This is a genomic window from Bradyrhizobium canariense, from assembly GCF_019402665.1.
In the GTDB taxonomy this organism is placed as follows: Bacteria; Pseudomonadota; Alphaproteobacteria; order Rhizobiales; family Xanthobacteraceae; genus Bradyrhizobium; species Bradyrhizobium canariense.
Window position 1 is genome coordinate 57,672 of sequence record NZ_VSST01000009.1, and the last position, 105,681, is coordinate 163,352.

At 64.3% G+C, this 105,681-nt stretch carries 91 protein-coding genes and 1 tRNA gene; 46 read left to right on the forward strand and 46 right to left on the reverse strand.

The features are described from left to right. Window positions 1-67 precede the first annotated feature (67 nt). Entirely contained in the window at window positions 68-742 is a 675-nt protein-coding gene (gene mtgA / locus FXB41_RS03715) for a monofunctional biosynthetic peptidoglycan transglycosylase (protein WP_219679745.1), read from the reverse strand. Between the two features lie 160 nt (window positions 743-902). Here mtgA and FXB41_RS03720 point away from each other — a divergent pair, with 160 nt between their 5' ends. Continuing rightward, window positions 903-1,826 carry a polyprenyl synthetase family protein gene (locus FXB41_RS03720; protein ID WP_219679747.1) on the forward strand — a complete coding sequence of 308 codons (924 nt, stop codon included), beginning with the start codon at window positions 903-905 and terminating at the stop codon, window positions 1,824-1,826. A 7-nt stretch (window positions 1,827-1,833) separates the two neighbouring features. Then, the gene (locus FXB41_RS03725; RefSeq protein WP_007598111.1) at window positions 1,834-2,526 is read left to right on the forward strand and encodes a DUF1345 domain-containing protein; all 693 of its coding nucleotides are present in this window, start codon (window positions 1,834-1,836) and stop codon (window positions 2,524-2,526) included. Window positions 2,527-2,658: 132 nt separating this feature from the next. Here FXB41_RS03725 and FXB41_RS03730 read toward each other — a convergent pair whose 3' ends face one another. Continuing rightward, window positions 2,659-4,491: a caspase family protein gene (locus tag FXB41_RS03730; RefSeq protein ID WP_219679749.1), complete on the reverse strand. Its 1,833-nt coding sequence runs from the start codon at window positions 4,489-4,491 to the stop codon at window positions 2,659-2,661. 180 nt (window positions 4,492-4,671) lie between these two features. Continuing rightward, on the reverse strand, window positions 4,672-5,100 hold the full coding sequence (locus FXB41_RS03735; protein ID WP_007598114.1) for a GFA family protein: 429 nt from the start codon (window positions 5,098-5,100) through the stop codon (window positions 4,672-4,674). 94 nt (window positions 5,101-5,194) lie between these two features. Here FXB41_RS03735 and FXB41_RS03740 point away from each other — a divergent pair, with 94 nt between their 5' ends. The 3 genes from FXB41_RS03740 (at window position 5,195) to FXB41_RS03750 (ending at window position 8,286) form a co-directional block, all read left to right on the forward strand. Further along, window positions 5,195-5,569, forward strand: a complete 375-nt coding sequence (locus FXB41_RS03740; RefSeq protein ID WP_007598116.1) for a nuclear transport factor 2 family protein — start codon at window positions 5,195-5,197, stop codon at window positions 5,567-5,569. A gap of 191 nt (window positions 5,570-5,760) precedes the next feature. Next, the gene (gene bla / locus FXB41_RS03745) at window positions 5,761-6,630 is read left to right on the forward strand and encodes a class A beta-lactamase (RefSeq protein ID WP_219679750.1); all 870 of its coding nucleotides are present in this window, start codon (window positions 5,761-5,763) and stop codon (window positions 6,628-6,630) included. 48 nt (window positions 6,631-6,678) lie between these two features. After that, window positions 6,679-8,286 carry a Na+/H+ antiporter gene (locus tag FXB41_RS03750; protein ID WP_219679753.1) on the forward strand — a complete coding sequence of 536 codons (1,608 nt, stop codon included), beginning with the start codon at window positions 6,679-6,681 and terminating at the stop codon, window positions 8,284-8,286. A 26-nt stretch (window positions 8,287-8,312) separates the two neighbouring features. Here FXB41_RS03750 and FXB41_RS03755 read toward each other — a convergent pair whose 3' ends face one another. The 6 genes from FXB41_RS03755 to FXB41_RS03780 form a co-directional block, all read right to left on the reverse strand. After that, window positions 8,313-9,134, reverse strand: a complete 822-nt coding sequence (locus tag FXB41_RS03755; protein WP_219679757.1) for an N-acetylmuramoyl-L-alanine amidase — start codon at window positions 9,132-9,134, stop codon at window positions 8,313-8,315. 3 nt (window positions 9,135-9,137) lie between these two features. Then, window positions 9,138-10,475 (reverse strand): Rieske 2Fe-2S domain-containing protein, encoded by a 1,338-nt coding sequence (locus tag FXB41_RS03760; protein ID WP_219679761.1) that lies wholly within the window; start codon window positions 10,473-10,475, stop codon window positions 9,138-9,140. Window positions 10,476-10,561: 86 nt separating this feature from the next. Then, the gene (locus FXB41_RS03765) at window positions 10,562-11,458 is read right to left on the reverse strand and encodes a TauD/TfdA dioxygenase family protein (RefSeq protein WP_219679764.1); all 897 of its coding nucleotides are present in this window, start codon (window positions 11,456-11,458) and stop codon (window positions 10,562-10,564) included. A gap of 134 nt (window positions 11,459-11,592) precedes the next feature. Next, on the reverse strand, window positions 11,593-12,876 hold the full coding sequence (gene ispG / locus FXB41_RS03770) for a flavodoxin-dependent (E)-4-hydroxy-3-methylbut-2-enyl-diphosphate synthase (RefSeq protein WP_007598128.1): 1,284 nt from the start codon (window positions 12,874-12,876) through the stop codon (window positions 11,593-11,595). Between the two features lie 12 nt (window positions 12,877-12,888). Beyond that, entirely contained in the window at window positions 12,889-13,842 is a 954-nt protein-coding gene (locus FXB41_RS03775) for a DMT family transporter (RefSeq protein WP_219679767.1), read from the reverse strand. A gap of 36 nt (window positions 13,843-13,878) precedes the next feature. Next, window positions 13,879-14,373 (reverse strand): Fur family transcriptional regulator, encoded by a 495-nt coding sequence (locus FXB41_RS03780; RefSeq protein WP_007598132.1) that lies wholly within the window; start codon window positions 14,371-14,373, stop codon window positions 13,879-13,881. A gap of 156 nt (window positions 14,374-14,529) precedes the next feature. On the opposite strand from FXB41_RS03780, the gene FXB41_RS03785 reads away from it, so the two are divergent. The 3 genes from FXB41_RS03785 to FXB41_RS03795 are packed head-to-tail and all read left to right on the forward strand — an operon-like array spanning window position 14,530 to window position 17,753. Then, window positions 14,530-15,012 (forward strand): MarR family winged helix-turn-helix transcriptional regulator, encoded by a 483-nt coding sequence (locus FXB41_RS03785; protein WP_219679770.1) that lies wholly within the window; start codon window positions 14,530-14,532, stop codon window positions 15,010-15,012. Further along, complete coding sequence (locus FXB41_RS03790; protein ID WP_007598136.1) at window positions 15,005-16,180, forward strand: HlyD family secretion protein; 1,176 nt, start codon at window positions 15,005-15,007, stop codon at window positions 16,178-16,180. The genes FXB41_RS03785 and FXB41_RS03790 overlap by 8 nt, the downstream gene beginning before the upstream one ends. 16 nt (window positions 16,181-16,196) lie before the next feature. Continuing rightward, window positions 16,197-17,753, forward strand: coding sequence for an MDR family MFS transporter (locus FXB41_RS03795; RefSeq protein ID WP_007598138.1), 1,557 nt, complete (start codon window positions 16,197-16,199; stop codon window positions 17,751-17,753). Window positions 17,754-17,927: 174 nt separating this feature from the next. Here the strand turns inward: FXB41_RS03795 and FXB41_RS03800 are convergent, their stop codons facing one another. The 6 genes from FXB41_RS03800 to pcaF form a co-directional block, all read right to left on the reverse strand. Further along, a complete protein-coding gene (locus FXB41_RS03800; protein ID WP_311985786.1) occupies window positions 17,928-18,902 on the reverse strand; it encodes a phosphotransferase in 975 nt (324 codons plus the stop codon). Between the two features lie 165 nt (window positions 18,903-19,067). Next, entirely contained in the window at window positions 19,068-20,759 is a 1,692-nt protein-coding gene (locus FXB41_RS03805) for a methyl-accepting chemotaxis protein (RefSeq protein WP_219679777.1), read from the reverse strand. A gap of 207 nt (window positions 20,760-20,966) precedes the next feature. Then, complete coding sequence (gene pcaG / locus FXB41_RS03810) at window positions 20,967-21,557, reverse strand: protocatechuate 3,4-dioxygenase subunit alpha (protein WP_007598143.1); 591 nt, start codon at window positions 21,555-21,557, stop codon at window positions 20,967-20,969. Further along, window positions 21,558-22,259 carry a protocatechuate 3,4-dioxygenase subunit beta gene (pcaH, locus tag FXB41_RS03815; RefSeq protein ID WP_219679778.1) on the reverse strand — a complete coding sequence of 234 codons (702 nt, stop codon included), beginning with the start codon at window positions 22,257-22,259 and terminating at the stop codon, window positions 21,558-21,560. Window positions 22,260-22,350: 91 nt separating this feature from the next. Next, complete coding sequence (locus FXB41_RS03820) at window positions 22,351-23,244, reverse strand: dioxygenase family protein (RefSeq protein ID WP_007598146.1); 894 nt, start codon at window positions 23,242-23,244, stop codon at window positions 22,351-22,353. A 115-nt stretch (window positions 23,245-23,359) separates the two neighbouring features. Continuing rightward, window positions 23,360-24,568: a 3-oxoadipyl-CoA thiolase gene (gene pcaF, locus FXB41_RS03825; RefSeq protein WP_219679781.1), complete on the reverse strand. Its 1,209-nt coding sequence runs from the start codon at window positions 24,566-24,568 to the stop codon at window positions 23,360-23,362. 216 nt (window positions 24,569-24,784) lie between these two features. On the opposite strand from pcaF, the gene mutS reads away from it, so the two are divergent. Beyond that, a complete protein-coding gene (mutS, locus tag FXB41_RS03830) occupies window positions 24,785-27,523 on the forward strand; it encodes a DNA mismatch repair protein MutS (RefSeq protein WP_219679783.1) in 2,739 nt (912 codons plus the stop codon). A gap of 109 nt (window positions 27,524-27,632) precedes the next feature. Here mutS and FXB41_RS03835 read toward each other — a convergent pair whose 3' ends face one another. The 6 genes from FXB41_RS03835 to FXB41_RS03860 all read right to left on the reverse strand — a co-directional run bounded on the left by FXB41_RS03835 (window position 27,633) and on the right by FXB41_RS03860 (window position 33,948). Further along, window positions 27,633-29,309: a methyl-accepting chemotaxis protein gene (locus FXB41_RS03835; protein WP_007598150.1), complete on the reverse strand. Its 1,677-nt coding sequence runs from the start codon at window positions 29,307-29,309 to the stop codon at window positions 27,633-27,635. A gap of 359 nt (window positions 29,310-29,668) precedes the next feature. Continuing rightward, window positions 29,669-30,478 (reverse strand): hypothetical protein, encoded by an 810-nt coding sequence (locus FXB41_RS03840; protein ID WP_219679785.1) that lies wholly within the window; start codon window positions 30,476-30,478, stop codon window positions 29,669-29,671. A gap of 66 nt (window positions 30,479-30,544) precedes the next feature. Further along, complete coding sequence (locus FXB41_RS03845) at window positions 30,545-31,054, reverse strand: OsmC family protein (RefSeq protein ID WP_212303282.1); 510 nt, start codon at window positions 31,052-31,054, stop codon at window positions 30,545-30,547. Between the two features lie 70 nt (window positions 31,055-31,124). After that, entirely contained in the window at window positions 31,125-31,910 is a 786-nt protein-coding gene (locus FXB41_RS03850; RefSeq protein WP_219679787.1) for an ABC transporter ATP-binding protein, read from the reverse strand. Between the two features lie 4 nt (window positions 31,911-31,914). After that, window positions 31,915-32,760 (reverse strand): ABC transporter permease, encoded by an 846-nt coding sequence (locus FXB41_RS03855; RefSeq protein ID WP_219679789.1) that lies wholly within the window; start codon window positions 32,758-32,760, stop codon window positions 31,915-31,917. A gap of 216 nt (window positions 32,761-32,976) precedes the next feature. Next, the gene (locus FXB41_RS03860; protein WP_219679791.1) at window positions 32,977-33,948 is read right to left on the reverse strand and encodes an aliphatic sulfonate ABC transporter substrate-binding protein; all 972 of its coding nucleotides are present in this window, start codon (window positions 33,946-33,948) and stop codon (window positions 32,977-32,979) included. Between the two features lie 187 nt (window positions 33,949-34,135). Here FXB41_RS03860 and FXB41_RS03865 point away from each other — a divergent pair, with 187 nt between their 5' ends. After that, complete coding sequence (locus FXB41_RS03865) at window positions 34,136-36,925, forward strand: [protein-PII] uridylyltransferase (RefSeq protein WP_219679794.1); 2,790 nt, start codon at window positions 34,136-34,138, stop codon at window positions 36,923-36,925. Between the two features lie 142 nt (window positions 36,926-37,067). Here the strand turns inward: FXB41_RS03865 and FXB41_RS03870 are convergent, their stop codons facing one another. After that, entirely contained in the window at window positions 37,068-37,598 is a 531-nt protein-coding gene (locus FXB41_RS03870) for a methylated-DNA--[protein]-cysteine S-methyltransferase (RefSeq protein WP_219679797.1), read from the reverse strand. 9 nt (window positions 37,599-37,607) lie between these two features. Here FXB41_RS03870 and FXB41_RS03875 point away from each other — a divergent pair, with 9 nt between their 5' ends. From FXB41_RS03875 to FXB41_RS03885, 3 genes are all read left to right on the forward strand, one after another. Then, window positions 37,608-38,051, forward strand: coding sequence for a DUF1304 domain-containing protein (locus tag FXB41_RS03875; protein ID WP_007598162.1), 444 nt, complete (start codon window positions 37,608-37,610; stop codon window positions 38,049-38,051). A 135-nt stretch (window positions 38,052-38,186) separates the two neighbouring features. Further along, window positions 38,187-39,413 carry an ABC transporter substrate-binding protein gene (locus FXB41_RS03880; RefSeq protein WP_007598163.1) on the forward strand — a complete coding sequence of 409 codons (1,227 nt, stop codon included), beginning with the start codon at window positions 38,187-38,189 and terminating at the stop codon, window positions 39,411-39,413. A gap of 246 nt (window positions 39,414-39,659) precedes the next feature. Next, window positions 39,660-40,886, forward strand: a complete 1,227-nt coding sequence (locus FXB41_RS03885) for an ABC transporter substrate-binding protein (protein WP_007598165.1) — start codon at window positions 39,660-39,662, stop codon at window positions 40,884-40,886. A gap of 60 nt (window positions 40,887-40,946) precedes the next feature. Here FXB41_RS03885 and FXB41_RS03890 read toward each other — a convergent pair whose 3' ends face one another. Continuing rightward, window positions 40,947-41,372, reverse strand: coding sequence for a DUF1330 domain-containing protein (locus tag FXB41_RS03890; protein ID WP_219679800.1), 426 nt, complete (start codon window positions 41,370-41,372; stop codon window positions 40,947-40,949). A 167-nt stretch (window positions 41,373-41,539) separates the two neighbouring features. Here FXB41_RS03890 and FXB41_RS03895 point away from each other — a divergent pair, with 167 nt between their 5' ends. Next, on the forward strand, window positions 41,540-43,753 hold the full coding sequence (locus tag FXB41_RS03895; protein WP_219679803.1) for a transglycosylase domain-containing protein: 2,214 nt from the start codon (window positions 41,540-41,542) through the stop codon (window positions 43,751-43,753). Between the two features lie 253 nt (window positions 43,754-44,006). On the opposite strand, the gene FXB41_RS03900 is transcribed toward FXB41_RS03895, so the two are convergent. The 4 genes from FXB41_RS03900 to FXB41_RS03915 form a co-directional block, all read right to left on the reverse strand. Continuing rightward, window positions 44,007-44,846: a M48 family metallopeptidase gene (locus FXB41_RS03900; RefSeq protein WP_219679805.1), complete on the reverse strand. Its 840-nt coding sequence runs from the start codon at window positions 44,844-44,846 to the stop codon at window positions 44,007-44,009. A 217-nt stretch (window positions 44,847-45,063) separates the two neighbouring features. After that, the gene (locus FXB41_RS03905) at window positions 45,064-46,392 is read right to left on the reverse strand and encodes a polyhydroxyalkanoate depolymerase (protein WP_007598173.1); all 1,329 of its coding nucleotides are present in this window, start codon (window positions 46,390-46,392) and stop codon (window positions 45,064-45,066) included. 121 nt (window positions 46,393-46,513) lie between these two features. Further along, window positions 46,514-47,332 (reverse strand): ABC transporter permease, encoded by an 819-nt coding sequence (locus tag FXB41_RS03910; protein ID WP_219679809.1) that lies wholly within the window; start codon window positions 47,330-47,332, stop codon window positions 46,514-46,516. A 108-nt stretch (window positions 47,333-47,440) separates the two neighbouring features. Further along, window positions 47,441-48,244 carry an ABC transporter ATP-binding protein gene (locus tag FXB41_RS03915; RefSeq protein ID WP_219679813.1) on the reverse strand — a complete coding sequence of 268 codons (804 nt, stop codon included), beginning with the start codon at window positions 48,242-48,244 and terminating at the stop codon, window positions 47,441-47,443. Between the two features lie 105 nt (window positions 48,245-48,349). Between FXB41_RS03915 and FXB41_RS03920 the strand changes: the two genes are divergently transcribed. Then, on the forward strand, window positions 48,350-49,660 hold the full coding sequence (locus FXB41_RS03920) for an ActS/PrrB/RegB family redox-sensitive histidine kinase (RefSeq protein WP_219679909.1): 1,311 nt from the start codon (window positions 48,350-48,352) through the stop codon (window positions 49,658-49,660). Window positions 49,661-49,762: 102 nt separating this feature from the next. After that, window positions 49,763-50,317 carry an ActR/PrrA/RegA family redox response regulator transcription factor gene (locus tag FXB41_RS03925; RefSeq protein WP_007598178.1) on the forward strand — a complete coding sequence of 185 codons (555 nt, stop codon included), beginning with the start codon at window positions 49,763-49,765 and terminating at the stop codon, window positions 50,315-50,317. Between the two features lie 121 nt (window positions 50,318-50,438). Here the strand turns inward: FXB41_RS03925 and FXB41_RS03930 are convergent, their stop codons facing one another. After that, the gene (locus FXB41_RS03930) at window positions 50,439-50,927 is read right to left on the reverse strand and encodes an MmcB family DNA repair protein (RefSeq protein WP_219679814.1); all 489 of its coding nucleotides are present in this window, start codon (window positions 50,925-50,927) and stop codon (window positions 50,439-50,441) included. A gap of 239 nt (window positions 50,928-51,166) precedes the next feature. On the opposite strand from FXB41_RS03930, the gene FXB41_RS03935 reads away from it, so the two are divergent. Beyond that, window positions 51,167-52,864, forward strand: coding sequence for an alpha-amylase family protein (locus FXB41_RS03935; RefSeq protein ID WP_219679817.1), 1,698 nt, complete (start codon window positions 51,167-51,169; stop codon window positions 52,862-52,864). A gap of 155 nt (window positions 52,865-53,019) precedes the next feature. Here FXB41_RS03935 and FXB41_RS03940 read toward each other — a convergent pair whose 3' ends face one another. Next, complete coding sequence (locus tag FXB41_RS03940) at window positions 53,020-54,618, reverse strand: alpha-amylase family glycosyl hydrolase (protein ID WP_219679821.1); 1,599 nt, start codon at window positions 54,616-54,618, stop codon at window positions 53,020-53,022. Window positions 54,619-54,790: 172 nt separating this feature from the next. On the opposite strand from FXB41_RS03940, the gene FXB41_RS03945 reads away from it, so the two are divergent. Further along, the gene (locus FXB41_RS03945) at window positions 54,791-55,471 is read left to right on the forward strand and encodes an MBL fold metallo-hydrolase (protein WP_219679825.1); all 681 of its coding nucleotides are present in this window, start codon (window positions 54,791-54,793) and stop codon (window positions 55,469-55,471) included. A 171-nt stretch (window positions 55,472-55,642) separates the two neighbouring features. Here the strand turns inward: FXB41_RS03945 and FXB41_RS03950 are convergent, their stop codons facing one another. Together FXB41_RS03950 and FXB41_RS03955 are read right to left on the reverse strand one after the other, a co-directional pair. Continuing rightward, window positions 55,643-56,809 (reverse strand): extracellular catalytic domain type 1 short-chain-length polyhydroxyalkanoate depolymerase, encoded by a 1,167-nt coding sequence (locus FXB41_RS03950; protein ID WP_219679826.1) that lies wholly within the window; start codon window positions 56,807-56,809, stop codon window positions 55,643-55,645. A gap of 141 nt (window positions 56,810-56,950) precedes the next feature. After that, on the reverse strand, window positions 56,951-58,363 hold the full coding sequence (locus tag FXB41_RS03955; protein WP_219679828.1) for an MFS transporter: 1,413 nt from the start codon (window positions 58,361-58,363) through the stop codon (window positions 56,951-56,953). Between the two features lie 235 nt (window positions 58,364-58,598). Between FXB41_RS03955 and FXB41_RS03960 the strand changes: the two genes are divergently transcribed. Both FXB41_RS03960 and FXB41_RS03965 read left to right on the forward strand, forming a co-directional pair. Next, on the forward strand, window positions 58,599-59,834 hold the full coding sequence (locus FXB41_RS03960; RefSeq protein WP_007598192.1) for an LLM class flavin-dependent oxidoreductase: 1,236 nt from the start codon (window positions 58,599-58,601) through the stop codon (window positions 59,832-59,834). 64 nt (window positions 59,835-59,898) lie between these two features. Continuing rightward, window positions 59,899-61,275 carry a cytochrome P450 gene (locus tag FXB41_RS03965; protein WP_219679830.1) on the forward strand — a complete coding sequence of 459 codons (1,377 nt, stop codon included), beginning with the start codon at window positions 59,899-59,901 and terminating at the stop codon, window positions 61,273-61,275. A 99-nt stretch (window positions 61,276-61,374) separates the two neighbouring features. On the opposite strand, the gene FXB41_RS03970 is transcribed toward FXB41_RS03965, so the two are convergent. Continuing rightward, on the reverse strand, window positions 61,375-62,217 hold the full coding sequence (locus tag FXB41_RS03970; RefSeq protein WP_219679832.1) for an SDR family NAD(P)-dependent oxidoreductase: 843 nt from the start codon (window positions 62,215-62,217) through the stop codon (window positions 61,375-61,377). A gap of 195 nt (window positions 62,218-62,412) precedes the next feature. On the opposite strand from FXB41_RS03970, the gene FXB41_RS03975 reads away from it, so the two are divergent. The 10 genes from FXB41_RS03975 to FXB41_RS04020 all read left to right on the forward strand — a co-directional run bounded on the left by FXB41_RS03975 (window position 62,413) and on the right by FXB41_RS04020 (window position 74,933). Next, complete coding sequence (locus FXB41_RS03975) at window positions 62,413-63,378, forward strand: sensor histidine kinase (protein WP_007598200.1); 966 nt, start codon at window positions 62,413-62,415, stop codon at window positions 63,376-63,378. Window positions 63,379-63,586: 208 nt separating this feature from the next. Continuing rightward, on the forward strand, window positions 63,587-65,323 hold the full coding sequence (locus FXB41_RS03980) for a putative bifunctional diguanylate cyclase/phosphodiesterase (protein ID WP_219679912.1): 1,737 nt from the start codon (window positions 63,587-63,589) through the stop codon (window positions 65,321-65,323). A gap of 237 nt (window positions 65,324-65,560) precedes the next feature. Continuing rightward, window positions 65,561-66,727: a substrate-binding domain-containing protein gene (locus FXB41_RS03985; RefSeq protein WP_246648586.1), complete on the forward strand. Its 1,167-nt coding sequence runs from the start codon at window positions 65,561-65,563 to the stop codon at window positions 66,725-66,727. 166 nt (window positions 66,728-66,893) lie between these two features. Continuing rightward, window positions 66,894-67,670, forward strand: coding sequence for an ABC transporter ATP-binding protein (locus tag FXB41_RS03990; RefSeq protein ID WP_219679835.1), 777 nt, complete (start codon window positions 66,894-66,896; stop codon window positions 67,668-67,670). Next, the gene (locus tag FXB41_RS03995) at window positions 67,667-68,389 is read left to right on the forward strand and encodes an ABC transporter ATP-binding protein (RefSeq protein WP_219679838.1); all 723 of its coding nucleotides are present in this window, start codon (window positions 67,667-67,669) and stop codon (window positions 68,387-68,389) included. The genes FXB41_RS03990 and FXB41_RS03995 overlap by 4 nt, the downstream gene beginning before the upstream one ends. Beyond that, the gene (locus FXB41_RS04000; RefSeq protein ID WP_219679842.1) at window positions 68,386-69,396 is read left to right on the forward strand and encodes a branched-chain amino acid ABC transporter permease; all 1,011 of its coding nucleotides are present in this window, start codon (window positions 68,386-68,388) and stop codon (window positions 69,394-69,396) included. Before FXB41_RS03995 ends, FXB41_RS04000 begins: the two co-directional genes overlap by 4 nt. Next, a complete protein-coding gene (locus tag FXB41_RS04005; protein ID WP_219679843.1) occupies window positions 69,393-70,478 on the forward strand; it encodes a branched-chain amino acid ABC transporter permease in 1,086 nt (361 codons plus the stop codon). Before FXB41_RS04000 ends, FXB41_RS04005 begins: the two co-directional genes overlap by 4 nt. Before the next feature lie 136 nt (window positions 70,479-70,614). Continuing rightward, window positions 70,615-73,725 (forward strand): bifunctional diguanylate cyclase/phosphodiesterase, encoded by a 3,111-nt coding sequence (locus FXB41_RS04010; protein WP_219679848.1) that lies wholly within the window; start codon window positions 70,615-70,617, stop codon window positions 73,723-73,725. Between the two features lies 1 nt (window position 73,726). Then, entirely contained in the window at window positions 73,727-74,782 is a 1,056-nt protein-coding gene (locus FXB41_RS04015) for a sensor domain-containing diguanylate cyclase (RefSeq protein ID WP_219679852.1), read from the forward strand. A 74-nt stretch (window positions 74,783-74,856) separates the two neighbouring features. Continuing rightward, window positions 74,857-74,933 (forward strand) — tRNA-Arg (locus tag FXB41_RS04020). Between the two features lie 83 nt (window positions 74,934-75,016). Here FXB41_RS04020 and FXB41_RS04025 read toward each other — a convergent pair. After that, window positions 75,017-75,226, reverse strand: a complete 210-nt coding sequence (locus FXB41_RS04025; RefSeq protein ID WP_007598219.1) for a hypothetical protein — start codon at window positions 75,224-75,226, stop codon at window positions 75,017-75,019. A gap of 167 nt (window positions 75,227-75,393) precedes the next feature. On the opposite strand from FXB41_RS04025, the gene dinB reads away from it, so the two are divergent. Beyond that, entirely contained in the window at window positions 75,394-76,497 is a 1,104-nt protein-coding gene (dinB, locus tag FXB41_RS04030) for a DNA polymerase IV (protein WP_219679857.1), read from the forward strand. Window positions 76,498-76,612: 115 nt separating this feature from the next. On the opposite strand, the gene FXB41_RS04035 is transcribed toward dinB, so the two are convergent. Together FXB41_RS04035 and FXB41_RS04040 are read right to left on the reverse strand one after the other, a co-directional pair. Further along, window positions 76,613-76,906: a hypothetical protein gene (locus FXB41_RS04035; protein ID WP_007598221.1), complete on the reverse strand. Its 294-nt coding sequence runs from the start codon at window positions 76,904-76,906 to the stop codon at window positions 76,613-76,615. A 240-nt stretch (window positions 76,907-77,146) separates the two neighbouring features. After that, entirely contained in the window at window positions 77,147-77,833 is a 687-nt protein-coding gene (locus tag FXB41_RS04040; RefSeq protein WP_219679860.1) for a DNA-3-methyladenine glycosylase I, read from the reverse strand. Between the two features lie 219 nt (window positions 77,834-78,052). Between FXB41_RS04040 and FXB41_RS04045 the strand changes: the two genes are divergently transcribed. Beyond that, entirely contained in the window at window positions 78,053-78,880 is an 828-nt protein-coding gene (locus tag FXB41_RS04045) for a metallophosphoesterase family protein (RefSeq protein WP_219679862.1), read from the forward strand. On the opposite strand, the gene FXB41_RS04050 is transcribed toward FXB41_RS04045, so the two are convergent. The 5 genes from FXB41_RS04050 to FXB41_RS04070 form a co-directional block, all read right to left on the reverse strand. Further along, window positions 78,819-79,304 (reverse strand): Crp/Fnr family transcriptional regulator, encoded by a 486-nt coding sequence (locus tag FXB41_RS04050; RefSeq protein WP_219679864.1) that lies wholly within the window; start codon window positions 79,302-79,304, stop codon window positions 78,819-78,821. The two genes, FXB41_RS04045 and FXB41_RS04050, sit on opposite strands and share 62 nt — an antisense overlap. A gap of 57 nt (window positions 79,305-79,361) precedes the next feature. Next, window positions 79,362-79,910 (reverse strand): GNAT family N-acetyltransferase, encoded by a 549-nt coding sequence (locus FXB41_RS04055; protein WP_219679867.1) that lies wholly within the window; start codon window positions 79,908-79,910, stop codon window positions 79,362-79,364. A 121-nt stretch (window positions 79,911-80,031) separates the two neighbouring features. Beyond that, complete coding sequence (locus FXB41_RS04060) at window positions 80,032-80,772, reverse strand: di-trans,poly-cis-decaprenylcistransferase (protein WP_219679871.1); 741 nt, start codon at window positions 80,770-80,772, stop codon at window positions 80,032-80,034. Between the two features lie 31 nt (window positions 80,773-80,803). Further along, on the reverse strand, window positions 80,804-81,178 hold the full coding sequence (locus FXB41_RS04065; protein ID WP_007598229.1) for a winged helix-turn-helix domain-containing protein: 375 nt from the start codon (window positions 81,176-81,178) through the stop codon (window positions 80,804-80,806). After that, window positions 81,165-81,782, reverse strand: a complete 618-nt coding sequence (locus tag FXB41_RS04070) for a hypothetical protein (RefSeq protein WP_219679873.1) — start codon at window positions 81,780-81,782, stop codon at window positions 81,165-81,167. Before FXB41_RS04070 ends, FXB41_RS04065 begins: the two co-directional genes overlap by 14 nt. 202 nt (window positions 81,783-81,984) lie before the next feature. Here FXB41_RS04070 and FXB41_RS04075 point away from each other — a divergent pair, with 202 nt between their 5' ends. After that, window positions 81,985-83,232: a S1C family serine protease gene (locus FXB41_RS04075; RefSeq protein ID WP_007598231.1), complete on the forward strand. Its 1,248-nt coding sequence runs from the start codon at window positions 81,985-81,987 to the stop codon at window positions 83,230-83,232. Window positions 83,233-83,308: 76 nt separating this feature from the next. On the opposite strand, the gene FXB41_RS04080 is transcribed toward FXB41_RS04075, so the two are convergent. Both FXB41_RS04080 and FXB41_RS04085 read right to left on the reverse strand, forming a co-directional pair. After that, entirely contained in the window at window positions 83,309-83,587 is a 279-nt protein-coding gene (locus FXB41_RS04080; protein WP_007598233.1) for a DUF3551 domain-containing protein, read from the reverse strand. 167 nt (window positions 83,588-83,754) lie between these two features. After that, complete coding sequence (locus tag FXB41_RS04085; protein ID WP_007598234.1) at window positions 83,755-84,729, reverse strand: Bug family tripartite tricarboxylate transporter substrate binding protein; 975 nt, start codon at window positions 84,727-84,729, stop codon at window positions 83,755-83,757. A 125-nt stretch (window positions 84,730-84,854) separates the two neighbouring features. On the opposite strand from FXB41_RS04085, the gene FXB41_RS04090 reads away from it, so the two are divergent. Both FXB41_RS04090 and FXB41_RS04095 read left to right on the forward strand, forming a co-directional pair. Then, window positions 84,855-85,274 (forward strand): VOC family protein, encoded by a 420-nt coding sequence (locus FXB41_RS04090; RefSeq protein ID WP_007598236.1) that lies wholly within the window; start codon window positions 84,855-84,857, stop codon window positions 85,272-85,274. Between the two features lie 234 nt (window positions 85,275-85,508). Further along, the gene (locus FXB41_RS04095; RefSeq protein WP_219679876.1) at window positions 85,509-87,035 is read left to right on the forward strand and encodes an ATP-dependent acyl-CoA ligase; all 1,527 of its coding nucleotides are present in this window, start codon (window positions 85,509-85,511) and stop codon (window positions 87,033-87,035) included. 114 nt (window positions 87,036-87,149) lie between these two features. Here FXB41_RS04095 and FXB41_RS04100 read toward each other — a convergent pair whose 3' ends face one another. Next, complete coding sequence (locus tag FXB41_RS04100) at window positions 87,150-88,244, reverse strand: HD-GYP domain-containing protein (RefSeq protein WP_219679881.1); 1,095 nt, start codon at window positions 88,242-88,244, stop codon at window positions 87,150-87,152. A gap of 355 nt (window positions 88,245-88,599) precedes the next feature. Between FXB41_RS04100 and FXB41_RS04105 the strand changes: the two genes are divergently transcribed. From FXB41_RS04105 to FXB41_RS04120, 4 genes are all read left to right on the forward strand, one after another. Next, entirely contained in the window at window positions 88,600-89,364 is a 765-nt protein-coding gene (locus tag FXB41_RS04105) for an alpha/beta fold hydrolase (RefSeq protein WP_219679885.1), read from the forward strand. A 20-nt stretch (window positions 89,365-89,384) separates the two neighbouring features. Continuing rightward, window positions 89,385-89,720, forward strand: a complete 336-nt coding sequence (locus FXB41_RS04110) for a hypothetical protein (RefSeq protein ID WP_219679890.1) — start codon at window positions 89,385-89,387, stop codon at window positions 89,718-89,720. 182 nt (window positions 89,721-89,902) lie between these two features. Continuing rightward, window positions 89,903-90,574, forward strand: a complete 672-nt coding sequence (locus FXB41_RS04115) for a dienelactone hydrolase family protein (RefSeq protein WP_007598249.1) — start codon at window positions 89,903-89,905, stop codon at window positions 90,572-90,574. A gap of 136 nt (window positions 90,575-90,710) precedes the next feature. After that, window positions 90,711-91,190, forward strand: a complete 480-nt coding sequence (locus FXB41_RS04120) for a hypothetical protein (protein ID WP_007598251.1) — start codon at window positions 90,711-90,713, stop codon at window positions 91,188-91,190. Between the two features lie 100 nt (window positions 91,191-91,290). On the opposite strand, the gene FXB41_RS04125 is transcribed toward FXB41_RS04120, so the two are convergent. From FXB41_RS04125 to FXB41_RS04135, 3 genes are all read right to left on the reverse strand, one after another. Then, window positions 91,291-92,037, reverse strand: a complete 747-nt coding sequence (locus FXB41_RS04125) for a polysaccharide biosynthesis/export family protein (RefSeq protein WP_219679892.1) — start codon at window positions 92,035-92,037, stop codon at window positions 91,291-91,293. A 373-nt stretch (window positions 92,038-92,410) separates the two neighbouring features. Beyond that, window positions 92,411-93,067, reverse strand: a complete 657-nt coding sequence (gene msrA / locus FXB41_RS04130; protein ID WP_007598255.1) for a peptide-methionine (S)-S-oxide reductase MsrA — start codon at window positions 93,065-93,067, stop codon at window positions 92,411-92,413. Between the two features lie 195 nt (window positions 93,068-93,262). Then, entirely contained in the window at window positions 93,263-93,580 is a 318-nt protein-coding gene (locus FXB41_RS04135) for a hypothetical protein (RefSeq protein ID WP_007616084.1), read from the reverse strand. A 404-nt stretch (window positions 93,581-93,984) separates the two neighbouring features. On the opposite strand from FXB41_RS04135, the gene rpsT reads away from it, so the two are divergent. From rpsT to gyrB, 7 genes are all read left to right on the forward strand, one after another. Then, window positions 93,985-94,251 (forward strand): 30S ribosomal protein S20, encoded by a 267-nt coding sequence (gene rpsT, locus FXB41_RS04140; protein WP_007598259.1) that lies wholly within the window; start codon window positions 93,985-93,987, stop codon window positions 94,249-94,251. Between the two features lie 1,277 nt (window positions 94,252-95,528). Further along, window positions 95,529-96,941: a chromosomal replication initiator protein DnaA gene (gene dnaA / locus FXB41_RS04145; RefSeq protein ID WP_035995355.1), complete on the forward strand. Its 1,413-nt coding sequence runs from the start codon at window positions 95,529-95,531 to the stop codon at window positions 96,939-96,941. Window positions 96,942-97,221: 280 nt separating this feature from the next. After that, the gene (dnaN, locus tag FXB41_RS04150; protein WP_007598262.1) at window positions 97,222-98,340 is read left to right on the forward strand and encodes a DNA polymerase III subunit beta; all 1,119 of its coding nucleotides are present in this window, start codon (window positions 97,222-97,224) and stop codon (window positions 98,338-98,340) included. A 109-nt stretch (window positions 98,341-98,449) separates the two neighbouring features. Next, a complete protein-coding gene (gene recF / locus FXB41_RS04155) occupies window positions 98,450-99,586 on the forward strand; it encodes a DNA replication/repair protein RecF (RefSeq protein WP_219679895.1) in 1,137 nt (378 codons plus the stop codon). A 134-nt stretch (window positions 99,587-99,720) separates the two neighbouring features. Continuing rightward, the gene (locus FXB41_RS04160; RefSeq protein WP_219679898.1) at window positions 99,721-100,458 is read left to right on the forward strand and encodes a hypothetical protein; all 738 of its coding nucleotides are present in this window, start codon (window positions 99,721-99,723) and stop codon (window positions 100,456-100,458) included. A gap of 126 nt (window positions 100,459-100,584) precedes the next feature. Next, window positions 100,585-102,753: a hypothetical protein gene (locus FXB41_RS04165; protein WP_219679902.1), complete on the forward strand. Its 2,169-nt coding sequence runs from the start codon at window positions 100,585-100,587 to the stop codon at window positions 102,751-102,753. Window positions 102,754-103,035: 282 nt separating this feature from the next. Then, a complete protein-coding gene (gyrB, locus tag FXB41_RS04170) occupies window positions 103,036-105,471 on the forward strand; it encodes a DNA topoisomerase (ATP-hydrolyzing) subunit B (protein WP_219679906.1) in 2,436 nt (811 codons plus the stop codon). Window positions 105,472-105,681 lie beyond the last annotated feature (210 nt).

Genomic DNA, 105,681 nt, shown 5'->3' on the forward strand with positions numbered 1-105,681 from the left:
ATAGAGGAAGGCCTGCCTTAAATCTAGGGCTCTGGGGCCGGAAAATGCGCCCGAAAAGGACCCGAAATCAGCGATTCTCCCGCCAGCAGGTCGAAAGCGAGCTGGCCTGCGCCCTCGCCACATAGGTCCCGGCCAGCCGCCGGACACCCGGTCCCGGCGTCCTGGCACTGCGTTTGACCGGATTCGGCAGGATCGAGGCCAGAAGCGCCGCATCCCGGGGGGAGAGGTTCGCCGCCGACTTGCCGAAAGCATAGGCGCTGGCCGCCTCGGCCCCAAACTGGCCCTGTGGTCCCAGTTCGGCGATGTTGAGGTAAATCTCCAGGATCCGTGCCTTCGGCAGGACGAGATCGATCCACAGCGCCAACGGGAATTCCAGCGCCTTGCGGACGAAGTCCCGCCCCTGCCAGAGGAACAAGTTTTTCGCCACCTGCTGGGTGATGGTGGAAGCGCCCCGGAACGGGGTGCCGTCCTCCTTCGCATCGTCGATCGCCTCACGCAGCGCACCCCAGTCGATGCCGTGATGCTTGCAGAAATGGGCGTCCTCGGCTGCCACCACCGAGCGTGGCAGCGAGGGCGACATCGCCGCCAGATCGATCCATTCCCGCTGCATCGGCGCACCCCGAAGCGAGCGCCAGACCATCAGCGCCGAAACGGGATGGCCGGCACGGTAGAACGGCGCGATGACATAGGGCGCGAGAGCCGCGACCGCGAGCACCAGGAGAAGGGTTTTGACGACGCGCAAATCAACCTTTCCGGCGCAGAACGAAACGCGGCCACGGGCCCGGCATTAAGTCTGTGATAATTCGGGCCTTTTCCAGCACTTTTTAGGCCTTCCAAACGATTGACTGAGGCGGGCGCATAAAGGATTGTCCCGCCGAATTTTAGTTCTGGAGCCCTTCTTGATGACCGGCACGTCCCCGTCCGATTTCGCCAAACGTCTGGACAAGACCGCTGATGACACCGAGGCCCTGCTCGGGCGCCTGCTGTCGGACGACATCCTGCACGATGAGATCGCCCGTCCCAAGCGACTGATGGACGCAATGCGCTATTCGAGCCTCAATGGCGGCAAGCGCTTGCGGCCGTTCCTGGTGGTCGAAAGCGCGGCCGTGTTCGGCGTGTCGCGCGAAGCCGCACTGCTCGCCGGTGCGGCGCTCGAATGCATCCACTGCTATTCGCTGATCCACGACGATCTGCCGGCGATGGACAATTCGGACCTGCGCCGCGGCCGCCCGACCCTGCACAAGAAGACCGACGACGCGACCGCGATCCTCGCGGGCGACGGCCTGTTGACGCTCGCCTTCGACATCATCACCCGCGACGAGATCCATCGCGACGCCAATGTGCGGCTCCTGCTGACGCGCGCACTGGCGCGCTGCGCCGGCATCGGCGGCATGGTCGGCGGCCAGATTCTCGACCTCGCCGGCGAAGGCCGCTTTGGCGGCAACGAGCCGATCGACGTCGCCCGCATTCAGCAGATGAAGACCGGCGCGCTGCTGCGCTACGGCTGCATCGCCGGCGCGATCCTCGGCCAGGCCTCACAAAAGGAATATCAGGCGCTCGACGATTACGGCCGCGCGCTCGGCGAAGCCTTCCAGATCGCCGACGACCTGCTCGACGTCGAAGGCGATGCCGCCGCGCTCGGCAAGCCTGCCGGCGCTGATGCAGCGCTCGGCAAGACCACCTTCGTCACCCAGCTCGGCATCGAAGGCGCCAAGCAGCGCGTGCGCGACCTGCTCGCGCGCGCCGACAGCGCCGTGTCGATCTTCGGCGAACGGGCCGCCGTGCTGCAAGCGGCTGCGCGGTTCGTGGCCGAACGGAAGAGCTGATAGCGCGATGGCGGGCGGCAGCAAGGAAGACCCCGCCCTCGCCCGCTTTCGCAAGATGTCGCGGCCGATGCGGCTGATTTATGCGCGTCCGCGGACGTTCATGTCGCTTGCTGTTGGTATTCTCGTCTGCCTGCTCATCCCGGGTTCGCACCGGCTGGTCACGCGGCTTCTGTTCGGCTGGGATGCGTTGATCGCCGTTTATCTGGTGCTGGTCTACGCGATGATGCTATGCAACGACCACCAGCACATCCGCCGCGCCGCAGCGATGCAGGACGATGGCCGCTTCGTGATCCTGCTGGTGACGGCGATCGGCGCCTTCGCCAGCATCGCCGCGATCGTCTCCGAGCTTGGAACGCCGCATCGCGGCGTCCTGGAGCTGAGCATCGCAATCACCACCATCGTGTTGTCGTGGGCCGCCGTGCACACGATCTTCGCCCTGCATTACGCGCATGATTATTACCGGCACGCCACGCCGGGCGGCCTTCAGTTTCCCAGCGGCGACAAGGAAGACCACGCGGATTATTGGGACTTCGTCTATTTCTCGTTCGTGATCGGCATGACCGCGCAGGTCTCCGACGTCGGCATCTCCGACAAGACCATCCGCCGCACCGCGACCGCGCACGGCATCGTCTCATTCATCTACAATACGGCCTTGCTGGCGCTGACGGTCAACATCGCGGCGAGCGCGATCTCGACGTAGTCGTCGTCCTGGCGAAAGCCAGGACCCATTGCCACCGGCCGTGGTTTTGCGAAGACTGGTGGTTGGCTCCTCGGCGCCGCAACTTCTCCCTGGGGTAATGGGTCCTGGCTTTCGCCAGGACGACATTGTGAGTTAATTACACACCTCGGCATTGGCATCGTTGCCGGGGCCGCCGCCGCCGCGATATTCGAGATGGCAGCCGCGGTTGACCGGACGGCAGCCGGCGCTATTGCAGAATAGCTGTCCGCCGCTCGAGCGGCGGCTGGCGCCAGCGGCAGCAGCGATGCCCGCAGCGCCACCAAAGCCGCCGGCCGCTCCGGCAGCCTCACCGCCGGCTTGACGACGCTGCCGCGCGGGACGCTCGTCGCCATCGTCACGCTTTGCGGTCGCAGGCTTGGCGGTCGCAGGCTTGGCGGCACGCTGCTTCTCGCACTCGTTGTCGTCGTTGACCGCATAACCATCACGGCAGACGATCTTGGTGCATTTGTCGCCGTCGGTCTTGAAGCCGTGCTCGCAAACCAGCGGACAGACGCGCGACTGCTTCGACTTGACCGTGTCGAGCGCATCGGTGCTCGCCACCTTCACGTCGAGCTTGGTGCCGGCATAACGGTTGAACTGCGACAACGAGCGCTGCGCGGACGCGGTCCAGTTGCCGTCGGCGGCGCCGGAGAAGCAGCCGACGCGGCCGAGTTCGGTCTGCACCGAGCGGCTGAGATCGGCCGGCGCGGTGGCCGGCGTCAGCGACGCGACGTTTGTGCCGGCGGGGCTCGCCGTGGTGGCTGGCGCCGCACTCGGCGCCGCGGCGGCGAGATTGACGCGCTGCTGCTCGGCGGCGGCCGCCTGCTGCTGCGCCTGCTCCTTGGCCTTTTGCGCCGCAAGCTGTACCTGCTCGGCGGCCTTCGCATCGGCGACTGCCTTGGCCTGCGTATCCTTCTGCGCGCCAAGTGCGGCAAGACGATCGCGCTGGGCCTCGGCCTGCTTCGCCTTCTCGGTGGCCGCCGCATGAGCCTGCTCGGCGCCGATTTTTTCGAGCTGAAGCTTGGCAAGGCTCGCATAGAAGCCGTCGGAATGCTGGGCGAGGAACGCCTCCCATGCCGGCCTGTTGCCGACCTGGAGCGCGAGCTCGTAATCGCGGCGGATGTCGGCTTGCGGGTTCGGCGCGGACGCAGCGGCAGCCGCAGCGGTCACCTTGACCGGCACCAGCGGCACGTCCTCGCCGCCGAGCGAGCCATAGACGAACGGCTCCTGCTTGTTACCTGTGGACTTGAGCACGTCGTCGCGCACGAAGCCGAAGGCGCGGCGGACGTCGAGGCCCGGCGTCGTCAGATGCTTGGACAGCGCCACGGTGAAGGGGCTGTTCGCACCGTCGCCATCCTGCGCCGTGAAGCCGGCCTTGGCCGAATAGGCGATCAGCGTGTTGGGGCTGGTCGGCTCGACCTGGGCGAGGCCGCGGCCGATGCCGCGCGACGCGACCGTGCGCTTCATGGTCTTGCCGAACGGATTGTCACGGCAGGCATCCAGGATCACCAGGCGAAGCTGCTTGGCCGGTTCGACCGCAACCAGGACGCGGTCGAGGGAGAGCGCCTCGTCAAAGACGTCGGTGTCACGCTCCAGCTTGGCGTCGACAGGGATCAGATAGTTCGAGCCTTCAACCTCGATGCCGTGGCCGGCATAATAGACCACGGCGATATCGGCATCGCGGGTCCCGTCGGCAAATTCGCGCAGCACGCGTCGGGTTTCCTGCGCCGTCAGGTCGTGCCGGGAATCGACGATGTCGAACCCGGCCTCCTTCAGCGTCCGGGCCATCACCGAACCGTCATTGACGGGGTTCGTCAGCGACGGCGCATGCTGGTAGGCGGAGTTGGCGATCACCAGCGCGACGCGCTTTCCGGCGAAAGCGGGCCCGGTGCCGAATAGCAGCGCGACGGCGAGGAGAAGGGGGCAAAGTCTGAGCAATTTGCGCATGACACGACTTCCGAGTTCAGGGCCGTTCGAGCCCCTTTGGGACGGCTTTAGCAGGGTCCGTCGCGGACGCTTGTGACGGAGGTCACGAAGGTGGTGCCAGCGGCAGGCCGAAAGGCCCCTTTTGTTTGTCGCGCCAGTCCGGCCGCGGTTCGCCGAGAAACGAGTGCACAGTAGGTTCCCTCAGGCATCTCCCACGTGGCCCCGATATTGCGGCAGATTATCCGTAATCTCGTGCCAAGGCGCCTTCGAGCCCACGAAAATGTGGGCGCTCGGTCGGATCGAGGGGGCATCGACCAGGGTTCCCATGGCGACATGGACCCATTTTCCCTCGCGCACCCGGGAATAAAGCAGCGAGCCGCAGCGGGCGCAGTGGGCGTCATGGGTGGTGTCGTCGCCGTAGATGGTGCGCTGGTTCTCGCCGCTGACGATGCGGAGCTTGCCCTGCTCGATACCGGCGAACGGCTTGAAGGCGGCGCCGGTGGTGCGGCGGCAATCCGAGCAGTGGCAGTTCATCGCATAAGAGAACGCGTCCGCCACCTCGTAGCGCACGGCGCGGCAATAGCATTCACCGACCAGGATACGAGCGTTCGAATTCTCTGATCCGGTCATCACAGTGTCCTCGCGCAAATGGTACGCACTCCCATAGCGCATTTTGACGTGTACGACTAAGTTCGCCCCGAGCCATCATTCAAAGGGATGACCCATGAGCCAGAACCGTTCGAGTGTCGAAGCCGTCGTGCAATCCTATTTCGACGGACTTTACGAGGGCGATGCCGAAAAGCTCGGCGCTATCTTCCATCCCTCCGCCGATTTGCGCTGGGTCGAGAAGGGTGAGCTGCAGGTGCTGACCGTGCCGGACTGGCTCGACCGCGTGCGCAAGCGTCCCTCCGGCAAGGCCGAAGGCAAGCCGCGCGAGGATTTCATCGTCACGATCGACCGTTCCGACGACAAGACCGCCTTCATCAAGGTCCGATGCCAACTGCCGCCGCGTTTTTTCACGGACTATCTGGTGGCGATGAAGCTCGCCGACGGCTGGCAGATCGTATCGAAGTCTTATCGGTATGATCTGCGGGAGTGAGGGGGGCCTAATCTTCCGCTGCCCGAAATCGGGCGCACTCGTCCCACATCCTCCGTCGTTGCGAGCGCAGCGAAGCAATCCAGAGTCTTTCCGCGGAGGCAGACTGGATTGCTTCGCTGCGCTCGCAATGATGATGCGGATGGAGTGCATGCCGCATCTCCACCCCGCCCGCCTCGCTCAAAAGGTTCCCCATGCTTCTCGACCGCCGTTCGCTGCTTGCCTCGCTGTGCTGGATTGCCGCCTCTCCCGCGCTCGCCGCGGACGCGCTACTTGAACTCGAAGCCTATGAGCGCGAGAGCGGCGGCCGGATCGGGGTCTATGCCGAGAACCTCGCGACCGGCGCGAAGCTCGCATGGCGCGCCGACGAACGGTTCGTCATGTGCTCGACATTCAAGGCTTCGCTCGCGGCCTGCGTACTGGCGCGGGTCGATCGTGGCGAGGATCAGCTTGCGGCCATGATCCCGTACGGCAAGGCCGACCTGCTGGAGTACGCACCGGTCGCCAAGCAAAACATTGCCGCCGGCGCAATGTCGGTCACCGAGATGTGCAAGGCGATCGTCGAGCTCAGCGACAACACCTGCGCCAATTTGCTGCTGGCGCGGATCGGCGGTCCCGCCGCACTCACCGCGTTCTGGCGGTCGCTCGGCGACACCACCTCACGGCTCGACCACAACGAGCCCGAGCTCAACCGCTCACCGCCCGGCGATCCCCGCGACACCACGACGCCGGCGGCGATGGCAGGCAATCTGCGCCGGCTTGTGACGGGCGAGGCGCTGTCGGCGACCTCGCGTGCGCAGCTCACGGACTGGCTGGTGGGTTGCAAGACCGGCGCGAACCGGCTGCGTGGCGGGCTCCCCGCAAGCTGGAAGATCGGCGACAAGACAGGCAACAACGGCAAGGACGCCTCCGGCGATATCGCGGTGGCCTGGCCCAAGCCCGATACGAAACCCGATGCCCCGATCCTGATCGCGGCCTACACCCAGGGCGGTACGCCGAGTGCGGCGCAGATCGAAACCGTGTTCGCACGCATCGGCCGCATGGTGGCCGAGCGGCTGGCGTAAGCCGCACGCATTGACGTTGCGACCGCTTCCGGGTGAAGACAGATCATCATGGAAGCGAAATTTCAGACCTTTCTCATCCTGCTCGCCGTGCTGGCGGGCACCGCGCTTGTCGCCCGCCGCTTCAACATCGCGCCTGCCATTCTGCTGATGCTCTCCGGCGTCGGCCTCGCCTTCGTGCCCGGCATGCCACCGGTCGAACTGCCGCCGGAACTGGTGCTGCTGATGGTGCTGCCGCCGCTGATCTACTCGGCGAGCGTCGCGATGAGCTGGCGCGAGTTCAAAAAGAATCTTCGCCCCATTGTGATGCTCGCGGTCGGCGCGGTGATCTTCACCACAGCACTGGTCGCAACCGCCACCCACTATTTGATCGGCCTGCCCTGGACGATCGGCTTCCTGCTCGGCGCCATCGTCGCGCCGCCCGACGTGGTGGCGCCGCTCGCGATCGCGCGCCGGTTGCATTTGCCGCGCAGGCTCACGGTCATCCTCGAAGGCGAAGGGCTCGCGAATGACGCCACCGCGCTGATCCTCTATCGGTTCGCGCTCGCCGCAATCATGGTCGGGCATTTCTCGCTGCCTCTGGCAGGCGGCGAGTTCCTGCTCATCGTCGCCGGGGAGATCGCCTTCGGCATCGGTGTCGGCTGGCTCTCCCTGCGTTTCCGCAAATGGTCGGGGGATCCGCAGGTCGAGCTGACGCTGTCGCTGATCACGCCCTACGTGTCCTATTGGCTGCCCGAACATCTCGGAGGCTCCGGCGTGATCGCCACCGTTGCCTGTGGCCTCTATGTGAGCTGGAACGGCCCGCTGCTGATCTCGGCATCGACGCGCCTGCAGGGAATCTTCTTCTGGGACCTCGTGATCTATCTGATCGAGGGCTTGCTGTTCCTGCTCACGGGGTTCCAGATGCGCGCGCTCTACGAGAAGTCGAAGGCGTTCCCGCTCGACGACATCATGATCGCGACCGCCGTGGTGCTGGCGGTCGTCGTGATCGCGCGCTTCGCCTGGCTTTATCCCGCGACCTATCTGCCACGCATGCTCAGCAAGTCGCTGCGTGCGCGCGATCCGTCACCACCGTGGCAATGGCCGTTCGTGCTGGCGTTCACCGGCGTGCGCGGCGCGGTGTCGCTGGCGGCGGCACTGGCGCTGCCGTTCACGCTGCCGGGCGGCGAGGCCTTTCCGTTTCGCGACCTGATCCTGTTCGTTGCCTTCGGTGTCATCTTCATCACGCTAATCGGCGTCGGCCTCACGCTGCCCCCGGTGGTGCGCTGGCTCGGTGTCGCGGACGCCGGCCGCAGCGAGCATGCCGCCGAGCACGAGTCCGAGATCGCGGCACGGCGCCAGGCCCTCGATGCCGCCCTGACGTCGCTCGACGCGCTGACCGAGGAGAAGGACGTGTCGGACGAGGTGATGCGGCTCTTGCGCGCCCGCCACGAGATCCGGGTCAACCAGCTGCCCGATTCGCTCGATCCCACCCGCCACGACGTCTCCGCCGCAGGTACCGCGCTGACCCGCGACCTGATCGCCGCCGAGCGCAAATTCATCCATGACCTGCTGCGCGACGGCCAGATCACCGACGAGACGCGCCGGAGGATCGAGCGGGATCTGGACCTGGAGGAGGCGAGTTTGGCAAACCGGGAGTACCGGGGAGGGCCGCTGTAGATTCCCGTCATTGCTGGCGGCGCAAGCTACCGCCTCTCGCAAAATTCCCTCATCGCCACCGCCACGGCGCCGGCAATGATCTCCTGACGCTCCGGCGAGTTCATCGCCATTTCCTCGTCGCGGTTGATGATGGAGCCCGCTTCGAGCAGCACTGCGGCGCTACGGGTTTGCGAGAGCACGACGAGCCCGTCATAGCGGTAGACGCCGACATCCTTGTCGAGCAATTGGCGCCGGTAGCGGCCCATCACCGGCAGGGTGTATTGGCCGGCATAATGCAGGTCCTGAGCCTTCAGCTGCCGGCCGATCATGCGGGCCAGCATCAAGCTCGTGGCGTAATGCGGATTCCGCTGCGACACGAATAGCGAATGGCCCGAAAATCGATCACTGAAATAGCTGTTCGCGCCGTCGAACTCCCAGGTCTCGATCAGCTTGTCCGGCACCGAATCGTGATGGATCGACAGGAAGAGATCGGCCCGGGCACCATTCGCGGTGCTGACGCGTTTGAGCAGGCTCGGCCGGGCCTTGCCGTCCGTGACGAGCAGCCGGGTCGCGGCAAAGCCTTCGGCCTTGAGCTTCGCCGTGATCAGACTTGCAAGCCGGAAGTTGAAGCCGAACTCGGTGTCGTTGCGTGCGCTCAACGCGCCGTAGGAGTCCGGGGTGTGCCCGACATCCACGACGATCCGGAATTTCGACATCTCACACTTGACCGGCGCGTGCGGCGGCTTGGGTTTCGCGATTTTCCGCGCGATCGCAGCATGGCCCTCACCTGCAGGCGCCAGCGACCATAGCAAGATCGACGCGACGAGCGTGGAGACGAGACTTGCAAGGATGCTGCGCGGCTGCCCCAAGTGCTACTCCGCTGCCGCTGTTCGCGGCCGGCCGACAAAGCCTGTGACGTCGCCGAAACGCTCCAGCATCACCGCGGAAAGGTCCTTGGCCTTGCTGGTGACGCAGGCGCCCGAGCGCACGGCGTAGCGATCCTGATGCGCGACCTGCGGCGGCGGCTCGCCCTGCTGAAGCGCTCGCGCCAGTTCCATCACGACTTTCCGGAAATGCATGATACCGAGATCGGTCGGACCGAGATGCTCGCGGGTGCGATCGGCGATGGGACCCTGGCTATCCTGTACGGCCGCGTCCTGTTCGGATACACCCTTGATGCCGGTGTAGCTCCTGGTTTTCTGCAGCTTGCGATCAATCAGATAGTCATTGCCGTTGTGGCGCAGCGGCACGTAATCGTCGCCGACCTCCGCGATCACGCCATTGCCGCGGTCAAAGGCGTCACGCTCGGCTTGCGTCAGCGGCCGCTCCGGATTCCAGGCATAGGTGTAGATCCAGCAATTGGTGTCGGTGACGGGCACGAAGGTCTGGCCAAAGATGTTCTCGCCCGGCATCGCGCTCGGGGCATAGGCGTGGAACGGCATCAGGAACTGCGCGATGCGCCAGTAGATGTTGTCGCCGCCGGTGAGCCGCCCACCGGCGATGGTGAGGCCCGCCGGGTGCGCCTGGATCTTGATCACAGGCCGGGGGTCTTCGGCGATCCAGAGCATGTGATCGCTCGACATCCGCGCGATCGGATTCACGAAATGCTTCTTGATGTCCAGAATCTCGTTCTCCTCCTTATCGAAGGAGAGATGGGCGAAGGTGAAATGCGCGGTGTCGATCGAGCCTTCTAGCGCCTGCACCCAGTTGCAGTCCTGCCATTTCTTGCTGACGTAGCGGTGCGAGGCCGGCAGCAGCGCCATTTCGAGATCGGGCAGCTCGGGCATCGCGTCAGCCGGGCCCATATAGGCCCAGATCATCTCACCCCATTCGCGCACGGGATAGGATTTGATGCGGATGAGATCCTTGGCGTTGAGGTCGGGATAGGACGTCGGCATGTCCACGCACCTTCCGTCGGTGTCGAACTTCCAGCCGTGATAGACGCAGCGGATGCCGCATTCCTCATTGCGCCCAAGCCAGAGATTGGCGCCGCGATGCGGGCAGTATTGGTCGATTAATCCGACGACGCCGCGCGAGTCGCGGAAGGCGAGCAGCTCCTCGCCGAGAACGATGATCTTCTTCGGCTCGCCGTCGGGTTCGGGGAGTTCTTCGGACAGCAGGACAGGAATCCAGAACCGGCGCAACAATTCGCCCATGCCGGTTCCGGGGCCCGACTCGGTCAGGAATTTGTTGTCCTCGGCGCGGAGCATGGAAAATCCTCCCGACGGTCTTTGTTTTCGGCAAGATTGGCGCGGACGCGGGAAGACGTCAACGCGGAACGCGATGCGCAGGCGGGTTAAACCGGCCGCTCCCCCTTCACCGTCACGCGCGTGCCGGAGCGCGTATGCGGCCAGTAATCCCACATCGCGCGGTGCTGGGTGCAGCGGTTGTCCCAGAACGCGATGGCATTCTCGGTCCAGCGGAAACGGCACTGAAACAGCGGGTTCTCGGCGTGTTGATAGAGATAGGCCAGCATCGCGTCGCTCTCGTCGCGCGGGATGCCGTTGATGTGCCGGGTGAAGCCGCGGTTGACGTAGAGCGCCTTCTTGCCCGTGACCGGATGCGTGCGCACCACGGGATGCTCGGCACTCGGATAGGACGGTCGGTCGGCGACGCCGTAATTGGCGTAGAGCCCGCGATAGATCGGCTCGCCGTCGTGCAGCGCGGTCAGCCCGTCGAGATAGGCCTTCATGCGATCCGACAGCGCCTCGTAGGCGGCGTACATGTTGGCGAACAGCGTGTCACCGCCGCGCGGCGGGCACTGCTTGATGTAGAGGATCGAGCCCATCGGCGGCTCGAGATCACAGGACACGTCGGAATGCCAGCCCTCGCCGTTGGCGCGCGGCGAGTTCGCGTCCGCGTAGATCTTCATCAGCGCCGGGTCTTCGTCCTCGTGCGGAGCGGCGGGATGAAAATGCAGCTCGCCGAACTTGCGCCCGAAGGCGAGGTGCTGTTGTGGCGTGATGTGCTGGTCGCGGAAGAAGATGACGAGGTTTTCGGCGAGCGCGCGATGGATCTCATCCATCTGCCGGTTGGAGCGCGCATCGTCGGAAACGAGCTTGCCGATCTCGACGCCGGAGATTTCCGCGCCGATGACGGGCGTGAGCTTTTCGACCCGAAGCGTCTCGTAAGGCGCGCCGTCGTCCGTCGCGTGGCGATAGCGCGGGCCCTGCTTGCCGGCGAGTGAGCTCATGGCGTGCCTCCCGATCGCTCTTGATTGGGGACATCGTAGCCCGGATGGAGCGAAGCGCAATCCGGGTTGAGTTCGTCAGCTTGCGAGAACCCGGATTTCGCTGCGCTCCATCCGGGCTACACGCCGCAAAAGGCCTACTCCGCCGCGGTCACCGGCACCTTGGCGCCCTGGCCGTAGCGCTGCTCGATATAGTCGATCACGAGCGCCTTGAAGTCGGCGGAGATGGTCGGGCCGCGCAGGGTGCGGAATTTCTTGCCGTCGACGAACACCGGGGCAGCCGGCGCCTCGCCCGTGCCCGGCAGCGAGATGCCGATATTGGCGTGCTTGGATTCGCCGGGGCCGTTGACGATGCAGCCCATCACCGCGACGTTGAGCTCTTCCACGCCGGGATATTTCGTCTTCCAGGTCGGCATCTCGTCGCGGATGAAACCCTGGATCGAGCTGGCCAGCTCCTGGAACGTGGTCGAGGTGGTGCGGCCGCAGCCGGGGCATGCCGCAACCAGCGGCACGAAGGTGCGGAAGCCCATGGTCTGCAAGAGCTCCTGGCCGACCTGCACCTCACGGGTGCGGTCGCCGCCGGGCTCCGGCGTCAGCGAGATACGGATGGTGTCGCCGATGCCCTGCTGCAACAGGATGCCGAGCGCGGCCGAGGACGCCACGATGCCCTTGGTGCCCATGCCGGCCTCGGTCAGGCCGAGGTGGATCGCGTAGTCGGAACGGCTGGCGAGATCCTGGTAGACCGCGATCAGATCCTGCACGGCCGAGACTTTGGCCGAGAGGATGATGCGATTCTTCGGCATGCCGAGCTCTTCGGCGCGCGCGGCCGAGAGCAGCGCGGACTGCACCATGGCTTCGCGCGTCACCGCGCGCACATCGCGCGGATCGGCGGACGCGGCGTTCTCGTCCATCAGCTTGGTCAGCAGCTCCTGGTCGAGCGAGCCCCAATTGGCGCCGATGCGTACCGGCTTGTTGTTCTTGTTGGCGATCTCGATGATGTCGGCGAACTGGGTGTCGCGCTTGTCCTTGAAGCCGACATTGCCGGGATTGATGCGATATTTGGCGAGCGCCTCGGCGCAGGCCGGATAGGCCGCGAGCAGCTTGTGGCCGATATAGTGGAAGTCGCCGATCAGCGGCGTGGTGATGCCGCGCTTGAGCAGGCCGTCGCGGATGTGCGGGACGGCGGCGGCGGCCTCCTCACGGTCCACGGTGATGCGGACCATTTCGGAGCCGGCGCGGGCGAGCGCTGCGACCTGGGCGATGGTGCCGTCGATATCGGCGGTGTCGGTGTTGGTCATCGACTGCACGACGATCGGCGCGCCGCCGCCGACGGCGACGTCGCCGACCTTGACCTGGGTGGTCTTATGCCGGGGCGCAGGGCCCGCAACGTCGGAATCGATGGTGTTTTCGAGCTTGTTCATGGCGTCCAAATATCAGGTTTTGGTGACGTTCAGCAATGCATCGCGCGGCGCCGCAGCGGATTGACTGGGACGGTTAACCAGAAAAAGCCCAGCAATGACAAGGACGGCGGCCGCCCCGAATGTCAGGTTCAGCGTGTCGTGCATGATGAAATAACTACCCACCACGCCAAACAAAGGGGTGATGAAGGTAAAAGCCGACAATTTGCTGGCCGAATAGGTCTTCACCAGCGCGAACCAAAGCGTGAACGTGGTTCCCACGACCCAGATCGCCTGGAAGGCCATCAGGCCCAGCGACAGCGGCGACGGGGTGTGCGGGATGGTCTCCCCGAACAGCCAGGCGGCCAGCCCCAGGATCGGGATCGACGTCGCGACCTGGTAGCCCAGCGCCTTCTCGGGCGCCGCGAAGCGCAGCCGGGTGCCCTTGGCAACCAGCGTGGTCGCCGCCCACAGCGCGGCGCCGCCGACGATCATGAGGTCGCCGAGCAGGACATGCGAATCGACGTTGGGCTGCGGCACCCCGATCGCGAGTGCGACACCGGCAAAGCTGATGGCGAGCCCCAGCCATTGCGTCCCCCCAAGCCGCTCGTCGAGCACCTGGTAGGAGCCGAGCGCGACGAAGAACGGCGCGGTGTAGAGGAACACGACTGCCCGCGATGCCGGTGTGAAGCGCAGGCCCTGGAAGATCAGCACGAACTCGATGCCGAACATCAGTCCCGCGATCACGCCGGGCTTCCAGGTGCCGTCGCGTTCGAAGAATTTAACGCCGCGCAAGCTGCCGATGATGAACAGCACCGGCAGCGCGCCCATCGAACGGAACGTGGCCTGAAGCATCGGCGGGATGTCCGGCAGCACCAGTTTCACCGCGATCTGGTTGAATCCCCAGGTCAGGCACAGCATGAGCATCAGGGCGATGGCGCCGGCACTGAGGGGACGACCGGCGGACGGTATGGCTTGAGGTGAGGACATTTCTTCCTGAAAAACCGGCTTTGCGCCGTTGTTGCTCTAAGCAGCTTTCTGACAATGCGCGCAGACGCCCGTGATTTCCACCACGGACAATTTGGGAGCGAAGCCTGAGCTGCGCGCGGCGGCGTTGAGGTCCTTGGCGAAGGATGCCGACGGAATCTCGCCGACCAAGCCACAGCGCTCGCAGATCAGGAACGTCACCGCCGAGGTCGCGTCGTGGTCGTGAGCGGCGCAGGCGAGATAGGCGTTGCGGCTTTCGATGCGGTGCACGAGGCCGTTGGCCATCAGGAAATCGAGAGCACGATAGACCGTGATCGGCGCCGGCCGCGGCATCGATTTCGCCAGCTCGTCGATCACCTCATAGGCGCCGAGCGGCCGGTGACTCGAGAGCAGCGCCCCCAATACATGGCGGCGTATCGGCGTGAATTTCTGCGCGCGCTCTCCGCAAACGGCCTCGGCATGCGCCAGCGCATCCGCGGTACAGCGGCCGTGATCGTGATCGGGCGCGGGAAATGCCGGTTTTGCGAGGGTCATGCGACGGCCTTCTAGCATTTCGAAAGGGGAACCCATAGCAGGACCGGCGATGCGGCCATCAGCCATGCTCGCCCTGCGGGACAGTGTCCCGCAAACCCGCCATGAAATAATCATAAGCTTGCTTATTATATTCCAAGCTTATTGGAGACCAAGCTCATGAGCCCAGGGCCCGTGGACCAGAACTTCCTGTTTACGCTCGCCGAGCTCTATCGCCTGCTCCGGGTCTATGCCGACAAGGAAGCTTCGCGCTTCGGCATCACCCGCGCGCAATGGGCGGTGCTGGCCAAGGTCGAGCGTAGCGAAGGCATGAAGCAGTCGGAACTCGCCGAGCTTCTCGAGGTGCAGCCGATCACGCTGACACGCCTGATCGACAAGCTCTGTGACAGCGACTGGATCGAGCGACGCAACGATCCTTCGGACCGCCGCGTCAAGCGGCTGTACCTGAAGAAGGCCGGGCGGCAATTGCTCGGGCGGATGAGCGGGCTGAAATCCGAGCTCACGGCCAACGCGCTCGACGGCATCACTCCGGCGGACGCCCACCGCCTCCTCACCCAACTCGAAGCAATCAAGGAAAACGTGCGGTCCGCGATCCAGACCAGCGGAGCGGAACAAGCGCGTAAGGAGCAGCGCTATGGCTGATCAGGTTCTCAAATTCCAGCCCGAGCAGAAAATCGACGGCGGCAAGCCCACCAAGAAAGCCGGCACCAATCCGCGCCGCCGACTGGTGGCGGGCCTGCGCCGTTATCGCCGCGTCCTGCTTCTGGTCGTGCTGCCGATCGTCGTCGCAGTTGCCGGCTTCACTTTCTATCTCAACGGCGGCCGTTACGTCGGCACCGACGACGCCTATGTCGGCGCGCAGAAGGTGCTGGTGACGCCCGATATCTCCGGCAAAATCCAGAAGGTTGTCGTCAAGGAAGGCCAGATCGTCAAGCACGGCGACGAGCTGTTCGAGATCGACCCCGCGCCGTTCCGTCATGCGCTGGAAGAAGCCAAGGCGCAACTCGCCCAGGCCCGCATCACCTATGACAATCTCGTTGCCAACATCAAGATCTACGGCGACATGCTCAATCTCGCCCAGCAGGGCGTCGACCTGAAGCAGCGCGACGTCGAGCGCAAGCAGGCGCTGGTGAAGAACAATTACGGCTCGCAGCTCGATCTCGACAACGCGTCGAATGCACTGGTCACCGCCGGCGCACAGGCGCAATACATCAAGCAGCAACTCTCCAATGCCAAGACCCAATTGCTCGGCAATCCCGAGTTGCCGCTGGAGCAATTCCCCGCCTACGCGCAAGCCAAAGCCAAGCTGGACGATGCCCAGCGCAACCTCGACCACACCGTGCTGCGCGCGCCGATGGATGGCGTGGCAACCCAGGTCGAACAGATTCAGCTCGGCCGCTACGTCGCCGCCGGCACGCCGGTGTTCTCCATCATCGACGTCGCCCATCCCTGGGTCGACGCCAATCCGAAGGAGAGCGACCTCACCTATGTCACCGAAGGACAGCCGGTCACGCTCGAGGTCGACGCGTTCCCGAACCATCTCTTCAAGGGCAAGATCGGCTCGCTCTCGCCCGGCACCGGCGCGCAATTCGCGATCCTGCCGCCGCAGAACGCCAGCGGCAATTTCGTCAAGGTGGTGCAGCGCGTGCCGATCCGCATCTATTTCGATGAGAGCGACAAATACGTGCGCAAGCTGAAGGCCGGCATGAGCGTCTACGCCACCATCGACACCGGCCACCGGCGCTCGCTCGCCGGCCTGCTCGGCCTGTCGGCGACCGCGAGCCAAGACAAAGATTCGGACAAAGACTGAGACAAGGACTGATCCGATGTCCGGCCCCAATGCCCATTTGATGGTTCCCGGCCTGCGCCGGAACATGGTGACGATCTGCGCCATGACGGCAACCATCATGCAGGCGCTGGACACCACCATCGCCAACGTCGCCCTGCCCTATATGCAGGGTACGCTGTCGGCTTCGCAGGACCAGATCAACTGGGTGCTGACCTCCTACATCGTCGCCGCCGCGATCATGACGGCACCGGTGGGCTGGATCGCCAACCGCTTCGGCCGCAAGCGCATCTTCATCATCTGCTCGGCCGGCTTCACCATGGCATCGGTGCTGTGCGGGCTTGCGCAGGACATCAACCAGATGGTGCTGTTCCGCCTGCTGCAAGGCGTGTTCGGCGCGGCGCTAGTGCCATTGTCGCAATCGGTGATGCTCGACTATTACACGCTCCAGGAACGCGCCAAGGCGATGTCGATCTGGGGCATGGGCGTGATGATGGGGCCGATCATGGGCCCCTCGCTCGGCGCCTGGCTGACCGAGACTTATTCCTGGCACTGGGTGTTCTTCGTCAATCTGCCGTTCGGCGCGATCACCGTGATCGGGCTGATCATCTTCATGGACGAGACGCGGAAAGATCTCAGTCTCAAGTTCGACTGGTTCGGCTTCGCGGCGCTGGCGGTCGCGATCGGCTCGCTTCAGCTCGCGCTCGACCGCGGCGAGCAATTGGGCTGGCTCGAATCGGGTGAGATCCTTGCGGAGTTCATCGTCTCGGCCGTCGCCTTCTACTTCTTCATCGCCCACTCCTTCACCACCTCGACGCCGTTCATCCGCTTCGCGCTCTTCAGGGATCGCAACTTCGTCACCGGCTGCATGTTCATGGTCGTGATGGGGCTCGTGCTGTTCTCGACCATGGCGCTGGCCTCGCCCTATATGCAGAACGTGATCGGCTATCCCATCATCACCGCGGGCCTGCTGCTGGCGAGCCGCGGCTTCGGCACCTTCTTCGCCATGATGCTGGTCGGCCGCATGATGCGTTATGTCGAGGCCCGTACGCTGATCATCACGGGCCTGACGCTGACCGCCGGCTCGCTGTTCCAGATGACCGGCTGGACCGATTTGACCCAGGTGCCGGAGATCGTGACCGTCAGCGTCATCCAGGGCTTCGGCTTCGGCCTTGTCTTCGTGCCGTTATCGACGGTGGCGTTCCTGACCTTGTCGAATGAGCTACGCACCGACGGCACCGCGATGCTGACCCTGATGCGCAACGTCGCGAGCTCGGTGGGCATTTCCGTCGTCATCGCCCAGCTGACGCAGGGCACGCGGCGGACCTACGCGATCCTGTCCGAGCATATCAATCCATTCAACCACGCGCTCCAGATGCCCAGCGTCAGCGGCATGATCAATCTCTCCACCGACGCCGGCCGCGCCATGGCCGATCGCATGGTCAGCGTGCAGGCGCAGATCATCGCCTTTGCGCACGACTACCAGCTGGTGATGTTCTTCATCCTCTGCACCATCCCGCTCGCCCTGCTGATCGGCTCGACCAAGGCCACCCTGCGCAAGCAGGCGGCCGGGCCGGAACATGCGGTGATGGAGTAACGTGGGTCACAACTTCCGCCGTCGTCCTGGACAAGCGCAGCGCAGATCCAGGACCCATTACCCCAGGGAGGAGTTTGGTGGTAAGTCGTGGTTACCAGCCTCGCGCCACAACCTTTCCCTGGGGTAATGGGTCCTGGCTTTCGCCAGGATGACACCGGTTTATCGCGTGAGCAGTTACAACAATTCCTCGCAACCCAAATCCTCGACCGCCATCATCACGCGCTCCAGATTATTCCACCAGACGACCTCTGGGGTGTTGACGCTCCATTGCCAAACCGGCTTCGTGATGTGCCAGAGCACCGACCAGCGATAGTCTTGGTCCAGCGCGCCGCGTGTGTAGCCGGCGACACCGTACGCGATCAGCGTCTCATAGTAGCGGTTGAGCAGCGCCCGTTCGAGTGCCTGCCGGCGTTCCGGATACCATTGGGTCGCCATCATGTAGGCGAGATCGCTCGTAGGCACACCGATGCGCCACCGGTCGAAATCAAAAATGCGTACGCTATCGGCGACGCCGGCGCGCGGCACCAGGAAATTCCAGCAATGCGCGTCGCCGTGGACGACGGTCACGTTGCGGTGCGAATGGTAGCGCTGGAGCAGGTGGCCCGACTGGTCGATGAAGCGCCGGTAGAGGATTCGGCGCTCTTCGCTGAGGCGGTCGCCGAGCAGATCGGCGAAGCGGTCGTAATGGCCGGCGAAGGTCTCCATCTGCCTCACGCTTTCGTCGACGCTTGACCAGGAGCCGACAGCCTCACCAAGGCTGGCATGATCCCACCACGCACCGTGCCAGCGCGCGAGTGCGGTGACGATCGCCGTTGCCCGATCGCGCGAAGGCGGCAGCGGCCAAGCCGCCGCGATCTCATGGCTGCCGGTGAGATCTTCGAGCAGCAGATGCCAGTCCTGGCTCTCCTCGTCGAAATGGCCATCGTAGCAGCGCGGTACGATCTGCGACGGCATATTCGGCGCAAGATGAGTGTAGAAGGCCACTTCCTGCCGACCGGAATTGGCCAACGCCTTGGCGTAGGTCGGATGCGGCATCTTGAGGATCACGGAGGGCGGTGCCCCGGCGGATTCCCCGACATAACGCAGCCCAAGGCGGATGACCTGTGACACCATGGCCGGGTGCTGATGCAGCACCTTCACTTCGCGCACTGCGCCGGCGTCCAGTACGCCACTCCTACGCAGCGCAGCTGTCAGTTGGGCGGGCTCAACGACCGCCGGCAATTGTGGAGGTGTCATGAACCACGATGCCCCTGTCCCGCGTCATACTGCACGATCACGACCGCAGGCGCCAGCGAACGACGTCGCGCGCCCGGCTCAGGCCGCCGCTGTCGAGTCGCGCACGGTCCTGACGACAACCGAACGGAGCTGTTCGAGATTGGCCGCCATGCCGGCGATCGCCTGCCTGACCTCCGCGGCGCGCTCGTTCACGGAGGCGGCGTCGCGGCTGACATCACCGATCTTGGCCGAGACCTCCTTGGCCGCGGACGCCGATTCGGAGATCGACCGCGTGATCTCTCGCGTCGCCGCGTCCTGCTCTTCCATCGCGGCGGCAACCGAGGTGGCGACGCCGTCGATCTCGACGATGTGGCCTCCCATGGTTTCGACGGCGTCGACCGCAGCCTGCGTCGAGGCCTGGATCTCGGCAATCAGCCGCGCGATCTCCTCGGTGGATTTGGCGGTCTGGTCGGAGAGGGATTTCACTTCGGCGGCGACCACCGCGAAGCCACGGCCGGCCTCGCCGGCGCGCGCCGCCTCGATCGTGGCGTTGAGTGCCAGCAGATTGGTCTGGCCGGCGATGCCGCCGATCAGGTCGGAGACCTCGGCGATCTTCTTCACCGATCCGGCCAGCGTCTGGATAGTCGAGCGCGCCTGTTCCCGACCGGCGACCGCCGATTTTGTCACCGTGCTGGTCCGCGCGACCTGGGTTGCGATCTCGCGGATCGAAGCACTGAGTTCTTCCGCTGCGGCCGAGACGGTCTGCGAGCTGCCGAGGGCCTGGGTGGAGGCGGCTGCGACCGCCTGCGACTGTGTCGAGAGCGACCTTGCGATCTCGGACAGACTGGAGGCGGCACGCTCCACGCCTTGCGTCGCCGCGCTCGCGGTATCGACCGAGCGGCCGGTCTCGCGCTCGACGGTTTCGGCCATCTGGTGCAGGGCCCCGCGCTTTGCGAGCGCCGCCTCATGCTCCTTCTGCAACTGCTCCTCGCGCAGGCGGGAATTCTCGACCGCCGCCTGCTTGAACACCAGGAGCGCGCCCGCCATCGAGCCGACCTCGTCCTGCCGGTGCGCGAAAGGAATGTCGGCGGCGAGATCGCCGGTCGCGAGCTTTTGCATCGCGCTGGTCATGCGCACGATCGGGCGCATCACGCCGAGGGCGACGCCGAGCAGGCCCGCCGCAATGAAGGCGAGGACGGCGGCGGAGACGCCGAGAAGGATATAAAGCATGGAGCTGTCGCGGTCCGCGGCCAGCTTCTCGATGTCGGCATTCTGCTTGTTGGCGCTCTCGACGATGCTGTCGATGACGGCGCGATGCGCGGTGTAGGCGTCCTTGAGCTGCGCGTAGGCCCGCTCGGAGGCGGCCGTCTCCTTGGCCTTGAGGGCGGGGAGGAGCTGGTCGGACAACAGCTTCCAGAACTTCTGCACCTCGGCGTCGGATTTCGACACCAGGGCCGTCTTCAGGTCGGCCGAGAGGCTGGAGGTGACCCAGAATGCCTTGCGCTCGTCGTAGTCCTTGCGGAGCTGGACCAGGCGTTCGCCATGGGCCGCGAGCTGGTCGGGCTCGCGCATGGCGAGCGTGGCCTCGAGATAGGCCTCGATCACATATTCCGGCGGCGGCAGAATGTCGGCGATGAGGTCATTGCCCAGCTTGATGTCGGAATAGAGCGGACCGCCGACCTTGAGCTCTTTCAAGGCGTAAAGGCTGGTGGAGACCACGGCGGTGAAACCGATCGCCAGAACGACGCCGAAAGCAATGATTGCGGAAGAAAGCGAAAGGCGAATTTTCATGGAATAATCCAATGGGGCCGCGCCGAATCCCACGGACCCTAGAGGATTACGGTAAACACGGGATTGCTTCGCGCAGAAATTGCATCGCGCGAGCTCCGAAAAAATACGGGAAACGGCGTCAGGTGAACGGTTTCGGGCAGCGAAATCAGGCCCGTCCTCCGCTGTCGTCCCGGATCGGCGCTCCGCCTGACCGGGACGACGCTGGGGTCACACGTCGAAAAACACCGTTTCGTTGTCGCCCTGAAGCCGCAGGTCGAGCCGGTACACCGGCTTGCCGGCCTCGCGCACGGCCGTCAGCGTAGCGCGGCGGTCGGCCGGCACCACCGCCAGCACGGGATCGGCGGCATTGCCGGCCTCGTCGCTGAAATAGATGCGGGTATAGAGATGCCGCAGCATGCCGCGGCCGAACACCGCAAGCAGGATATGCGGTGCCTGCGGCTTGCCGTCGGGATCGGGCACCGCGCCCGGCTTGATGGTTTCAAAGGAATAATTGCCGTCCTTGTCGGTGCCGCAGCGGGCAAAGCCACGGAAGCTCGCATTCGGCAGGGCGCGCTTGTCCTGCGGATCGGCGAAGCGCCCCTGCGCATCGGCCTGCCAGATCTCCAGCATGGCATCGGGCACGGCGACCCCATCGCCGTCGAACACGCGGCCCTCGATCCGGACACGCTCGCCGGTGACGTCGGGCGTTAGCGTCGAGTTGGTAAACGCGTCGTTCCAGGCGTACTCGCCGGTCGGCGTCAGGCCGTATTTGAAGAACGGGCCGACGGTCTGCGACGGCGTAATCCCATTGTCCTGCACTTAATGGTTCTCCATAGGGGTGGCGTTCTTGCCGCGCAGCACGACGTCAAAGCGGTAGCACAGCGCCCATTCGGGCTGGGTGTTCTCGAGATCGAACGACGACACCATCCGCGCCCGCGCCTTCTCGTCCGGCACCGAATTGAAGATCGGATCGAACGGGAATAGCGGATCGGCCGGGAAGTACATCTGCGTCACGAGGCGCGTGACAAAGGAATGGCCGAACACCGAGAGATGGATGTGTGCGGGACGCCAGGCGTTATGATGGTTGCCCCACGGATAGGCGCCGGGCTTGATGGTGACGAAGCGATAGTAACCGGAGGCGTCGCTGACAGTGCGGCCGGCGCCCGTAAAGTTCGGATCGAGCGGAGCCGGATGCTGATCGCGGACGTGAACGTAGCGACCGCAGGAATTGGCCTGCCAGATCTCGACCAGCGAGTTCGGCACGCCGCGGCCGTCCTCGTCGCGCACATGGCCGTGCACGATGATGCGTTCGCCGAGCGGCTCGCCGGTGTGCTGAGTGGTGAGGTCGCTGTCGCCCTCGCGCACGGTCTCATGGCCGTAGACCGGGCCGGTCAGCTCCGACAGCGTATGGCGCATCGGGATCAAGGGCTTGTTCGGCGCGCGCTTGATCGAGCTCTTGTACTCGGGCGACAGCGGCAGCGGATGCGCCGTGTTGCTGTCGACGGGATAGATCAATGTCATTGGCGAACTCCTCCCCGGCCTTTTTCCGACCGGTCAACGCTTCCGCCAATCATTATAGGATATAACTAATTGGGGGAAGCGGCTTTGAGCCCTATTTGATCGGCGGACGCGGCAGGACGGCCTCGCCGGCTTCGAGCCGGTAGACATGGTCGAGCGAATACCATGGCGTCGCGACGTCGCGCTCGCTCGGATGTGGCGTGTCATGGCGCAGGAACTTGCCGATCAGCGCCTTGGTCACGCCGAACTGCACGTCGCTGTCGATATGCGGATCGGCGGGGTCGTAGACCTGCGAGATCAGCACCTTGAATCCGGGCTTGAAGATCAACGCATGCAGGTGCGCGGGACGATAGGGATGCCGGCCTTGCGCCTCCAGAAGGCGGCCGACCACGCCGTCGGTCGGAATGGGATAGCCGACCATCATCACGGAGCGGAAAGAGAAGGCTCCGTCGTGGTCGGTCGTAAACTTGCCGCGCAGGTTCATGTCGGCCTGCTCGGGGTCCTGGTTTTCATAGAGACCCACGGGCGATGCGTGCCAGACATCGACCTCGGCGCCGGCGACGGGACGGCCGTCCTTGTCCACGACGCGGCCGTTGACGAACAGCGGCGCGCCCGGCGTCTCGGAGCGGACGATCGATCCCCCATTTTCCACCCGCGGCGAGTTCAATCGCCAGAACGGTCCGAGCAGCGACTGGTCGGTTTCCGTGTTGCCCTGGTCGCCGTTGTTCAGCAGGCACACCAGCGGCGAGACGCCGAGCGAGCCTGCCATCAGCACGACCTCGTTATGCGTGTCGGTCGAGAGCTTGCCGAGCTCGGCGATGACAGCCGTGGCGTCGCGAAACTCTTTCTCCGTCAGGCGAACGTCGCGGACGAAGGCATGCAGGTGCTTGACCAGAGAGACCATGATCTGGCGCAGCCGCGGATCTGACGTCCGCTCCATCACCGCCAATGCCGCGGCCGTGACGTCCTGCTCGCTCGCGATGATCATGGCACGGTTTTCTCCCTGTCGTTCCGGGGCAGCCCGAGGGCTGAACCCGGAATCTCGAGATCCCGGGTTCGGTGCAAATGCCCCGCCCCGGGATGACGGCACGCTGCGCGTCTCGTCAATTCAGCTTCTCGATCGCGACAGCCACGCCCTGGCCGACGCCGACGCACATGGTGGCGAGCGCCAGCTTGCCGCCGCGCTTCTCCATGCCGTGCACGGCGGTGAGCGCGAGGCGCGCGCCGCTCATGCCGAGGGGATGACCGAGTGCGATCGCGCCGCCATGCGGATTGACGAAATCGGCATCGTCGGCAACGCCGAGCTGGCGCATGCAGGCGATACCCTGCGAGGCGAAGGCTTCGTTGAGCTCGATCAGGTCGAAATCGCTGATGTTCTTGCCGAGACGCTCCATCAGCTTGCGGGTGGCCGGCACCGGGCCGATGCCCATGATGCGCGGCGGCACGCCGGCGGAGGCCAGGCCGAGGATGCGCGCGCGGGGTGTCAGGCCGTGCTTCTTCACGGCAGCCTCGGACGCCAGGATCATCGCGGCAGCGCCGTCATTGACGCCGGAGGCGTTGCCGGCGGTCACCGTGCCGGGATTGCGCACGATCGGCCTGAGCTTGGTCAGGGCTTCCAGCGTGGTCTCGGGACGCGGATGCTCGTCCTTGTCGACTGTAACAGGGCCGGCCTTGCCGCCGGGAATGGTGATCGGGATGATCTCCTCGGCGAAATAGCCGGCCGCGATCGCGGCGCCCGCGCGCTGCTGCGAGCGGATCGCGAAGGCGTCCTGATCGGCGCGCGAGACCTGGAATTCCTCGGCGACGTTCTCGCCGGTCTCGGGCATCGCGTCGACGCCATACTGCGCCTTCAGCAGCGGATTGATGAAGCGCCAGCCGATCGTGGTGTCGAAGATCTCAGCCGAGCGCGAGAACGCTTCCTGCGCCTTGCCCATCACGAAGGGCGCGCGCGTCATGGATTCGACGCCGCCGGCAATCGCAAGCTCGATCTCGCCGGAGCGGATGGCGCGGCCGGCGGCACCGACCGCATCGAGACCGGAGGCACAGAGCCGGTTCAGGGTCTGGCCTGGAACCGAATCCGGCAGGCCCGCAAGCAGGAGCGCCATGCGTGCAACGTTGCGGTTGTCCTCGCCGGCCTGGTTGGCACAGCCGAAGAAGACCTCGTCAACCTGTGCCCAATCGAGATTGGGGTGCTTGGCCATCAGAGCCTTGATCGGGGCCGCCGCAAGGTCGTCGGCACGCACCTTGGCGAGCGAGCCGCCAAAACGGCCGATCGGGGTCCGCACGGCATCGCAGATAAAGACGTCACGCATCGTTGTTCTCCCTGAATGCCGCGATCCGGCCTAAATTCTTGAATGTCGGCGGAGTTTTAGGAGGGTGCCCGCGGGAGGTCAATTGACCGATACGCGCGTGTTCCTGGGGGTGCGCACGCGAGTTGCGCATGCCGCGGTGCGGACAACGTGGAAAACCTCCCCTTCCCGGCCAAAGCGATAGGAGCGCGGGGCGAAATTTTGTAGGTTGCGCCGCCCATGACAATGCAACAACCGATCCCTGTACCGCCCCCCGACGATACGCCCGCGCCGCAGGCGGAAGCTGCCGCGCGCGTGACGCCGATGATGGAACAGTACCTTGAAATCAAGGCGGCGCATCAGGGCCTCTTGCTGTTCTACCGGATGGGCGACTTTTACGAGCTGTTCTTCGAGGACGCAGAGATCGCCTCCAGGACACTCGGCATCGTCCTGACCAAGCGCGGCAAGCATCAAGGCGCCGATATCCCGATGTGCGGCGTGCCAGTCGAGCGCTCCGAGGATTATCTGCACCGGCTGATCGTCGCCGGGCACCGGGTCGCGGTGTGCGAGCAGACCGAGGATCCCGCCGCCGCCAAGGCGCGCGGCAACAAGAGCGTCGTGCGCCGCGGCGTGGTGCGCCTGGTCACGCCGGGCACGCTGACCGAGGACACGCTGCTCGACGCGCGCGCCAACAATTACCTGCTGGCGCTCGCGCGCGCGCGCTCGTCTGCGGGCGGTGACCGCTTTGGCCTCGCCTGGATCGACATCTCGACCGCCGAATTCACGGTGACGGAATGTTCGGGCGGCGAACTTGCCGCGACGCTGGCACGCATCAATCCGAACGAGGTGATCGTCACCGACGCGCTCTATAACGATCGCGAGCTCGGACAGACCCTGCGCGAGCTGCCGGCGGTGACGCCGCTGACCCGCGACGTCTTCGACGGCGCCACCGCCGAGAAGCGGCTATGCGACTATTTTGCCGTCGCGACCATGGACGGACTGTCCCAGCTCACGCGGCTGGAAGCCACTGCCGCCGCCGCCGCCGTCACCTATGTCGACCGCACCCAGGTCGGCAAACATCCGCCGCTGTCGCCGCCCGCGCGCGAAGCCTCGGGCGCGACCATGGCGATCGATCCCGCCACCCGTGCCAATCTCGAACTGACGCGGACCTTGGCCGGAGAACGCCGCGGCTCGCTGCTCGATGCGATCGACTGCACGGTGACCTCGGCCGGCTCGCGCCTGCTGGCGCAGCGGCTTGCCGCGCCGCTGACCGATGCGGCGACGATTGCGCGGCGGCTCGATGCCGTCGGCAGCTTCGTTGCCGACTCGGCCGCGCGCGAGGACATCCGCAGCATCCTGCGCGGCGCCCCCGACATGTCGCGGGCGCTGGCCCGTATATCCGTCGGCCGCGGCGGGCCGCGCGACCTCGCCGGCCTGCGCGACGGCATCATCGCCGCCGACCAGGTGCTGACGCGGCTTGACGAACTCGACCAGCCGCCGCAGGAGATCGCCGTGGTGATGGCGGCGCTGCAAAGGCCATCGCGCGAGCTCGCGGCGGAATTCGCCAGGGCGCTCGACGATCAACTGCCGCTGATCAAGCGCGACGGCGGGTTCGTTCGCCAAGGCTATGAGCCTGCGCTGGACGAAACGCGGAATCTCCGCGACGCCTCGCGCCTGGTGGTGGCCTCGATGCAGGCGCGCTACGCCGACAACACGGGTGTGAAGAGTCTCAAAATCCGGCACAACAACGTGCTCGGCTATTTCGTCGAGGTCACCGCGCAGCACGGCGACAAGCTGATGTCGGCGCCGCTGAACGCAACCTTCATCCACCGCCAGACGCTGGCCGGCCAGGTCCGCTTCACCACCTCGGAACTGGGAGAGATCGAAGCCAAGATCGCCAATGCCGGCGACCGCGCACTCGGACTCGAGCTCGAAATTTTCGAGCGGCTCTGCGCCAAGGCTCTGGCAATCAGCGAGGAGCTGCGCGCCGCCGCCCACGCCTTTGCGCTGCTCGACGTCGCGACGTCGCTGGCCAAGCTGGCGATCGACGAGAACTATGTGCGGCCCGAGGTGGACGCGTCTCTCGGCTTTGCCATCGAGGCGGGTCGCCATCCGGTGGTCGAGCAGGCCTTGAAGCGCAATGGCGAGCCGTTCATCGCCAATGCCTGCGATCTCTCGCCGGGCCCTGCGCAAAAATCCGGCCAGCTCTGGCTGCTGACCGGTCCGAACATGGCCGGTAAATCGACTTTCCTGCGCCAGAACGCGCTGATTGCTCTTCTTGCTCAAATCGGAAGTTTCGTGCCGGCGACGCGCGCGCGGATCGGCATCATCGACCGCCTGTTCTCGCGTGTCGGCGCCGCCGACGATCTCGCCCGCGGCCGTTCCACCTTCATGGTCGAGATGGTCGAGACCGCCGCGATCCTCAACCAGGCCGGCGAGCGTGCGCTCGTGATCCTTGATGAAATCGGCCGCGGCACTGCGACCTTCGACGGTCTCTCGATCGCCTGGGCCGCGATCGAGCACCTGCACGAGAGCAATCGTTGCCGCACGCTGTTCGCCACGCATTATCACGAGCTGACCGCGCTCTCCGCAAAACTGCCGCGGATGTTCAACGCCACCGTGCGGGTGAAGGAATGGCAGGGCAACGTCGTGTTCCTGCACGAGGTGTTGCCGGGTTCGGCCGATCGCTCTTACGGCATTCAGGTCGCCAAGCTCGCTGGCCTGCCACCGGCCGTGATCACGCGCGCGAAATCGGTGCTGGCGAAGCTGGAAGCCCAGGACCGCGGTCAGACGGCGCGCGCGCTGGCCGACGATCTGCCGCTGTTCGCGGTGCCCTCGCGCGCCGCCGCAGAGGCCGCCCCGCCGAGCGAAGCCGAACTGCTGATGGACGCGGTGAAGGCGCTGCATCCGGACGAGATGTCGCCGCGCGAAGCACTGGACGCGCTGTATGCTTTGAAGGCCAAGCTGCCGAAGGCATGAGGTGCCGTGGGGTGGGTTAGCCGAAGGCGTAACCCACCACTTCCGTCACCGCAGAAACTAAAGAGGTGGGTTACGCTCCGCTAACCCACCCTACCGTTCCGAGCGCTGGCTACGCCCTCGCCGAGATCGCCGCTGCTTCCGCTGCGGCGCGCTGCATGCTGGTCGACATCTCGTTGGTCACCGTGCTTTGCTCTTCGATTGCCGCCGCCGTCGACGTCACATATTCGCTGACGTTGCTGATGGCCGTCTTGATCGAAGCCAGGGCGGTGACGACGTCTCCGGAGATACCGTTGAGGCTACCGATCTCAGCGCCGATCTTGTCAGTGGCCTGCTTGGCTTGGTTAGCGAGGCTCTTGACCTCCGAGGCCACCACTGCAAAGCCCCGACCGGCTTCGCCGGCGCGGGCGGATTCGATGGTGGCGTTAAGTGCAAGGAGATTGATCTGCCCGGTGATGTTGTTGATGAGCTCGACGATCCCGCTCATCGCCAGCGCCGCTTCAGTGAGGCGCTGGGCCTGGGCATCAGCGGAAGCGACCTGCTCCACCGCGCTCATCGCGGTCTCGCGCGATTTGGTCATGGCCTCGGAAATCTCCCGCACTGAGGCGTTCAGTTCCTCCGAACCCGCGGCGACCGATTCCATCATGCTGCGGACGCGCTCGTTGCCCATGCGGACCAGCACCTGCTTCGTGACGTCGGTCGCATATTTCACGACCTTGAACGGCTTGCCGTTGAGATCCATGATCGGGTTGTAGGAGGCCTGGATATAGACCTCCTTGCCGCCCTTGCCGATGCGCTTGTATTCGGCCGCCTGGTACTGGCCGCGGTTGAGCGCGGCCCAGAACTCGCGATAGCCATTGCCATCGCGCTCCGAGGGCTCGACGAACATGCTGTGGTGCTTGCCTTTGATCTCCGCCAGCGAATAGCCGAGGGCACCGAGGAAATTGGCATTGGCGGTGATGATCGTGCCGTCCATGTTGAACTCGATCACCGCCTGCGCCTTCTCGATCGCCGCGATCTGGCCGGCGAGATCGGCGGTCTTCATCTTCTCGGCGGTGACGTCGGTGGCGAACTTGGCGACGCCGAAGGGCTTGCCGTTCTCATCGAGTAGCGGATTGTAGGAGGCTAGAATCCAAACCTCGCGGCCGCCCTTGCCGATGCGCTTGAACTCGCCAGCCTGGTATTCGCCGCGGTTTAGCTTGGCCCAGAACTCGCGATAGGCCGCGCCGTCGCGCTCGGCCTGAGGCACGAACAGGCTGTGATGCTTGCCCTGGATCTCGGCAAGCGAATAGCCGAGCGCCTTGCAGAAATTCTCGTTCGCGGTGACGATGGTGCCGTCGAGCTTGAACTCGATCACGGCCTGGGCGCGGCCCACAGCAGCGATCTTCGAAGCGTCCGTCATGCTCCGGATCTTCTTCTCGGTGATTTCGGTCGCAATCTTGGCGACCATCACCGTCTTGCCGTCGCCGTCGAGCACCGGATTGTAGGATGCTTCGATCCAGATCTCACGGCCGCCCTTCGCGATCCGCTTGAACTCGCTTGCCTGATACTCGCCGCGGTTCAATGCGGCCCAGAACGCCTTGTACTCGGCGCTATCGCGCTGATCGGCCGGCATGAACATGGCGTGCTTCTTCCCCTTGATTTCGTCGAGGGAATAGCCGAGGGCATTCAAGAAATTTTCGTTGGCGTGAAGGATCGTGCCGTCCATGGCAAACTCGATCATGGCCTGCGAGCGCCCGATGGCTGCGAGCTGAGCGTCCGCGTCGTTGCGGGACTTGCGACCAAACATCAGTGAATCTCCAAAATCATGAAATTGCGTGACGGGATCAGGGGACGTGACGGCGCGGCACACGCACCGAATTCCAATCGAAAATTCCGCCGGTAAACTCGCGTTGCGAAGACCGAGGCGGGTACGCAAGATGATTGAATACCTAGAAGACTCGAATAAAGTGCTAACGAATTCTGGGAAAGGCGATGGCCGACAAAGCAGCCTAAAGCTGTACGACGGCACGCCTTACACGCTGCTCGGTCCGCGCTGAATTGAAATGGCCTTGGTCCTTCAGGGGTTTGAAGGAAAGCGTCTCGTGATCGGTCATGGCGAGTTTGCTACGGAAGAATTCGGCGACGCCGTGCCGCATGTCCGTAGTGTCACGGTGCTTGCCGCGCCTTGTGCAACGTACTGCGCCCGATCCCCCATAGCGTAAGGTTCCAAACGATGCACGTGGCGAGTGCAAGCCCAAGACCGATGGCCGAACCGAACCATTCCACCGCCACGTGCATTGTGGCGATCGCCATGCCGAATCCGAGCAGGCCCCAGGCGGAGTTGGCGAGCACGGCAGCAGTCGGAGGGCCGCCGATGCGGGGATGCAGGATCACCATGATGCTGGAGAACACCACCGGGTACAGCGCGATGATGCCGCTGATCCGGGGACCGACCCAGCCCGAGGTCGAGACGACGATCGCGACCAGGGTCGCGACCAGCGCAGCCCGCATCGGCACGTCATACCAGCGCCGCGTCACCAGCGGCATCTTCGCGTGGCGATAGCCCGCGAGCAGCGGAATGCAGATGCCGAACGCGATCAGATTGGCGGCGAGCCCGGCGGTGAGCGACCAGTCGAACTGCTTGATGATCGATGCGAACACGATCCAGACTGCGACCGCGCTTCCGCAACTCACCAGAAGGCTGCGCCGCTGTGCCAGCACCACATAGGTAACGCACATGAAGATCGTCGCTGCATTGACCGGCAAGCTCGACAGTGCGCCCTGCGCGATGAAGGCGGCATCGTGGTCGAGCGCGAGGAAGACGTAGGATGGTCCGGCCGAGACCGGCAAGGTCGCGACCAGCGCTCCGATCACCGGCCCTGAGCGCTCGGTGATGATCGACGCCGTCACGACGAACGCCGCCGCGACCATCATGCGCAGAACGAGGATGAGGATGAAGTGGAGCTCGGGGGACATTTTTTTCTTTGTCGTCCCGGGCTTCGGCGAGACGACACTAATTGTGGGGCGAGCGGCCTTCGCTCGCTACATCCGCTGCATCGAGACCGAAACCTTCGGGCCGTTCTTGATGGTCTGGTAGACCACGCAATAGCGTTCGGTCAGCTTGAGCAGCAGGTCGAGCTTGTCTTGCGGCGCATCAGTGTCGACCTCGAAGCGCAGACGGATCTCGGCGAAGCCGACCGGGGTCTCCTTGTCGACGCCGAGCGTGCCGCGGAAATCGAGATCGCCCTCGGCGTAGACGTTGCCGGTCTTCAAGGGCACCTCGATCGCGGTCGCGACCGATTTCAGCGTGACGCCGGCGCAGGCGACCAGCGCCTCGAGCAGCATGTCGCCGGAGCAGAGCTCGAGGCCGGAGCCGCCGGTTGCGGGATGCAGGCCGGCCATTGCGATGGCGCGGCCGGTCTCGACCTTGCAGGCGATGCCTTCGCTGTCGGTCGAGCCCTTGGCCTTCAGCGTGATCATCGCGGTCTTGGGATCGGTCTTGTAGCGCTCCTTGATCGGGGCCTGCATCTGGCGCAGTTCTGCGGCGTCCATCTTGTTCTCTCCCGGAAAAATCGTCTCTACGAAGTACCGGCTTGCGATGTACCGGCTCAGAGAGAAATTGTCACCACCACATGGCCTGACCGGGACCCTGGGTTGCGTCACGGTCGGGCACGTTGCGGTCGAGCGAGCGGTCGAGTGACGTCAGCACACTTCGCTTGAAATTCTCGAACAGCGGCGCATTGCGGTCGCGTGGCCGGCCGAGATTGATCTCGATCTGATCAAACAGCCGGCCCGGCCGCGGCCGCATCACCAGCACGCGGTCGGCCAGCACCACGGCCTCGTCGACGTCATGCGTGACGAGGATGAGCGTCGGCCGCGTGTCGGCCCAGAGATCGAGCAGATGATCCTGGAGGTCCCTGCGGGTGAAGGCATCGAGCGCCGAGAACGGCTCGTCGAGCAAGAGCACCTCGGGCTGCGGCACCAGGGCGCGGGCGATCGCGACGCGCTGTGCCTGCCCGCCCGAGAGCTCGCGCGGCCAGGCCTGCGCCTTCTCGGCGAGCCCGACGCGCTCCAGCGCACGCGCCACCTTCTCGCGCCGCTCGGTCGCGGGCCCATCGGCAAGACCAAAGCCGATATTGTCGGCGACGCTGAGCCAGGGCAGCAGCCGCGGCTCCTGGAAGATGATGCCGATCTTGGCATGCGGCGCGGCGATCGCCTCGTTGTCCAGCGTCACCGTGCCCGAGCTTGCGCGGTCGAGGCCCGCAATGGCGCGCAGCAGCGTGGACTTGCCGCAGCCCGAGCCGCCAATGATGGCGACGATCTCGCCTTGCCTGATCTCGGCGGAAAAACGCGCCAGCGCCTGCACGCCGTTGGGATAGGTCTTGCTGACCCGATCGAGCGCCAGCATCGCCTTATGCTCCCGTCGTACGCCCGAAGGCGTCCTGCCAGCGCAGGAAGGGCGCAGCCGCGATCTCGATCAACCCATCCGTGAGCTTGCCGAGGATCGCGAAGATCACGATGGCGGCGAGGATCTGCGCGGGCTTGCCGAGCTGCTGGCCGTCGAGCAGGAGATAGCCGAGCCCTTCGGACGCGCCGATCAGCTCGGCCGCCACCACGAACATCCAGCCCAGACCAAGACCGACGCGCAACGACACGACATAGGCCGGCAGCACCGCGGGCAGCAGGATGCGACGGATCATGGCAGGTCCGGAGAGACGGAAGGTGCGACCGACCTCGACGATCTTGCGATCGACAATGAGGATCGCGCCCATCACGCCGAGATAGACCGGGAAGAACACGCCGACCGCGATCAGCGCAATCTTCGAGGTCTCAAAAATGCCGAGCCAGAGGATGAACAGCGGCACCCAGGCCAACGATGGAATTGCGCGCAGCGCCTGCACGGTCGGATCGAGCAGCCTCCGCGCCAGCGACCAATAGCCGGATATGGCGCCGAGCAAGGTGCCCGCGACCACGCCGAACGCAAAGCCGAGACCGACGCGCCACAGTGTCGCGGCGATGTGACGGACCAACTCGCCGGAGCGGGCAAGATCAACGATGGTGGCGAACACGCGCGAGGGCGGCGGCACCAGCCGGCCGTTGGACCAGCCGCGCCAGACCAGGAACTCCCAACCGAGCGCGAGGGTGAGCGGCAACAACACACCCAGCAATGGACGCCCATAACGCGACAACCACGAAGGCGCAGCGGCGCTTTCGGCCGGTTCCGTAGTCTGTTGCAGGACTCGCGCGTCGGAGATCATGGCCGGTAGGAAGCGCGTCTTGAGCGAGATTGCAACACTACTCTTGCCATGCCCTCCGCTGCTTTTTCCCTTCTCCCCTTGCTGCGGGAGAAGGTGGCGCGAAGCGCCGGATGAGGGGTTCTCTCGGCTCGCAATACTGATCGTGAGGAAAGAACCCCTCACCCGCCTCGCTTCGCGAGGCACCCTCCCCCACAAGGGGGGAGGGAAAGAGCCCCCTCAATTCGTTGGCAACGGCACCTGGTCGTCGATCAACGCATCCAGCGTCGCCTTCACATCGACCTTGGCGTCGACGACGCCGGCCTGTTGCAGTGCGAGGCCCGCGGCGAGGATCGATTCACGCTGGGGCGCGCCGATGCGGCTGTGAGTGAGCTCGGTGCGCTCCTTGAGCTGCTTGTCGACGACAGGCTCCGGCAGCTTGGTCACGGCGATGAAGGTCTTCTTGAGCTCGTCGTAATTCGCCAGCGAATATTTGCGCGCCTCTTCGTAAACGGCGAGCACGCGGCGGGCGGCGTCCGGATAGTCCTTCAAAAACTGCTCGCGCACATTGAGGATGCCCCAAGTGTTGGCCTCGGCCTTGCGGTAGAACAGTTTCGCGCCATCCTCGACCTCGGCCTGCGCCATCATCGGATCCAGCCCGGCCCACGCATCGACGTCGCCGCGGATCAGCGCGGTCTTGCCGTCGGCGTGCTGGAGCAGCACCGGCGTGATGTCCTTTTCGGTGAGACCTGCGCCAAGCAGCGCGCGCACCAGGAAAATATGCGGATCGGTGCCGCGCGTCACCGCGACGCGCTTGCCCTTGAGGCCGGCCACATCGGCGATCTTGGAATCCTTTGATGTCACCAACGCCGTCCATTCGGGACGCGAATAGACGTAGATCGACTTGATCGGGTTGCCGTTGATACGTGCGACCAGCGCCGCCGAGCCCGCGGTCGAGCCGAAATCGATCGAGCCCGCATTGAGGAATTCGAGCGCCTTGTTGGAGCCGGCCGACTGCACCCAGGTGACGGTGATGCCGTCCTTGGCGAACTCCTTTTCCAGGAGCCCCTTCTGCTTCAAGACCATCGACACCGGATTATAGGTCGCCCAGTCGATGCGGATTTCCTTGAGCGGATCCGCCGCCCGCGCCGCGGGGGACACGGCGAGAGCGACCGCTCCCGCCAGCAGTATGCGTCGTGTAATCCTGATCACGCCCGGCCTCCTCAAAACTTCATTGTTTTTCAATGAGTTATATCTAGAGGTCAACGAGAAAATCCATCCCTCGAAAGCGCGCCGGCCGAGAACAGCTTTACCCAAAGCCGCACCTTTCCAGCATGGAACGACCATTGCGAGAGAATGGCGGGTGACAGCGCCTGCCGCCTCTTATATCCGGTGAGACATGGACAGCGTCGCGACTGAGCACAAGGCCGAGGTGGACGATCGCTTCGACACCGCGCGGATCACCGCCGCGGTCGATGCGCTTGCCGAGAAGCACCAGGGACGCGAGGACGCATTCCGCACGGCCATGGCGCAACTGCTCAAGGCCGAGCTGATTGCGTCGCGCGCCGCGGCACAGACGATCCTGCTGAAGGACCGTCACGGCCGGCGCTGCGCCGAGCGGCTGTGCCACGTGCAGGACGAGATCATCCGCATCCTGTATTCGGCCGCGACCCGCCATCTCTACCGCTCGCCGATCCCGAGCGGTGCCGAGCGCATGGCGGTGGTGGCGACCGGCGGCTATGGCCGCGGCCTGATGGCTCCCGAGTCCGACATCGATCTGCTCTTCATCCTGCCCTACAAGCAGACCGCCTGGGGCGAGCAGGTCGCCGAGGCCATCCTCTATTGTCTTTGGGACATGGGGCTGAAGGTCGGTCACGCCACCCGCTCGGTCGACGAGTCGATCCGGCAGGCGCGAGGCGACATGACCATCCGCACCGCGATCCTGGAGACGCGCTTTCTTACCGGCGACCGGCCGCTCTATGACGAGCTGGTCGCCCGCTTCGACAAGGAGGTCGTGCAAGGCACTGCGTCGGAGTTCGTCACCGCCAAACTCGCCGAGCGTGAGGAGCGGCATCGCCGCGGCGGTCAATCGCGTTATCTGGTCGAACCCAACGTCAAGGACGGCAAAGGTGCGCTCCGCGACCTGCACACGCTGTTCTGGATCGCAAAATACGTCTACCGCGTGAGCGACACCGACGAACTGGTCGACCGCGGCGTGTTCGACGCGCAGGAATACCGTACCTTCCGCCGCTGCGCCGACTTCCTCTGGTCGGTACGCTGCAATCTTCACTTTTACTCCGGCCGCGCCGAAGAGCGCCTCTCCTTCGACCTTCAGCGCGAGATCGCGGTCCGGCTCGGCTACACCTCGCATCCCGGCATGCAGGACGTCGAGCGCTTCATGAAGCACTACTTCCTGGTCGCCAAGGAAGTCGGCAACCTCACTGCCATCCTCTGCGCCAAGCTCGAGGACCAGCAGGCCAAGCCCGCGCCGGTGCTGAGCCGGATGATGGCGCGGCTGCGCCCCACCGCGGCGAAGCGGCGGGTGCCCGACAGCGACGATTTCATCGTCGACAACAACCGCATCAACGTTGCGGCGCCCGACGTGTTCAAGCACGATCCGGTCAATTTGATCCGGATCTTCCGCCTGGCGCAGAAGAACAATCTCGCCTTCCATCCGGACGCGATGCGCGACGTGACGCGTTCGCTTGGCCTGATCAACGCGCAGATGCGCGAGAATCCCGAGGCCAACCGGCTGTTCATGGAGATCCTGACGTCCGACAACGCGGAGATCGTGCTGCGGCGGATGAACGAGACCGGCGTGCTCGGCCATTTCATCCGCGCCTTTGGCAAGATCGTCTCGATGATGCAGTTCAACATGTATCATCACTACACCGTCGACGAGCATTTGATCCGCTGCGTCGGCTTCCTTCAGGACATCGAACGCGGCGGCATCGAGGAATTCGCGGTGGCGAGCGACCTGATGCGCAAGATCCGGCCGGAGCATCGCTCCGTGATCTACATCGCGACGCTGCTGCACGACGTCGCCAAGGGCCGGCCCGAGGACCACTCGATCGCCGGCGCCAAGGTGGCGCGACGGCTCTGCCCGCGGCTCGGCTTCAGCCCGGCCGACACCGAGCTCGTGGCGTGGCTGATCGAGGAGCATCTGACGATGTCCACGGTCGCACAATCGCGCGATCTCTCCGACCGCAAGACCATCGAGAATTTCGCCGCCGTGGTGCAGTCGGTCGAGCAGATGAAGCTCTTGACGATCCTGACCACCGCGGACATCCGCGGCGTCGGCCCGGGCGTGTGGAACGGCTGGAAGGCGCAGCTCTTGCGCTCCCTCTACTACGAGACCGAACCGGTGCTGACGGGCGGCTTCTCGGAGGTTGACCGCGGCAAGCGCCTCACGGCCGCATACGCCGAATTCCGTAACGCCTTCGCGGAATGGCCGGCGGAAGAGCTCGACGCCTATATCGGCCGGCACTATCCGGCCTATTGGCTCAAGGTCGAGCTGCCGCGCAAGATCCGCCATGCGCGCTTCGTCCGTGCCAGCGAGCAGGCCGGCCACAAGCTCGCGATCAATGTCGGCTTCGACGAGGTGCGCGGCGTCACCGAGCTGACCATCTTCGCCGCCGACCATCCCTGGCTGCTGTCGATCATCGCGGGCGCCTGCGCCTCGGCCGGTGCCAACATCGTCGATGCCCAGATCTACACCACGACCGACGGACGCGCGCTCGACACCATCTCGATCTCCAGGGAATACGATCGAGACGAGGACGAGGGCAGGCGTGCGACGCGCATCGGCGAGATGATCGAGGACGTTCTGGAAGGCAAGCTGCGTCTGCCCGAGGTGGTGGCGCGGCGCACCGTGCGCGGCAAGGCGCGGCCGTTCGTGATCGAGCCGGAAGTGACGATCAACAACCAATGGTCCGACCGCTACACGGTGATCGAAATGTCCGGCCTCGACCGGCCCGGCCTGCTCTACGAGCTGACCACCGCGATCTCGAAGCTCAACCTCAATATCGCCTCGGCCCATGTCGCGACCTTCGGCGAGCGCGCCCGCGACGTGTTCTATGTCACCGATCTCCTGGGCGCGCAGATCAGCGCGCCAACACGCCAGGCCGCGATCAAGAGCGCGCTGACCCATGTGATGGCCGGCGACAAGCAGGTTCAGCCGGCGGCGTGAGGGCGGCTGCGCACCTCTCTCCTCGCGTCGTTCCGGGGCGTCGCGCAGCGGCGAACCCGGAATCCATCGTGCCACTGGTGACGCGGAGAAATGGATTCCGGGTTCGCGCTACGCACGCCCCGGAATGACCACAGGCGGATATCTAAACCGCCACGCCTTCATGCCGGAGCAACCAACGCTTGCGCGCGAGGCCGCCGCCATACTTCACCAGAGAACCATCGGCGCCGATCAGACGGTGGCACGGCAGCACCACGCTGATCGGGTTGGAGCCGTTGGCATGGCCGACGGCGCGAATGGCTTTGGGCATGTCGATCCTGGCAGCGAGCGCGCCGTAACTCATCGTGGTGCCGGCAGGGATTTGCGTCAACGCATTCCAGACCTTCTGCTGGAACGGCGTGCCGGCGATGCGCCAGGCGATGCCTGAGAGCTGGCCGAGGTCGCCGTCGAAATAGCCCGACAGCGCGGTCCGCATGGCCGCGGGCGCGGGTTGGTCACTCAGATCCACCACACCGTAATGCAGGCGCAAGAGCTCGCGCATGCGGTGCTCGTAATCCTCCCAGTCGAGCGCGCGCAAGGCGCCCGCGGCGTCGGTGACCAGCAGCGCAATCCCGATCGGCGTCGCCAGCCGATCGAGGCCGAAGGTTACAGGTGGGTTGGTCGGTCGCGCGGGCATTGCAGCACCATGGCATCGAAACACGCCATCGCACTTGCCACGCCCACCGTGCTAACGTCCACCCGAAAGCTGACGCTGGGGGAGCTCAACTTGATCTGGATCGCGAATATTTTGGTGGCGCTGGTCGCCGCACTGCACGCTTACTTCCTGATCCTGGAGATGTTTCTCTGGGACAAGCCGCAGGGCTTGAAGGTCTTCCGCAACACGCCGGAGAAGGCAGCGATCACAAAGGTGCTGGCCGCCAACCAGGGGCTCTATAACGGCTTCCTGGCCGCAGGCCTGGTATGGGGGCTGGTGCACGGCAATCCGGCCTTCGCGTTCCAGATCAAGGCGTTTTTCCTGCTTTGCGTGATCGTGGCCGGCGCTTATGGCGCAGCGACCGTTAGCACGCGCATCCTGATGGTGCAGGCGCTGCCGGCGGCGCTCGCACTGTCAGTCTTGTTCCTGACCTGAGACGCCATAGCGCGGCGCCGCGATCCTTGCGCGTCGCCTGCCGTTCCTCCACAATCTGCGACAGCGATGGCGACCGTTGGCAATCAACGGGACAAGACCGTCGGTCGGAAATTCCGTCAGGAGGAACAACCCCACATGAGCAATCGCAGAGCCTTCATCACTGCCACGGCGGCGCTCGCCTTCGCGTTCTCCGCCAACCAAGCTCTCGCCCAGAAGAAATACGACACCGGCGCGAGCGACACCGAGATCAAGATCGGCCAGACCGTGCCGTTCTCCGGGCCCTATTCCGTCTACGCCAACATCGGCAAGACCCAGGCCGCCTACTTCAAGATGATCAACGATCAGGGCGGCATCAACGGCCGCAAGATCAATCTGATCCAGTATGACGATGCCTATTCGCCGCCGAAGACGGTCGAGCAGGTGCGCAAGCTCGTCGAAGGCGACGAGGTGCTGTTCACCTTCCAGATCATCGGCACCGCCGCGAACGCCGCCGTGCAAAAATATCTCAACGGCAAGAAGATCCCGCAGCTGCTGGCCTCGACCGGCGCCGCGCGCTTCAACGATCCGCAGAACTATCCCTGGACCATCGCCTATAATCCCAACTACGTGTCCGAGGGACGCATCTACGCCAAGTACATCCTCAAGGAGCATCCGAACGCCAAGATCGGCGTGCTCTACCAGAACGACGATATGGGCCGCGACTATCTCGCCGGCCTCAAGAGCGGTCTCGGTGACAAGGCCGCCGGCATGATCGTCGGCGAAGTCTCCTACGAAGTCACCGATCCGACGGTGGACTCGCAGGTGGTCAAGCTGAAGTCGTTGGGCGCCGATCTTTTCTATGATGCCTCGACACCCAAGTTCGCGGCGCAGGCGATCAAGAAAGTCGCCGAGCTCGGCTGGACGCCGGTGCACATTCTCGACATCAATGCGAGCCCGATCTCGGCGACGCTGAAGCCGGCCGGCCTCGATATCTCCAAGGGCATCATCTCGACCCAATACGGCAAGGAGCCCGGCGATCCCCAGTGGAAGGACGATCCGGGCGTGAAAGCCTTCTTCGCCTTCATGGACAAGTATTTCCCCGAAGGCGACAAGCTCAATACCGTCAACACCTATGCTTATTCCGTCGCCGAATTGCTGACGCAAGTGCTGAAACAGTGCGGCGACGACCTGTCACGTGAGAACGTGATGAAGCAGGTCGCCAACATCAAGGACTTCACCCCGAGCTTCGCGCTGCCCGGCATCAAGATCAACACCGGGCCGAACGACTACCGCGTCAACAAGCAGATGCAGATGATGAAGTTCAACGGCGAACGCTGGGAGCTGTTCGGCCCGATCATGGAGGATGCGGGTCCAGCGGGTTAGTTACTGGGTAGGGTGGGTTAGCGCAGCGTAACCGACCTTTTTGATTTCCGCGGAAACAGAAGTGGTGGGTTACGCCCAGCGGACTGCGCTTTGCGCAGCCGCAAGGCTAACCCACCCTACGAACTGCGGGCGCACGCCCAACTTGCGTTGCAACAACGCCTCATCCACACTCGCCCTCAGCGGTGACATCAGGTGCGCATGAGCGCACCCGATTGATCACCGGCAATAAACAATGAGGAAATGCGAATGAGGAATGGAATTCTGCATCTGGCCACTGCAACGGCGCTGACCCTGGCGCTGTCGATGCCGGCGGCCAATGCCCAGAAGAAATATGATCCGGGTGCCAGCGATACCGAGATCAAGGTCGGCCAGACGATGCCGTTTTCTGGACCGGCGTCGGCCTATTCGTCGATCGGCAAGACCCAAGCCGCCTATTTCAAGATGATCAACGACCAGGGCGGCGTCAACGGCCGCAAGATCAATCTGATCCAGTATGACGACGCCTACTCGCCGCCGAAGGCCGTGGAGCAGATTCGCAAGCTGGTCGAGAGCGACGAGGTCCTGCTGACCTTCCAGATCATCGGCACGCCGGTGAACGCAGCCGTGCAGAAATATCTCAACTCGAAGAAGGTGCCGCAACTGTTCGCGGCGACCGGAGCCTCGAGGTTCACGGATCCGAAGAACTTTCCGTGGACGATGGGCTTCAACCCCAACTACTTCGTCGAAGGTCGCATCTACGGACAGTACATCCTGAAGGAGCATCCGAACGCCAAGATCGGCGTACTCTATCAGAACGACGACCTCGGCAAGGACTATCTGAACGGCATCAAGGCCGGGCTCGGCGACAAAGCTGCCAAGATGATCGTGACTGAAGCTTCCTACGAAGTCTCCGATCCGACTGTCGATTCGCAGATCCTCAAGATCAAGGACGCCGGCGCCGATCTGTTCTTCAGCGCCACCACGCCGAAGCAGGCGGCGCAGGCGATCAAGAAGATCGCCGAGATGGGCTGGCATCCGGTGCAGATCGTTGACATCAACGCCACCTCGGTCGGCGCGGTGCTGAAGCCGGCCGGCCTCGACGCCGCCAAGGGCCTGATCAGCGTCAATTACGGCAAGGAACCGCTCGATCCGACCTGGAAGGACGATGCCGGCCTTAAGAGGTATTTCGACTTCATGGCCAAGTATTATCCGGATGGCGACAAGGACTCGAACTTCAACACCTACGGCTACAGCACGGCGCAGCTGCTGGTCCATGTGCTGAAGCAGTGCGGCGACGACCTGACGCGCGAGAACGTGATGAAGCAGGCCGCCTCGCTGAAGGACGTGACCAGCGACACCGCGCTGCCCGGCATCAAGGCCAATACCTCACCGACCGACTACCGCGTCAACAAGCAGCTTCAGATGATGAAGTTCAACGGCGAACGTTGGGAGCTGTTCGGCCCGATCATTGAGGATGCGAGTCCGGCGGGTTAGTTCTCGGAAGCAACTGCCTCAACGCCGTCATGGCCGGGCCAGCCCGGCCATGACGGAAAATCAATCCGGCACCTCGCCAAAGTTCTTCCCCACCGGCAGCACCGCGTGCCGAATGAGCCGTGAGTCCTCCACCGCGGCCTGCCGGTGCTTCACCGCTTCGCGATAGACGGGGTCGCGGATCATCTCGACGAAGGCGGCGACGCTTGGGTATTCGGCGATGAAGCAATGGTCCCAGCGCTCGGTCTCGGGGCCGATCAGCATCAGTTCGAATTTGCCCTGCCAGACGATGCGGCCGCCGAGGCGTTCGAACACCGGCCCGCTCTCGCGGCCATAGGCCGCATAGGCTTCCGCGCCGCTCGCCTTGCGGCCATCCGGATAGGCCGCCTCCTTGCGCAAGCGCACCAGGTTGAGCATGTGGATCGGGCCGGGGCGGTCGTTGTCCCGGAACTGCGCAAAAATCTCCTTGGTCGGATCGATGTGGCCCATCTGAGCTCCCTTTTGTTTTATGCCGGCGATCCTAGCTCTGCCGTCCACCCAGCGGAACTGCGGCCAGCGAATGCCGCACCTCCTAATCGCGCGTTAAGCTCTGGGTAACCGGGCCTTAAACAGCGACCGCTAGCGTGCGGCGGGGCGGGCTGACCGGGCGTTTGCGTATGGGGTTGGGAAAGAAAAAGGGTGGGCGCAAGGAGCCGCTGTTCGGCTTGCCTGCAGCACTCGCCGATCTGCGCCTGACCGCAGCCGACCGCATTCCCGGCGGCGATGACAAGCCGAAGAAATCAACGAAATCATCCGCCAGGCGCAAGAGCGAGGATGCCGGCGACGAGCCGCCGCGCGAGCGGAAGGCGCCAGCCGGCCGCGGCAGCGCCAAGCGGCGATCCAAGTCACGCATCGGCGCGAGCCTTGGCCGCCTGGTCTATTGGGGCGCGGTGCTGGGCCTGTGGGGCGCGATCGCCGTGATCGGCGTCGTGATCTGGGTCGGCGCTCATCTGCCGCCGATCCAGTCGCTGGAGATCCCCAAGCGGCCGCCGACGATCCAGATCGTCGGCATCGACGGCAGCATGCTGGCGCAACGCGGCGAGATGGCCGGCGCCAACGTCTCGCTGAAAGATCTGCCGCAATATCTGCCCAAGGCGTTCATCGCCATCGAGGATCGCCGCTTCTATTCGCATTTCGGCATCGATCCCGTCGGCATCCTGCGCGCGCTCGTCACCAACGTGCTCCATCGCGGCGTGTCGCAGGGCGGCTCGACGCTGACGCAGCAATTGGCGAAGAACCTGTTCCTGACCCAGGAGCGCACCATGGCGCGCAAGCTGCAGGAAGCGGAGCTCGCGATCTGGCTGGAGCGCAAGCACTCCAAGAACGAGATCTTGGAGCTCTATCTCAACCGCGTCTATTTCGGCTCCGGAGCCTATGGCGTCGAGGCCGCCGCGCAGCGCTATTTCGGCAAGTCGGCCAAGAACGTAACCGTCGCGGAGGCCGCGATGCTGGCCGGCCTCGTCAAATCGCCCTCGCGGCTCGCGCCGAACCGCAACCCCGAGGGCGCGGAAGCGCGCGCGAAAATCGTGCTCAATGCGATGGCGGATGCCAAATTCATCACCGAGGCGCAGGCGCAGGCCTCGATCGGCCAACCCTCTTACAATGTGAAGCCGGTCGGCGCCGGCACGGTCAACTACGTCGCCGACTGGATCGGCGAGGTGCTGGACGATCTGGTCGGCCAGATCGACGAGAGCATCAAGGTCGAGACCACGATCGATCCGAAGCTTCAGAGCGTGGCGGAAGCCGCCATCATCGACGAGCTCGCGGCCAAGAGCGTGAAATTCAATGTCAGCCAGGGCGCGCTGGTGGCGATGACGCCGGACGGCGCGGTTCGCGCCATGGTCGGCGGGCGGAATTATTCCGAGAGCCAGTACAACCGCGCCGTCACCGCCAGGCGCCAGCCGGGCTCCTCGTTCAAGCCGTTCGTGTACCTGACCGCGCTCGAACAGGGGCTGACGCCCGACACGGTCCGCCAGGACGCGCCGATCGAGGTCAAGGGCTGGAAACCTGAGAACTACACGCACGAATATTTCGGCGCGGTGACGCTGACCCAGGCGCTCGCGATGTCGCTCAACACGGTCGCCATCCGCCTCGGCCTCGAGGTCGGGCCGAAGAACGTGGTGCGCACCGCGCACCGGCTCGGCATTTCCTCGAAACTCGAGCCCAACGCCTCGATCGCGCTCGGCACCTCCGAAGTCTCGATGGTCGAGCTGGTCGGCGCCTACGCACCTTTCGCCAATGGCGGCTTCGCGGCGACGCCGCATGTCGTCACGCGGATCAGGACGCTCAGTGGCAAGCTGCTCTACATGCGCCAGGCGGACGAGCACAACCAGGTGGTCGACCCGCGCTATGTCGGCATGATGAACGCGATGATGCGGGAAACGCTGATCAGCGGCACGGCCAAGAAGGCGGAGATCCCCGGCTGGCCGGCGGCCGGCAAGACCGGCACCAGCCAGGACTACCGCGACGCCTGGTTCATCGGCTACACCGCCAACCTCGTCACCGGCGTGTGGCTCGGCAATGACGACAACTCGCCGACCAAGAAGGCGACCGGCGGCGGCTTGCCGGTCGAAGTCTGGTCGCGCTTCATGAAGACGGCGCACGAGGGCGTGCCGGTGGCAGCCTTGCCGAGCTCTCCAGGTGGCTGGGGCCTGTCGAACCTGGCGCAGGCGACGTCGCAGGTGTCGCCGCCAACAGCGGCAGCGCCCGCACCGGCACCCGCCAGCAACGGCGGCTATCGCCCGCCCCCCACGCGCGCCAATGCGCGACCGGAAGCAGCCGCAGGACTCGATGGCTGGCTGATGGACCGGCTGTTCGGCGGAAATCGCTAGGTTCTGCTTGAGGTCCGCGTGACCTCAAAACAAAAACTGCGAAAACAACCCCATGCACAGTAGCCGAGGGTAATGAAATCAACGGCTTGCGCGGGCAGCACAGACGCTTGAATCGCGCGCGCCGCTGTCATTCCCCGCGGAGGCGGGCAATCCAGTACGCCGCGGCTTCTCGATTCAACAACTGTCTCTGGAATACTGGATCGCCCGCTTTCGCGGGCGATGACAGCATCGGATGGGGTTGGCAGCGCGAGCTCTAATCCTCGACCCCGTACCGGTGCAAATCGTTGCCGTACGTGTCGAGCCACTTCTTGGCGCGCTCCATCGACGGGCAGACCCTGCCGCAGACGCGCCAGAATCGCGCCGAGTGGTTCATCTCGACGAGATGGGCGACCTCGTGCGCGGCGAGATAGTCGAGCACGTAGGGCGGCGCGAGGATCAGGCGCCAGGAGAACGACAGCGACCCGGCCGAGGTGCAGGAGCCCCAGCGGCTCGATTGATCGCGGATCGAGAGCCGCTTGACCTTGACGCCGAGCTCGCCGGCATAGGATTCCGCCGCACGCTGAAGGTCGCGGCGAGCCTCGCGCTTGAGGAAGTCGCTGATGCGACGGTCCGCATGCTCGACGCCACCGGCGACGCAGAGAATGCGTTCACCGCTATCGCGCACTTCCGTCCACACCGTACCGCGCGTGCCGGCGCGATGAACGATGCGATGAGAAACGCCGCGAAGCGGTATGACTGTGCCAGGCTGGAACGGTGCGGCCTTCGGCAAACGGCCGAGACGTGCCGCGATCCATGCGCCGTGGCGCTGCGCGAAGTCTTTTGCTTCGGCGAGCGTGCCGCGCGGCGGCATGGTGAGGATGGCTTCGCGATCACTCGGATGAATTCTGAGCGTGTAACGGCGCGCGCGGCGATGCCGGCGCAGTCGAATCGCAAAATATTGCGATCCATGGGTGATCAGGAGGGTCTTCGGCTCGTGGGGCCGCCGATAGAGGAGTGCGCGAGTGGCCATGTCTGTCAGTCCGGGGGGCAGGAGAGCGCCCGGATTCTGCCATAACCGCCGCCAGGGAAAGCGCTCGGCGCAAAAACAAATCATTTGCCCAATATACAGGGGTCTGGCGTCCGGGAGACCCTACAGACTGGGGTTGGAACCGGCTTTTTTCGCCCCCGTTCGGCGCATGCGGCACCCCCAAGGGGTGAGGTTGGACTCACTCCTACAAAGCTACCTAAATACCGCGAATCTGGCGGGAACTCGGCCCTGTCGGAGCCTCCGACAGGGCGTCGATTTTCAGCGGGAAAGCCGAAATACGCGATTATTCGGCCGCGAGTGCCTGCAATGAGCTCGGATTCGCCGCCGAGACCATGAAGTCATGGATGCGCGGCACGATTTCCGATTTGAAGCGCGAGCCATTGAACACGCCGTAATGTCCGACGCCCTTCTGGACGTAATGAACGCGGCGGTGATCGGGAATCGAGCTGCACAATGTGTGCGTTGCTTCGGTCTGACCGATGCCGGAGATGTCGTCGTTCTCGCCTTCGACCGTCATCAACGCGACGCGCGTGACCTTGGAGGGATCGACGCGTGTTCCACGATGGGTCATCTCGCCCTTCGGCAGCGAATGCTTCACGAACACGGTGTCGACGGTCTGCAGGTAATACTCGGCGGAGAGATCCATCACCGCGAGATATTCGTCGTAGAAGTCGCGATGCTTGTCGACGAGGTCGCCGTCGCCCTTCACCAGATTGGCGAACAGCTGCTTGTGGGCATCCATATGCCGGTCGAGATTCATGCTGATGAAGCCGTTGAGCTGCAAGAAGCCCGGATAGACGTCGCGCATCATGCCCGGATGCGGGAACGGCACCTTGGTGATGACGTGGTTGCGGAACCAGTCGATACCGCGCTCCTGGGCGAGGTTGTTCACCGCGGTCGGATTGCGCCGGGTGTCGATCGGGCCGCCCATCAGCGTCATCGAGGTCGGCACGAAGGGATCACGCAGCGCTTCCATGATCGAAACAGCAGCGACAACGGGAACCGAGGGCTGGCACACCGCCAGCACATGCGTGTTGCCGCCGAGGACATGCAGCATCTCGATGACGTAGTCGATGTAGTCGTCGAGATCGAAACGGCCGTCGCTGAGCGGCACCATGCGGGCATCGGCCCAATCGGTGATGTAGACCTCATGCCCCGGCAGGAAAGCCTCGACCGTACCGCGGAGCAGCGTCGCGTAATGGCCGGACATCGGCGCTACGATCAGCACGCGCGGCTGCGGGCTGCGCAGCGGACGGGTGAACTTGCGATCGAAGTAGAGCAGGCGGCAGAACGGCTTTTCCCAGACCGAGCGGACCTCGACGGGAACGCGGATGCCGTTGACCTCGGTGTCGTTGAGGCCCCATTCCGGCTTGCCGTAACGGCGCGTGGTGCGTTCGAACAATTCGCAGGCCGCGGCAACCGACTTGCCGACCTCGGTGCGTGCCCATGGATTGAGGGGATTCTGAAACAGCAGCTTGGTCGCGTCCGTGATCGCACGCGCCGGATTGAGAGAGGCTTGCCCCATCTCGTACATCCAGTACATCGGCGTCGTCAGGACCGGACTGCCTTCGGCCACCAGGGGCGGCGCGCCGCCAAACTCGCCAATCGGCATCGCTATATTCCTCTTCGCATCGCAGCATACTGCCGAATGCGTAATATTGCGTCAATGCATGGTTCCGTACATTTACGTGGCCCAGTCGCCCAAACCGGGCTGAATCCACGAGAAAGTTACGTTATTCGCCGCCTGACAGCAGCGAGCCCTGCATCCTGGCGCTGCGCAAAAGGGCAAGGAATGCCCCAAAAGATGCAATCAACAGCACCGCATTGATGGCCAACGCGCTCAGCATCAGATCGGTCCTGAAGGTGTTTTCGATCAGCAGCGCGCGCATCCCTTCGAACACGTAGGTCGGCGGCAGCGTCCAGGCAATATACTGCAGCCAGACCGGCAGCACGCTGACGGGATAGTAGACGCAGGCGAGCGGCATGATGCCGAACATCAAGGTCCAGACGATGCTCTCGGCACCGAGACCGTTTCGCAGCACCAGGCCGGAGACGAAGATGCCGACCGACCAGCTCGTGAAGATCAGATTGCAGAAGAACGCGATCAGCGGCACGCCGAGCGCATAAACGTTGAAATGAAACAGGAACAGCGCAAGCAGCGTCATCGGGATGACGCCGATCGCAAGCCTGATCAGGCTCATGATCATCAGCGACAGCAGAAATTCGATCGGCTTCAACGGGCTCATCATGAGATTGCCGAGGTTGCGCGCCCACATCTCTTCCAGGAACGAGATCGAAAAGCCGAGCTGCCCGCGAAACAGGATGTCCCAGAGGATGACGGCGCCGATCAGGGTTCCGCCGGCACGCGCGAAGAAGTTTGCATTCTGCGCGATATACAGCTGAAGAAAGCCCCAGGTGATGACCTGCAGCGCCGGCCAGTAGAGCAGCTCGAGCAGCCGCGGCCAGGACGACAGCAGGAGGTACCAATAGCGCAGGATCATCGCGCCGATGCGATGGAGGGAGATGCCGCGGTGGAGGGAGGCCTCACTCATCGCGCACTCCCGTAGCCCGGATGAGCGAAGCGACATCCGGGACCTTGCTGGCGGCGTTCCCGGGTATCGCTTCGCTCACCCGGGCTACGTTCGCAACATACGGCCTTCTCATCGCGCCGCCTCCTGTGCGCCGTTCACCCTTCCGCGCGCGACGTCCAGAAACACCTCTTCCAGCGTGGTGCGGTTGTAGCGCGCCATGATGGCTTCGGGCGTATCGTCGTCCTCGATACGGCCGCGCTTCATGATGATGACGCGGTCGCAGAGCCGCTCGACTTCGAGCATGTTGTGCGAGGCCAGCAGGATGGTGGCGTTGTTCGCCTTGCGATAACGCTCCAGATGACCCCGGACCCAGTCGGCGGTGTCGGGATCGAGCGAGGCGGTCGGTTCGTCCAGCAACAGAAGCTCGGGCTGGTTGATCAGCGCCTTGGCAAGCGCAACGCGCGTCTTTTGTCCTGCGGAGAGCTTGCCGTTGGCGCGGTCGATGAACTCGGTGAGATCGAGGTCGCAGGCCAGCTCAGCGATGCGGTCGGAGAGGTTCTTCACGGCATAGAGCTTGCCGAACACGGTGAGATTCTGACGCACCGTGAGCCGCATGGGCATGTCGACATAGGGGCTCTCGAAATTCATCCGCCCCAGCACGGAGGCGCTGTCCTCCGGCATTCGATGCCCGAGCACCTGCACGCGGCCGGAGGTCGGCAGCACGAGGCCCATGATCGTCGCGATGGTCGTGGTCTTGCCGGCGCCGTTGCCGCCCAGCAGCCCGGTGATGCTGCCGCGCGGAAGCGAAAAGGAGATGTCGTCGATGGCGCGGGTCTGCTTGTAGACCTTGACGAGGTGATCGACCGCGATGGCCGCGGAGAGGCTGCGATCCGCGACAGTCGGCCAGCTTGAACCCTGGTCATTCTCGGTCATGCTGGGCGTTCTTCTGCTATTGCAGCGGAGAGCGCAAGGCTTGTAATCCGGTGGTTCCGTGAGCCGCGCGCTTGTGATCGAGAAGGCACCGCCCCCTTGGCCGAAATGACCGAACTTGCCGCTTCCGACTTTCGCCCCGCGCAGCGGCATATCCGCCTGGATACGATCCTGCGGCTGCGCTGGCTCGCGGTGCTGGGCCAGCTCGCCGCGATCTTCATCGTGGCGCAGGGGCTGGACTTCAATGTCGAGATCGTTCCCTGCGTCAGCATCATCGCTCTGTCGGCGGCGCTCAATCTGGCGCTCCAGACCGTGTCCAATCCGCTGCAGCGGCTGGAGCCGATGCAGGCGGCCGGACTGCTCGCGCTCAACATCGTGGAGCTGGCGGGTCTCCTGTTCTTCACCGGCGGACTCCAGAACCCGTTCTCGTTCCTGTTCCTCGCGCCCGTGCTGATCTCGGCGACCGCGCTGCCGGCCCGCTTCACCTTCGGCCTTGGCGTGCTGGCTGTCGCCTGCGCCTCGATCCTGTTCTTCTTCCATCTGCCGCTGCCCTGGGATTCCGACGATCCGCTGGTGCTGCCGCCGATCTATCTCGTCGGCGTCTGGCTCTCGATCGCGCTCGCGATCGGCGTCACCAGCCTCTACTCGTTCCAGGTCACCGAGGAGGCGCGCAAGCTCGCCGACGCGCTGGCCGCGACCGAGCTGGTGCTGACACGCGAGCAGCATCTGACCCAGCTCGACGGCCTGGCGGCGGCCGCGGCGCACGAGCTCGGCACGCCGCTCGCGACGATCTTCCTGATCTCGCGCGAGCTCGAGAAGACGGTGAAGGAACCGAACTTTGCCGCCGACCTGAAGACCCTGCGCGAGCAGACGCAGCGTTGCCGCGACATATTGAGCAAGATCACCCAGCTCTCCTCCACCGGCGCGCCGTTCGACCGCATGAAGCTGTCGGAGCTGATCGAAGAGGTGGTGGCGCCGCACCGCGATTTCGGCGTCGATATCAAGGTGCGCATCGCCGTCGCCATCGTGGCCGAGCCGGTCGGCTCGCGCAATCCGGCGATCCTCTACGGCGTCGGCAACATCGTCGAGAACGCGGTCGATTTTGCCCGCACCACTGTTGAAGTAAATGCGTGGTGGAACAAGGACACGATCGAGCTCGTGATCTCCGATGACGGTCCCGGCATTCCGCCTGACATCCTGAACCGGATCGGCGAGCCCTATTTGTCGCGGCGGCGCAACCAGGACGAAGGCGGCGGCCTCGGGCTCGGCGTGTTCATCGCGCGCACCTTGCTGGAGCGCACCGGCGCCAAGGTCTCGTTTACCAACCGGACCTTTCCTGACCACGGCGCAGTGGTCCAGATCACGTGGCCGAGAGAGCGTTTTGAGGCTATCGAGACCTTTGAAGAAACAATAGGATAGGCCGCGACCTTGCGTCGCACGACGGGGTCGATCGACCATTGGCGGCCTTGGCACCGCCCGATTGCAAGGCCATATGTAGATGCGTTGGAGAGAGGACAAACCTTGAACGCCATCGCCGAACTGAATGAACAGACCGACCGCTCGCTGCTGATCGTGGAGGACGACAAGCCGTTCCTGGAGCGGCTGTCGCGCGCCATGGAAACGCGCGGCTTTGCGGTGACGTCATGCGACACCGTCTCGGACGGCCTGGCGCAGATCGGCAAGGCCGCGCCGGCATTTGCCGTGGTCGATCTCCGGCTCGGTGACGGCAACGGTCTCGACGTGGTCTCGGCGCTGAAGAAGAAGCGCCCCGACGCCCGCGCAATCGTGCTGACCGGCTATGGCAACATCGCCACCGCCGTCACCGCGGTGAAGATGGGCGCGGTCGATTATCTCTCGAAGCCCGCGGACGCCGACGACGTCGTCGCGGCGCTGCTGTCGACCGGCTCGGACAAGTCCGAATTGCCGGCGAACCCGATGTCGGCCGACCGCGTGCGCTGGGAACACATCCAGCGCATTTACGAAATGTGCAATCGCAACGTCTCGGAGACGGCGCGGCGCCTCAACATGCACCGGCGCACGCTGCAGCGCATTTTGGCGAAGCGCGCGCCGCGATAACGGTGTCGTAGGGTGGGCAAAGGCGCAAAGCGCCGTGCCCACCGTGCCTGCTTCAATCTTTGACCTGGATGGTGGGCACGCTACGCTTTGCCCACCCTACGACATCCCGCGCGCGGCGCCGCTACTCCCAAAACTCCGCATGCCCCTGCGGATCGACCAGCCGGTTGATCCGCAACGCCGCAGCCATGCCAAATCGCAACGTCATCTGCTTGCGCGTGGCCGCAGCGAGCTTGTGCTCGGGCGCCTCGCAGTGCAGGTGCGCGCCATAGGCATCCGCGATGATCAGACCCGTGTCTTGCGGAAAGATCTCGCAAGGCAGGTCCTGCGTGAAGGCGAAGAACAGCCGGTCGCAATGCGCCCGGTATTCGTGCCATTTCTGATCGGCGCGCAAATCCTCCACCGACGATTTGATCTCGACGATCCAGATCTCGCCGCGCTCGTTCAGCGCGACGAGATCGGCGCGCCGCCCCGAGGGCAGCGGCAATTCGCTGATGCAGGTGAAGCCGAGCGAGCGCAGCAACCGCGCCGTGCCGCGCGCGATCGCCAGCGCCCTCTCGGATTGACGGCGGTCGGGTGGTGGCACGAGGGCAATGCGGGCGGGATTGTCCATGGGGAGAGGATAACCGATTCCTCCGTCGTCGTCCTGGCGAAAGCCAGGACCCATTACCCCAAGAGTTCGTTGGTGCACGAGCTAATAACCACCAGTCCTCGTCAAATTTTGGCCTGTGGCAATGGGTCCTGGATCTGCGCTTCGCTTGTCCAGGACGACAGTGGCGCGGAACCTCCCCTCCCCTACGCACTTATCACGCAGCCGCCGCACCTCGGCGGAACCACCGAGGCTGCGCGCGCATGATCGACGATCTCTGGTACAAGAACGCCATCATCTATTGCCTGTCCGTCGGCACCTATATGGACGCCAACGGCGATGGCATCGGCGATTTCAAGGGCCTGTTGCGCCGGCTCGATTATCTGCACGGCCTCGGCATCACCACGATCTGGCTGATGCCGTTCCAGACCTCGCCCGGCCGCGACGATGGCTACGATGTCGCCGACTACTACAGTGTCGATGCCCGCTACGGCACGCTCGGCGATTTCGTCGAGTTCACCCATGGCTGCAAACAGCGCGGCATTCGCGTCATCATCGATCTCGTCGTCAACCACACCTCCGACCAGCATCCCTGGTTCAAGGCGGCGCGGAGCGACAGGAATTCGCCCTATCGCGACTGGTATGTCTGGTCCGACAAGAAGCCGGCCAACGCCAATCAGGGCATGGTGTTTCCCGGCGTGCAGAAATCGACCTGGACGCGCGACAAGGAAGCCGGCGCCTGGTACTTCCACCGCTTCTACGATTTCCAGCCCGATCTCAACACCTCGAACCCACGTGTGCAGGCCGAGATCTTGAAGATCATGGGCTTCTGGATCCAGCTCGGGGTCTCGGGTTTTCGCATGGATGCCGTGCCTTTCGTCATCGCGACCAAAGGCGCCAAGGTGAAGAAACCGGCCGAGCAGTACGACATGCTGCGGACGTTTCGTGAATTCCTGCAATGGCGGCAGGGCGATGCCATCATCCTCGCCGAGGCTAACGTGCTGCCAAAGACGGACATGGAATATTTCGGCCGCGATGCCGACCGCATGCATATGATGTTCAATTTCCAGGTCAACCAGCATCTGTTCTATGCGCTGGCCTCGTCCGATTCCCGCCCGCTGGGGAAAGCGCTAAAGGCGACCAGGCCGCGGCCCGCCTCGGCGCAATGGGGCCTGTTCCTGCGCAATCATGACGAGCTCGATCTCGGGCGATTGACCAAGGCGCAGCGCGACACCGTGTTCAAAAGCTTCGGTTCTGACAAGGACATGCAGCTCTACGACCGCGGCATTCGCCGTCGCCTGGCACCGATGCTGGGTGGCGACCGCCGGCGGCTCGAGCTCGCCTACAGCCTGATGTGCACGCTGCCGGGGACGCCCGTGATCCGCTACGGCGACGAGATCGCGATGGGCGATGATCTGTCGCTGCCGGAACGCAATTGCGCGCGCACGCCGATGCAATGGTCGACCGAGCCGCATGGCGGCTTCACCACCAGCGACAAGCCGGCCTTGCCCGTCATCGACGAAGGACCGTACGGCTATCCGCACGTCAACGTCGCCAAGCAGCGGCGCGATCCCAACTCGATGCTGAACTGGACCGAGCGCATCGTCCGGATGCGCAAGGAGGTGCCGGAGATCGGCTGGGGCGATTTTTCGATCATCGCGACGCGCGATCCCGCCGTGTTCATCATGCGCTACGACTGGCGCAACAATTCCGTGCTGTTCGTGCATAATCTCGACGAGAAGCCGCGCGAGACTGCGTTCTCGGTGGGGCTGCCGGGCGAGGCCGGCGCGCACCTCATCAATCTGCTCGCGGAGGACCACAGCCACGCCGACAAGCGCGGCCAGCATCGCGTCGTGCTGGAGCCTTATGGGTATCGCTGGTATCGCGTCGGTGGATTGGATTATCTGTTGAAGAGGAGTGATATCGACAAGACGTTGCGGCGTAACAAGCATCCGGGATAGGAGGTGCGACCACACACTCCGTTGTCGTCCTGGCGAAAGCCAGGACCCATTACCCCAATAGGTGATTGTCGTACGAAGTGATAACCACGATCTTCGCCAAACTACTCCTGGGGTAATGGGTCCTGGATCTGCGCTTCGCTTGTCCAGGACGACGGTCAGGGCGGCGTGATGATCACGCCCTCATTGCCGCGCAAATCCAGCACGCCTTCGAGCCGCTCCCCCTCGCGATCCAGGAATGTCGACAGCAGAACCTCGCTGCCGAACTTGATCGCGCTGGTGGTGACCGCGATCGGCTCGGGGCCGAGATTGAGCACCACGATCACCGCCCTGCCCTCGGCCTCGCGGCGATAGACCAGGAGATCGCCTTGGGCCGAGACCGGATGATAGTCGCCCGCGACCAGCGGCGGACACCCCTTTCGCAACGCGATCAGGCGCTTGTAGAGCGTCAGGATCGAACGTGAATCGGCCTCGAGATCGACGACATTGTTGCGGATGTGATCCTCCGGCAGCGGCAGCCATGGCCTGACCTCCGAGAAACCGGCGAAGTTGGACGAATCCCACTGCATCGGCGTGCGGCAGCCGTCGCGGCCGACACCAATACCGGGCACGTTCTTCTCGAAGGGGTCACGCACGTCCTCAGGCGCGATCGCGAGCTGATGCATGCCGATCTCGTCGCCGTAATACAGCGTCGGCGTGCCGCGCAGCGTCAGCAGCAGCATGGCGGCGATGCGGGCCTGCTCCGGCCCGACGCGGCTTGCGACGCGCGGGCGATCGTGGTTGCCGAGCACCCAGTTCGGCCAGGCGCCTTTCGGCAGCGCCTTCTCGTAGTCCTCGACGATTTTCTCGATCGAGCGCGCGCTCCAGAAGGTCGAGAGCAGCGCGAAATTGAACGGCATCTGCGCGCCGGTGAGGTCGTTGCCGTAATAGGCCATCAGGCGATGCAGCGGCAGATAGATCTCGCCGATCAGGACGCGGGCATCATAGGCATCCGTGACGCGCCGCATCTCGGCGATGACGTCGTGCACCTCGGGCTGGTCGGTGGAATATTGCGTGAGGATCTTTTCGTTCGGCGGCCGGCTCTCGACATAATGCGGGTTCGGCGGATTGTCGCGGAACTCGGCGTCCTTGATCAGGTGCCAGATCACGTCGACGCGAAAGCCGTCGACGCCCTTTTCCAGCCAGAACCGCATCACGTCATAGATCGCCGCGCGGACATCGGGATTGCGCCAGTTGAGATCCGGCTGCTGGGCGAGGAAGGCGTGATAGTAGTATTGACCGGTGGTCTCGTCGAACTGCCACGCACTGCCGCCGAACTCGGACAGCCAATTGTTCGGCACGCCGCCACCCTCGCCCGGGTCGCGCCAGATGTACCAGTCGCGTTTGGGATTGTCGCGCGAGGAGCGGCTCTCGACGAACCAGGGATGCTGGTCCGAGGTGTGGTTCGGCACGAGGTCGAGGATCAGCTTGAGGCCGTTGTCGTGCGCGGCGGCAAGCAGCGCATCGAAATCCACCATCGTGCCGAACAGCGGCTCGATGCCGGTATAGTCGGAGATGTCGTAGCCGAAATCGGCCATCGGCGAGGGGAAGATCGGCGACAGCCAGATCGCATCGACACCGAGCGATTTCACATAGGGCAGCCGCTGCAAAATGCCGGCGAGATCGCCGACACCGTCACTGTTTGAATCCTGAAAGGAGCGCGGGTAGACCTGATAGAAGATGCCGTCGCGCCACCAATTGCTGCCGCCCTGAGTCATGCGGGAAATCCATCCAAAAACTGCTTCTCGCGCGGGAGAACGCGGAACGAGCGCCCCGGTTCAAAACAGCAGGCGAATTGAGACCGCCGTGTGACGATGTCCGCGGCTGTTCCCGAGCCGCGGGGACAAATCTTTTGCTTGGCGGCATGGCAAAAATCGGCATTGTGACACCATGACAGAGCAAAACGAGACACAAGCCGAGGCAGGCGCGAAAGCGGGCGCGATCATCGTCCCCGTGACGCTGTTCGAGCAGAATTGCACCATCATCTGGGACGAGCCTTCCAAGAAGGCCGTGGTGATCGATCCCGGCGGCGACGTGCCGAAGATCCTCGACGCCATCAAACAGACCGGCGTCACCGTGGAGAAGATCTGGCTGACCCACGGCCATATTGACCATGTCGGCGGCGCGGCCGATCTCCGCGACGCGCTGAAGGTGCCGATCGAGGGCCCGCATGTCGCGGACAAATTCCTGCTCGACAACGTGGTCGAGAGCGGCGCGCGCTTCGGCATGACGGGGGTGCGCAATTTCGAGCCGGACCGCTGGCTCGACGAAGGCGACAGCGTGGCGATCGGCGATCTCCAGTTCGAGATCTATCATTGCCCCGGCCACTCGCCCGGCAGCGTGGTGTTCTTCAACAAGGATCTGCGTTTCGCCCATGTCGGCGACGTCCTGTTCGCGGGCTCGGTCGGTCGCACCGATCTGCCCGGCGGCAGTCACGCGACCCTGATCGACTCGATCAAGACCAAGCTGCTGCCGCCTGGCGACGATGTCGGCTTCATCTGCGGCCACGGCGCCGGCTCGAGCATCGGCCAGGAGCGGATGACCAATCCGTTCATCACCGGCGAGATGTAGCTTTTGTTTGAGCATGATCTGTTCGGAAAACCGCTTCACACTTTTCCGGATCATGCTCTATTCCGCGGCGTCTGCGAACGCCGCGGGCTGGTTCAGGTTGCGGTCGCCCCATTCGCGGATCGCAGCGACGACGGGCACAAAACTCTTGCCTTATCGGCGCGACGGCCTGAGTTACTTCATCAATCCCGCGGCCGTGAGCGCGCGCGTGATGATCTGGCCGAGATCGAAGCCGCGGGCCTCCTCGCGCTTCGGCTCGGCCGTCTCTTCGGCGACCGCGGCGCGGATCGAGCGTGCCAGATGCGGCGCGGGCGAGCGGGCCGGCGTCGGCTTTGGTTCGGCCTTCTTCGCCGCGTCGGGAATCCAGCCGGTGAGGCCGAAGAATTTGGCGATGTGATAGGACGAGGAGATGCCGGCCTCGATCAGGAACGCGCCTTCCACGCCATAGCGCTGGTCGTTGTCGGCAAGGCCGAGCGGCGTGCCGTGGGCCATGTCGGTGATGGCGTAGGACTCGACGAGGGTCTCGCCGTCCTTGTTCCACCAGGCCTGGCGCGGATAGCCGTCGATGTTGGTTTCTGCCATCGGCGCGTCAGGCAGATCGTGCAGGTCGAGCCATTGCTTGACGATCTCGTTGGCATTGCCGGGATTGACGGTGCGATCGGCGCTGCCGTGCCACACCGAGATCCTGGGCCAGGGCCCGCGATGATTCGAGGCCCGCCGCACCAGATCGCCAAGTTCGCGCGCCGGCCGCTCCGGGGAATGAAACATGCCGTCGAGCGCCTCGCGCAGATTCGTCGCAATGCCGTAGGGAAGTCCCGCGATGACCGCCCCGGCCGCGAAGACTTCAGGGTAGGTCGCGAGCATCACCGATGTCATGCCGCCGCCGGCCGACAGGCCCGTGATGAAGATGCGCTTGGGATCGACGCGATGCGTTTCGATCATGTGCGCGATCATCTCGCGAATCGAGCACGCCTCGCCGCTGTCCCGTGCCGTGTCTTCCGGATTGAACCAGTTGAAGCAGGTGTTGCTGTTGTTGATGCGCTGCTGCTCGGGCATCAACAGCGCGAAGCCGTAGTGCTCGGCGAGCGTCGACCATCCGGCACCGAGGTCGTAGCTTGCCGCCGTCTGGCCGCAGCCGTGCAGCACGACGACGAGCGCGCGCGGCTTCTGCAGTTGCGGCGGCACGAACGCGAACAGGCGCAGATTGCCGGCATTGTCACCGAAGCCCGTAACCTCCTGCAACGGACTGGAGGCATCGGCGCTCCGGCCAAAGTCGGCGAAGCGCAATCCGTCCAGCTTTGGCAGACGTCTCAAGAGGTCGACATTTCTGGTTAACGACACGGCAGCTCCTGGCAGGCGACGTCCCAACGTCCACCCAAACCAAATAGTTGCTGCAGCGCAAAATAAAAAGACCGTGTGCTGTCAATGACGAGTAAATCGCGGGAAAACCTGCAGAAATCCGCACGTATTAACCGCAATGCCTCAACTTCGTGCAGATCCACGGCGCATCCACGCCAGGAATGCGGCGCAGATCATGATTAACGTCACAAACAGCGCGAGCGAGACGAGAAATCCTGCGCGCGCTGATTGCACGGCTTCGACGGCGAAGAACACCGCGCCGATTGCGGCCACTCCGGCCGCATTTCCAATCTGCGCCGTGGTGCCGTAAATGCCGGAGGCAGAACCTGCGGCCACGGGCTTCACCGTCGAGAGCACCGCGCCGGAGAGCGGCGCCATCACCAGCCCCTGACCGTAGCCGAACACGATCATGGTGAGCGCGAGCAGGAGCGCGGACGGCGCATCGACAGAGAACGCGACAAGCGCAAGCGCCGCGAGGCCCGCGATCTGAAGCGCGCAACCTTCGATCAAGACCCTGGTGCCGCGATGGCGCGCCCGTGGGCCGCTATGGCGCGAGGCCACGACGAAAGCGAGCGCGAGCGGAATGAAGGCTATGCCGGCCGCGAGCGGCGGGATTTTCAGCCCTCGCTGCATGAACAGCGTCATGACCAGATAGAACGAGAGATTGGCGAAGAAGAAAAAGAACGCGGCGCCGAGACCGCGCAGGAAAGCGGCGTCCGCCAGCAGGGAGAGATCAATCAGCGGCATGCCGCCGGCGCGTGCCACCGCATGCTCCAGTTTCGGGAACGCCAGGAGGATCACGGCGCCGATCGCCATCACCAGCCACAACCACGGTGCCCAGCCGACATCGTGACCGAGCAGCAGCGGACCGATCATGCACAGCAATCCGGCAAACAGGACGATGCTGCCCGTGATATCCAGCCGCGTGCCGGCGCGGTGCGGCACTGAGGGCATGATGCGCCAAGCCGCCACCGCGATGACGAGACCGCACGGCACATTGACGAAGAACACCGAGCGCCAGCCGGTGCCGGCGAGATCAATCGTGACCAGGAGACCGCCGAGCAGAAAGCCCGCGGCACCCGCGAGCCCCAGCACGATGCCGTAGATGGCGAAGGCGCGGCTGCGCTGTTCATCGGTGAACAGGAGATGCAGCGTTGCCAGTACCTGCGGCACCATCAGCGCGGCGGAGGCACCCTGCGTCAACCGCGCCACGATCAACTCCGCACCGGATCGCGCCAGTCCGCACCACAGCGACGTCAGGGTGAAGCCGAGCAGGCCAGCCAGGAACACGTTCCTGGTGCCGTGAATGTCGCCAAGCCGGCCGCCGGTGACGACCAGCGTGGCATAGGCGATCAGGTAGATCGCGATGACGGATTCGATCTGCGCCGGCGACGCCTTCAACTCGACCGCGATGGTCGGAATGGCGACGTTGACCACGAAGGCATCGACGCCGAACATGAACTGGGCGGCCACGACGATCGCCAGCACCCACCAGCGACGGGACGTATCGACCTGCTTTGTGACGGTTTGGTGCATCGGCGCGCGACCCTTCGGATGTCCTTGCCGATCATCGCAGGCCCAATGCGGCGCCGCGATTACCTCGAAGGTAGGATCCTCGCGCGCTCCGCCTCTCTCCGCGTGCCCGCGAGAGGGAGACGACACATGCATGGCTGCATTCCGCCGTGCGGGACATCGCGCGATTGCGTTCGCTGCCTCCAGCACGTAGCTTCGCGCCACAAACAAACAAAAAATGTAAGCTGGAGAGAACGCCATGGCGCGCCTGAAGTTCGGAGCCTTCCTTGCCCCGCATCATCCGATCGGGGAGCATCCGATGCTCCAGTTCCGGCGCGATCTCGATCTGGTCGAGCAGCTCGATGCACTCGGCTATGACGAGTTCTGGTGCGGCGAGCATCATTCCTCCGGCTGGGAAATGATCGCCTCGCCGGAGATGTTCCTGGCTGCGGCCGGCGAGCGCACCAAGCGGATCAAACTCGGCACCGGCGTGGTGTCGCTGCCCTATCACCATCCCTACAACGTCGCGCAGCGCATGGTGCAGCTCGACCACATGACCGGCGGCCGCGCCATCTTCGGCTCCGGCCCCGGCGCGCTCGCCTCCGACGCGCATACGCTCGGCATCGATCCGATGACGCAGCGCGACCGCCAGGACGAGGCGATCGGCGTGATCCGCCGCCTCTTCAATGGCGAGCGCGTCACGGCGAAGAGCGACTGGTTCACCATGAACGACGCCGCGCTGCAGCTCCTGCCGCTGCAGGAAGAGATGCCGTTTGTGGTGGCCTCGCAGATCTCGCCCTCTGGCATGACGCTCGCCGGCAAATATGGCATCGGCATCATCTCGCTTGGTTCGATGACGACGCAGGGGCTGATGTCGCTGCAGCAGCAATGGCAGTTCGCCGAGGACGCGGCGAAAAAGCACGGCACCAAAGTCGATCGTGCGAACTGGCGCGTGCTGCTGACCTGGCACATCGCCGAGACCCGCGAGCAGGCGCGTCGCGAGGCCGGCGCCGGGCTGATGCGCTGGCACAACGAATATAATGTCGGCACGCTGCAGCGGCCGGGTCTGACGGCGTTCGCCTCACCCGACGAGGCCGTGGACAAGACCGCGTTCGTCGATGGCGCGGCCTCCGTCATCGGCACGCCCGACGACCTCGTCAAGATGATCAAGAACGTGATGCAGGTCTCCGGCGGCGTCGGCGCCGTCATCGGCTTCGTGCACGACTGGGCCAATCCGGAGAACACGCGCCGGAGCTGGGACCTTGTCGCGCGCTATGTCGTGCCCGAGATCAACGGCTACATCGACGGCTTGCGCAAGTCGCAAAAATTCGTGATCGAGAACCGCGCGATCTTCGAGCGTGCGGGACAGGCCGTGATGGCCAAGATCATGGAAAACGAGAAGGCCGCCGAGGCTTTGAAGGTGACCGGCGCGGGCCGCGTTGCGATTCCGGCCGTCAATGCCCCGGATTTGCAGAAGGAAGCGGCGAAGCGGTAAGCGCGGAATCATCGTCACCGAATTGTGCTATGTTGGCCGGGTCCAGCCAACCGGAGCAATCGTCATGTCGATGCAGAATGTGGCCGCCCCTGCGCTCGGCTTCACTCCGCCCAGGCGCAACGAGCTGACACATATCCCCGGCGACGAAGGCTGGCCGATCATCGGCAAGACCTTTCAGGTCCTCGCCGACCCCAAGGGGCACATCGAGGCGAACGGCGCCAAATACGGCCTGATCTATCGCACGCATTTCTTCGGCGAGACCAATGTCGTGCTGCTCGGCCCCGAGGCCAACGAGCTCGTGCTGTTCGACCAGCAAAAGCTGTTCTCCTCGACCCATGGCTGGAACAAGGTGCTCGGCCTGTTGTTCCCGCGCGGATTGATGCTGCTGGATTTCGAGGAGCACCGGCTGCATCGCAAGGCGCTGTCGGTCGCGTTCAAGTCCGGCCCGATGAAGTCGTATCTGAGCGATCTCGACCGCGGCATCGCCGCCCGCGTCACGCAGTGGAAGGCGAAACCCGGCGAGATGCAGCTTTATCCGGCGATGAAGCAGCTCACGCTCGATCTCGCCGCCGCATCCTTTCTCGGCGCCGATATCGGGCCGGAGGTCGACGAGATCAACCGCGCCTTCGTCGATATGGTCGCCGCGGCCGTCGCCCCGATCCGCCGACCGCTGCCCGGCACGCAGATGGCGGCCGGCGTCAGGGGGCGCAAGCGCATCGTCGCTTATTTCCGCGAGCAGATTCCGCTGCGACGCGGCAATCACGGCGGCGATGACCTGTTCTCGCAGCTCTGCCGCGCAACCCACGAGGACGGCGCCCTGCTCTCGGAACAGGACATCATCGACCACATGAGCTTTCTGATGATGGCGGCGCACGACACGCTGACCTCGTCGCTGACGTCGTTCATCGGCGAGCTCGCGGCAAATCCCGGCTGGCAGGACAAGCTTCGCGCGGAAGTCATGGCACTGGGGCTCGCCCCTGACGCGCCGAGCAGTTTCGACGATCTCGAAAAGATGCCGCTGTCAGAGATGGCGTTCAAGGAAGCGCTGCGGATCAAGCCGCCGGTGCCCTCGATGCCGCGCCGCGCCATGCGCGATTTCACCTTCAAGGGTTTTTCGATTCCCGCCGGCACCGCGATCGGCGTCAATCCGCTCTACACGCACCACATGAAGGACATCTGGCCGGAGCCGGACCGCTTCGATCCGCTGCGTTTCACCGAGGAGGCCCAGCGCAACCGCCACCGCTTCGCCTGGGTGCCGTTCGGCGGCGGCGCGCATATGTGCCTCGGCCTGCACTTCGCCTACATGCAGGCCAAATGCTTCGCGCGGCACTTCTTGCAGAACATCGAGGTATCGCTGGAGCCCGGCTACAAGCCGGACTGGCAGATGTGGCCGATCCCGAAGCCGCGCGACGGATTGCGGGTGCGGGTGAAGGCGGTGTGAGCATTGCAGCCGTCATTGCGAGCGAAGCGAAGCAATCCAGACTGCGTCCGCGGAAGCAGCCTGGATTGCTTCGTCGCTTCGCTCCTCGCAATGACGAAACTATCCGGCCCCCTGATCGAACGCCTTGCGCAGGGCCACGTAGCCCTGCTGCTGCTGGCTCCAGTTGCGGCCGCCGGTCATCGCGCCGTCGATGACGAGGTCATGGCCGTTGATGAAGCTGGATTCGTCGCTGGCCAGGAACACCGCTGCATGGGCGATGTCATCGGGAAGCCCGGCGCGCGGGATTGGCTGCGCGGTCTTGTAGATCTCGCGCATCACCGCCTGCGTCTTCTCCGCCGCCTCGGTCGAAAGCCCGAGCGCCTTGCCGAAAATGCCGGTCGCGATGGCGCCGGGCGAGATCGAGTTGACGCGGACATTGGATTCGCCGAGCTCCATCGCCACGCATTTGGTGAGATGGATCACCGCCGCCTTGGCCGCACCATAGACCATCGAGGACGAGAAGCCGGCGAGACGGCCGGCGATGCTGCCATTGTTGATGATGCTGCCAAATCCCTGCTTCTTCATGTGGGGTGCGGCGTGTTTCATGCCGAGCATGACGCTGCGCAGCAGGGTCGCCATCGCCGCATCGAAGCGCTCGACCTCGAGGCCTTCGATGCCGCCGGTCTGCGCCGGGCCGCCGGCATTGTTGAACAGGCAGTCGATGCGGCCGAATTTTTCGATCGCGAGCGCGATCAGCGCCTGCATCTGCGCTTCCGCCGTCACATCCGTCTGGCGGAAGACGCAATTCGACCCGAGCTGCTTCGCCAGCGCCTCGCCTTCCGGTACACGCCGCCCCGCGATCACAATTTTGGCACCTTCGGCAACGAAGACTTCTGCAGTCCGCAACCCGATCCCGCTCGTCGCGCCCGTGATCACCGCGACCTTGCCATCCAGCCTGCCCATGGAATGTCCCTGTTTTCGAACCCCTTGACGCCAAATGGCGGACACCGATCGACGACGGCGCCGCGACGGTCGGCGCCGCAGCAGGCACTATTCCTGCCGGCTTCCGACAAGGCAAGCTTTGCTTGGGGCCGGCGACATGCGTAACATTCCTGGCGACCGCTCGATTGTCGAACGCATATCGCGACCGGACTGCGCATGGCGAAGCTGATCGACGAATTCCGCAAGGGCTGGCAGGGCGTGGCACCGCCATCGCTCGGCCTCAGCCTTGCGTTTGCGGTCGCCTGCCTGCTGGTTGCGACGCTGGCGCGCTGGGCTCTCGCCCATGTGCGGCCCGACGTCTATTTCACGCCGTATTTCCCGGCCGTGTTCTTTGCGGCCGCGTTCGGCGGCTTCCGCATCGGCATCATCACGGCGCTGGTCGGCGGTGTGCTCGGCGTCGTCGTGAACTTTGGCGATGCGCTTGCCGATAACGCGCGATTCGCCCTGCTGGCACTCTATTGGGCGGTCTGCGCGCTCACCATCTGGGGCGTCGAGCACTATCGCTCGCTACTCGTCGAGCAGCGCCGGATTTCCAGGCGCCTGATCGAGGAAGAAGACTACCGCAAGCTGCTGGTCGACGAACTCCAGCACCGGCTGAAGAACAAGCTGTCGACAGTGCATGCCGTGCTGCATCAGGTGCTGCACGATCAGCCGCAAATCTGGGCCCGGATCGATCCGCGGCTGCGGTCGCTTGCAGCGACCGACGATTTGATTTCGCGGATCGACAAGGCCGGCTGCGACATCCGCGACCTGCTGATCTCCGAGCTCGGCCCTTACGGCCATGTCCGCTTCACGCTCAACGGCGACCGGCTGTTCCTGCCGCCGAAGCTTGCGGTCACGCTGTCCCTGATGTTTCACGAGCTCGCCACCAACGCGGGGAAATATGGCGCGTTCTCCGCGCCGCGCGGGTTGTTGCAGGTGTCATGGACCGTCAGCGACGACCGTCTGACCGTGACCTGGGATGAAACCGAGGGCCCGAGTGTCGACAAGATCTCCGAGCCGGGTTTCGGCACCAAGCTGTTGAAGTCGGCGCTGTCGGCCTTCGACGGCAAGACGGAGGTCTCCTATCTCAGGACCGGACTTCATTGCACCATGCAATGCCGTATCCCCAAAGACGGTTAGACACGGCGCAAACGAAATCCGTTCGCGTGCGTCGTTCGCGGTTTCGCCGGACGCGTTGACGCCCCGTTAATGACGATGGGCTGCGCGCGTCGCATCGACGCAAAACACCACCGTAATTCTCCGGGCCCCTTAACCAAACTTAAGAGGGAACCGCGCAAGATCGCGCCCATTGCAAAGGCGCGCTGAAACAACAAGATTCATGACTTCTATGAACGACAACAAATATTCCGGCGCGAGCGAAGCCGAACTCGGATTCCTCAAGGAAATCGTTAGAATGCTGCCTGCCGGCCTGACCGTGCAGGACGCGCAAGGCGAACTTCTCCTGGTCAACGATGTCGCGGCCGCCCAGCTCGGCATGGACGGCAGCCGCCCCTCGCGCGATCTCGCGCCGCGCCAGAAAGCCTGCCGGCAGGCCCTGAGCTCCGGTCAGGCGGTGGTCGCCGAGGAAGCGCTCCACGACGGAGCCGCACGCCAGGTGCTGCTGACCACCCATCGTCCGATCCGCCTTGACGGACGTGAGCTGCTGATCTCGGCCTCCTCCGACATCACCGAGCAGAAGAATTTCGAGGACCAGCTGTTCCGCTCGGCCTATTTCGACGAGCTGACCGGCCTGCCCTCGCGGCGGGTGATCGAACATCGCGCCACCAGCCTGCTCGCGCAGGGTCGCGCCGGCGAGCGCTTTGCGCTCGCCTTTCTCGACGTCGACAATTTCAAGCACATCAACGACTATTACGGTCACACCGTGGGCGATGCCCTGCTGGTCGAACTGTCGAAGCGGCTTGGACGCGGCCTGCGCGATTCGGACATGCTGTCGCGCATCTCCGGCGACGAATTTCTGCTGCTGCTGTCGCCGATCAAGAATCAGGAGGAAGTCGCCGAATTCATGCAATCGACGCTGGAGCGGCTGACGGCGCCGTTCTTCATCGACAATTCGGAAGTGTTCGCCTCAACCTCCGTCGGCATCAGCCTGTACCCCGATCACGGAAGCAGCTTCGAGACACTGCGCCAGAACGCCGACATCGCGATGTACCGCATCAAGAACGACGGCAAGGGATCGGCGGCCTTCTTCGACTCCAGCATGGAGCGCGAGGCGCTGGCGCGGATGAAAATCGAGCAGTCGCTGCGGCAGGCCATCCTGGAGAAGCGCTTCTGCTGCGCCTTCCAGTCCAAGGTCGACATCCGCACGCAGGAGGTGAAGGGCATCGAGGCCCTGGTTCGGCTGCGCGACGACGAGGGCGTGATCCAGGCGCCGGGCTCGTTCATCAATCTTGCCACCGAACTCGGGCTGATCGACGAGCTGACCCATCTCGTGCTCGCCGAGATCGTCAAGTCAATCGACCTGATCAACGAGACGTTCGGTGCGGAAGCGACCATCAGCATCAACGTCGCGGCCAAGCAGGCCGGCAACCCCGAATTCATGCGCAGCTTTGCCCAGGCGCTCGACGACACCAGCTTTCCGCAGCGCTTCATGATCGAGGTTACGGAAGACGCCTTCGTCGCCAAGAATCACTTCCAGGCCGAGATCCTGCCGATGTTCCGCAAGCTCGGCGTCGCCATCTCGATCGACGATTTCGGCACCGGCTATTCCTCACTGTCGGCGCTGGCCGACATCACCGCGGACGAGATCAAGATCGACCGCTCCTTCATTACCGATATCCATAAGCGCCCACGCAACCAGGGAATCCTGCGCGCGATCGAATCCCTGAGCGAAGCGCTCGGCATGACCGTGATCGCCGAAGGCATCGAATCCTACGAGGAGCTCGCCTACCTGCAGGCTGCGACCAAGATCCGCTACGCGCAGGGCTATTATTTCTCCCGGCCGATCTTCCTGGAGGAGCTGAAGCTCGCAACGCCGATCTCCAGCGAAGCACGCGCCAGTGTCACAAACCGCTCGACGCAACAGAACCGGCAGGGCTATTCCCGGGCGAACGGATACCGGCCGTAACCCCGCGCCTTTGGTTACTTTGCAAAGCCTGAGCAGCCCGTTCCGGGGGTGAGGTCAACAATTGCATCTGCCGATTTCCTCGGCGGAAGCGATCCGGCGCGGCCGGGCCGGGACAATGTCACACATGCCCGTCGCGTGGTCCGCCGGAAGGTGGAATTGCAATGTCCGCACGGTTGTGCAAATCGCTATGACCAAAGCATTTCATCAGGAGGGACCACCGTGCGTCGATCACTCGTCATGGCAACCACCATCCTCGCCCTCGCCGCGGGCACCTCCGCACAGGCCGACGATCTCAAGGTCGCGCTGATCTATGGCAAGACCGGCCCGCTCGAAGCCTATGCCAAGCAGACCGAGACCGGCCTGCAGATGGGTTTTGAATACGCCACCAAGGGCACCATGACGCTCGACGGGCGCAAGATCGTCATCATCACCAAGGACGACCAGGGCAAGCCCGATCTCTCCAAGGCCGCGCTTGCGGAAGCCTATCAGGACGACAAGGCCGACATCGCGATCGGCACGACCTCGTCGGCCGCGGCACTCGCGATCCTGCCGGTCGCCGAGGAGAACAAGAAGATCCTGATCGTGGAGCCCGCGGTCGCGGATCAGATTACCGGCGAGAAGTGGAATCGCTACATCTTCCGCACGGCGCGCAACTCGTCGCAAGACGCGATCTCGAACGCGGTCGCGATCGGCAAGCAGGGCGTCACCGTCGCAACGCTGGCGCAGGACTACGCCTTCGGCCGCGACGGCGTCGCCGCCTTCAAGGAGGCGCTCGGCAAGACCGGCGCGACGCTCGCCGCCGAAGAATATGCCCCGACCTCGACCACCGACTTCACCGCGGTCGGCCAGCGCCTGTTCGACGCGCTAAAGGACAAGCCGGGCCGCAAGGTGATCTGGGTGATCTGGGCCGGCGCCGGCAATCCGCTGGCGAAACTCCAGGACATGGATCCGAAGCGCTACGGCATCGAGCTGTCCACCGGCGGCAACATCCTGCCGGCGCTCGCCGCCTATAAGGGTCTGCCCGGCATGGAAGGTGCCACCTATTACTTCTATTCGATCCCGAAGAACCCGGTGAACGACTGGCTGGTCGCCGAACACCAGAAGCGCTTCAACGCGCCGCCGGACTTCTTCACCGCGGGCGGTTTCGCCGCCGCGATGTCCGTCGTCGCCGCCGTCACCAAGGCGAAGTCGACCGACACCGAGAAGCTGATCACGGCCATGGAAGGCCTGGAGTTCGACACGCCGAAGGGCAAGATGATGTTCCGCAAGGAAGACCATCAGGCGCTCCAGAGCATGTATCACTTCAAGGTCAGGGTCGATCCGAATGTCGCCTGGGCCGTGCTCGAGCCGGTGCGCGAGCTGAAGATCGAGGACATGGACGTTCCGATCAAGAATAAGCGGTAGGTGCTTCTTCACCTCTCCCGCTTGCGGGAGAGGCCGGGAGAGGGCTCTGTCCTCTTGGGGGTTCTCGCCTGAGGAGGCACCCTCTCCCCAGCCCTCCCCCGCAAGCGGGGGAGGGGGCCACCGTCGTCGCGGATATACTTCCAACCAAATCCGATCGAAAGTTTCGATGCCGCTCACCCTCGAAACCCGCGACCTCACCATCCGCTTCGGCGGCCATGTCGCGGTCAACAACGTCACCTGCAGCTTCCGGCCGGGCGAGCTCACCGCCATCGTCGGCCCGAACGGCGCCGGCAAGACCACTTATTTCAACCTGATCTCTGGCCAGCTCCGCGCATCGAGCGGCAGCATTCTGTTCGACGGCACCGACATCACCCAGCATTCCGCGCCGATGCGGACGCGCGCGGGCCTGGGGCGCGCCTTCCAGCTCACCAACCTCTTTCCGAATCTATCGGTGGAGGAAAACGTCCGCCTCGCCGTGCAGGCCGCTGACGGCACTCACTACGACATGCTGCGACCCTGGATGGTCCGCCGTGATCTGATTGCGCGCGCCGATACGATCCTGGATCAGGTCGCGCTCGGCGGCCGCCGCGGCGTCGCCGCCACCGCACTGTCGCATGGCGACCAACGCAAGCTCGAGGTCGCGCTGATGATGGCGCTCGAACCAAAGGTGTTCATGTTCGACGAGCCGACCGCAGGCATGAGCATCGACGAGGTGCCGGTCGTGCTGAACCTAATCGCGCAGCTCAAGCAGGACAAGAGCAGGATCATCCTCCTCGTCGAGCACAAGATGGACGTGGTGCGATCGCTCGCCGACCGCATCATCGTGCTGCATAACGGGCAGCTTGTTGCGGACGGCCCTCCGGCCGAGGTGATCGCATCACCGATCGTGCAGGAAGCCTATCTCGGCGTCGCGCCCAATAAAGTTGGAGGGAGCGCAGCATGACCGATCTGTTGAAGCTCTCCGGTGTGCACACTCATATCGGCCGCTATCACATCCTCCAGGGCATCGATCTCGCTGTCGCGCAGGGGCAGACAACGATGCTGCTCGGCCGCAACGGCGCCGGCAAGACCACGACGTTGCGCACCATCATGGGCCTCTGGCAGGCCTCCTCCGGCGAGATCAGACTCGCCGGCGAGCGCATCGAGAGCCGCGCGACGCCCGACATCGCGCGGCTCGGCGTCGGCTACGTGCCGGAGAGCATGGCGGTGTTTTCGGATCTCACGGTGAAGGAAAATCTGGTGCTGGCGGCGCGCGACGGGCCGCTCGACGACACCCAGCTCGACTGGATCTTCGGCTTCTTCCCCGCGCTGCGCCGGTTCTGGCTGTCGCGCGCGGGAAGTCTCTCGGGCGGACAGAAGCAGATGTTGTCGATTGCCCGCGCCATCATCGAACCGCGCAAGCTCCTGCTGATCGACGAGCCGACCAAGGGGCTGGCGCCCGCGATCGTGATGGCGCTGATCGAGTGTCTGAAGGAGATCAAGCGCAAGGGCGCTACCATCCTGATGGTCGAGCAGAATTTCTTTGCGGCCCGCGAGCTCGGCGACGACGTGCTGGTGATGGACAACGGCACCATCGTCCATCGCGGCGAGATGGCGGCCTTGGCGGCCGACGTGCCGCTGCAGGAGCGACTGCTCGGCCTGAGCCTGGAGACGCATCAATGACCGAGCTCGCCGCAACCGATCCGCTGCCGAAGCCCAAGCGCGACATCGCGCCGATCCTGCTGCCGATCGCGGTCGCCCTGGTGATGATTCCGCTGATCGGCTCGCCCAGCACCTGGCTGACGCTGACGGCCGCGAGCCTCGCGATGGGCATGATGATCTTCATCATGGCCTCCGGACTCACGCTCGTGTTCGGCCTGATGGACGTGCTCAATTTCGGCCATGGCGCCTTCATCGCGGTCGGGGCCTATGTCGCGACCCTGGTGCTGGCGCCGTTCGCGACCTCGCTCCAGGTGGATTCGCTGTGGATGAACCTCGCAGTGCTGGCGCCGGCGGCATTGCTGTCGATGGCGGTCTCCGGCGCGCTCGGCCTGATTGTCGAGCGGGTGCTGATCCTGCCCGTCTACGGCCAGCATCTGAAGCAGATCCTGATGACGACGGGCGGCCTGATCGTCGCCGAGCAGACGCTCTATGCGGTGTGGGGACCGCAGATCATCCCGACGCCGCTGCCGACGTCGCTGCGCGGCTCCTTCATCCTCGGCGACGTCGCGATCGCGAAATACCGCGTGCTGGCGACGCTGATCGGCCTTGCCGTCTTCATCGCGATTCAGCTCGTGCTCAACCGAACCAAGCTCGGGCTTCTGATCCGCGCCGGCGTCGAGAACCGCGAGATGGTCGAGGCGCTCGGCTATCGCATTCGCCGCCTGTTCCTCGGCGTGTTCATGACGGGATCAGCGCTGGCCGGCCTCGGCGGCGTGATGTGGGCACTGTATCGCGAGCAGGTCCACGCCTCCATGAGCGACGACCTCACCGTCTTGATCTTCATCGTCGTCATCATCGGCGGCCTCGGCTCGATCGGCGGCTGCTTCATCGGCGCGATCCTGGTGGCGATGATTGCCAATTACGGCGGCTTCCTGGTGCCGAAGCTCGCCCTCGTCTCCAACATCCTGCTGATGGTCGCCATTCTGATGTGGCGGCCGCGCGGCCTCTATGCGGTGACCAGCCGATGATGATCCTGTCAGGCGACCCGCCGCGCAACCGCATGCTCACGCTCGTTCTCGTCCTCATCATCCTGGCGCTGCTGGCGACGCCGTTCCTGTTCCCCGGGGCGAAGGCGCTGAACGTCGCGGCCAAGATCTGCGTCTTCGCCGCGCTGGTCGCCTCCTACGATCTGCTGCTCGGCTATACCGGCTCGGTGTCGTTCGCCCACACCATGTTCTACGGGATCGGCAGCTACGCGATCGCGATCGCGCTGTACGGGATGGGTCCGCATTGGGGCGCGGTTGCAACCGGCATCGTGGTCGGCCTGCCGCTTGCCGCGCTGCTTGCGCTTGCGATCGGGCTGTTCTCGCTGCGGGTGGCTGCGATCTTCTTTGCCATGATCACGCTCGCGGTCGCATCCGCCTTCCAGGTGCTGGCCTCGCAGCTGTCCTGGCTGACCGGCGGCGAGGACGGACGCAGCTTTCAGCTGCCCGAGCTGCTCAGGCCCGGCACGGTGCTGATCTCCAAGAACGTGCTCGGATTCGAGTTCAACGGCCGCATCCTGACGTACTATCTGGTGTTCGCCGTCTCGGCCCTGATGATCCTCGCTCTGCTGCGGGTGGTGAACTCGCCGTTCGGGCGCGTGCTGCAGGCGATCCGCGAGAACCGCTTCCGCGCCGAGGCGCTCGGCTTCCGCACCGTCTTCCACCTGAGCTACGCCAACTGCATCGCCGCACTGGTCGCCGCCGGCGCCGGCATTCTCAATGCACTGTGGCTGCGCTATGCCGGCCCCGATACCTCGCTCAGCTTCTCGATCATGCTGGACATCCTGCTGATGGTCGTGATCGGCGGCATGGGCACGATCTACGGCGCGATCATCGGCGCCACCATCTTCATCCTCGCCCAGAACTATCTGCAGTCGCTGATGGGCGTCGCCTCCAAGGCGGCGTCGGAAGCCGGCCTGCCGCTGCTGCCGGGGCTGTTGCATCCCGACCGCTGGCTGCTGTGGCTCGGGCTGCTGTTCATCGCCAGCGTCTACTTCTTCCCGACGGGCGTGGTCGGGCGGCTGCGTAATCTCGGCAGCGACAAGAGCGCGGGCAGCTCGCATTAACGCGCGATTCATGATGCAGCGCGGCGGCTCGCTGGACACGACTGCGATCACGCAACGAGATTAACGCTCAGGTAACTGGCTTTCCTAAGCTTTACGCCATTTGTGTGCTGTATTCCTGTCCCTCCAGGGAGGGGGAATGCGCCAGGTCTTTGCAGGAATTGCAGCCGGAATGTTCCTAGCCGCGAAGCACGGCTGGGAGGCAGCCATTCGGCGCGGACCGGTGCTGTGGCTCACTTTGTGCGGCGTGTTGCTGGTCGCGGGGATCTTCGCGGTGACCGCCATGGCCGTCGGCGAATTTCGCGAACGCACCCTGGCCAATCGCGAGCGCGAGCTGGAAAATACGGTGCAGCTGATCGCGCGGCACTTCGATCAGCAATTCGAGGATTCCGACATCGTCGCCGCCGATGTGATCGGGCAGATGAACCTGCCGGAGATCAGTTCGGCCGCGATGTTCCGCGAGCGCATGTCCGGACCCGCGACGAACCAGATGCTGCGGAGCAAGATCGGCCCGGTGTCCTACCTCGGCGACATCGCGATCTACGATGCCGACGGCGAACTGATCAACTGGTCGCGGCCCCAGCCGCTGCCCAAGATCAACATCTCCTCACGCGCCTATTTTCAGACCTTCAAATCGAATCCGATGGCCGAACCGGTGGCGCTGGAGTCGGTCCGCAGCTTCATCATCGGAAAATGGACCACGATTGTCGCGCGTCGGCTGAGCGGCGCGGACGGCAGCTTCCTCGGCACGATGGTCCGCCGGATCGATCCGGACAGCTACCAGAACTATTTCGCGTCCGTTGCGCTTGCGGAGGGCACGGCGATCTCGCTGTTCGACCGCAATGGCAAGATGCTGTCGCGCTACCCGCATGTCGAAGAGCTGATCGGCAGGGACTTCAAGGACGCACCGCTGATGCGCAAGATGCTGGCCGAAGGTGGCCGGCACACCCTGCGCGTCAGGGGCCCGATCGACGGCGACGAGCGCCTCGGCTCCGGGGCCTCGCTGTCGCATTTCCCGCTGGTCATCGTCGCGACCAACACCACGAGAGCCGCGCTGGCCGACTGGCGGCAGCAGACCGGTTTCATGGTCACCACCGCCGCGCTTTCGGCCACCGTGATTGCGCTGATCCTGTTCCTGATCGTTCGCCAGATCAACCGGCAGAACCGTGAGGCGCAGCAACGGCTGGAAGCGGAGCGCGGGCGGCTCGACACCGCCTTGAACAACATGTCGCAAGGGTTGATCCTGTACGATGCCGCCGGCTACATCGTCACCTGCAACCGCCGCTACGCCGATATGTTCGGCCTCTCTCACGATGTCATCAAGCCCGGCTGTCACATCCGCGAGGCGATGTATCATCGCAAGGAGCGCGGCGCGTTCGAAGGCGATGTCGAGGCATTTTGCGCCGACGTCATGAGGATCGTCGCGGAGGGCACGGTCTCCACGAGAAGCCATCACTTGCCGAGTGGCCGAGCTTTCCAGGTCATCAACACTCCGCTCGCGCAGGGCGGATGGGTGGCCACGATCGAAGACATCACCGAGCGGCGCAAGCTGGAGCAGGAACGCGACCGCAACTACATGTTCCTGCGCGAGATCATCGACCACATCCCGTCGCAGATCACCGTGAAGGATGCTCAAACGCGGCAATATCTGCTGGTCAACCGGACCGCCGAAGAGCAATTCGGCCAATCGAGTGAAAACATCGTTGGCAAGACTCCCTTCGACATATACCCGGATGCCTCCGCCCGAGTCGTCACCGACGATGACAGCAAGGCGCTGAAGTCGGGCGAGAGATTGTTCAAGGACGAGCATGCCTGGCAGAGCCAGGCCAAGGGGATGCGCTACATCACCTCGACCCGGATCGGAATCCGCGACGAATCCGGCGAGCCGCGTTACCTCATCAACGTCGTCGAAGATGTCACCGAACGGCGGCGCGCCGACGAGAAGATCGCGCATATGGCGCATTACGATGCGCTGACCGACCTGCCCAACCGGGCGCTGTTCCGCGAGCAGATCGAGCGCGAACTGGAGAAGGTCGGCGGCGGCAGCCAGTTTGCGCTGCTCTATATCGACGTCGACGAGTTCAAGGGCATCAACGATTCGCTCGGTCATCACGTCGGCGACGAGCTGTTGAAGGGAATCGCGGCCCGCATCCGCAGCTGCCTCGGACCGGGCGACCTGATCGCGCGGCTCGGCGGCGACGAATTCGCGGTGATCCAGACCGGGATCAAATCATCCGCCGACGTGGTGTCATTCGTGACGCAGATCTTCGAGGCGATCCGCCGGCCCTATCACTGCTTCGGTCATCAGCTCTCCACCGACGCCAGCATCGGCATCGCCATGGCACCGCAGGACGGCACCGATCTCGACCAGCTCATCAAGAATGCCGATCTCGCGATGTACGGCGCCAAGGCCGAAGGACGCCGCACTCACCGTTTCTTCGAGCCGGAGATGGATGCGAGCGCCAAGGCGCGCCTGAGCCTGGAGCAGGATTTGCGCCAAGCCCTGGTGAACGGCGGCTTCGAGATTCACTATCAGCCGCTGGTCGACCTGCGCACCAACGAAGTCTCGGGATGCGAGGCGCTGCTGCGCTGGCGGCATCCCGAGCGCGGCATGGTGTCGCCGGCGGAGTTCATCCCGATTGCCGAGGACACCGGCTTGATCAACGAGCTCGGCGACTGGGTGCTGCGCATGGCCTGCAACGAGGCCGCGACCTGGCCGGCGCATGTGCGTGTCGCGGTCAACGTCTCGCCGGTGCAGCTCAAATGCGAGACGCTGGCACTGCGGATCGCCGGCGCCCTCGCCGATTCCGGACTTGCCCCGTGCCGGCTCGAGCTAGAGATCACCGAGGCCGTGCTGATCCGCGACGACGAGGCGGCGCTCTCGATCCTGCACCAGCTCCGCGCCATCGGCGTGCGCATCGCGCTCGACGATTTCGGCACCGGCTACTCCTCACTCAGCTATCTCAAGCGCTTCCCTTTCGACAAGATCAAGATCGACCGCTGCTTCGTCGCTGATATCGCCGAGACGAGCGGCGCGCCCGTGATCGTGCAGGCGGTGGTGAACATCGCCGCCGCCAGCAACATGACCACGGTCGCGGAGGGCGTCGAGACCGAGGCGCAGCGCGAGATGCTGCGTGCGCTCGGCTGCACGGAGATGCAGGGCTATCTCTTCAGCAGACCGAAGCCGGCCAGCGAAGTGCGAAAGCTGTTCGGCCCAAACCATGCCTTGCCGGTGGCGGCGGTGGCCTGACATGGCGAAGCCGGGGAAAACGTCAGCCAAGACGGTCGACGTTGCGGATTCCTACGCCGTGCGGCTGATGCAGCATCTGGTGGTGCCGACCTTCGTGGTCGACCCGAAACGCCGCGTCGTGATCTGGAACAGAGCCTGCGAGCGGCTGACCGGCGTTGCCGCCTCCGAGGTGATCGGCACCAATAAACACTGGCAGGCCTTCTACGAGACCAGGCGCCCTTGCCTTGCCGACCTCGTCGCGCTCGACCGCCCGGAGCAGCTGCCGGAGTTCTATTCCGAATATGCCGCGCGCGGCCATAACGGGCTCGGCTTCAGCGCCGAAAACTGGTGCGTGATGCCGAAGCTCGGCAGCCAGCTCTATCTCGCCATCGACGCCGGCCCCATCCACGACGAGGCCGGCCATCTGATCGCGGTGGTGGAGACTTTGCGCGACCTTACCGACCAGAAGCGCGCCGAGATGGCCCTGAAGGAGCTCGCCACCAAGGACGGGCTGACCGGCCTGTCGAACCGCCGTGCGTTCGACCAGATGCTGATGAGCGAATGGGGCCGCGCCCAGCGGACGCAGAAGCCGATGGCGCTGCTGTTCGTCGATGTCGATCATTTCAAGCTGTTCAACGACCGCCACGGCCATCAGAGCGGCGACGAATGCCTGCGCGCGGTCGCCGCCGTCGTCAGCCGGCATGCCGTGCGCCCGCTCGATCTCGCCAGCCGCTATGGCGGCGAGGAATTCGCGTTGATCCTGCCGGACATGGATTGCGGTGCCGCCTGCGTCATCGCCGACGAGATCCGCTGCGCCGTGATGGCCTTGCGGATCACCCATGGCGCCACCGGGGCCGGTGACCACGTCACCCTCAGCGTCGGCGTCGCCAGCCACATTCCCGGCGAAACCGACGGCAGCCCCGACCGTCTGCTGGCCGCGGCCGACGAGGCGCTTTATGCGGCCAAACGGCTCGGCCGCAACCGGATCATCTGCGCCGAACGGCTGCTCGCCGAGTTCGCCAAGCTCGGGCGGGACGGCGTGCCGGTTCCGGGCCGCGTCGCCAGAAAATCAGCCTAGCCCGAATCAGCCTGGCAGGAGACGGCGGAAGCGGTTGCCCGGCCCCCGCCAATCGGCTAAATGAACCTCGACTAGCACCCGTAGCTCAGCTGGATAGAGCGTTGCCCTCCGAAGGCAAAGGTCACACGTTCGAATCGTGTCGGGTGCGCCAGTCTCTTCCAGTCCGCGCTGGAGCCCCCACCCGAGTGGCCTTGTTACCGCCCGCGCTCAAGTCATCGCCGGCTCAGCGCAAGCTCAATTCAGCATCGAGATGATCGCCTGGACCTGGTCGGAAGCCGACGTGACCAGTCCGTCGTACGACGTCTGGCCGTGTGCGGCCGCCTTCAGGATGCATTCGGCTACGGCCGCTTTCAGACCGAAGACCGACTGATCGGGCGGCACGCTCGCCATCACGGCCTCCAGCGCCTGACGCATGGTTCGAATGAGTTCGGAGCTGTATTGCATGGACTGTCCTCCGGCGGCTCATATTAGAGCGCATGCCCATGCTTGCCACTCACAAGCCTGAGATTGCTTTTTGATGGACTGGTACATCCCGCAGCGGCGGCCAGCCTGTGTCGACCGCTGAATCACATCACCTCGCGCTTCTCATCGCTCAATTGTATCATCTTGCCATGAGCGAATCCGACACGGTGACCGGCGAGACCTCGCCCGTCCGCAAGATCATCCATATCGACATGGATGCCTTCTACGCGTCCGTGGAACAACGCGATCATCTGGAGCTGCGCGGAAAGCCGGTCGCGGTCGGAGGCTCCGCGGAACGTGGCGTCGTCGCCGCCGCCAGCTATGAGGCCCGCGAGTTCGGCGTTCGCTCCGCCATGCCGTCCGTGACGGCGAAGCGACAATGTCCCGATCTGATCTTCGTCAAGCCGCGCTTCGAGGTCTACAAGGCGATCTCCAGGCAGATCCGCGACATCTTCGCGGAGCATACTCCGATCATCGAGCCGTTGTCGCTCGACGAGGCCTATCTCGACGTGACCGAAAACCTGCAAGGCATTCCGCTGGCACGCGACATTGCACTCAAGATCCGCGAGAGGATCAAGGCCGAGACGGGTCTCAACGCGTCGGCCGGCATCTCCTACAACAAGTTCCTGGCCAAGCTCGCCTCCGATCATCGCAAGCCCAACGGTCAGTTCGTGATCTCACCGGAGATGGGACCCGCCTTCGTCGAGACGCTGCCCGTCGGCAAATTCCATGGGATAGGCCCGGCCACGGGCGCGAAGATGAACGCGCTCGGCATGTTCACCGGTCTCGATATTCGTCGTCAGACGCTGGAGTTCATGAATGCGAATTTCGGCAAGTCGGGCGCCTATTACTACTGGATCTCGCGCGGTGTCGACGAACGGCCGGTCCGGGCCAACCGGGTCCGCAAGTCCATCGGCGCGGAGACCACGTTCTCAAGCGATCTCACCGAATTCGACACGCTGGTCGCCGAGCTCAAGCCGCTCGTCGACAAGGTGTGGCGCCATTGCGAGGCGACGGGCAGCCGCGGCCGCACCGTCACCTTGAAGATCAAGTTTGCCGATTTCGAGATCATCACGCGCAGCAGGTCCGCTCTTTCGCCGGTTGCAGGCCGGGACGATCTTGAGCGGCTGGCTTGCGGTCTGCTCGAAGGCGAGACGCCGCTGCCGAAGAGCGTCAGGCTCCTAGGAGTCTCGCTGTCTTCCCTCCAGGCCGGGGACGATGCGGAGCCGCCGCAACTGACTCTCGGCATCTGAACCAAACTGACGGGCTTTCCGCGGACGCAGACAGCCACGTAGAGCGCGCTCGCCACGCGAATCTACGGTGGCGGGTTTTCAGACTCGCCACCGAAGGTCGATCCCCTGGGCCCGATCAATGCCTCACGTGCTCGAACACCACGATCACGCCGGTCGGCTCGGGCTCGTGCGCCATCAGGCGTGTCAGCTCGGAATCGCCCCAATCGGCGAGGCTGACGACTTCGCCGCTCTGGCGCTCGGTGCCGGGGGGCGCCGTGGGCTCGACGACCTTCAGCCCTGTCTCATCGACGAAGAAAGTGTGTTCGCCGAACATGCTGTTGAGCTGCGGCATGGCGGGATGCTCGTCGGGCAGCACCTGAGCGCCGAGCTGGTTGACGGTCTGCTTCACCTGTTCGGATGTGAGCTTCATGAGCTGCTCCGTTTCTGTCACGTCGGTTTCATTGAGCTGAGCCAGACCGGGCGTTCCCTGCGCCGATGTTCGCCTGGCCTATCTCCCGAACAGGTGCTCCGCACAAATGTTCCCGAAAAATGCATTTCGTGATCACGGGTTGCGCCCTGCCGCGCTTGCGGCACGAGATCGCCACAGGACGCACATGATTCGGCGTCCCCAGAGCCGAATCCAAGAGCCAAATTCCAAGAGCCGAATTCGCTACTCGCTTCTGTTCTCGCCGACGGACAGCGCGCAGATGCGTGACAGATATGTGTAGGACAGCCCGGTCTCCTCGGCCCAGGCGTTGAACTGCGCCTGTACCTTGGCGAGATCGCTCTTCGACTTGACCTCTTCGGCAATGTCGAGACCCGCATCGCGCAGGCAGGCCACGACGTCCCTGGACGTCACAAAGCCGTCCCAGCCGACGAACCGCAGCAGCATCTGGCCGGTATTGCCACCCAACCGGCTGCCGCGCTTGCTCAGGAGATCGAGCAGGCCGATCTGGTCGGATGGCGGCCACTTCGCCAGAAACCTGCCGAAGCTGCCGTGCTCTCTTGCGATCTCCTGGACGAAGGCCGCGTTGTCGCGCACCGACATGATCTTGGCACCGTTGCGCACGATGCGCGCGTTGCGCAGCAGGCCCTCCCAATAATCCTCCGGCTGGAAGGTGAGCTTGGCCGGCTGGAAACGCAGGAAGGCCTCTTCAAACCCGTCCCATTTCGTCTCGATCACGCTCCAGGCAAAGCCCGCGCAAAACACACGCTTCGTCATCTCGGCGAGGATGCGATCGTCACCGCGTTTGGCGAGGCCCTTCAGGTCGGGCTTTTCGGGCATCAGCTTTTCCAGCGCCTTGGCCCCGCCCTTGCGTTTTTCGGCGCGCGCACGAATGGTCTTGAAGGAGGTCATGGGGAGACGAGCTGTTGGGGACACGAGCTGTTGAGGATACGCCACGACATCAGAATTCGATGATCCGGTCCAGCCCGGCGACGCTTCGATACTTGCAGCCGCGGATGCGCCGCAGCATACTGCCCGCGTTGAATTGGCGAGAGACGCGGCTGGTCTGCTTCTTGCGTTCAGATATTTTGCAATCCCGAGCATTTTTGACGTCTCACCCCTGGATTTCCAATGCGCTGTCTGGTCGTGGCCGACCTGCACTATTCGCTGCCTCAGCTCGACTGGCTCGTCAGCGCCGCTCCGCAATTCGACCTCGTGATCTTCGCCGGCGATGCGCTCGACATCGGCTCGATGGTGGATTTTCGCGCGCAGATCGTGGTGGTGAAGAAGTACCTCGCGCTGCTCGCAGCGAAGACCCGCGTGATCCTCTGCTCCGGCAATCACGATCTCGACGAGCGCAATGCGGAAGGCGAAAAGATCTCGCGCTGGATCTCGGAGGTGCGCGAGTTGGGCATTGCCTGCGACGGCGACGGCCTCACCGTCGGCGACACGCTGTTCACGGTGTGCCCATGGTGGGATGGGCCTCTAGTCAAGCAACGCCTCGTCGCGCAGCTCGGCGCGGCCGCGGCCGGCCGGCCACGGCGCTGGATCTGGATCCATCATGCGCCGCCGGCGGATTCACCGACGAGCTGGGGCGGCAAACGCTTCTTCGGCGACGTCGAGCTGGTGCAATGGATCATGCAGTATCAGCCCTCGATGGTGATCTCGGGGCATGTGCATCAATCGCCGTTCATTACCGATGGTTCCTGGTTCGACCGGCTCGGCCAGACCTGGGTGTTCAACGCGGGCCTGCAGCCGGGCCGACCGCCAACGTATATCGTGCTGGACCTCGATGCGGACAGGGCGTTCTGGCTTGCGGCCGGCGAGGCGCAATGGATCGATCTTGGCGCGCCGCTAAAGCGGCCCGCCGCTCCGATCGAGGCGCCGCCCGACTGGCTCACATTCTTGGATTGGATTGCCGATCCGAGCCTGGCGAGACCTCGAGCGGTGGCAGGTTGATCATGCTCTGGAGCACCTCGCCGACCATGGCCAGATGGGTGCCATGGCCGGCATATTGCTGCTTGAGATCGGCGAGATAGGTGTTGGCGATATTGAGCCGCTGCGCCAGCATCTTGGCGATCAGAAGCGCCACGCCCGCCTCCTGCTTGAGGAACGAGGCGGCATCCTCGAATTCGTAGACGACGGAATCAGAGCAGGCCCGTACGGTCGCAGTGTGCGGCTGCCCCAGCAGCACCGACATTTCGCCCAGCACCGCGCCGGGCTCGGCCACCGTGGCGACCACCATCTCGCCCTTGAGCACTTCGAGCTTGCCCTGCATCAGCACATAGAGATGACCGGTGGTGCCGCCCTCGGCCACGATAGTCGTGCCGGCCGCAACCTGCCGCTCCGTCCCACCGGTGCAATAATCCAGAACTGCACGCATCCGACCAAGCTCCCGTCGCAGGGAGATACTAGGGCACGATCGGCGTCGCGCGCTTGCTCAAATTTGTGGCAAGCCCCGCACCCGCGACAGATGCTTCGCAAGATGGACTGACTGCCAGTCTCCGAGACCAGTGTCCTCGAACCCTGCCTTTTTCGCAAGGCCGCGCATCTCCGCGTTCACACGCGCGGTCTCGGCCGCAATCATCTCGTGACCGAGATCGCTCGCGTGCTTCTCCATGGCTGTCATCATGCGGAGGCCGACGCCCTTGCGCTGAAAGACATCGGCAACGGAGATGGCGAAATCACCATGCCGTGCAGCCGCATCGTAGGCGTATCTGGTTTCGCCGATGATCGTGCCTTGCCCTTCGTGCCTGATCTCGGCGAGCAGGGTGAAATGACCGGGATGGCTGATCCTGGCGACGCATTCGGCCGCGACCATTGCAAAGTCCGCCCGCGCGCCCATGAAGCGCTTGTTGCGCGATGTCGTGGAGAGGCTCGTGAAATAGATCGAGAGGCCCTCGACATCGAACGCGCTGGCCGGCCTGATACGGCCCGTGGCGTTCGCTTCGGCGGACTCGACGATGGCATCCAGCAATAAGCGTAACATGCGCGAGGCTCTCGGCAGGTTGCATCGAATGCAGACCTAGCCGAGACCACGCGCTGACCGCTTGGACGGTGCTGCCAATCTTGCGGCCGAAAACGAACAGTTCGTTCCTCGGTGCCGAGCGTCACACGCGAGAGAGTGAAGGCACCTCCTCCGGCACGATCGCCTGCAGGCCGCCGAAGCGACGCTCGCGGCCGTGGAAGGAGGCCAGGGCCGCGGCGAGATCGCTTGCGTCGAATTCGGGCCACATCCGCTCGGTGAAGTGCAGCTCGGCATAGGCACCTTCCCAGAGCAGGAAGTCCGACAGCCGTTTCTCACCCGAGGTGCGGATGATGAGGTCGACGTCGCGCAAACCGGCCTCGCCCGTGACGAGCTGCGAAAACGCCTCGCGGGTGAGACTGGTCAGCGCCGCTGCCTTCGCCGCCGCGTTGAGAATGGCGTCGCGAGCGGAATAGTCGACGGCGATGCGCAGATGAAGCGTGCTGCCGTGCGCGGTGGCATCTTCGGCACGCGCAATCCCATTGGCAATGCCGTCGGGCAAGCGGTCGCGACGGCCGATCACGGTGAGGCGAACGCCGTTCTTGACCAGGCTCTGCACCTCGTTGGCGAGATAGAAGCGCAGAAGCGTCATCAGCGCGGCGACCTCGGCCTTCGGCCTCCGCCAATTGTCGGTGGAGAAGGCGTAGAGCGTCAGCGTGCCGATGCCCTGCTTGGGCGCGGCTTCGACGATGCGGCGGATCGTCTCGACGCCGGCCTCATGGCCGCGCAGGCGCGACAGGCCGCGCCGCGTCGCCCATCTGCCGTTGCCGTCCATGATGATGCCGACGTGAAGCTTCTCGTTGCGGGACACAAGGTCACTTTGCATTGCAAAGTCTCCGGTCAAAAAAGGGGGAGGATCAGGTCGAGACGATACCGAGGCGGCCGAGCGGTGCCGCTTCGCGGCCGGCAGCCTTGGCGGCGTCGCGCACCAGGCGTTCGAGCACGGCGAGATAGTCGAGGAAGCGGCGGCGGCCGGCCTTGGTCAGGCGGCAGGTCGTGTGCGGGCGATTGCCCTCATAGCCCTTGGTCACCTCGACGAGGCCGGCTTCCTGGAGCACGGCGAGATGCCGGCTAAGATTGCCGTCGGTGAGGCCGCAGAGCTGCTTGAGATCGGCGAACGCCAGACCCTTCGGATGCGCCATCAGCGAGGTCAGAAGTCCGAGCCTCGCCTTCTCGTGGATCACGCGGTCCAGTCCTTCATAAGAGAAGGGTGCGCTGTCAGTCTTCGACATCATGGTCTCCGGATGCGAAATGCAGAATGCCCGCCATCACCGACTGCCCGATTACGAACGGCAGGCCCATGGTCCAGGGCGACAGCGTATGGGTTTGGCTCGCGAGCACCACCACCGCAAAACCGGACATGAAATACCATGCGCCGGCGAGCGCCACGGTGCGTGGCAGCGAACGGACGGAGGCGAAAATGCCGAGCGACACCAGGATCTGCCACAAGCCTGGCAGCAGCCACAGCGTTTCGCCCGCAAACTTCCACATCACCACCGCAAGCAGCACACCGGCAACGCCTGCAGGCAGGAACTGCTCGACGGCCTGGTGGATCATCGCATCGGCGAGGCCCGAATGATGGCGGCGCGAACGTGCGCGCATCTCGATGCCGATGATCAGGCCGGAGAGTGCGGCGGCAATGAACCAGCCGAAGAAGAAGCCGAGCGGCTCGCCGGTGGGATCGCCGAGCAGCCAGAATTGCAGGATCGCGGTGAGAAGCGCGACCGCGCCGGTCGCAGCCATCGTGGCCGGGCCGTAGCCGCGGAACGCCGTGCCGGCCGCAATCTGGCTGCGGATCGCCACAATGTCGGCCAGTGCCTTGTCGAGATCGCGCATTGGCAACGCCAAAACCTCGTACCGCCCATGCTTGCCGGGACTATCAATCCCGGTACTTTGTACCGCAAAGTATATCGGATCGCAAAGTAAAGGCAAGCCCGAACGTCGTCTCTTAATACTGGTTGCTCGCCAGACAACTGCCGGTTGCGCGACACCTCCTCCCGCAGATAAGATGCGCGCGAATGCGTTCTGGGGGAAAAGTATGTGGCTTAAGTCATTCATCGTTGCGTCTTTATTGCAGCTGAGCGTCGTCATCGCCGCGCATGCGGCCGGGCCGTTCGGCAGCGTCAAAATCGGCAACTGGGTCGGCGGTGCGTTCAGCAACGACGAAACGGGAGCCTTCTCGCATTGTGCCGCGACGGCGCCTTATGCCAACGGAGTCATTCTCGTCGTCGGCCAGAATTCTGGGGGCTCGTGGATATTGAGCTTTGCGAGTCCCAGCTACCGCTTCACCAAGGGCGAGAACACCGCGATCGACGTCATCTTTGACGGACAGGAGCAGGCCAGACTGTTCGCCACGGCCAACCAGACGAACATGCTCAGCTCCGTCATGCCTGCGAACGTGGTCCGAACGTTTCAGAAGGCGAGCCTGATGGTCGCGACGAGCGGCCGCACAGTGCTGAATTTCGACCTGACCTCGGCCGGGCCCGTGATTGCGGCATTGGCCAATTGCGTCACCAAGGTCAAAGCCGACGGGCTGAGCAAGGCCGGCGATTTCACAAAGGTTGCCGCCAAGCCGCAGGCCACGCCGGACAAGCAGGCACCGCCAGCCAACGGCAGCAAACCTGCCAGAGCCAAGAGCGGCACCGGCTTTGTCGTGAGCGCCGGCGGACACATCGTCACCAACAACCATGTCATCGATGGCTGCGTCGGCGACATCAAGGGCAATCTCACCGGCGACGCCTCGATGGTGCTGCGCGTCGTGTCGAGCGATGCCAACAACGATCTCGCTCTGTTGCAGGCGCCGTCGACGACCACGTTCAAGGAGTTCGCTCGAATCCGCGACCGCTCGATCCGCTCCGGCGATTCCGTCGTCGCGATCGGCTTTCCGTTCCATGGGCTGCTGACTTCCGATTTCACCGTGACGACTGGCATCGTCAGCTCGCTCAGCGGCATGCGCAACGATTCGCGTTTCCTGCAAATCAGTGCGCCGGTGCAGCCCGGCAATAGCGGCGGCCCGCTGTTCGACACCGCCGGGCAGATCGTCGGCGTCGTTACAGGAAAGCTGGACGGGTTACGGGTCGCCGCTGCGACCGGCAACATCCCCGAGAACATCAACTTCGCGATCAAGACCGGCGCGCTGCGCGACTTCCTCGACAACTCCGTGGTGCCCTACCAGACTGCCGAACCGAAGGGCGAGATCAAGACCACCGACATCGCCGGCAATGCGCGGCCCTATACGATGCTGATCTCGTGCAACGGCACGGAGCAGGCTGAGGCGAAGCGGTAGCGGCAACGCAGGCGGCGTCTGCGCGGCCGCGGATGGCGCGAACGCGATCCGGGCTACCAGTCAAACCGAGAGTTCCTTAATACGGCGCCACGGGCCGCGTGCGCCGCGACTGCCGCGGTTGCGGCAGGGACGATTGACCGTAGGCGACGAGCGGGTTGGGCCCGCAGGCCATGAGCCGGCCCGACACACTGGCCTGACATTGTCCATAGGTGCTGTAGGTGCAATCGCCGGGATACTCGTACCCGCCGCCCTGGGCACACCAGGGATAGTCGTGCGCCGCTGCCGGCGTGACGGCGGAGAAGCCGGCAAGGAGTGTCGCGCCGAGGCCCAGCAGTGCCAATTGCGTCTTGCGCATGATCCCAACTCCTATCCTCACAGCGCGAGATACGCGCCATATAACATCAGGTTTCGCCACGCCGTTTTATTCCAGATCGACGGGCGCAGACACGCAAGAAACATTGACACGCAAGAAAAAAGCCCTGCCGAACGGGCAGGGCTCTGATCTCGGACATCACAAGATCGCTACTCGACCTTCAGGCCGGCGAACTCGACGACCTTCTTCCATTTCTCGGTCTCGGCCTTGATCTCCTCGCCGAACGCCTCGGGCGTCTGCGCCCGCGGCTCGCCGCCGAGCTCGACCAGGCGCTTGGCCATGTCCGGCTCCTTTATCAGCGTGTTGATCTCGCTGTTGAGCTTGGCGATGATCTCCTTGGGCGTGTTCTTCGGCGCCCCCATGCCGAACAGCGCGCTCGCCTCGTAATCCTTCACGGTCTCGCCGATCGCCGGCACGTCGGGCAGCTGCGGCGAGCGCTCCGCCGTGGTGACGCCGATGGCGCGGAGCGAGCCGGACCGGATGTGCTGGATGATCGAGGGCATGTTGTCGAAGATCACCTGCACCTGGCCGCCGAGCATGTCGGTGATCGCCGGCGCGGCGCCGCGATAGGGCACGTGCTGCATCTTGCAGCCCGTCAGCGCCATGAACATCTCGCCGGACAGATGCACCGAGGTGCCGTTGCCCGAGGAGGCCATGTTGACCTTGCCGGGATTGGCCTTCACGTAGTCGATGAACTCGGCGACGGTCTTGGCCGGCACGTCCTTGTTGACGGTCATCACGTTCGGCACGCGCTGGAACGAGGCGACCGGCGCGATGTCGCGCACGAAGTTGAACTTCAGGTTGGTGTAGAGCGAGGCGTTGATGTAATTGGCCGGATTGACCAGTTGCAACGTGTAGCCGTCGGGCTCGGCGTTGACGACCGATTCGGTCGCGATATTGTTGCCGGCACCCGGCTTGTTCTCGATCACGAATTGCTGGCCGAACTTCTCCGACAGCCGCTGACCGATCAGCCGCGCCAGGATGTCGGTCGCCCCGCCCGGCGGATAGCCGACCACCCATTTCACCGGGTGGGTCGGGTAATCGGCGGCAAGGGCCTTCGACAGCGGGCTGGCTGCAAGCGGACTGGCGGCGAGCAGGCTCAGCGCGGTACGGCGAGTGATCATTTCAAGGGTTCTCCCAACGTGTTGTTCTTGAAGCCAGACAGCTTGAAAATGGCGTCGGCGCGGTTGTAACAAAGCTTGCCGCAGGCGGAAAGTGCACGGGGCGCATCACGACGAAAGGATAAGGCATGGCGATCAAGGTCGAAGCCCTCGATCATCTCGTGATCAATGTCGCGGACGTCGCAGTGACCGCCGAGTGGTACGGCAAGATTCTCGGCATGGAAGTCAAGGTGTTCGACCCCGGCGGCGGCAAAGCGCCGCGGACTTCTCTTCAATTCGGTAACCAGAAGATCAACGTCCGGCCGCGCGATGCCGACAAGGTGGAGTGGTTCACCGCGGACCACCAGACCGCCGGCAGCGAGGATCTGTGCTTCCTCACCTCAGCAAGCCCCGACGAGGTGGTGGCGCATTTGAAGGCACATGGCGTCGCGATCGAACAAGGCCCGGTTCTCAAGCAGGGCGCCCGCGGCACGCTGCGCTCGGTCTATTGCAGGGATCCGGATGGCAGCCTGATCGAAATTTCGTCATACGAGGACGGCGGCCGGTAAGGCCAAGCCGCCTGCCCCACGCACCGTCATTGCAAGGAGCCCTGCGACGAAGCAATCCAGACTCTCTCCGGGGAGGGATTCTGGATTGCTTCGCTACGCTCGCAAGACGGCCGAAAGAGCAGGAAGACGCAATCATCAAAACGCAGCCGCGAGCAAGATGCAGGCTGCACGGGAGGACATATGCCGAATTCGTAAGCCGCCGCCGGAACCGTCGGCCCATTCGACGGGCTCGACGTGCCCTGGCTGCTGAAGATGGGGGCCGAGGTGCGCAGCTCACATCCGTTCCTGATCTGGGCGCCGTTCGACGCGCCCGCGCGGCGCTGGAGCTATGGCGAGTTTCACGAGCGGGTCGGCGCGCTCGCGGCGGGACTGGCGAAGCGCGGCGTGAAGCCGGGCGAATATGTGCTCATCCATCTCGACAATTGCATCGAGGCGCTGCTGTCCTGGTTCGCCTGTGTCGAGTTGGGCGCGATCGCGGTGACCACCAACACGCGCTCGGCACCGGCCGAGCTCGACTATTTTGCCGATCATTGCGGCGCGGTCGCCGCGATCACGCAGCCGGCCTATGCCGAGATCGTCGCGCAGAACTGCCGCAACATCCGCTGGATGGCGGTGACCTCGCATGATTCCGGCACGGCGCCCGCAAAATCGGTCTCGCGCGGCGATAGTTTCGAATCGCTGTTCGCCGACAGCGCCGACCGTCCCAGGCGTGCGACCGATCCGCTCGCGCCGTGCAGCGTGCAATACACCTCGGGCACGACATCGCGCCCCAAGGCGGTGCTGTGGACCCACGCCAACGCGCTGTGGGGCGCCAAGATCAACGCCGCGCATGAGGGCCTGCACGCCGGCGACGTGCACCAGGCCTATCTGCCGCTGTTCCACACCAACGCGCTGGCCTATTCGATGTTGGCGACGCTATGGGTCGGTGCCACCTGCGTGATCCAGCCGCGCTTTTCCGCCAGCCGGTTCTGGGGCGCCGCGCGCGAGCACGGGTCGACCTGGACTTCGACGATTCCGTTCTGCATGAAGGCGCTGCTCGAGCAGGAGATCCCGAGGGATCACAAATTCCGCCTGTGGGGCACCGCGATCAACGAACCGCCGGCCTTCGCCGCCTTCGGCGTCAAGATCATCGGCTGGTGGGGCATGACAGAGACCATCACCCACGGCATCGTCGGCGAGATCGACCAGCCCAACATCCCGATGTCGATCGGCCGCGCCGCGAGCGAATACCAGATCCGCATCACCGACGATGACGGACGGGCGACCGAGGTCGGCGACACCGGCAACCTCTCGATCAAGGGCATTGTCGGCCTGTCGTTGTTCGCCGAATATCTGCACAACGAGAAGGCGACGCGCGAGTGCTTTGACGAGCACGGCTTCTTCCTCACCGGTGATCGCGTGGTGCGGCTGGAGAACGGCTATATTCGCTTCGGGGATCGCAGCAAGGACATGCTCAAGGTCGGCGGCGAGAACGTCGCGGCGTCCGAGATCGAGCAGGTGATCGCAATGGTCCCCGGCGTGCGCGAGGCCGCCGTGGTGGCGAAGACGCATCCGATGCTGGACGAGGTGCCGGTCGTCTTCATCATCCCGCGGGGCGGCGTCACCGCTGCGCGGCCCGATCTGCATGACAACGTGATGGCTGCCTGCCGCAAGAGCCTCGCCGACTTCAAGGTGCCGCGCGAGATCCGCTTTGTCGACGACATGCCGCGCTCGACGCTGGAGAAGGTGGCGAAGGCGGAGCTGAGGAAGATGGTGGGGTGAGGCGTAAAGTAGGGTGGGTTAGCCGAAGGCGTAACCCACCAACTTCGTCCGGCAAATGTGGAAGCATGGTGGGTTACGCTACGCTAACCCACCCTACGGCTACGACACGGGAGCTCAGAACGACCCCAGCGCCACCGGGCGGAACGCCTGCAATAGCTGCTGGTCCAGCTTGCCGCTCATGCCTTCCATCATCGTGAACGCGCGCGAGTGGGTGAAGGGCATGCGATAGGCGCGCTTCTCCACGAGTGCCGCGTAGATGTCGACGATGGTCGTGACCCGCACGATATCGCTGATCTGGTTCGACGAGAGATTGTTGGGATAGCCGGAGCCGTCGAGGAATTCGTGGTGATGCAGCACAACGTCCAGCATCTCCGGCGGGAAGCCGCCTTGAGCTGCGAGCGCGTCATAGCCGCGGCGCGGATGCTGGCGGACTTCGGCCATCTCCTCGTCGGTGAGCTTGCCGGGCTTGTCGAGCAGCGCGGAGGGAACGAAGGCCTTGCCGACGTCGTGCAGCAGCGCGGCACGAGTCAGCCGGCGCTGGTCGTCCTCGCGCATGCCGAGATGCTGGGCAAAGGAGACCGCAAATCCGGTCACGAACAGGCAGTGCCGATAGCTGCCGACATGGTGGCAGCCCACCGTGGTGAGCCACTCGCGCAGCGAGGAGTGCTTGATCGCCTTCAGGATCTTGCTCTCGGCGGCGATGACGTCGTCGAAGGTCAGGGGCACGCCGAGCGGCAGCTTCTCGAACATCTTCTTCAGCACCGCATGCGCGGCCTCGACGCCGCGGTTGAGCGTCTTGCCGTGATCGGTGGCGTCATAGACGGCGGTGTCGGGGAAGGCTGCGCGGATGCGCTGCAGGATGTCCTCGGGCTGAAGCGGCCGCGAGATGGTGTCGGTGGCGCCCAGCGCCCAGGCCTGCATGGTGCCGTGATGCAGGGCGTCCGCAAGCACGAACAGACGAGGCATCGAACGATAGGCATCGCCGCGCAGCTTGTTGCGCACCCGTTGCACGCTCTCGGGCGAGCGCAGATTGATGTCGACCACGAGGCCGGAGAGATCGCGCGAGGGCTGCTCGGGGAGTTCCTGCGTCGTCACTGTCGCAACGTCGCCGACGGCCTTGAGGATGCTGGCGAGTTCGCTGCTCTCGTCGCTCCGGTCGGAGGCGAGCAGGAGCCGGCGTTTGGCGGCGGGTTTGGCTGAGGCGTTCATGGCTTCCCCAAGAGCACGGGCGTGTTTCGGGCAGAAGCCTAAGCCGGATCAGGTTCTCCGGCCCTTAAGAGGCGTGCTCAATGGAGCCTTCCGGAATTGAGTGCAATTTTAGGGATCTCGGGTTCCATGGCAGGAATGGCGCAAAAAGGGCGAAAACAACCCCATGCACAGTAGGCGGGCCATTGATGACAAAGGGGAATTTCTCCGTCATGGCCGCCTGAAAATGCAAACTAATTCGCCGGAGGTTGACCTCCGGCGGATCATCTTGTTCAGCACGCTAGCCTTACGTCTTCATCACGCCCTTCACGGCTTCGGCGTCGTGAGAGAGAATAAGAAAACAAAAAGGGTGGAAACAATGCCGAGGATCGATCGAGACGGCGTCGGAATCTATTACGAGATCCATGGCGAAGGCCCGCCGCTGCTGCTGACTCACGGTTACTCATCGACCTCGGCGATGTGGCATGGGCAGGTCGAGGCGCTTGCCAGGGACCACAAGCTGATCTTGTGGGACATGCGCGGTCACGGCCAGTCCGATTATCCCGACGATCCCGCCGCCTACAGCGAAGCGCTCACGGTCGGCGACATCGCGGCGATCCTGGATGCGGTCGGCACTGAGCGCGCCATCATCGGCGGGCTGTCGCTCGGCGGCTATATGTCGCTTGCCTTCGCTCGCGCGCATCCAATGCGCGTTCGCGCGCTGCTGATCATCGACACCGGACCGGGATTCAAGAAGGACGATGCACGCGAGGCCTGGAACGCGCGGGCGCTCGCCACTGCCGACAAGCTCGATCGCGAAGGGCTCGACGTGCTGAAGACGGCGACGCGCGAGCGCGCCACCGCGAGCCATCGCAATGCCAGGGGATTGGCGCTCGCCGCACGCGGCATGCTGACCCAGCGCGATGCGAAGGTGATCGAGCTGCTGCCGGAGATCAACGTGCCCAGCCTGATCGTGGTCGGTACCGACGACACGCCGTTCCTCGCTGCGTCGGAGTACATGGCCGCGAAAATTCCCGGCGCACAAAAGGTCGTGATCCCCGCCGCCGGACACGCCGTCAACATCGACCAGCCCAAGGCTTTTGTTGACGCGGTGCTGCCTTTCCTGAAGAAATTGCCGGGATAGGTCGGACAGGAACACAGGCAATGAAGCGAGCGATGTTGGCTGCGGGCGCGGTGTTGCTGTCGGTATCCGCGCAGGCCGAGCAATTCGGCGGGACACCGATCCGCCTGCCATTCGTGGCGACGTTGTCGAACAACACACCGCTCGCCTTCGGCATGGATGCGGGGCAAACCGCGCGCGCCCTCGGCCAGCCTCTGCAATATGTGCGCGGACGCCCCGGCAACGAGATCTATCTCGCGCTTCGCAACATCGGCGGCAGCGGACTGATCTCCAACCGTCACCGCCTGTTCCTGCAGTTCCGTCATGGCCGGCTGGCGGGATGGAAGGAGGATTACGGCGAGAACTGGATGTGGGAGTGAGGTGGGCGCGCAACCGCCTCCCCTCATCCTGAGGAGCTTGCAAAGCAAGCGTCTCGAAGGATGAAGGCCCCGCTGCTGCATCTCGGCCTCTATCCTTCGAGACGCGCGCGAAGAGCGCGCTCCTCAGGATGAGGAGAGAGAGCGGAGTTCGTGATCGACGATCAACAAGAAGGACAACCCGCGTGGGACAAGACATCAGACTGACCGCCTCCGATAATTTCCAGCTCGGCGCCTATCGCGCTGATCCCGCAGGCCCCCCGAAGGGCGCGGTGGTGGTGATCCAGGAGATTTTTGGGGTCAACCATCACATCCGCTCGGTCTGCGATCGCCTCGCCGGGGAAGGCTATGTCGCGATCGCGCCGTCGATCTTCGACCGGACCTCGCCGGGCTTCCAGTCGGGCTACACGCCTGACGAGATCGCCGAAGCGCGCAAATTCGTCGCCAATCCCGACTGGGACGCGATGCTGCGCGACACGCAAGCCGCGATCGATGCGGTGAAGAGCGTCGGCCCGGTCGGCATCATCGGCTTTTGCCTGGGCGGCAGCGTCGCCTTCGTCGCGGCGACGCGGCTGTCGGGCCTGAAGGCCGCGATCGGCTATTACGGCGGCGCCGTCGTGCGCTTTGCCGACGAAACACCAAAAGTTCCGACACAGCTGCATTTTGGCGAAAAGGATGCCGGCATTCCCCTGACCGACGTCGAGACCATCAAGACGAAGCGGCCGGACGTGGAAATCTTCGTCTATCCGGGCGCGCAGCACGGCTTCCATTGCGACGAGCGGGCGAGCTACGACAAGGCCAGCGCCGACATCGCCTGGCCGCGCAGCATGGAATTTTTCGCGAAGCATTTGCGATAGCGCGGCTGATCTCTCCACCGTCATTCCGGGCTCGCGCTCCGGAATGACGAGGGCGGAGAGCAGGAATCGGGTGGCTGCATCCTGCCGGGCGGCGATAGAGCTGGCTGATCAAGCCAACTCACGCCGGGAGATCGTGATGCAGCAGGCCAATACGAACATCGTCATCCGCAATCCGTTCGGCACCATGGACGTTCCCGGTCCTGACGATCGCGAGGTCATGGACTATGCCGCAACCGCCTTACTTTCGGGCGATGCGGCCGACGTCAACGCGGCGCATTGGGCAGACATTCAGGCGCCGTCCGATCCTCTGGAAGGCCCGTGGGCCAGCCGCTGGAATGGCGGCGCCGATCCGACCATCGCCGGCGATACGCCGGAGACGTGGAAAGACGGGCGCGCGGAGGTGCGGGTCGCAGGCGGACGCATCTATCTGCGCTTCGATTGGGATCACGGCCGACGGCACGGGCTGATCGATGCTGCGCGCGAGGGCGCGCGCCTGGTCGGGAAATACATCAACCTAACCAATCCCGCGATCACGCGGCCATGGATCGGGCGCGTGGTCGATGCCGCGCGCATCGATGGATGTTTTCCGAACGGGCGGCTGGATTTCAGAAGGTGAGCTAGAGCTTCGGTTCTGATTGCATCAGAACCGAGGCTCTAGATTCTTTTTTGACGCGTTTTCTTCACGCGAACCGGTATCCACTTCGCTCGAAAACGCTCTAGAACCAGCGCTCGCCGACGAACACGGTGTCGCCGGGGCTCAAGGGGGTGCCGAGCGGCACCACGGCGCGCATGGCGCCGCCGGCTTCGGTATGCGTGACGGTGACCACATCGCGCTTGGCGCGTGGCGAGAAGCCGCCCGCGATTGCCACGGCGCTTTCGACCGTCATGTTCGGCACGTACGGATACTGGCCGGGCGCGGAGACTTCGCCGAGAATGAAGAACGGGCGATAGGCCTCGATCTCGACGGCGACCGAGGGCTCGCGGATGTAACCGTTGCGCAGCCGTGCGGCGATCTCGCCGGCCAGACCCGCCGGCGTGCGGCCGCGTGCCGGCACGCCGCCGATCAGCGGCATCGTGATGGAACCGCCGGCGTCGATCGCGTAGCTGTTGGTGAGACCTTCCTGGCCGTAGACCACGACGCGCAGCCTGTCGCCGGCGTCGAGATGGTAGGAGGAATCGTAGCGGACCGGCGCCGCCATCGGCGCGGCATAACCGACCGGCATGGGCGCGGGCGAAGAGGCAAAGGAATTGCGCAACGCCCCGATGGCGCCGCCACCGTCGCCGACGACGACCGGCTGAGGCGCGTAATAGGGCTGGCCATAGGCCATGGAGTCGAGATCGGCGCGCGGCTGCATCACCGCGACGGGGCCGGCGGTCTGCATGCAGCCGCCAAGGCTAAGCGCGGCGGACGCTGCCAGGGACGCTGCCAAGATCGACCATCGAAACGCGCGTGCAACCGGCACCGGACTTATCCCTCGAAACGAGACAGATCCAGTGATGCACCGGTTATGGTTAATAAAGCGTTGAGGGGGCGGGCGGCGCGACGATGCGGCTACGGCGCAGTGCGCTCCCTCTCGCTTGCGGGCGCGGCTAGCGCATATGGCCTTTTGGGCCAAGCTGAACAAGCGCCTCGTCCTTCGAGACGACCGCTCCGCGGTCTCCTCAGGATGAGGCTAATCGGCATCGGTGCCTGCTGGCACTATTGCCGCAGACGCCGTCCTCATCCTGAGGAGCCCGCCTAAAGCGGGCATCTCGAAGGATGGGCCACAGGAAACTGCTCTCAAATGCGCCGACCTCTCCCGCAAGCGGGAGAGGTGCACCACCTTCGCGGCTGGCTTACGCGCTCACACCGACGCCGATCGGGCAGGACACGCCGGTGCCGCCAAGGCCGCAATAACCGGCGGGATTCTTGGCCAGATATTGCTGATGATAGTCCTCGGCAAAGTAGAATTGGCCGGCGGGTGCGATCTCGGTGGTGATGGTGCCGAGACCTTTTGCAGCAAGCGCTTTCTGATAGAGCGCCTTCGATTGATCGGCCGCTTTTTTCTGCGCGTCTGAATAGGTGTAGATCGCGCTTCGGTACTGCGTGCCGACGTCGTTGCCCTGACGCATGCCCTGCGTCGGGTTGTGGCTCTCCCAGAACGTCTTCAACAGCTTCTCGTAGGACACCTTGGTCGGATCGAACACGACCAGCACCACTTCGGTGTGACCGGTGCGGCCCGAGCAGGTCTCTTCATAGGTCGGGTTCGGCGTGTGGCCGCCGGCATAGCCGACGGCGGTGGTGTAAACGCCGTCGCCAAGCTCCCAGAACTTGCGCTCGGCGCCCCAGAAGCAGCCGAGCCCGAACACCGCCTGCTCGAGGCCGGCGGGATAAGGCGGCTGCAACTTCGTGCCGTTGACGAAATGGGTGGTCGCGGTCGGAATGGCTTGCGCACGGCCCGGCAGCGCTTCATTGGCGCTCGGCAATGCGGTGGTCTTGCGCATGAACAGCATGGACGGATCTCCGGGAACGAGCTGTCCGTCGCCGAGGACAAGCTATTGAGCCAAGGCGATGAACCAAGCGCTCAGGCGACGTGCTCGCGATCAGGTGGGAATATAGGTCTTTACGCGCAAAGGGGCAGCCCTGTTACGCCGCGCGCGGCCGCTTCAGTCGCGCGAATTGAAAGCTCAATCCCGGGAATTGAAAGCTCAATCCCGGGAATAGCCGATCAACGGCTTGCGCGGGCGGAACAGGATCATCAGGAGGATACCGAGAATGCCGAGGACGGCGAAAACCGGCTGATCCAGCACCAGGCGGATCACCGAGGTCCAGAGCCAGGGCGCCTTGGCCTCGACCCAGGTCCGGAACGCCGTCTGGCTGGCCTGATTGATGTCGTTCCAGAACTGGCCGAAGCGGGTGAACCGCAGGGTCTGGTCGGCCACCCAGCGGGCGCCGTCATAGACCATGAAGATGAACCCGCCGGCGAGCAGCAACAGCCCAATCAGTCGGAAAAAGCCGCGGATCATGCCTCACCCTCTATAGTCGTCCGATCGGACGACCCTCGGAACGCCGCCAGCCAATACAAGGGAGACGGCAGAAATTCAACCTCTTCAGGGCGTTACGGCACTCATCCCTGGCCTGAGGGGCTGCTTGTCCAGCCCGGGAAAGCGTTGACGGTGCCAAAGACCCTCTCTATAAGGGCGCCAACTGGCGGCGGGCGCAATCCTGCCGCCGCTGTTCTTTGAGCAGATGCAGGCTCCTTGGGCTGAGAGGCTCCCTGGGCCTCAGAGACGGCCCGCAAGGCTGTCGCTCACGTTCCGGGAACAGCCTAGCAACCGAACACCCTAATTCCGAGCGTCGATTACGCGGTCAAGCAAGCCGGCGCTACCCGACCAAGACGCGACCGGTACCCGCAAAGGACATTGAGACCATGGCCAATACCACTTCCGCCAAGAAAGCGACGCGCAAGATCGCCCGCCGCACCGCCGTCAACAAGTCGCGCCGCACCCAGATGCGCGGTGCCGTGCGTAACGTCGAAGAAGCCATCAAGACCGGCGACCGCGCCGCTGCCGTGACGGCGCTGGCGAATGCCGAGCCCGCCTTGATGCGCGCCGCGCAGCGAAACATCATTCATAAGAACAATGCCAGCCGCAAAGTCTCGCGGCTTACCGCGCAGATCGCCAAGCTCGCCAAGTAAGCTCGCGAGCGTTCTGGCACGCCGTCCGATCGCGTCGTTCGATCGGACGATCCGGCCGCACATCGCACACGTCAAACAGCCCGGCATCGCGCCGGGCTTTTTTGTTGCCTGTCATATTCACGCAAGTAGTCACGCTGCGAGCGACCTTCGATCGGAGGATTGCGACGTTTGCACCATGATGCGCCCGTAGTTTTACCTGCGAATGGTTTTGCAACAGCGGAAACTTCCACCGCGGTGCAAAAAGTCCTTGCGAGGTGGGCACAAGTTGAATTCGCGCGCCTGCGAGTTCTGCACACCGTAGTTTCCCCGGATCGCGAGACGCAATGGAGTTACCCTGTGAAACGAGACTCAAAAAACGATGTCTCGCTAACAACTTATCGACATAGTGACGCCAAGCATTTGGAAAACTCGCCCGCGCGTCGCGCGCGTGACGCTTTTGTAAAAAATTTTTGGCGGTGACGGAGAATTGTCACATCAAACGCGGCATCTTCGATTCTGTGCACGAATCCAAAAACTTGCTCTGAAGCCTGTGCACAAGTCCGCGTGGCGTTAACGCAGATCAAGATTTTTGATGCCTCAAGTCTGAATCAATTCCGTTGCGAGTCTTTCCGCATAGTGTATTCCTTAAGGCGTCAGCGGCGCCCACGATCTTGAGACCAGCGCGGTATCGGAAACGGGGCGAGCGTGCAAATCGGCGGCGATGTGCACGTAGGCGGCGCTTCAACAAGCGATTGTCGGATCAAAACCCACAGCAATGTGGGAACGGTAGCTCTTTGTCTGAATGTCTCCAAGCGGGATCTTTCTCTCGCGCTTAAGAGACATCTTGAAAGCTGCCCCGACAGGCATGATGGCGAGGCCGAGCGGACGACGAGTACACGGGCGGGCATCCGATGAAGACGCGGGTGTCGTTTGGACACGCAGGACCTTGTCGCGAGCAATCACGGCAGGATGGGGAGGTATCATGTCTTACGAACTCAACGCGGTATTGAAACACATTTCGACTTCCAGCATTTCGACTTCCAGCGATGCCGTTTTAGATTCGTCGGACACCAAGCCTCCCGCGTGTCACGGAGCGCCGAGTACGCGCTGACCTCGCGACCCCTCCATCTCTAGACATTGCTGATCGGACGCGGCGTTTCCGCCGAACGGTCGAGCCATGCCTGCAGGTGAAATCGCTTGAGGTCCCGCCATTGCAAATATCCCGGCAGGTATCCCTGGCAGGAACTCTGCATGGCGCTCACCACGCAACCTTATCTCTCAAGAAAAGTTCTCAAATGATGACAACCCCGGAACAGGATCGCTGGTCACGCGTGAAGAGTCGGCTGCGCTCGAACGTTGGCGAGGACGTCTATACGAGCTGGTTTGCGCGCATGGATCTGGAAGGCGTCCAGGACGAGAGCGTGCGTCTGTCGGTGCCGACCCGCTTCCTGAAGAGCTGGATCCAGGCCCATTATGCCGAGCGCGTGCTGTCGTGCTGGCAGGCCGAGATGCCCGAAGTGCATCGCATCGATCTCACCGTTCGCACGGCCGTGCGCCCCGTGATGCAGCAGAAGGAAGCGCCCGCGCCGGTCGAAACGCGCCGCTCGCCTGCGCCGGAGCTGCGTTCGACCGCGACCGCGCCGGTCTCCGCCAATCATGATGCGCTCGGCGGCTCGCCGCTCGATCCGCGCCTGACGTTTGCAAGCTTCGTCGTCGGCCGCTCCAACACGCTGGCGCATGCGGCTGCGCGTCAGGTCGCCGAGGGTCGTCGCGGCGATCCCGTCATGTTCAATCCGCTCTACATTCATGCAGGCGTCGGCCTCGGCAAGACGCATCTCCTGCAGGCGGTGACCTGGGCCGGCAATTCCGGCAACGAGCGCAAGGTGCTTTATCTCACTGCAGAGAAATTCATGTACGGCTTCGTCGCCGCGCTGAAGACGCAGACGGCGCTCGCCTTCAAGGAAGCGCTGCGCGGCATCGACGTGCTCGTGATCGACGATCTCCAGTTCCTGCAGGGCAAATCGACCCAGGCCGAGTTCTGCCACACGCTGAATGCGTTGATCGATGCCGGCCGCCAGGTCGTGATCGCGGCCGACCGTCCGCCGTCCGATCTCGAAAGCCTCGACGACCGCGTGCGCTCGCGGCTGGCCGGCGGCCTCGTGGTCGAGATGGCCTCGCTTGGCGAGGAGCTGCGGCACGGTATTCTCAAGTCGCGCGTCGCCGCGGCCCGCGCCCATCATGCGACCTTCGAGGTGCCGGAGGAGGTGCTGACCTATCTGGCCCGCGCCATCACTCATAATGGCCGGGATCTCGAAGGCGCAATCAACCGCCTGCTCGCACACTCGAAGCTCAACAACCGGCCGGTGACGCTGGAGATGGCGGAGCACGAGGTGCGCGACCTGATCCGGCCGCAGGAGCCGAAGCGGATCAAGATCGAGGACATCCAGCGCGTGGTGGCACGGCAGTATAATGTCAGCCGCTCCGACCTCTTGTCCTCGCGCCGGACCGCCAACGTGGTTCGTCCGCGCCAGGTGGCGATGTATCTCGCCAAGACGCTGACCCTGCGATCGCTGCCGGAAATCGGCCGCCGCTTCGGCGGGCGCGACCACACCACGGTGCTGCACGCGGTACGCAAGATCGAGGCCCTGGTTTCCAAGGACACGGCGCTGTCGGACGAGGTCGAATCGCTCAAGCGCCAGCTTCAGGAATAAACGCCTAGGCCTTCTCCTTCCTTCCCGCCGCCCCGGCCCTGCCTGGGCGGCGGCCTTCCTCTGCCTGGGCGGCGGGCCCCGTCTTTGCGGGTAAATCGTGGGGAACCATCGCGCAATCCCTTGAAACGGATGACTTTACGCGCCACCTTGCGCGACCCTGACGGCTTTGGTCATATCGGCTGGATGATCCGGCTTTCCGGGGTCTTCGGTGCCGTGGCGCGCGTCCCGCCGCCCGGCTTTTCCAGATTTGTGTTTCCTTGGGGATCGGGCGAGTAGTGCAATGAAGGTTACGGTCGAACGCGCGCAACTCCTGAAGTCGCTGGGCCACGTCCACCGCGTGGTCGAGCGCCGCAATACGATTCCGATCCTCGGCAACGTGCTTGTTAGGGCCGAGAATGCGAAATTGTCGCTGAAGGCGACCGACCTCGACCTCGAGGTCACCGAAACGCTCGCGGCGGAAACCGCGACCGCGGGCTCCACCACCGTGCCGGCGCACATGTTCTACGACATCGTGCGCAAGCTACCGGACGGTTCGCAGATTGTGCTCGAAGCCGACGGCGACCGCGCCGTGCTGGCGATCCGCGCCGGCCGCTCCCGCTTCACCCTGCAGACCCTGCCGGAGAATGATTTTCCGGATCTCGCCGCCGGCGACATGTCGCATTCGTTCAGCCTCGCCGCCAAGGACGTCAAGCGGCTGATCGACCGCACCCAGTTCGCGATCTCCACGGAGGAGACCCGCTACTATCTCAACGGCATCTATCTGCATGCCGCGGGCTCCGCCAAAGCCGCCACCCTGCGCGGCGTCGCCACCGACGGCCACCGCCTCGCCCAGCTCGACCTGGTCCAGCCCAAGGGCGCCGAGGGCATGCCCGGCGTGATCGTGCCGCGCAAGACGGTGGGCGAGGTGCAGCGCCTGATCGAGGACAACGAGGCCGAGGTCACGATCGAGCTGTCGCAGGCCAAGATCCGCTTCACCATCGGCAATGTGGTGCTGACCTCGAAGCTGATCGACGGCACCTTCCCCGATTACGGCCGCGTCATCCCGCAGGGCAACGACAAGGAGCTCGTCGTCGACAAGAAGGATTTCGAGAACGCGGTCGACCGCGTCTCGACGATTTCCAGCGAGCGCGGGCGCGCCGTGAAACTCTCGCTGTCGCCGGGCAAGCTGGTGCTGTCAGTGACCAATCCGGATTCCGGCAGTGCGACCGAAGAGCTCGAAGTCGAATACGCTTCCGACGCCCTCGATATCGGCTTCAACTCCCGCTATCTGCTCGACATCGCCGCCCAGATCGAAGGCGACGTCGCAACGCTCCGGCTCGCCGACCCGGGCTCACCGACCCTGGTGCAAGACCGCGACGACAAGAGCGCGCTCTACGTGCTGATGCCGATGCGGGTGTGAGGGCTACCGGCTCCCCTTCGCATCGACTACATCCGTCATGGCCGGGCTTGTCCCGGCCATCCACGTCTTTGGAGGACCCAAACGTGGATGCCCGGCAACGACAAAGACAATGACCCCCTCCCGCATTCATCGCCTGACGCTGACGCATTTTCGTAATTACCGGGCGGCGGGGCTCGAGGCTAAGGCTGACATGGTGGCGCTGGTCGGGCCGAACGGAGCGGGCAAGACCAATTGCATCGAGGCGATCTCGTTCCTGTCGCCGGGACGCGGACTGCGACGCGCGACGCTGGACGACGTCGCCGACAACCAGGGCGACGGCTCCTGGGCGGTGTCGGCACAGGTCGAGGGCGCGCTGGGCCTTGCCACGCTCGGCACCGGCATCGATCCGCCGCGCGCAGATAGCCCGGTCAGCCGGCGCTGCCGCATCGACCGCGAACCGGTCAATTCGGCGGCGGCGTTCGGCGACCACATCCGCATGGTGTGGCTGACGCCGGCGATGGACGGGCTGTTCATGGGCGCGGCGTCCGAGCGGCGGCGCTTCTTCGACCGCCTGGTGCTTGCCATCGACAGCGACCATTCCAGCCGCATCTCCGCGCTCGAACGTTCGCTGCGCTCGCGCAACCGCCTGCTCGAGACGCGCAATTACGACGACCATTGGTGTGACGCGATCGAGCGCGAGACCGCGGAGCTTGCGGTCGCGGTCGCCGCAACCCGCGGCCAGACCGCGGCGCGGCTGACCGGCATGCTGAATGCACGCGCGCAGGCCTCCGCCTTCCCCTCGGCGCAAATCGCGCTCGACGGCTGGATGGAGAACGCGCTGCTCAACGAGACCGCAACGTCGGTCGAGGACCGCTACCGCCAGATCCTGCGCGACAACCGTCCGCGTGACGCCATCGCCGGCCGCACCACGGATGGTCCGCATCTCACCGATCTCCAGGTGATCTACGCGCCGAAAAACATGCCGGCGCGCGATGCTTCGACCGGCGAGCAGAAGGCGTTGCTGATCGGGCTGGTGCTGGCGCATGCGAGCCTGGTCGCCGAGATGACCGGCATCGTGCCGCTGCTGCTGCTCGACGAGGTCGTCGCGCATCTCGATCCCGGCAGGCGCGCGGCGCTGTTCGACGAGTTGCGCAAGCTCGGCGCGCAGGTGTGGCTGACCGGCGCAGACCCCGCCGCCTTCGCCGAGATCGGCGCCGGGGGCGAGATCTTTGACGTCGAAAGCGGACAGGTATCGGCCCGGCGCTAGTCGCCGCCGTTGAACCGGCCCCATTTCCGCCGCGACTAGTTGCCGGAGGCGGCGCCGACGGTGACGCAGCCGGTTGCAATCGCGCAATGACATCACGCGCGAGACCCTGGACGCGCGATACCCTGGAGAGTGAAATGCGGGCGGCAAGGTCCGGGGCGCAAGTTCCGGCACGATGGTGGGCGTTTGCGTGCGGCCTCGTTTTGCTCGCGACGTGCATGCTCGCGGCAAGCGCCGGCGCCTGGATGCCGCAGCCGCTGTTTTCAGCCGATCTCACGCCGGATCCCGATGTCAGGCTGCCCGCACCGACCCGCTACAGCTTTAGGGGAATCCACACCACCCTGATGCGGGGCGTCGAAGCGCCGCTTCGCGTCAAGCTCGAAGCCACCGTGCCCGCCGAGCTCGGCGACGTCCTCGCCTTCTACCGCAGCGAGCTTGGAAAGCTCGGCTGGCAGGAGCAGCATGATGGCGCCGTCGTCTCCGCCGATCACGTCCAGCTCGCGTTCGCCTCTCCGCTCGGGCCGGCCACGCTGAAGCTCGGCCGCAAGGACAGCAACACCTCGGTCCATCTCGTGCAGAAGAACTCGGATACAGCAATCCGGGCGAACGTCATGCCCGAACCGGGCCAGGCAAAGCTGGTGTTCAGCAACATCGGCGAGACGGAAGCCGTGCTCGGGATCGACGCGCGGACCATCAAGCGCGCCGCCGGCGCTAACGCCGTATCGCTGGATCTGGCGCCCGGCAAATATTCCTACGAACTGAACGTCCCCGGCCGTCCGGCCCACCGCAACATCCTCACCGTCGCGGCCGGCGACGCCTGGGAGCTCACCGTCGGGCGCGACGGCGAGGCATGGTCGCCACTCCAACTGTATTGACTAGTCCGGGAGCTTTGAACCTGCCCGGTTCCTGCCGCGACTTCTGGTCTGAGGCCCCGCCGACGGTGTTGCAGCCGTTGCAATCGCGCGCGCCCAAGCGCTGCGCGGCATCCTGGAGACGTAACGATGGCGATGATCCCGCGCGGGATGCAAGTCCCGGCACGATGGCGGCTGCTTGCATGCGGTCTCTTCCTGATGGCGAGCTGCTCGATCGCGGCCGGCGCCGACGAGGGCATCGTCGACGTTCACGCGCTGCCCCAGCTCGAAGGTGCGGTGGAAGACATCTCGCGCCCCGACCCCTATAGCGTCGAATATCGCGTACCGACGCGGCAGGCCGTGACGCTGCCCGCGGTCCAAAAGCTCCTGAGCGACAACGGCTGGGTCGCTTATGTGATGCCGCTGGAGGAGAAAAGCAGCCTGCTGAAGTTCAGGAAGGGACGACAGGGTCTGTCCGTTCATTTCACGCAGGCGCTCGGCCGGCCCGACCAGTCCGTGGTCTACTACACGACCGACCGGATCTACGGGAACGTGCCGTTTCCGGAAGGCGCAAGCGACATCGTGTTCGACGGGACGCGGCCCTATCTCGGCTGCATCGCGCCGACGCCGCTCGATGCAACGTCGGATTTCTACAGCAGCCAGATGGCTGCGATCGGCTGGCAGAAGCTCACGCCGGAAACCGCCGCGCGCTGGACGACGGGCCTTGATGAAACCGTTCCCAACGGCCTGCGCGCGTTCTACGCGCATGCCGATAGCAAGGAGACCGGCTTCTACCAGCAGAAGCCCGTGATGCTGACGCTGACGCGCCGCGACGACGGCCGCACCCATGTCGATATCCGGGTCGCGCCCTTCGCGCTGCCCGGCGAGCTCAAAGCCGATAGCGATCTGGCCGGCCTGCCGCGGCCGAGCCCGACCAAGACGGCCATGGGCCTCGGCAGCGCGAGCGACAACAAGCGCGAAATGTCGGCCGCCGCGATGGCCGAGCTGCCCGCGGTACTCGCCTTCTATCACCGCGAGCTCGCCGCGCGCGGCTGGCATGAGGACGGCAGCGCACCGCTCGCGCCCGGCGACGAGGTCGCGATCAAGATCTCTTCCGCGGAGGAAACCGGCCTGCTGCGGCTTGGCCGCAAATACGATTTCACCATGGTCAGCCTGACGGCGCAGTTGAAGGACTCCGCGCTTGCCGCCCGCACTAAGGCGAAGAAAGAGGCCGACGACAAGTTCCTTGGGGATGCGTTAGGTGCGGCCAAGCAGCTCATCACCGCCGACGAAGCCAGACGCAAGGTGCAGGCGGCCGCATTGTCGGACGCGCCGCTCAACGCGCTCGCCGACAGCAAGACGCCGGTGCCGTTGCCCGAAAACGCCGAAGGCGTGAACTTCGAGGGCGGCGACGGCCGGCTCGAATTCTCCTCGATCTCGAGCGTGAAGGCGCTCACTGCGTTTTATCGCGCATCGCTGAAGCCCGCGGGCTGGAAGGAGCAGCCCTCCGTCATCAACCAGCCCAACATGGCGATGATGGAATTCTCCAAGAGCGGGAAGTCGATCTCGATGACCGTGATGCAGATGGGGCCGAAGGTAAACGTTAGCGCCAACGGCTCCGGTCTTATTATCGCCGCGGCGAAGCCCGTCGAGGCCAAATCGAGGCAAGCCAAGGTGGTCCAGACCAAATCGAAGGAGCCGCTCACGCCCGATCCCGATTCGGCCCTGCCGGTGCCGACGCAGCACAGCTCGACCGGCATCAGCTCCACGAAATTCCCCGGCAGTGAGCAGTCGTTCCGGACCGAGCTCGAAGCCAGCATCCCCGCCGAGCTTGGCGAGGTCCTCGCCTTCTATCGCACGGAGCTGACCAACCGCGGCTGGCAGGAGAAGGCCGACGGCGCAATCGTAACGGCCGAGCGGGCGGAGCTCGCGTTCACCTCGCCGGAGGGACCGGCCGTGCTGAAGCTCGGCCGCGCCAAGGACGAGACGACGGTCAGTCTGGTGCAGCGGAATCCGCAGGCCGCGGCCAAGGCCGACATCATGCCGAAGGCGGGACAGGCCAGGCTGATGCTCGGCAATATGGGGCCGAAGGAAGCATCGCTGACGATCAACAATCAAACGGTGAAGATCGCGGCTGGTGCCGGCGGACCGCAATCGCCGAAAGGCCCGATGCTCGATCTGCCGCCCGGCAAGTACCAGTACGCGCTGCGTCTGCCGTGGCGCCCTGCCCGCACCGAAACCCTCACCGTGGCCGCCGGCGATGCCTGGGGCCTCCTGGTGGGGCCAAACGGAGACGTGCTGCCGCTGCAGATGTATTGAGCCTGCAAGGCCGTTCCGGGGCGTTCCAAGCGCCTCGGAACACCCTTCGTCCCCGCAATATCCACGCCTTTCAGCGACCCGGAACGGCCTCTCGAATCGCGCTTTTTTCAGCGCCTCGAATCGGCCTTCGAAAGCCTTGAAAACCGGCCAAAAAATCCCATCTAATCAAAGACTTGCCGGGAGATACTTTGCGCTAGGCGCAATCCGTCTTTCGTGGCACAAATAGCCCGCATATCAGCGCCTTTTGCGCCGCTGATTCGGGCGACATCTCGAAGGCCTCTCATGACAGAACCTGCTCGGCAGACGCCTGCCGAAAACGAACCCTCAAATCCGAGCGATTACGGGGCGGAATCGATCCGCGTGCTCAAGGGTCTCGACGCCGTCCGCAAGCGCCCGGGCATGTATATCGGCGACACCGATGACGGCTCGGGCCTGCATCATATGGTCTACGAAGTCGTGGACAATGCGATCGACGAGGCGCTCGCGGGCCACGCCACGCGCGTGGACGTGATCCTCAACGCCGACAATTCTGTCACCGTGCGCGACGACGGCCGCGGCATTCCCGTCGACATCCATAAGGGCGAAGGCATCTCGGCGGCCGAGGTCATCATGACCCAGCTCCATGCCGGCGGTAAATTCGACCAAAATTCCTACAAGGTTTCCGGCGGCCTGCACGGCGTCGGCGTCTCCGTCGTCAACGCGCTGTCGAGCAAGCTCGGCTTGCGCATCTGGCGCGACAACAAGGAACACTACATCGAATTCGCCCATGGCGATGCGGTCGCGCCGCTCAAGGTGGTCGGCGACGCGCCCGGCAGGCGCGGCACCGAGGTGACGTTCCAGGCCTCGACGGAAACCTTCAAGAACATCGAGTATGATTTCGCCACGCTGGAGCACCGGCTGCGCGAGCTCGCCTTCCTCAATTCCGGCGTTAACATCGCCCTCTCCGACATGCGTCACGCGGTCGAGAAGCGCGAGGAGATGCACTATTCCGGCGGCGTCGAGGAATTCGTCAAATATCTCGACCGCAACAAGAAGGCGATCGTGCCGGCGCCGATCATGGTACGCGCGGAATCCAACGGCATCGGTGTCGAGGCCGCATTGTGGTGGAACGACAGCTACCATGAGAACGTGCTGTGCTTCACCAACAACATCCCGCAGCGCGACGGCGGCACCCATCTCGCCGGTTTCCGCGGCGCGCTGACGCGCCAGGTCAACGGCTATGCCGAGGCCAACGCGAAAAAGGAAAAGATCGCGCTGACCGGCGATGATTGCCGCGAAGGCCTCACCGCCGTGCTGTCGGTGAAGGTGCCGGATCCAAAATTTTCGTCGCAGACCAAGGACAAGCTGGTGTCCTCGGAAGTGCGCCCCGTGGTCGAGAACGTGCTCAACGAGGCGCTGCAGGCCTGGTTCGAGGAGCACCCTTCCGAAGCCAAGATGATCGTCGGCAAGGTGATCCAGGCGGCCGCGGCCCGCGAAGCCGCGCGAAAAGCGCGCGAGCTGACGCGCAAGAGCCCGCTGTCGGTCTCTTCGCTGCCCGGCAAGCTCGCCGACTGCCAGGAGAAGGACCCGGCGAAATCCGAGCTCTTCATCGTCGAGGGTGACTCGGCAGGCGGCAGTGCCAAGCAGGGCCGCAACCGCGAATTCCAGGCCGTGCTGCCGCTGCGCGGCAAGATCCTCAATGTCGAACGTGTGCGTCCCGACAAAATGCTGCACAGCGAGCAGATCGGCACGCTGATCACCGCGCTCGGCACCGGCATCAGCGACGAATTCTCGATCGAGAAGCTGCGCTATCACAAGATCATCGTGATGACGGACGCCGACGTCGACGGCGCCCACATCCGCACGCTGCTGCTCACTTTCTTCTACCGGCAGATGCGCGAGATCATCGACGGCGGCTATCTCTACATTGCCCAGCCGCCGCTCTATAAGGTCAACCGCGGCAAGTCCGAGCAATATTTGAAGGACGAGCGGGCGCTGGAAGACTATCTGATCGATACCGGGCTAGACGACTGCGTCTATATTCCCGGCACTGGCGGCGATCGTACCGGCCGCGACCTGCGCTCTTTGGTCGACGACGCCCGCGCCGTCCGCGGCGTTCTGCGCAGCCTGCACACCCGCTACAATCGCAAGGTGATCGAGCAGGCCGCCATCACCGGCGTGCTCAACAAGGCGATCTACGGCGATCCGGAGAAAGCCGCCGCGGCCGCGCAATACATCGCCGCCCGCCTCGACACGCTCGCCGACGAGGTCGAGCGCGGCTGGGTCGGTCAATATTTGGAAGGCCATGGCTTCCAGTTCGAGCGCACGGTGCGCGGCGTCAAGGACGTCGCCCTCATCGACGACGCGTTTCTGGGCTCGGTCGAAGCCCGCAAGCTCGACGAGTATACGCTCAAGCTCCAGGACGTTTATGCCCGCCCCGGCAAGCTGCGGCGCAAGGACGCCGAGCACATGGTCTACGGCCCGGTCGATCTGTTCGAAGCGGTCACCGACGCCGGCCGCAAGGGCGTCTCGCTGCAGCGTTACAAAGGGCTGGGCGAGATGAATCCGGAGCAGCTCTGGCAGACGACGCTGGACGTCAATGCGCGATCACTGCTCCAGGTGAAGGTCAAGGAGGTCGACGAGGCCGACGACATCTTCACCAAGCTGATGGGCGACGTGGTCGAGCCGCGCCGCGACTTCATCCAGGAACATTCGCTGAGCGCGACGATCGATATCTGAGGCCGCTGGCTTTTGGATTTCGAACTGCTGGCCAAGCGCTCGCTGCAACCTCTCCCGCTTGCGGGGGAGGTCGGCGCGAAGCGCCGGGTGGGGGCTTTCTCCTCGCCGGGATACGCTCCGTAAACTTCGACAATCCCATCGCTGAAGCACCCCCTCCCCAGCCCTCCCCCGCAAGCGAGGGCTTTGCGTAAATCGCGAATCTGCGATTCT

Excerpts from the sequence above, each read along its gene's own strand:
- FXB41_RS04035 (WP_007598221.1), bottom strand. The coding sequence starts at position 76,906 with ATGAAGCTCACATCCGAACAGGTGAAGCAGACCGTCAACCAGCTCGGC.
- FXB41_RS03905 (WP_007598173.1), bottom strand. The coding sequence starts at position 46,392 with ATGCCGATTGGCGAGTTTGGCGGCGCGCCGCCCCTGGTGGCCGAAGGC.
- FXB41_RS03940 (WP_219679821.1), bottom strand. The coding sequence starts at position 54,618 with ATGACTCAGGGCGGCAGCAATTGGTGGCGCGACGGCATCTTCTATCAG.
- FXB41_RS03990 (WP_219679835.1), top strand. The coding sequence starts at position 66,894 with ATGCCGCTCACCCTCGAAACCCGCGACCTCACCATCCGCTTCGGCGGC.
- rpsT (WP_007598259.1), top strand. The coding sequence starts at position 93,985 with ATGGCCAATACCACTTCCGCCAAGAAAGCGACGCGCAAGATCGCCCGC.
- FXB41_RS04040 (WP_219679860.1), bottom strand. The coding sequence starts at position 77,833 with ATGACCTCCTTCAAGACCATTCGTGCGCGCGCCGAAAAACGCAAGGGC.
- FXB41_RS03735 (WP_007598114.1), bottom strand. The coding sequence starts at position 5,100 with ATGACCGGATCAGAGAATTCGAACGCTCGTATCCTGGTCGGTGAATGC.
- FXB41_RS04165 (WP_219679902.1), top strand. The coding sequence starts at position 100,585 with ATGGCGATGATCCCGCGCGGGATGCAAGTCCCGGCACGATGGCGGCTG.
- FXB41_RS04065 (WP_007598229.1), bottom strand. The coding sequence starts at position 81,178 with ATGTCGAAGACTGACAGCGCACCCTTCTCTTATGAAGGACTGGACCGC.
- FXB41_RS03740 (WP_007598116.1), top strand. The coding sequence starts at position 5,195 with ATGAGCCAGAACCGTTCGAGTGTCGAAGCCGTCGTGCAATCCTATTTC.
- FXB41_RS04050 (WP_219679864.1), bottom strand. The coding sequence starts at position 79,304 with ATGCGTGCAGTTCTGGATTATTGCACCGGTGGGACGGAGCGGCAGGTT.
- gyrB (WP_219679906.1), top strand. The coding sequence starts at position 103,036 with ATGACAGAACCTGCTCGGCAGACGCCTGCCGAAAACGAACCCTCAAAT.
- FXB41_RS04045 (WP_219679862.1), top strand. The coding sequence starts at position 78,053 with ATGCGCTGTCTGGTCGTGGCCGACCTGCACTATTCGCTGCCTCAGCTC.
- FXB41_RS04000 (WP_219679842.1), top strand. The coding sequence starts at position 68,386 with ATGACCGAGCTCGCCGCAACCGATCCGCTGCCGAAGCCCAAGCGCGAC.
- FXB41_RS03845 (WP_212303282.1), bottom strand. The coding sequence starts at position 31,054 with ATGGACGCCGCAGAACTGCGCCAGATGCAGGCCCCGATCAAGGAGCGC.
- FXB41_RS04090 (WP_007598236.1), top strand. The coding sequence starts at position 84,855 with ATGGCGATCAAGGTCGAAGCCCTCGATCATCTCGTGATCAATGTCGCG.
- pcaF (WP_219679781.1), bottom strand. The coding sequence starts at position 24,568 with ATGCGTGACGTCTTTATCTGCGATGCCGTGCGGACCCCGATCGGCCGT.
- FXB41_RS03930 (WP_219679814.1), bottom strand. The coding sequence starts at position 50,927 with ATGGACAATCCCGCCCGCATTGCCCTCGTGCCACCACCCGACCGCCGT.
- FXB41_RS03785 (WP_219679770.1), top strand. The coding sequence starts at position 14,530 with ATGAGCCCAGGGCCCGTGGACCAGAACTTCCTGTTTACGCTCGCCGAG.
- FXB41_RS03780 (WP_007598132.1), bottom strand. The coding sequence starts at position 14,373 with ATGACCCTCGCAAAACCGGCATTTCCCGCGCCCGATCACGATCACGGC.
- FXB41_RS04160 (WP_219679898.1), top strand. The coding sequence starts at position 99,721 with ATGCGGGCGGCAAGGTCCGGGGCGCAAGTTCCGGCACGATGGTGGGCG.
- pcaH (WP_219679778.1), bottom strand. The coding sequence starts at position 22,259 with ATGACATTGATCTATCCCGTCGACAGCAACACGGCGCATCCGCTGCCG.
- dinB (WP_219679857.1), top strand. The coding sequence starts at position 75,394 with ATGAGCGAATCCGACACGGTGACCGGCGAGACCTCGCCCGTCCGCAAG.
- FXB41_RS03900 (WP_219679805.1), bottom strand. The coding sequence starts at position 44,846 with ATGATTTGTTTTTGCGCCGAGCGCTTTCCCTGGCGGCGGTTATGGCAG.
- FXB41_RS04110 (WP_219679890.1), top strand. The coding sequence starts at position 89,385 with ATGAAGCGAGCGATGTTGGCTGCGGGCGCGGTGTTGCTGTCGGTATCC.
- FXB41_RS03945 (WP_219679825.1), top strand. The coding sequence starts at position 54,791 with ATGACAGAGCAAAACGAGACACAAGCCGAGGCAGGCGCGAAAGCGGGC.
- FXB41_RS03765 (WP_219679764.1), bottom strand. The coding sequence starts at position 11,458 with ATGAGCTCACTCGCCGGCAAGCAGGGCCCGCGCTATCGCCACGCGACG.
- FXB41_RS03880 (WP_007598163.1), top strand. The coding sequence starts at position 38,187 with ATGAGCAATCGCAGAGCCTTCATCACTGCCACGGCGGCGCTCGCCTTC.
- FXB41_RS03720 (WP_219679747.1), top strand. The coding sequence starts at position 903 with ATGACCGGCACGTCCCCGTCCGATTTCGCCAAACGTCTGGACAAGACC.
- FXB41_RS03850 (WP_219679787.1), bottom strand. The coding sequence starts at position 31,910 with ATGCTGGCGCTCGATCGGGTCAGCAAGACCTATCCCAACGGCGTGCAG.
- FXB41_RS04010 (WP_219679848.1), top strand. The coding sequence starts at position 70,615 with ATGCGCCAGGTCTTTGCAGGAATTGCAGCCGGAATGTTCCTAGCCGCG.
- FXB41_RS03885 (WP_007598165.1), top strand. The coding sequence starts at position 39,660 with ATGAGGAATGGAATTCTGCATCTGGCCACTGCAACGGCGCTGACCCTG.
- FXB41_RS03730 (WP_219679749.1), bottom strand. The coding sequence starts at position 4,491 with ATGCGCAAATTGCTCAGACTTTGCCCCCTTCTCCTCGCCGTCGCGCTG.
- FXB41_RS03820 (WP_007598146.1), bottom strand. The coding sequence starts at position 23,244 with ATGATCATCGCGAGCGAGCAGGACGTCACGGCCGCGGCATTGGCGGTG.
- FXB41_RS03775 (WP_219679767.1), bottom strand. The coding sequence starts at position 13,842 with ATGTCCTCACCTCAAGCCATACCGTCCGCCGGTCGTCCCCTCAGTGCC.
- FXB41_RS03865 (WP_219679794.1), top strand. The coding sequence starts at position 34,136 with ATGGACAGCGTCGCGACTGAGCACAAGGCCGAGGTGGACGATCGCTTC.
- FXB41_RS03935 (WP_219679817.1), top strand. The coding sequence starts at position 51,167 with ATGATCGACGATCTCTGGTACAAGAACGCCATCATCTATTGCCTGTCC.
- FXB41_RS03910 (WP_219679809.1), bottom strand. The coding sequence starts at position 47,332 with ATGAGTGAGGCCTCCCTCCACCGCGGCATCTCCCTCCATCGCATCGGC.
- FXB41_RS03855 (WP_219679789.1), bottom strand. The coding sequence starts at position 32,760 with ATGATCTCCGACGCGCGAGTCCTGCAACAGACTACGGAACCGGCCGAA.
- ispG (WP_007598128.1), bottom strand. The coding sequence starts at position 12,876 with ATGAACAAGCTCGAAAACACCATCGATTCCGACGTTGCGGGCCCTGCG.
- FXB41_RS03890 (WP_219679800.1), bottom strand. The coding sequence starts at position 41,372 with ATGGGCCACATCGATCCGACCAAGGAGATTTTTGCGCAGTTCCGGGAC.
- FXB41_RS04100 (WP_219679881.1), bottom strand. The coding sequence starts at position 88,244 with ATGAACGCCTCAGCCAAACCCGCCGCCAAACGCCGGCTCCTGCTCGCC.
- FXB41_RS03725 (WP_007598111.1), top strand. The coding sequence starts at position 1,834 with ATGGCGGGCGGCAGCAAGGAAGACCCCGCCCTCGCCCGCTTTCGCAAG.
- FXB41_RS03955 (WP_219679828.1), bottom strand. The coding sequence starts at position 58,363 with ATGCACCAAACCGTCACAAAGCAGGTCGATACGTCCCGTCGCTGGTGG.
- FXB41_RS04120 (WP_007598251.1), top strand. The coding sequence starts at position 90,711 with ATGCAGCAGGCCAATACGAACATCGTCATCCGCAATCCGTTCGGCACC.
- FXB41_RS03870 (WP_219679797.1), bottom strand. The coding sequence starts at position 37,598 with ATGCCCGCGCGACCGACCAACCCACCTGTAACCTTCGGCCTCGATCGG.
- dnaN (WP_007598262.1), top strand. The coding sequence starts at position 97,222 with ATGAAGGTTACGGTCGAACGCGCGCAACTCCTGAAGTCGCTGGGCCAC.
- FXB41_RS03980 (WP_219679912.1), top strand. The coding sequence starts at position 63,587 with ATGAACGACAACAAATATTCCGGCGCGAGCGAAGCCGAACTCGGATTC.
- FXB41_RS03795 (WP_007598138.1), top strand. The coding sequence starts at position 16,197 with ATGTCCGGCCCCAATGCCCATTTGATGGTTCCCGGCCTGCGCCGGAAC.
- mutS (WP_219679783.1), top strand. The coding sequence starts at position 24,785 with ATGACAATGCAACAACCGATCCCTGTACCGCCCCCCGACGATACGCCC.
- FXB41_RS04085 (WP_007598234.1), bottom strand. The coding sequence starts at position 84,729 with ATGATCACTCGCCGTACCGCGCTGAGCCTGCTCGCCGCCAGTCCGCTT.
- FXB41_RS03750 (WP_219679753.1), top strand. The coding sequence starts at position 6,679 with ATGGAAGCGAAATTTCAGACCTTTCTCATCCTGCTCGCCGTGCTGGCG.
- FXB41_RS03960 (WP_007598192.1), top strand. The coding sequence starts at position 58,599 with ATGGCGCGCCTGAAGTTCGGAGCCTTCCTTGCCCCGCATCATCCGATC.
- FXB41_RS03995 (WP_219679838.1), top strand. The coding sequence starts at position 67,667 with ATGACCGATCTGTTGAAGCTCTCCGGTGTGCACACTCATATCGGCCGC.
- FXB41_RS03970 (WP_219679832.1), bottom strand. The coding sequence starts at position 62,217 with ATGGGCAGGCTGGATGGCAAGGTCGCGGTGATCACGGGCGCGACGAGC.
- FXB41_RS03835 (WP_007598150.1), bottom strand. The coding sequence starts at position 29,309 with ATGTTTGGTCGCAAGTCCCGCAACGACGCGGACGCTCAGCTCGCAGCC.
- dnaA (WP_035995355.1), top strand. The coding sequence starts at position 95,529 with ATGACAACCCCGGAACAGGATCGCTGGTCACGCGTGAAGAGTCGGCTG.
- FXB41_RS04055 (WP_219679867.1), bottom strand. The coding sequence starts at position 79,910 with ATGTTACGCTTATTGCTGGATGCCATCGTCGAGTCCGCCGAAGCGAAC.
- FXB41_RS03760 (WP_219679761.1), bottom strand. The coding sequence starts at position 10,475 with ATGCTCCGCGCCGAGGACAACAAATTCCTGACCGAGTCGGGCCCCGGA.
- FXB41_RS03840 (WP_219679785.1), bottom strand. The coding sequence starts at position 30,478 with ATGTCCCCCGAGCTCCACTTCATCCTCATCCTCGTTCTGCGCATGATG.
- FXB41_RS03985 (WP_246648586.1), top strand. The coding sequence starts at position 65,561 with ATGGCAACCACCATCCTCGCCCTCGCCGCGGGCACCTCCGCACAGGCC.
- FXB41_RS03965 (WP_219679830.1), top strand. The coding sequence starts at position 59,899 with ATGTCGATGCAGAATGTGGCCGCCCCTGCGCTCGGCTTCACTCCGCCC.
- FXB41_RS03895 (WP_219679803.1), top strand. The coding sequence starts at position 41,540 with ATGGGGTTGGGAAAGAAAAAGGGTGGGCGCAAGGAGCCGCTGTTCGGC.
- FXB41_RS04135 (WP_007616084.1), bottom strand. The coding sequence starts at position 93,580 with ATGATCCGCGGCTTTTTCCGACTGATTGGGCTGTTGCTGCTCGCCGGC.
- FXB41_RS04025 (WP_007598219.1), bottom strand. The coding sequence starts at position 75,226 with ATGCAATACAGCTCCGAACTCATTCGAACCATGCGTCAGGCGCTGGAG.
- FXB41_RS03805 (WP_219679777.1), bottom strand. The coding sequence starts at position 20,759 with ATGAAAATTCGCCTTTCGCTTTCTTCCGCAATCATTGCTTTCGGCGTC.
- FXB41_RS04075 (WP_007598231.1), top strand. The coding sequence starts at position 81,985 with ATGTGGCTTAAGTCATTCATCGTTGCGTCTTTATTGCAGCTGAGCGTC.
- FXB41_RS03920 (WP_219679909.1), top strand. The coding sequence starts at position 48,350 with ATGACCGAACTTGCCGCTTCCGACTTTCGCCCCGCGCAGCGGCATATC.
- FXB41_RS04060 (WP_219679871.1), bottom strand. The coding sequence starts at position 80,772 with ATGCAAAGTGACCTTGTGTCCCGCAACGAGAAGCTTCACGTCGGCATC.
- FXB41_RS03915 (WP_219679813.1), bottom strand. The coding sequence starts at position 48,244 with ATGACCGAGAATGACCAGGGTTCAAGCTGGCCGACTGTCGCGGATCGC.
- FXB41_RS03790 (WP_007598136.1), top strand. The coding sequence starts at position 15,005 with ATGGCTGATCAGGTTCTCAAATTCCAGCCCGAGCAGAAAATCGACGGC.
- FXB41_RS04015 (WP_219679852.1), top strand. The coding sequence starts at position 73,727 with ATGGCGAAGCCGGGGAAAACGTCAGCCAAGACGGTCGACGTTGCGGAT.
- FXB41_RS04080 (WP_007598233.1), bottom strand. The coding sequence starts at position 83,587 with ATGCGCAAGACGCAATTGGCACTGCTGGGCCTCGGCGCGACACTCCTT.
- FXB41_RS03875 (WP_007598162.1), top strand. The coding sequence starts at position 37,608 with ATGGCATCGAAACACGCCATCGCACTTGCCACGCCCACCGTGCTAACG.
- msrA (WP_007598255.1), bottom strand. The coding sequence starts at position 93,067 with ATGCTGTTCATGCGCAAGACCACCGCATTGCCGAGCGCCAATGAAGCG.
- FXB41_RS04105 (WP_219679885.1), top strand. The coding sequence starts at position 88,600 with ATGCCGAGGATCGATCGAGACGGCGTCGGAATCTATTACGAGATCCAT.
- bla (WP_219679750.1), top strand. The coding sequence starts at position 5,761 with ATGCTTCTCGACCGCCGTTCGCTGCTTGCCTCGCTGTGCTGGATTGCC.
- FXB41_RS04070 (WP_219679873.1), bottom strand. The coding sequence starts at position 81,782 with ATGCGCGATCTCGACAAGGCACTGGCCGACATTGTGGCGATCCGCAGC.
- FXB41_RS03975 (WP_007598200.1), top strand. The coding sequence starts at position 62,413 with ATGGCGAAGCTGATCGACGAATTCCGCAAGGGCTGGCAGGGCGTGGCA.
- FXB41_RS04005 (WP_219679843.1), top strand. The coding sequence starts at position 69,393 with ATGATGATCCTGTCAGGCGACCCGCCGCGCAACCGCATGCTCACGCTC.
- recF (WP_219679895.1), top strand. The coding sequence starts at position 98,450 with ATGACCCCCTCCCGCATTCATCGCCTGACGCTGACGCATTTTCGTAAT.